The following is a 102,110-nucleotide window of genomic DNA, read 5'->3' as shown; positions in this document are numbered from 1 at the left end:
CAGCAGCCTTACTTGCCGTCAAGTTGTTTTTGAAGATTTTTTTCAACCTTCTCAACCACTTGCGCTACCGACCGAAGCAAACCCCAGCTCGGTAGCGGGAGGCGAATTCTACAGCAACCTGAGCCGCTGTCAACTCCAACCTCGCACCGCCTTCGCTTCGAAAAGCGAAGCTTCCGATACTCTTCAAACCGCTTAACTCATTGATCTACAAGGAGTTTTCAGTAAGGCCTGCACCGGAAGTGGGGCGCATTATAGGCCGCTGGATTCTGCCGTCAATGGTTATTTTAGCCTATTCTGCTTTAAGGGTGATTCGGGCAAACGCCTTCTTGCCCGCCTGGCAAACATGGCTACTGCCCAGCCTGAACATGAACCCCCGATCCACCGGCTCTCCGTCCACTTTTACACTGCCGGCATTCAGCAGGTCGCGGGCACCGGCCGCGTTCTTAACCAGGCCTGCCTTATTCAGCACGGAAGAGATCGGCATATCTTCTGAAGCCAACAATTCGATTTCAGGGAGATCCTCCGGCAGCTCACCGTCCTTCATGCGATTACCCGCAGAGCGATGCGCTGTTGCGGCCGCTTCCTCGCCATGGAATCGAGCAACAAGCTCCTCGGCCAGCTTGATCTTGATATCGCGCGGATTGGCGCCTCGCTCGACATCTCGCTTGAACTGCTCGATCTCTTCCATCGAGCGGAAGCTCAGCAATTCAAAGTAGCGCCACATCATCGAATCCGGCAGCGACACCAGCTTGTTGTACATCACGCCCGGCGCTTCCTGGATGCCTACATAGTTACCCAGCGACTTGGACATCTTCTTCACGCCGTCCAGCCCCTCGAGCAGCGGCATGGTCAGAATGCACTGCGGCTCTTGACCATAGGCGCGCTGTAGCTCGCGACCCATCAGCAGGTTGAACTTCTGATCAGTGCCGCCCAGCTCCATGTCCGCACGCAAAGCCACAGAGTCATAACCCTGGACCAACGGATAGAGGAACTCATGAATAGCAATCGGCTGATTGGAGGTGTAACGCTTGCTGAAATCGTCGCGCTCGAGCATACGCGCCACGGTGTACTGAGATGACAGGCGAATGAAGTCAGCAGGACTCAACTGATCCATCCAGGTGGAGTTGAAGGCCACCTCAGTCTTAGCCGGGTCGAGGATCTTGAATACCTGGGTCTTGTAGGTTTCGGCATTCTCAAGCACCTGCTCGCGGGTCAACGGCGGGCGGGTAGCACTTTTGCCGCTCGGATCACCGATCATGCCGGTGAAGTCGCCGATCAGGAAAACAACCTGATGGCCGAGGTCCTGGAACTGCCGCAGCTTATTAATAAGCACGGTATGCCCTAGGTGCAGATCAGGAGCGGTCGGGTCGAAGCCTGCCTTGATTCTTAGTGGCTGCCCGCGCTTGAGCTTTTCGACCAGCTCAGCCTCGATCAGAATCTCATCCGCACCGCGCTTGATCAGCGCCAGCTGCTCTTCGACAGACTTCATGAAAGCACTCGTTACCCAGATTGACGAAAGCCTGCAACCATACAAGATCAAGGCTCAAAAACAAATTTGTCCCGACAGCAATCCTGCCATTTATTCCTCTCGTTCCCCCTGTGCTTACCAGGCGTTGCCCGCGAACGCCTTCACCCACTCCTGATAAGATCATCGCTCACTTGCCAGGGATCGACTGCGTGCCCGACCTTATTCTCCGCCTCGCCCTGCCTTCACCCTTGCGCAGGCTGTTCGACTACCTCGCTCCCGCCGACGTGCCACCCTCTGTGCTCCAGCCCGGCGCACGTCTACGCGTACCGTTCGGTCGCCGCGAAATTGTGGGGGTCTTGGTTGAGGTCACACAGCAAAGTGACGTACCGCCGGACAAGCTCAAGCCAGCACTGGAGCTGCTCGACTCAGAACCCCCACTGCCTCCCGCGTTGCTCAAGTTGTGCCTGTGGACTGCGCAGTACTATCAACACAGTCTTGGCGATACCCTGAGCTGGGCCCTGCCAACGCTGCTTCGCCAGGGTGAGCCGGCTGAAGTGCGTCAGGAACGAATCTGGTTACCGGTCGAAGGCGCCCGCATTGATGACCCGCGCCTAAGCCGAGCACCGCGCCAGCGCGAAGCCCTCAAAGCGGTGCTCCAGCATCCCCAAGGGGTGCGACATAGCCTGCTGAGCACACTGCAATTAAACCGCGACAGCCTTGAGTTGCTACTGGAAAAAAACCTGCTGCGAACCGAGACGCGCCGCCGTGCGCCCCGTGTGCACAATGGTGGCTGGCTGGCCCAGCCGGAGTTACCGCTGAATGCAGAACAGCGCGCGGCCTACGAAGCCATTCGTGCGGGTTTCGGCAGTTTTCAGGCGTCGCTCCTCGCCGGCGTTACCGGCAGCGGCAAGACCGAGGTGTACCTGCAACTGATCCGTGAAACCCTGGAAGCCGGCAAGCAGGCCTTGGTGCTGATTCCCGAGATCAACCTAGGACCGCAAACCCTCGCGCGTTTTGAACAGCGCTTCAACGCCCGCATCGCCCTGCTGCACTCCAACGTGAATGACCGCGAACGCCTGGACGCCTGGCTGGCGGCTCGCGATGGCGAGGCCGATATTGTCATCGGCACTCGTTCAGCCCTGTTCACGCCCCTGAAAAACCCAGGACTGATTATCATCGACGAGGAACACGACGCCTCCTATAAACAGCAGGAAGGCTTGCGCTACCACGCCCGTGACCTGGCGCTGGTGCGCGCCCACCAGGAAAACCTGCCGATCGTTCTCGGTTCAGCCACCCCTTCGCTGGAGAGCCTGCACAATGCCGAGGCGGGACGCTATGGGCTGCTCAAGCTCACCCAGCGGGCCGGCGGCGCGCAGGCACCACGCTTTTTGCGATTGGATATAAAAAGCCTGCCGCTCGACTCGGGAATTTCTGGCCCGCTGCAACAAGCGATGCGCCAGACCCTCGAAGCGGGCCAACAAGTCCTGGTCTTTCTCAACCGCCGTGGTTTCGCGCCAACCCTGCTCTGCCACGACTGCGGCTGGCTCAGCCAATGCCCGCGCTGCGATGCACGCATGACCCTGCATCAACGCCACAATGAACTGCGCTGTCATCACTGCGGTCATGTCGAGCGGCCGCCACGCAATTGTCCGTCTTGCAATCATGTCGACCTGCGTCCGGTCGGTGCTGGAACCGAGCGTGCCGAAGAACGGCTCAGCATTCTGTTTCCCGACTACCCGGTTCTGCGCATCGACCGCGACAGCACTTCACGCAAAGGCGCCATTGAAGAACTGCTCAGCACCATTAATCGCGGCGAGCCCTGTGTCTTGGTCGGCACGCAGATGCTTGCCAAGGGGCACCACTTCCCGCGGGTGACCCTGGTGGCGATTCTGGATGCCGATGGCGGGCTGTTCTCTGCCGACTTCCGCGCCCCGGAACGCATGGCCCAATTGATCGTGCAGGTTGCCGGGCGCGCCGGACGGGCCGAAGAAGCCGGCAAGGTCATCATCCAGACGCATTTGGCCGAGCACCCCCTGCTGGTGCAACTCACCGAACAGGGCTACTTCGCCTTTGCCGAACAAGCCCTGAGTGAGCGTCGCGCCGCCGGGCTTCCTCCGTTCAGTCACCTCGCCCTCTTGCGCGCCGAGGCACACAAGCCGGGACAGGCCGAAGACTTCCTCGACCAAGCCTACCTGCAGGCCGAACAACTCATGGATGAACTGGGTCTGCAAGGCATCGAGCTGCTGGGACCGGTGCCCGCGCCCATGGAACGGAGAGCCGGGCGTTATCGCGCGCAGCTGTTGATACAAGGCAGCGCGCGGGTTCCGCTGCATCGCCTGCTGCACGCCTGGCTGCCCTACGTTGAAACGCTACCTGGCAGCCGCTCGGTACGCTGGTCGCTGGATATTGATCCCATCGATCTTTTCTAGACTGTTCCAGTACTGGTCACACAGAGCAACCACGCCGGATTCAAGAAGTCGCGTCGACTATTACCTGCAGCCGGTGGCTTGCCAGTCACCGCTGCTTCTATAATGTGCGGTTTTTGAACAAAGCCTTGGGGCCGACGAGCACACCGATGAAAGACAGCATTCGCCACCTGATCCAGCAAGCCCTCACCCGCCTCACGACAGACGGCGTGCTCCCTGAAGGCCTGACGCCGGCAATCCAGGTGGAGAACACCAAGGACAAGAGCCACGGCGACTTTGCCAGCAACATCGCCATGATGCTGGCCAAGCCGGCCGGCATGAAGCCACGCGAGCTGGCGGAAAAACTGATCGCCGCCCTGCCGGCCGACCCGGCCATCAGCAAGGTGGCTATCGCCGGCCCGGGTTTCCTCAATTTCTTCCAGAATTCCGACATGCTCGCCCAGCGCCTAGAAGCCGCGCTTGCCGATGCGCGTCTCGGCGTACGCAAGGGCAGCGCTCGCGAAAAGGTGGTAATTGACCTGTCCTCGCCTAACCTGGCCAAGGAAATGCACGTCGGCCACCTGCGCTCGACCATCATCGGCGACGCCGTAGGCCGCGTACTGGAGTTTCTCGGCGATGAGGTGATCCGCCAGAACCACGTGGGCGACTGGGGCACCCAGTTCGGCATGCTGTTGGCCTACCTGGAAGAAAACCCGGCCGCCGCCGAAAGCGAACTGTCCGATCTTGAACAGTTCTACCGCGCCGCCAAGACGCGCTTCGATGACTCGCCGGCCTTCGCAGACCGCGCCCGCGAGCTGGTGGTCAAGCTGCAGGCCGAAGATCCCGAGTGCCTGCGACTGTGGACGCGCTTCAACGAAATTTCCCTCTCGCACTGCCAAAAGGTCTATGAGCGCCTCAACGTCAAACTGACCCCTGCCGACGTCAAGGGCGAAAGTGCCTATAACGCCGAGCTGCCGGGCATCGTCAATGCGCTGCGCGACAAGGACCTGCTCACCGAGGACCAAGGCGCCCAGTGCGTCTTCCTCGACGAGTTCCAGAACGCCGAAGGCAATCCTTTGCCGGTCATCGTGCAGAAAGCCGGTGGCGGCTACCTGTATGCCACCACGGACCTGGCCGCCATGCGCTACCGCAGCGCCAGCCTGAAGGCTGATCGCGCCCTGTATTTCGTTGATCAGCGTCAGGCCCTGCACTTCCAGATGGCCTTCGAGGTGGCGCGCCGCGCTGGTTTCGTGCATGACGGCATGCGCCTTGAGCACATGGGCTTCGGCACCATGAACGGCGCCGATGGCCGTCCGTTCAAGACTCGCGACGGCGGCACGGTGAAGCTGATCGACCTGCTCGACGAAGCCGAACAGCGCGCCTACGACCTGGTCAAGGGCAAAAACCCCGAACTGGACGACGCCGAACTGCGCCAGATTGCCCGTGCTGTGGGCATTGGCGCGGTCAAATACGCCGACCTGTCCAAGCACCGCACCAGCGACTACAGCTTCAACTTCGAACAGATGCTCAGCTTCGAAGGCAACACGGCGCCTTATCTTCTGTATGCCTACACCCGTGTGGCCAGCGTGTTCCGCAAACTGGGCAAGGGCATCGATGAGGTGGACGGCCAGATCGACCTGGTGGCCGAACAGGAACAAGCCCTTGCCGCCAAGCTGGCGCAGTTTGGCGAAGTGCTGAATAACGTTGGCGAGAAAGGCGTGCCGCACCTACTGTGCGCCTACCTGTACGATCTGGCCGGGCTGTTCTCCAGCTTCTACGAGCACTGCCCGATTCTCTCCGCCGAAGAGGAGGCCACCCGGCAGAGCCGTCTGCGCCTGGCCGCATTGACCGGCCGCACCCTCAAGCAGGGTCTGCAACTGCTCGGCCTGGAACCTCTGGAGCGCATGTAAATGGCCGCCGCACGCAAGAAACCCGCCCCCAAGCGCGGCGCCAGCCGCCCCCAGGCTCCGGCGCAAAAGCCGGTACCGGGGTGGGTGTGGCTGGCGTGCGGCTTGGTCATCGGTGGCTTCGTAATGTTTCTCATGAGCCTCGAGCCAGGCAAAGACAGCATCAAGCGCCCGGTCGAGCAGGCACACAAGAATGCGAAACCAGCAAAAGAACAACAGCCGGCCAAACCCAAATATGACTTCTATACCCTGCTCCCCGAGTCGGAAGTCATCGTTCCCCCGGAAAGCCTGCCCCGCACCCCGCCGGCTCCAGCACCGAAGCCGGCTGCCAAACCGGTAACTCCGCAGGAAGCGGCGAAAATCGACACCGAGCGCGCCCTGGCTGCGCTCAGCGGCAAGATTCCACCACCGCCTCCGCGTGTAGCAACGGCAGTGCCTGCCACCCACCAATTCTTCCTGCAGGCAGGGTCTTTCCAGACCCGCGCCCAGGCTGAAAGCGTAAGGGCTCAGGTGACCTTGATCGGGCAGGTGGCACGGCTGGAATCCGGCACGGTGGGCGATCGCACCTGGCACCGCGTGCTGGTCGGGCCCTTCAACAGCCGCGAGCAGATGAACAGCGCGCAAAAACAGCTGAGCAGCAATGGCTTCAGCAATCTGCTGCCGCAGCAACGCAAGGTGCAGTAACTTCGCGCCAGTGCGCATGTCCGGCCTCGATGAGGTCGGACATGCTGCGTATCTCGCTCAAAAAAAAAGCGCCGCACGTCACACCACCCCTGTGTTTTCTACGGTGTGCTCGTCGGTTTTTGTTACGCACCTGCGACCTTTGCTTGAAGCACAACAACCCCATCCCCATATAGGCTGCTATTCCCGGTTCAATCTGCAGGAGTACGCGCCTTGACCACCATCGTTTCAGTCCGCCGCAACGGCAAAGTCGTCATGGGTGGCGACGGCCAGGTTTCCCTGGGCAACACCGTGATGAAAGGCAATGCCAAGAAGGTCCGTCATCTCTATCACGGTCAGGTGCTGGCCGGTTTTGCCGGCGCCACCGCCGATGCCTTCACGCTGTTTGAGCGTTTTGAGGGTCAATTGGAAAAACACCAGGGACACCTGGTGCGCGCGGCGGTCGAATTGGCCAAGGAATGGCGCACCGACCGTACGTTAAGCCGCCTGGAGGCAATGCTGGCCGTGGCCAACAAGGACGCCTCGCTGATCATCACCGGCAACGGCGACGTGGTCGAACCCGAACATGGGCTGATCGCCATGGGTTCCGGTGGCGGCTTTGCCCAGGCGGCAGCCCTGGCGCTGTTGCAAAAGGCCGAGGCCAACCTGTCCGCCCGCGAAATCGCCGAAACAGCGTTGAACATCGCCGGCAGCATTTGTGTCTTTACCAACCAGAACCTCACCATTGAAGAGCTGGACTCCGCGGTTTGAACCGCCAGCCCACTCCGGAGTACCCCAGCATGTCCATGACGCCCCGTGAGATCGTTCACGAACTCAACCGCCACATCATCGGCCAGGACGAGGCGAAGCGCGCCGTCGCCATTGCGCTGCGCAACCGCTGGCGGCGCATGCAGTTGCCCGCCGACCTTCGCCAGGAGGTCACCCCCAAAAACATCCTGATGATCGGCCCAACGGGTGTCGGCAAGACTGAAATCGCCCGTCGCCTGGCCAAGCTGGCGAATGCTCCGTTCCTCAAGGTCGAGGCGACCAAATTCACCGAAGTTGGCTATGTCGGCCGCGACGTCGAGTCAATCATTCGTGACCTGGCCGATGCCGCGCTGAAAATGCTCCGCGAGCAGGAAGTGCAGAAGATGCGGCACCGCGCCGAGGATGCTGCCGAAGAGCGCATTCTCGATGCCTTGTTGCCACCGGCCCGCGCCGGTTTCAACGAAGACCCGATTCCCAGCGGCGATTCCAATACCCGCCAGCTGTTCCGTAAGCGTCTGCGCGAAGGACAGCTGGACGACAAGGAAATCGACATTGAAGTGGCGGAGATTCCCGCCGGCATCGAGATCATGACCCCGCCGGGCATGGAAGAGATGACCAGCCAGCTGCAAAACCTGTTCTCCGGCATGGCCAAAGGCAAGAAGAAGAGCCGCAAGCTGAAGATCAAGGAAGCGCTGAAACTGGTGCGCGACGAGGAAGCCGCACGCCTGGTCAATGAAGAGGATCTCAAGGCGCGCGCCCTGGAAGCGGTGGAACAGCATGGCATCGTCTTTATCGACGAGATCGACAAGGTGGCCAAACGCGGTAACACCGGTGGCGCCGACGTGTCCCGCGAGGGCGTACAGCGCGACCTGCTGCCCCTGATCGAAGGTTCCACGGTGAATACCAAGCTGGGCATGGTCAAAACCGACCACATCCTGTTCATCGCCTCGGGTGCCTTCCACCTCTCCAGGCCGAGCGATCTGGTGCCGGAGCTGCAAGGTCGTCTGCCCATTCGCGTCGAACTCAAGCCTCTGTCGCCACAGGACTTCGAGCGTATCCTGACCGAGCCGCACGCCTCGCTGACTGAGCAATACAGCGCACTGCTGCAGACCGAGGGGCTGAACATCGAGTTTGCCCAGGACGGCATCCAACGCATCGCCGAGATCGCCTGGCAGGTCAATGAAAAGACCGAGAACATCGGCGCCCGGCGTCTGCATACACTGCTGGAGCGCCTCCTCGAGGAGGTGTCGTTCAGCGCAGGCGACCTGGCGGCTCAGCACAGCGATCAGCCGATCCGCATCGATGCCGCCTACGTCAACGCTCACCTCGGCGAGCTGGCCCAGGACGAAGACCTGTCACGCTACATCCTTTAACGTAGCCTCCAGCGGCAAGCTTCAAGTAGCAAGCGACAGCAGAGCGCTTGGCTTGGGGCCCGCCGCTCGGAGCCTGGAGCATGGAGCTACCGATGCACATCCCTACCGCCATCAAGTTGCACAAAGCCTCCAAAACCCTGGAACTGCATTACGGCAGCGAGTGCTACACCCTGAGCGCCGAATTCCTGCGGGTGCATTCACCCTCGGCCGAAGTTCAGGGCCACGGCAATCCAGTGCTGCAGTACGGCAAGCAGCAAGTCGGCCTGACGGGTGTCGAGCCGACCGGCAACTATGCGCTGAAATTGATCTTCGACGACGGTCATGACAGTGGTCTGTACAGCTGGGATTACCTGTACCAACTGGCCACTCGCCAGGAGGAGCTTTGGGCCGACTATCTGCAACAACTGACCGCCGCTGGTCGCTCCCGTGATCCCAGCGAATCCATCGTCAAACTGATGCTGTAAGCCTTCTTCACATCCCTTCCCGCGGTGTGCCTGCCTTGTAGGCGTGCGCACCGTTCATCCCGCTGCTGTTTTGTAGGCGGCAACCGCCCTAACGATTGGAAAAAGCTCATCTCAAAACTGGCAAGCTGCGTGGAATCGCCTATATAGCAGTGGCTGTTTTTCGCGGTGCCGTCCCACCCTTCCGGGACGGCACCTCTGTCGTCGCCAGATTCGCGTTGGCACGACCACTCTTGTCAGAAGATGGAGCTTCTCATGAGCAGTCCGCAACCAGACCTGCAACCCCTTAATTCACAAGCCTGCAAACCGCACCCGATGATCGGTCTGCGTGGCCAAGACATCTTCAATTCATCCCGCACTGTGCTGGCTCAAACCATCCGCCAGCCGCTACACAGCGTCCGCCACATTGCCCGTTTCAGCGTCGAGCTGAAAAATGTCCTGCTCGGCCAATCCACGCTGCGCCCGGCGACCGATGACCGCCGCTTCACTGATCCGGCCTGGGCGCTCAATCCCCTTTATCGTCGCTATCAGCAAATCTATCTGGCCTGGCGCAACGAGCTGCATGACTGGCTCGAAAACAGCGCCTTGCCAGAACATGACATCCGCCGTGGGCATTTCATCATCAGCCTGCTCACCGAAGCCATGTCACCCACCAACACTCTGGCCAATCCGGCGGCACTCAAGCGTTTCTTCGAAACGGGCGGCAAGAGCCTGGTGGACGGAATGGCCCACCTGACCCACGATGCACTCAACAATGGGGGCATGCCCAGCCAGGTCAACAAGGAAGCCTTCGAAGTTGGCAAGAACCTGGCCACCACGCCCGGTGCGGTGGTCTTTCGCAACGAGTTGCTCGAGCTGATCCATTACCAGCCCACGACCGAAAGCGTGCATGAGCGCCCTCTGCTGGTGGTCCCGCCGCAAATCAACAAGTTCTACGTCTTTGATCTCAGCGCCGACAAAAGCCTGGCCCGCTTCAGTCTGGACAGCGGCCTGCAAACCTTCATCGTCAGCTGGCGCAATCCGACCAAGAGCCACAGCCACTGGGGCTTGGACCACTACATCAATGCCCTCAAGGAAGCGGTGGATGCCGTCCTGGCGATTACCGGCAGCGCCGACCTGAACATGCTGGGTGCCTGCTCCGGCGGCCTCACCGCCACCACGCTACTGGGGCATTACGCAGCCCTGGGCGAGGCTAAGGTCAAGGCCCTGACCTTGATGGTCAGCGTGCTGGACACCGACTTCGACAGTCAATATTCGCTGTTCATCGACGACAAGACCCTGCTGGCCGCCAAGCGCCGCTCACAGAAGTTGGGTGTACTGGAAGGGCGCGAACTGGCCAAAGTCTTCGCCTGGCTGCGTCCCAACGACCTGATCTGGAATTACTGGGTCAATAACTATCTGCTGGGCAACGAGCCACCGGCGTTCGACATTCTCTATTGGAACAACGACACCACCCGCCTGCCCGCCGCGCTGCATGCGGACATGATCGAACTGTTCCAGAACAATCCCTTGCCTCGCCCGAATGCCCTCGAGGTCTGTGGCACGCTAATTGACATGCAAAAAATCGACAGCGAGATTTTCTGCGTTGCCGGCACCAACGATCACATCACGCCGTGGCAGGCCTGCTACAAATCGGCGCGCCTGTTTGGCGAACACTGTGAGTTTGTGCTGTCCAACAGTGGCCACGTGCAAAGCATTCTCAACCCACCAGGTAATCCAAAGGCCAGCTATCTGCATGGACTCCCATTGGAAGAGAATCCCGAAGCTTGGCAAACCACCGCCAGCAAACAACGCGACAGCTGGTGGCTGCATTGGCGCGACTGGCAACAGGCACGCTCCGGCGAGTTGAAAAAAGCCCCGCGCCGGCTCGGCAATAAAACCTATGCACCGGCAGAGGCAGCGCCTGGCACCTATGTTCACGAGCGTTGACATCGTACACGTCCATTGAAACCCGGCGATGACCTGCGCCAAGTGCAGGTCATCGCTCCCCCCAACACATGTTTAGGGACAGGCGCATGACGCAGCCGTTTGTGTTCCGCACCATCAACCTCGACGGGCAACTCCTGCGCACCGCAGTGCGTCCAGGCAACCTGGACGTGCCGCCGTTACTGATCTGCAATGGCATCGGCGCCAACCTTGAGTTGGTGCTGCCCTTTGTCAAGGCACTCAACCCCGAACTGGAGGTCATTGCCTTCGATGTGCCCGGCGTTGGTGGCTCCTCCACACCGACGCTGCCCTACCGTTTTCGCGGTCTGGCCAAGCTGATCGCGCGGATGCTCGACTATCTCGATTACGGACAGGTCAACGTCATTGGCGTTTCCTGGGGTGGCGCTCTAGCCCAGCAGTTCGCCTACGACTACCCGGAACGCTGCAAGAAACTGGTTCTGGCTGCTACGTCAGCCGGTGCCCTGATGATTCCCGGCAAGCCCAAGGTGCTGTGGCGCATGGCAAGTCCACGGCGTTACCTGCAGCCGTCCTATACCGTGCACATCGCGGCGGATATTTATGGCGGTGCCTTCCGGCGCGACCCTGAACTGGCTATGTCCCATGCCAGCAAGATCCGCTCCGGCGGCAAGCTGGGTTATTACTGGCAGATGTTCGCCGGGCTCGGCTGGACCAGCGCGCACTGGCTGCATCGCATCCGCCAGCCAACCCTCGTGCTGGCTGGGGACGATGATCCCATTATTCCCCTGGTCAACATGCGCTTGCTGGCCTGGCGCATCCCCAATGCCGTGTTGCATGTGATCGACGATGGTCATTTGTTTTTAATCACCCGCGCCGCTGTGGTGGCCCCGATCATCATGGGCTTTCTGGAAGAAGAGCCCCAACGCGCGGTTATGCACCCCCAGGCCGTCTGACCGTACGAATTCAACAAGGAGCGTTGAGCATGCAAGAACTTACCGAGGTGGCCACGCAACCCGCCCCGACATATATCCACGCGCAAAATGCCATCGTCGGCCTGCATGGTCGCGATCTTTTTTCCACCGTACGCACGCTGGTCAGCCAAAGCATCCGGCATCCCCTGCACAACGTCCGGCATGGGCTGCGCCTGGGCCGGCAACTGGGCCGCATCCTGTTGCTGGGGGCAACACCTCATCAGGTTAACAGCGACGACCCACGATTCATGGACCCCACCTGGCAAAGGAACCCCCTCTATCGACGCGGCCTGCAGAGCTATTTGGCGTCTCAGGCGCAGTTGCTGGAATGGGTCGAGCAAAGCGCGCTGTCCGCTGATGATCGTGCCCGTGCACGCTTTCTGTGCCTGCAACTGAGCAATGCCCTGGCGCCCTCTAATACATTGCTCAATCCCCTGGCCATCAAGGAGTGTTTTGATACGGGCGGCCAGAGTGTGCTGCGCGGCGCTACTCAGCTGCTGAATGACCTGCGCCACAACCAATTGCTGCCCAGGCAAGTCGACCCTACCGCATTTCGCCTGGGCGAGAACCTGGCCACCACTCCAGGCGCCGTGGTGTATCGCAATGAACTGCTTGAGCTGATTCAGTACCGACCGCAAACCGCCGAGCAGCATGCTGTGCCGGTGATGATCGTGCCGCCGCAGATCAACAAGTTTTATATTTTCGACCTCAGCCCACAGAAGAGCTTTGTCCAGTATTGCCTGGCCAATGGCTTGCAAGTCTTCATGGTCAGTTGGCGCAACCCTGATAGCCGGCACCGTGAGTGGGGGCTTTCCAGTTATGTGCAAGCACTGCGCCAGGCTTTTGATGCGTGCCGAGCCATTGGCGGGGCGGGCCAAGTCGGCCTGCTTGGGGCGTGCGCCGGCGGCCTGACCAGCGCGGCCTTGCAAGGTCACCTGCAAGCCCGGCGAAAACTGCAGCACGTGGCCAGCGCCAGTTACCTGGTCAGCCTGCTGGACAGTCGCATCGAATCCCAGCCGCTGTTGTTCTTGGACGAAGAAACCCTGGAGGCCGCGAAGCGTCGCTCTTACCAACGCGGCGTGTTGGATGGTCGGGAAATGACGCGGATATTTTCCTGGATGCGTCCCAATGAGTTGATCTGGACTTACTGGATCAATAATTACCTGCTGGGTCGCCTACCACCGGCCTTCGACATCCTGCATTGGAACAATGACAACACGCGCCTGCCAGCGGCTCTGCATGGCGAACTGATCGATCTGTTCAAACATAACCCGCTGGCCCGCCCCGGAGCACTGGAAATCTGCGGCACGCCACTGGACCTGAGCAAGGTCGATGTCGACAGCTTCAGCGTGGGCGGCATCACCGATCACATCACGCCATGGGAAGCAGTCTATCGCTCGGCCTTGCTGCTCGGCGGCAAGCGCCGTTTCGTTCTCGCCAACAGCGGACATGTGCAGAGCATCATCAACCCGCCGGATAGCAACCCCAAAGCGCACTTCCAGGAATCCGACTGTGAGGAAAGCGATCCGCGCTCCTGGTTTGCGCAAGCCGAACAGCGGCCTGGCAGTTGGTGGCCAGAATGGCTGAGCTGGATCCAGGCCCGCTCCGGTCCCTTGCAGGCAGCGCGTACCGTGCTGGGCAGCGAGCGCTATCCGGAACTGGATGCAGCACCCGGGCGCTATGTGGTCGACGAGTGAGCCCACCGATGAAAACCCGCGACCGCATCCTCGACTGCGCCCTGCATTGCTTCAATACCCGTGGCGAACCGAATGTCTCGACGCTGGAAGTGGCCACCGAACTGGGCATCAGCCCAGGCAACCTGTACTACCACTTTCGCGGCAAAGAGGCGCTGGTCCTCGCGCTTTTCGAACGCTTTCGCAACGACCTGGCGCCGTTACTGGAACCGCCCCCCGCCCAGGCACAGCTGGATATCGAAGATTACTGGCTGTTCCTGGAGCTCATCGTGGAACGGTTGGCCGACTACCGCTTCCTGTTCCAGGACCTGGCCAACCTGGCGGTACGCATGCCGGCCCTGGCACGCGGCGTGCGCGCCTGGCTCAAGCAGCTCAAGCACTGCCTAGCCACCGTGCTGGGCCAACTGCAGGGGCAGGCCAGACTGCGGGGTGAGCCACCGGTATTGGCACAGCTGGTCGAGCAGATCACCCTGACGCTGCTGTTTGCCCTCGACTATCAGCGTATTCTCGGCCAGCAAGGCGGGATCGAGCAGGTTATCTATCAGGTGATGATGCTGGTGACACCTCACCTGTCGGAGGAATCACAACGGGACACGGCGGACCTGGCCCAGCGCTATCGAACCGGCTGATCCGGCCTGGCTGACCGCTGGCCTGCCGTGCGGTGAATCCGAAAAACAAACAGCCCAGCCGAAGCTGGGCTGTGACCTCATTCCGCTTGATTGACGCTCTGTTCGCTGGGCGCGGTCTCTACAGTCGGTGCGGCCGATGCGGACTGCACCGTCTGCTCGGGTTGCTCGACTGGCTTGGCCTGCTTCGCTGGTTTGGGCTTGGCAGGTGCCTTGCGCGTCTTTGGCTTCGCTGTAGTTACTGGCAGCTGCGCAGTTTCTGGGGCTGCAGCAGCCTTTGCTTTGGCTGCCGGCGTGCGGGTTTCAGGGCGCCGGCGAATGGGCGCTTCATCCACGTCGCTGACGGGCTCAGGCAGTGCCCGTGCGTTCATCTGCTCGAGTTGCCGGCTCAACACTTCAACTTGGCTGCTCAGCGCTTTCAATTCGAGCCGGCTCGGAACGCCCAAGCGGGCAATGGCGCCACTCAGGCGTTTGTCGAACGCATCTTCCAAGGCGCTCCACTTGCCCAACGCCTTGTCACGCGCCTCGGCAACCCGGCTAAGCGCGCCATTCTTCACTGACTCGACTTCGCTGCGCACCCGCTGCTCGGCCTGCTCGCCATCCCGAACCAAGGCGTCAAACAGGGCGCTGCCATCTTCGCCGATCTTCGCATAAGCGCCCAGGCCTGCCAGCCAGATCTGCCGCGAGTATTTTTCGACGTCCTCGCTCCAAGTGCCTTCCTTCTTGCGTATGCCAGCCATGACGCGACCTCCTGTTACGGTTTAGCGGTACGGATCAGCAGTTCGCTGAGCCCGTCAAGCTTGCTCGACAAGTCCTCCACTTCGCCACGGGTCGGCACGCCAGCCCGCTTGAGCACCCGGCCCACACGGGTGCCGACACGCTGCTCCACCTTCTCCAGCCGAGCACCCACTTTGCTTTTGACCGTTTTCAATTGGCCACTGGCGGCGTCGAGTTGCTCGTCGAGCAACTGCTTGCCTTTGTTTTCCGCTTCTTCGCCGTGCTCGACCAAGTCCTTGAAATAAGCCAGGCCGCTACGCCCCAGGCGCGCATAGGCTCCCAGATAGGCCAGCCACAGCTGGCGGGCGGAACGCTTGACCACAGTCGCAACCGGCGACGGACTGGTGTCGGTTTTTTTCAACGCTGCCTTGTCCATGATGCACCTCTCACTAATCGGAAGGGATCGCCCTGTACCAGCGGGCTCATCAACAAGGTAGCGAGGCAAATTAGAAACCACAGCCTAATGACGAAAATCGTCTGCGGCTCAACACGATCAGACCAGCGCCTTGTCCAGCGCCGCTTCGATTTCACTCTGCAGGCGCCCGCTCAGTGGCGACAACAGCAACCCCAGATGCAATTCCACGCGCACGCGCTGGTCATCCAGGGCAATCGAGCCCTTTACGCCACTGCGCTGCACTTGCAGCACATCGCCCTGCCAGCGGCAGCTCAATTGATAATCACGCGACAGGCTCTCGGCCAGTTGCTCGGCTTTATTGCGCAATGCCTGACGATCAAGTTGGTGGGCGCGTTCAACACGGATTTTGGCCATCACGGATTCCTGTACGGCGCGAAAAACGCGCGAATATACCTCATTCGGCGTGTCGCCGACCTGATCGCATCCATGGTCGCCACCTTCGTCAAGGGGTAGAATGACCGCCACTTTTCAGCCGGTGACAGTGCCATGACCGATCCACGCAAAGGCCCCGAGGCCGAACCCACCACTCATTTCGGCTACAAAAGCGTGCCGGAAAGCCAGAAGGCGCAGAAGGTGGCCGAGGTTTTCCATTCCGTGGCTGCCAAATACGACCTGATGAACGACCTGATGTCCGGCGGCGTTCACCGTTTGTGGAAACGCTTCACCATCGAGCTGTCTGGCGCGCGCCCCGGCAACCGCATTCTCGATATCGCGGGCGGCACCGGCGACCTGACCCGCCAGTTCTCGCGCATCGTTGGCCCCACCGGCGAAGTGGTGCTGGCTGACATCAATGCTTCGATGCTCAAGGTCGGCCGCGACAAGCTGCTCGACAAGGGCGTGGCTGGCAATGTGCGCTTCGTTCAAGCCGATGCCGAAAAACTGCCTTTCCCTGACAACCACTTCGACGTCATCACTATTGCCTTCGGTCTGCGCAACGTCACCCACAAGGAAAACGCCATCGCGTCCATGCTGCGGGTGCTCAAACCGGGTGGCCGCCTGTTGATCCTAGAATTCTCCAAGCCGACCAACGCGCTGTTTTCCAAGGCTTATGACGCCTACTCGTTCACCGCTCTGCCGCTGTTCGGCAAGCTGATCACCAACGATTCGGAAAGTTACCGCTATCTGGCAGAGTCGATCCGCATGCACCCGGATCAGGAAACCCTCAAGGGCATGATGGTCGAGGCCGGCTTTGAGCGGGTCACCTATCACAACATGACCGGCGGCATTGTCGCGCTGCACCGCGGTATCAAACCCTGATGCTGCTGCACGTGGTGCTGGCTGGGATCGAACGCGGGCTCAACCGCGTCCTGGCCTTAGATGCCACCGCCGGCTCGCGCCTGGCGCGGCTGTCCGGCAAAGTCATCGAAATCGACTGCCAGTCGCCGGCCCTGCGGCTGTTTGTATTACCCGACGGCGAAGGGCTGCGCCTGGCCCAGCACTGGGACGCTCCCGTCGACTGTCGGCTGCGTGCACCCGCCAGTGAGTTGCTGCGTCTAGGCTTGAGCCACGACAAGGTTGCGGTACTGCACGGCCCGCACGTCGATCTGGACGGCGACAGCGCTGCGTTGATCGACCTCGCCGGCATCCTGCAGGATCTGGAATTGGACTGGGAATACCAGTTGGGCGAATGGCTCGGCCCGGTGCTCGGTCACCTTTTGGGCAACCAATTGCGCAGCCTGGCCGGCTGGGCCGGGCAAAGCCTGGGCAGCCTGCGTTTGGATCTGGCCGATTACCTGGCTGAGGAAGCCCGCAGCCTGGTGGGTGCGCAGGAAGCCGAAGCACGTTTTGACGAACTTGACCACCTCAAACTTACGCTCGACCGCCTCGATGCGCGCATCGACCGCCTGATCCAAGGACGCAAAACTGCCCCATGAAGCTGTTCGCCGCCCTGCGCCGCCTGCTGCGCATCCTCTTCGTAGTGATCCGGTACCGGCTGGACGATCTGGTCTACGAACTGCCGCTGCCCTGGTGGCTGCGCTCGACCGGCTATGTGCTGCCCTGGCGCTGGTTGCCGCGCCGCCAGGTGCACGCGTCGCGAGGCGCTCGCCTGCGACTGGCGCTGGAACACCTGGGGCCGGTGTTCATCAAGTTCGGCCAGATCCTTTCCACCCGTCGCGACCTGCTGCCTGAAGACATTGCCGACGAGCTGGCGCTGCTTCAGGATCGGGTGCCGCCGTTCCCTGCCGAGCAGGCCGTAGCGCTGATCGAAAGCCAGCTCGGCGCCTCCCTTGCCGTCTTGTTTGCCCGCTTCGAACAACAGCCCCTGGCGTCCGCCTCTGTCGCGCAAGTGCACAGTGCCAAACTGCACAGCGGCGAAGAGGTAGTGGTCAAGGTAATCCGCCCCGGCCTGAAGCCGATCATCGCCCAGGATCTGGCCTGGCTGTTCCTGCTCGCACGGCTGGCCGAACGGGTCTCCAGGGAAGCGCGCCGCCTGCACCCGGTCGAGGTGGTCAGCGATTATGAAAAGGTCATCTACGACGAACTCGACCTGCTGCGCGAGGCGGCCAATGCCAGCCAGCTCAAGCGCAACTTCGCCGACTCGCCGCTGATCCATGTGCCGCAGATCCACTGGGACTACTGCCGTCCCAAGGTGCTGGTCATGGAGCGCATCTACGGTGTACCCGTCACCGATCTGGTCGCCCTGCGCGAACAACGCACCGACATGAAACTGCTCGCCGAACGGGGGGTGGAGATCTTCTTTACCCAGGTGTTCCGCGACAGCTTCTTCCATGCCGACATGCACCCCGGCAATATCTTCGTCAATGTCCAGCAGCCGTGGAACCCCAGCTACATCGCCATCGACTGCGGCATCGTCGGCAGCCTCACCCCCGAAGACCAGGATTACCTGGCACGCAACCTGGTGGCCTTCTTCAAGCGCGATTACCGCAAGGTGGCACAGCTGCACATCGACTCCGGCTGGGTGCCGGCGCACACCAAGGTCAACGAATTCGAAGCGGCGATCCGCACGGTGTGCGAACCGATCTTCGAGAAACCGCTCAAGGACATCTCTTTCGGCCAACTGCTGCTGCGCCTGTTCCAGACCGCGCGCCGTTTCAACATGGAAATCCAGCCGCAGCTGGTCCTGCTACAAAAAACCCTGCTCAACATCGAAGGTCTGGGGCGCCAGCTGTACCCGGACCTCGACCTGTGGAGCACCGCCAAACCGTTCCTGGAACGCTGGATGCGCGAGCGCATGAGCCCCAAGACCTTGGCGCTGCAGGCCAAATCACAACTGGAACAGTTGCCGCACCTGGCCACCATGACCCGTGATCTGCTCGAACGCATGTCACGTCCGCATCTGGCCGATGCCCCGGAACCCTGGCAACGCCGCCGCGACGGCTGGGCTCTACGCCTGCTCGGGTCCGCTCTCCTGGTGGGGGGCGCGGTGTTGGCCATGGGCAGCCAAGCACTGAACGCACCGGAAGCTTGGCCGGTCTGGCTATTGGCAACCACCGGGTTATATCTCGTCATTCGTCGATAGCCAGCGACTGGCCCGACTGGCACACTTGTTCACCTGATTGTTGTTTGGGCTGCCTGACAGCTCCTTGTAGTAAACGGATAGGCAATGAACGACTGGCTGGATGAAATCAACTGGAACGAGGACGGCCTAGTGCCGGCCATCGCCCAGGATCACAAGACAGGTCGCGTCCTGATGATGGCCTGGATGAACCGTGAAGCTCTACAGCTGACGGTCAGCGAACAACGCGCCATCTATTGGTCACGCTCGCGCGGCAAGCTCTGGCGCAAAGGCGAAGAATCCGGGCATGTCCAGACGCTGCATGAAATTCGCCTGGATTGCGACGCCGACGTCGTCATTCTGCAGGTCGAGCAACGGGGCGGCATCGCCTGTCATACCGGACGGGAAAGCTGTTTCTACCGCGTTTACCGCGACGGTGCGTGGGAGACTGTCGACCTGCAATTGAAGAGTCCCGACGCCATCTATCACAAGGGCCATACTCATGAGTGACACCCTCGACCGTCTGGCCGACATACTCGAAACGCGCAAGAATGCCGCACCTGATTCTTCTTATGTGGCCAGCCTGTATCATAAGGGGCTGAACAAGATCCTCGAAAAGGTTGGCGAGGAATCGGTGGAAACCATCCTTGCGGCCAAGGACGCAGCCATCAGCGGCGACTGCAACGACCTGATCTACGAAACTGCCGACCTGTGGTTCCACAGTCTGGTCATGCTCGCCGCACTAGGCCAGCATCCACAGGCCGTCTTGGACGAACTGGACCGGCGTTTCGGCCTCTCCGGACACGCGGAAAAAGCCGCGCGTTCGCAATCCTGACATTCACTTTCCCGGAGACACATCATGGGACTCGGCGGCATCAGCATCTGGCAACTGCTCATCATCCTGCTCATCGTCGTCATGCTGTTCGGCACCAAGCGCCTCAAGGGCCTGGGTTCCGATCTTGGCGATGCGATCAAGGGCTTTCGCAAGTCGGTTGGCGCTGACGATGACAAGCCTACGCCCACGGTAGAAGAGCAAAAGGGGCAAACCATCAACGGCGAAGCGCGCAAGGTCGAAGACCCGGTCAAGAAAGACTGAGCTTGCGTCCCGCACACGTCCATAAGGCTCAATCATGTTTGACGTAGGCTTTAGCGAACTGCTGCTGGTCGCCCTGGTTGCCTTGATTGTGCTCGGCCCGGAGCGTTTGCCCGACGCCGCGCGCAAGGCAGGCCTATGGATCGGGCGGCTCAAGCGCAGCTTCAACAACATCAAGAACGAAGTGGAACGTGAAATCGGTGCCGATGAAATCCGCCGACAACTGCACAACGAGCGCATCCTCGATCTTGAACGCGAGATGAAGCAGAGCCTGGGCCTGGCGCCGCAGACCGACAAACCGGCCAGCCCCACACCGGATCAGGTTGCATCGCCCAGCATCCTCCCGGATGCCGAACCTTCACCTACCGTCGCGCCCATCAGCGAGCCGCCGGCCTCGACCAGCCACCAGGATAAACCGCAACAACCATGAGCACCCGCGCCCCCGAAGACCAGGAAATGCCGCTGGTCTCGCACCTGACCGAGTTGCGCACGCGCCTGCTGCGCTGTGTGATTGCCATCCTCCTGATCTTCGCGGCTCTGTTCTACTTCGCTCAGGACATCTACGCTTTGGTGGCGGCTCCGCTGCGCGCCTACCTGCCGGCAGGCGCCACGATGATCGCCACCGGGGTGGCCTCACCGTTCCTCACGCCGTTCAAGCTGACCCTGGTGGTGTCGCTGTTTCTCGGCATGCCGATTGTGCTGCAACAGATCTGGGGGTTCATCGCGCCGGGCCTGTACAAGCAGGAGAAACGCATCGCCGTCCCCCTGCTAGTGTCCAGCATCCTGCTGTTCTATGCCGGCATGGCCTTCGCCTACTTCGTGGTGTTTCCAATCATGTTCGGCTTCTTCGCCAGCGTGACGCCCGAAGGCGTGGCGATGATGACCGACATCGGCCAATACCTGGATTTCGTGCTCACGCTGTTCTTCGCCTTTGGCGTGGCCTTCGAGATTCCCATCGCCACCTTCCTGCTGATCTGGGTCGGCATCGTCGATGTAGGAACCCTGCGCAAGAGCCGCCCCTACGTGATCGTCGGCTGCTTCATCGTCGGCATGTTCCTCACTCCGCCGGATGTGTTCTCGCAAGTCTTGCTGGCCGTGCCGATGTGGATGCTGTTTGAAGTCGGCGTATTCTTCGGCGCCATGGTCAAGCGCCAGACGGCCGAAGCCGAGGAAGTCGAAGAACACAACGGAGAGACCGCCGACAAGCCGCCCGCACCCCGCCCGTGAACCTGCTGCTGCTCGACGACGCCGACTTCATTGGCGCCGACCGCGCCATCCTGCGCGATCGGCGCCTGACCCATCTCCATGAAGTGCACCGCGCCGACGCTGGCGATAGCCTGCGCGTTGGCCGCGTGGGCGGCCTGATGGGCCAGGGTCGAATTTTGCGTCTGGAGAATCAGGAAGCCGAGCTACAGGTGTGCTTCGACCAGCCGCCACCGCCCAAGCTGCCGCTGACCCTGCTGCTCGCACTCCCGCGCCCGAAAATGCTCAAGCGTGTGCTGCAAACCGTGGCCACCCTGGGTGTACCGCGCCTGATTCTGCTCAACAGCTACCGCGTGGAAAAGAGCTTCTGGCAGACGCCCTTCCTTGAACCGACGGCGATTCGCGAACAGCTGATCCTGGGCCTGGAGCAAGCCCGCGATACGGTGCTGCCGGACGTAATCATCGAGAAACGTTTCAAGCCCTTCGTCGAGGACCGCCTGCCGGCTCTTGCAGCGGGTACGCTCGGCCTGGTCGGCCACCCAGGCGACTACCCAACCTGCCCGCGCGGATTGCCTCTCAATCAGCCTGTGACCTTGGCCATCGGCCCAGAGGGTGGCTGGATACCTTACGAAGTGGACAAACTTGCCGAGGCCGGCTTGCAGCCGGTGCAACTGGGCGAGCGCATCATGCGGGTGGAAACTGCCGTCACGGCGTTGCTGGCGCGCCTGTTCTAGCCCTCACGACGTTTCTTCGGTCTGCCAGTGCGCGGGCAGCAACTGCCCCTTGAACGCTGGCGCCTCTTCGAGCACCACATCACGCGCCGCCACCGGCTCGCCGCACTCCGAACAGACCAGCACGCCCTGCATAGGATGACCGCAGGTCCTATGCAGGTGGCGAATCGGCGCACCTTCAGCGCCGCCCATGTAACGGTCTCCCCAATTCACCAGAGCTAACACAGCGGGATAAAGATCGCGACCCTTCGCCGTCAACCGATACTCCTGGCGGAGCGGCCGCTGCTGATAGGCGACCTTGTTCAACACTCCAGCTTCGGTCAGCTTCTTCAAGCGATTCGCCAGCACATGGCGAGTCACGCCGAGGCGTTCTTCGAACTCATCGAAACGACGGATGCCCAAAAACGACTCGCGCAGCACCAGCAGGGTCCAGCGATCCCCAACCACCGAGAGCGTGCGCGCCAAAGAACAGGGCTGCTGATCGAGTTCTTCCCAGCGCATTGTCAATCATCCTCCACAACGATGGCTCACCATAACTTGACAGGTTCTGAAATGGAACCGAGTATCAGGCTGGGTTCCAAATAAGAACTAAAGGAGAGCCGCAATGACCGAAGGCAAGGCCATACTGGTAATGGGCGCCGGTGACGCTACCGGCGGCGCCATCGCCAAACGTTTCGCCCGCGAAGGCTATGTCGCCTGTGTGGCCCGCCGCCACGCGAGCAAACTGGCGCCGCTGGTTGCGGACATCGAAGCCGAGGGTGGTACGGCGTACGCGTTCGGCTGCGATGCGCGGGTCGAAGACCAGGTTATCGAACTGTTCACGCACATCGAGCGCGAGATTGGCCCGCTGGACGCGGTGATCTTCAACATCGGTGCCAATGTGCAGTTTTCCATTACGGAGACCAGCGAACGGGTTTACCGCAAAGTGTGGGAAATGGCGGCCCTGGCGGGTTTTCTCACCGGGCGCGAAGCGGCAAAGGCCATGCTGCCGCGCGGTCGTGGCACGATCATTTTCACGGGCGCCACCGCCTCGCTGCGCGGCCGGGCAAATTTTTCCGCCTTCGCCAGCGCCAAGTTCGCCCTGCGAGCCTTGGCACAGAGCATGGCCCGTGAGCTCGGACCACAGGGCATCCATGTCGCCCACCCGATCATCGACGGCGCCATCGATACCGCGTTTATTCGCGATAACTTCCCAGAGCTGTATCAACGCAAGACACAGGACGGCATCCTCAACCCCGCGCACATCGCCGAGACCTACTGGCAGATCCATTGCCAGCCCCGCGACTGCTGGGTGCATGAGCTGGATTTGCGACCCTGGACGGAAACCTTCTGATTTCTCTCACCCATAAGGAAAACAAGATGAGCAGAACCGTGGAATTCCTGTTTGATTTCGGCAGCCCAGCCTCTTACCTGGCCTGGACCCAATTGCCGCGCATCGCCGCTGACACCGATGCCGAGATCGTCTGGCGACCCATCCTGCTGGGTGGCATCTTCAAGGCCACCGGCAACACGCCCCCGCTGGCCGTGCCGGCCAAAGGCCGCCACTTGCTGCTAGATCTTGCGCGCTTCGCCAAACGCTATGGGGTGCCGATGAATTTCAATCCGCACTTCCCCATCAATACCCTGCAGCTGATGCGCGGTGCGATTGGTTATCTCGGCAGCGAGCAATTCGATCGCTACATGACAGCCATGTTCGAAGGCATCTGGGTCCATCAGAAGGACCTCGGCAAGCCCGAAGTGGTTGCCGAGGTCCTGGAAGCAGCCGGGCTGTCGAGCGAGGAGTTTCAACACCTAATCGGCAGTGACGAGGTCAAGGAACGTCTGAAGACCAGCACCGAAGAGGCGGTCAAGCGCGGCGTATTCGGCGCGCCGAGCTTCTTTGTCGGCGATCAGCTGTACTTTGGCCAGGACCGGCTGGACTTTATCGCTGAGGCACTCGCCGCTAACTGACCGGTTTCAGCTTTCCAACAGGAACGTCACCGGCCCGTCATTGACCAGGTGCACCTGCATGTCGGCACCGAAGCGGCCGGTGGCGACCTGCGGGTGCTGGGCGCGCGCCAGCGTAACCAGGTGATCAAATAGTTGCTCACCCAGTGCAGGCGCTGCCGCCGTGGAGAAGCTCGGCCGCAGACCGCTTTTCGTATCCGCCGCCAGGGTGAATTGCGAGACCAGCAGGAGGCCACCCTCGACATCCGTGAGGGACAGGTTCATTTTCCCCTCGGCATCGCTGAACACCCGGTAATTCAGCAGTTTTTTGAGCAGCTTGGCGACGCTCGCCGGGGTGTCCTGCGGTTCGATGCCGACCAGCGCCAGCAACCCCTGGTCGATGGCACCGACAATCTCTCCGCCGACCTCGACACGTGCGCCGCGTACACGCTGAATCAAGGCCTTCATGCTTCACCCTTGGGGAGTTTGCGCAGGCGGCGGGCCATCTGGTCCGTGGCGCGCACCAGCGCGTCGACGATGCCACGCTCGCCTGCCGAATGGCCCGCCTCGCGAATGATCTGCAGTTCACTGTTCGGCCATACCTGGTGCAGCGCCCAGGCATTGTCCAACGGGCAGATCACGTCGTAGCGACCGTGCACGATGATGCCCGGCAAATGGGCAATCTTGTGCATGTCGCGCAGCAGCTGATCCGGCTCAAGGAAGGCGTTGTTGATGAAGAAATGACACTCTATACGGGCGATCGACAGCGCCCGCTCGTTGAAGCGCTCAACCACTTCCGGGTTCGGCCGCAAGGTTGCGGTGCGCCCTTCCCAGCACGACCACGCCTTGGCGGCCTGCATCTGGGCAATCTGGTCTTCGCCGGTCAGGCGCTTGTAGAAGGCCTGCATCAGCTCGCCGCGCTCGGCGGGCGGAATCGGCGCCAGGTAATCCTGCCAGTAGTCCGGGAACAGCCGACTGGCGCCTTCCTGGTAGAACCAATGAAACTCCTGCGGACGGCAGAGAAAGATGCCGCGCAATACCAGGCCATGGACGCGCTCGGGATGACGCTGCGCATAGGCCAGTGACAGGGTGGAGCCCCAGGAGCCGCCAAACAGCAGCCACTTGTCGATACCCAGGTGCTCACGAATGCGCTCCATGTCATCGACCAGATGCCAGGTGGTGTTGTTCTCCAGGCTGGCGAAGGGCGTCGAGCGCCCGCAGCCACGCTGATCAAAGGTGATGATGCGATACAGGTTCGGGTCGAAATAACTGCGCGACTGCGCATCGCAACCGGCGCCAGGGCCGCCGTGTACGAACACGACCGGCAGGCCGTCGGGCGTGCCGCTTTCGTCGATATGCAAGGTATGGATGTGATCGACCGCCAGGGTATGGACGGCGTAAGGTTTTATTTCCGGATATAGAGGCTGCATGACGTGCTCCCAGCACTGTACGGTGCATGTTGACGCGGCGTTTCAGGGACATTCTCGGCATCATAGCGGGGAAATTCCCTGCGCATGACGCGAGCGGTTGCGAGAGCTCGTAATGTCCCCTCGCTGGAAGCCCGCGATCATGCCGCGCGATTTGGTCAATGCATGCTGAACGCCTGTGTCATTGAGGCAACTTGCCGCGCTGGCCTAACCTGCGTGGCAGTCATTGCCCAAGGAGCCGCCATGTCCGGTCCGTTGTCGTCCCTGAAAATTCTGGATTTCTCCACCCTGTTGCCCGGGCCGTTCGCTTCGCTGCTGCTGGCCGACATGGGTGCCGACGTGTTGCGCGTGGAGTCGCCTTCGCGCATGGATCTGGTACGCGTGCTGCCACCGCATGATCAGGGCGTGTCGGCCAGCCATGCCTACCTCAACCGCAACAAGCGCGGCATAGCCCTAGACCTGAAGAAGCCCGAGGCGGTGCAACTGGTCAAGCAGCTGGTGCAGGACTACGACATCGTGCTCGAGCAGTTCCGTCCGGGGGTGATGGACAAGCTCGGCGTGGGCTACGAGGCACTCAAGGCGATCAACCCTCGGCTGATTTATGTGTCGATCACCGGCTACGGCCAAACCGGTCCCTACAAGGATCGCGCCGGTCATGACATCAACTACCTGGCCCTGGCCGGCCTAGCCAGTTACACCGGGCGGCGCGACAGCGGGCCGTTGCCGCTGGGCATTCAGGCCGCCGACATTGCCGGCGGTTCGCTGCACGGAGTGATCGGCCTGCTGGCCGCCGTGGTGCAGCGTCAAGTGACAGGCCAGGGCCAGCAGGTCGATATCAGCATGACCGACTGTGCCTTTAGCCTGCATGCCATGGCCGGTGCCGGCTACCTGGCCTGCGGCGTGGAGCCGGCGATGGAGAATCAGCCGCTCAACGGCGGGAGCTTCTATGACTACTACCAGAGCCGCGACGGCCGCTGGTTCTCGGTGGGCAGCCTGGAACCGCAATTCATGCAGCAGTTTTGCGCGGCCCTCGGCCGTCCCGAACTGGCTGCCCGTGGGCTGTCCCTGCGACCGGAAGATCAGCAGGCGCTCAAGCGCGAGATCCAAAACGAATTTGATAAACGCGACTTCGCCGACTGGTGCGAGCGTTTCGCTGCGCTGGATGCCTGCGTCGAACCGGTGCTGAGTCTAGCCGAGGCGGTTGAGCATCCGCAGCTCCAGGCACGCGGTGTGGTCACCGATGTGCCGCGCGACAGCGCCGAACCGCAACGGCAGATCGCCTGCCCGATCCGTTTCTCGGCAGGTCTGGATACGCCACGGCATATCGGCGTCAGCGTCGGTGCGCATACCGATCAGGTACTGACCGAGCTGGGTTATTCGATCGAACAGATTGCCGCCTGGCGGGATGCCCGGGTAATCGCCTGATCTTATCGACTGCTTGCCGCTAGCCTGGCATCGCCGGTGCTCAAAAGCTTGAGCCGGGCTCTGCCAGGAAGCTCAATTCGTCAATTGTGCTGACACGCCCGAGAATGGCATTACGGTGAGGAAAGCGCCCGAAGCGGGCGATTACCCGATGATGCGCCTTGGCATACTCCAGGAAGCTGATGAACGCTGGGCTGTCCGCCTCATCCTGCTCGGCCAGCAGAACCGCGAAAGCCTGTACCGCACGCTCCTGATGCTGCAAGTCTTCGGCATGCTCGAACACCATGTAGCAGAACACCCGCTGAATGGCCGACAGACGACGGTCCCAACCCTGCTCTATACCCCGCTCCAGCAAGGCCAGGGCACGGGCATCGCCCGCGAAGGCGCGCGGCGTGCCGCGATGGATCATGCGGGGCAACTGGTCGAGCAACAACAACAGGGCCAGCCAACCTTCCGGATTGCTGGCCCAGTCGCCCAGATAGCCATTCAGCGCTTGCTCGGTCAGGTCACCGAAGCGCGTACGCGCCTCGGCATCCTGCTCGGCCCGGTAACCGAACCACAACCCGTTCTGCCGCGCCGCCAGCTCGCCGGCGGGCGCATCAGCGCCAAACCACCAGTCGAGCAACGGTTGCCAGGTCGCGTTCATGACTCAGTCTGATGGTACTGGGTGATGCGCTCGACTTCTTCCTTGGAACCGAGGAATACCGCCACACGCTGGTGCAGGGAGTCCGGCTGGATATCCAGGATGCGCTGATGACCATCAGTGGATGCACCGCCAGCCTGTTCGATGATCATCGACATCGGATTGGCCTCGTACATCAGGCGCAGCTTTCCGGGCTTTTCCGGTTCGCGGGCATCGCGCGGGTACATGAACACACCGCCACGGGTGAGGATACGGTGCACATCGGCCACCATCGCGGCGACCCAGCGCATGTTGTAGTTCTTGCCCAGCGGACCTTCCTTGCCCTCCAGCAGTTCGCTGACATAGCGCTGCACCGGCGCTTCCCAGTGGCGCTGGTTGGACATGTTGATGGCGAACTCGGCGGTCTGCTCGGGTACGCGGATGTTGTCGTGGGTCAGCACCCAGTTGCCCATGTGCGGGTCGAGGGTAAAGCCCTTGACGCCGTTGCCCAGGGTCAGCACCAGCATGGTCTGCGGGCCGTAGATGGCGTAACCGGCGCACACCTGCTCGGTGCCCTTCTGCAGGAAGGCTTCTTCGGAGAGGTCGCCCTTGCCGCGCAGATTGTCTGCGCAACGCAGCACGGAGAAGATGGTGCCCACGGACACGTTCACATCGATGTTGGAGGAGCCGTCCAGCGGGTCGAATACCAGCAGGTACGCACCTTTCGGGTAACGGCCAGGAATCTGGTAGGCCTCTTCCATTTCCTCCGACGCCATGCCGGCCAGGTGGCCGCCCCACTCGTTGGCTTCGAGCAGGATGTCGTTGGACAGCACGTCGAGTTTCTTCTGCACCTCGCCCTGTACGTTCTCGGTACCCATGCTGCCCAACACGCCGCCCAACGCGCCCAGCGACACCTCGTGGCTGATCTGCCGGCAGGCACGCGCCACCACCTCGATCAGGAAACGCAGGTCTGCCGGGGTGTTGAAGTTGCGAGTCTGCTCGATCAGGTAGCGACTCAGGGTGATGCTGGACATGGACGGGCTCCGAAGGGCGATAGGAAAGAAGTGCATTTTAGCCTGTGTTGCCTGCCGAGCGCCCACCAGCGAACGGCTTTTCTTACCTCGAGTCGCGTATGGGGATGCGCTTGCCGGCCCAAGCCTTCACGTCCTCGGCCTGACCGTCACGTTGCGCACCGGTACGCGCCCGCACCAACAGGCCCGGAATCAGCCGGCCTTCCGGCAATTGCTGCCACAGGCGCTGCGGCAAATGCTGGCGCAGCGCCTGTGGATTGACCCGCGCCGGGTTGAAGGTGCTGCGGTAGTAGGCCATCCACAAACGCTCGCCTTCCGGATCGGGGGTGCGCGCCAGTCGCTGCCATTCCTCGGGTGCCTCGCGGCGGTAATCGAAGCGGTCGCCGTTGAACAACACCCCATCGCGCGGCGTCGCTATCAGCCAACTGTGCTGCCCCAGCCGCTCGGCGAAATGCTCGCAGGCCACCTCCAGCACCTCATGTTCGGGCTCATACCAGGCCACGTAGTCCGGCAGACCCTCGCCCTTCAACGGAGCGAAACGCACGAACGCATGCAACTGATGGATTTCCCGGCCCACCGCTTTGAGTCGCTGATGCAGCTCACTGCCGTCGAGATCGCCTGGCAACGCAGCCGCTGCGTCACCCTGGGCCACCCGCCAGAGAATCCGATAGAGCAACGCCCAACGCTCCGGCATCCGAAAGCGTGCAGCCCGCTCGAGCATGTCGAGTACCTTACGCGGCACCGTGACCCGCGCGCCGGGTGCATAACGCGCCAAGGTCTCTTCCGCGAACAGATCGGCCGGCATCAGCTCATCGCGCCAGCTCACGTAATCCGGCGGCACGCCGTCGTGCAGCAACGTGCGGGCCTTGTCGCGCCAGTCGGCGAACCCGCCGTCAATCCGTACGCAGCGCATCACCAGAGCGCCATTTGCTGGACCGGTCGCTCGGCCTGCTGCTGACGCAGTCGCAGGGATTCACTGCTGTCCTGCCGGGGGCGGTAGTCAGCGGTGACGATGAACGGATTGGCCTTGTCCAGGGCACAGCGCAGCCGGCGTAAGTCGTCATAACGAATTTTTCGCTGCTTGCGCAGTTGCTCGATGCGTTGCGCGGTCAGCACGCCGATGCCCGGCACCCGTGCAATCAGCGCGGGTTCTGCGCGGTTTACATCCACCGGAAATTGCTCGCGGTGCTCCAGCGCCCAGGCGAGTTTTGGGTCGATATCCAGCGCCAGGTTACCGGGCTTGTCGAGCAGTTCCTCGGCACGAAAGCCATAGCCGCGCATGAGGAAATCCGCCTGATACAAACGGTGCTCACGCAGCAGCGGCGGCGCCGCCAACGGCACCGTGGACGGGCTGTGGGGGATGGGACTGAACGCCGAGTAATACACGCGCTTGAGGCGGAACTGCCGGTACAGGGTCTGCGACTTGCGCAAGATGCTGTGATCGTCGCTGTCGTCAACGCCGACAATCATCTGCGTGCTCTGCCCGGCAGGGGCGAACTTCGGTGCCCTGGCCTCGCCTTCGACGGCCTGCTGCTGGTAGCGGATGGCACCCATGGTCCGCTGAATCCCGCCAACGGTCTTTTCCGGCGCCAGGCGAATCAGGCTGGCGTCGCTGGGCAGTTCGATATTCACGCTCAAGCGGTCGGCATAGCGACCGGCCTGCTCGATCAGCGCCGGATCAGCATCCGGAATGGTCTTGAGGTGGATGTAGCCGCGAAATTCGTGCTCTTCGCGTAGCAGGCGTGCCACCTGCACCAATTGCTCCATGGTGTAATCCGCGGAGCGAATGATGCCGGAGCTCAGGAACAGTCCACTGATGCAGTTGCGCCGGTACAGGTCCAAAGTCAGCATCACCACTTCCTCGGGCGTGAAGCGCGCACGGGGTACGTCGCTGGAGCGGCGGTTTACGCAGTATTGGCAGTCGTACAGGCAAAAATTGGTGAGCAGGATCTTCAGCAGCGACACGCAGCGACCGTCCGGCGTAAAGCTGTGGCAGATGCCCATTCCGCCAGTAGAGCCCACCCCCGCCTTGCCCTTGGAGCTGCGCTGCGGTGCGCCGCTGCTGGCGCACGACACGTCGTACTTGGCCGCATCGGCGAGAATGCTCAGCTTGTCGATGAGTTGCACGGTGGCGCTCTCCGCGAATACTGTATATAAACCCAGTATACGGAGCTACGCTCACCTTGCCAGCCCCCACCACAAGGAAACTTGCGTGACCTCACCCTACATTCACATTGCCGCAGCCCTCATCTACAACACCCAACGCGAGATGTTGCTGGTGCGTAAGGCCGATACGCCGTATTTCATGCAGGCCGGTGGCAAGCTGGAAGCTGACGAACGGCCCATCGACGCCTTGCGCCGAGAACTGAATGAAGAGCTGGGTATCGACCTGATGGACCAGCAGGCCGTTTACCTAGGTAACTTCAGTGCCGCGGCCGCCAATGAACCGGGTTGCCAGGTAGTTGCCGAACTCTTCGCTTTGCAGCTCGACCAGCCACTACAGGCCAATGCCGAAATCGCCGAAGCGCGATGGGTCAGCTTCGCCGAAGCCGAACGCCTAACCCTCGCCGAGCTTACCCGCGAACAGGTGCTTCCCTTGGCCCGGCAACTGCTGTCGGCATAACGCGCCTCTTTGCACGTTCGCCTTTGCCCGTTCATAACTGCACCTGGCTGCCCAGCTCCACCACCCGGTTGGCCGGCAACTGGAAGTAATGCAGGCTGCTGTTGGCGTTGCGCTGCAAGAAGGCGAACAGCTGTGTACGCCATCGCGCCATCTCTGGTCGTGGCCCGGGGATCAGCGTTTCGCGACTGAGGAAATAAGTCGTGCGCAATGGCTCGAACGGTTTGCCATCCAGGCTCAGCTGTCGCAGCGCCGCGGGCACATCGGGTTTGTCCATGAAGCCGAACGACAACAGCACGCGATAAAACCCCTGCCCCGAGGTTTCCACTTGAGCCCGCTCGTGCGGCGCTACTCGGGGGCAATCGAGCGTCAGCACGGTCAGCAGCACGACCCGCTCATGCAGCACCTGGTTGTGCTGCAGGTTGTGCAACAAGGCCGGCGGCACAGACTCCGGGTGCGCGGCAAGAAACACTGCGGTGCCCCGCACACGCGGGGGCGGCTGGCTCAGCAGGCTTTCGATGAAAATCGGCAGCGGCAAGGCCAACTCGCCCAGACGCCGATACAGGGTCTGCCGGCCACGCTTCCACGTGGTCATCAAGGCGAACAACACGATCCCGACCAGCAACGGAAAGGCACCGCCCTCCAGAACCTTGGGCAGGCAGGCGAGAAAGAACAGGCTGTCGACAATCAGGAACCCGAGCAGCAACGGCAGAGCCTGCCACCACGGTAACTTCCACTGCATCAGCATCACCACCGCCACCAGCAGGCTGGTGCACAGCATGGTGCCGGTTACCGCAACGCCGTACGCCGAGGCCAGCGCACTGGAACTGCCGAAGCCGAGCACCAGCAGGACCACACCCACGAGCAGCACCCGATTCACCACCGCGATGTAAATCTGCCCTTCCATGTGTTCCGAGGTGTGCTGAATCAGCATCCGCGGTACATAGCCCAGCTGGATTGCCTGGCGGGTCAATGAGAAGGCACCGGAGATGACCGCCTGCGAGGCGATGATAGTTGCCAGCGTGGCCAGGCCAATCAACGGCAGCAAGGCCCAGGCCGGGGCCAGCAGGTAGAAGGGATTGCGTGCGGCTTCAGGCGTATCCAGCAGCAAAGCGCCTTGACCAAAGTAGTTGAGCAGCAACGCCGGCAATACCAGGAAAAACCATGCTCTGGCGATCGGCCGACGCCCAAAGTGCCCAAGGTCGGCATACAACGCCTCGGCACCGGTCAGCGCCAGCACCACGGCGCCCAGCACCGTCAGCCCGACACCAGGATGAATCGCAAAAAAATGTACGGCCCAATACGGATTCAGCGCCTGCAACACCACCGGCTGCCGAGCAATGCCGTGCAACCCCAGAATCCCCAGCACCACAAACCAGCCCACCATCACCGGGCCGAACAGCATACCGAGATGGGCAGTTCCGTGTTTCTGCAGCAGAAACAGCCCCACCAGCACCACTAGCGCCAGCGGAATCACCCAGTGCCCCACCCCCTCGAAGGCGATCTCCACACCCTCGATGGCTGACATCACGGATATCGCCGGGGTAATCATGCTGTCGCCATAGAACAGCGCCGCACCGCACAAACCCACCGCCCCCAGCGCCGTACTCAGCCATGCATAGGGGCGCGCCGCACGCTGAGCCAGGGCCAATAACGCCATCGCCCCACCCTCGCCCTGATTGTCGGCACGCAGCACGAAGAGCACGTATTTCACCGACACCACCCAGAGCAGCGACCAGCAGATCAGCGACAGAATCCCCAACACGCCGGCGTGATCGACACTCACACCGTAGTGCCCGGAAAACACTTCCTTGAGGGTGTACAGCGGGCTGGTGCCGATATCGCCATAGACCACGCCAGTGGCCGCCACCAGCAGGCCAAAGCCGGATGCCTGCTGCGCTGGCGCTGCTGCCTCGTTGCCGGCCTCGTCCACGCTGCTCACCTCGCGAACCACTTGGGTTGAGCATGGACCCGCAGGCGAACGGGAACAACTGCCGGCCAAGCTAGTGAGGCTGGGCGACCCGCCCTGCGAGCCGAACAAAGAGCAGGATTGGCCAAGTGAGCTTTAAATTCGTCTTTTGCGGTTTAACGCTGACTCGAAGAGATCAAAAGAGGTAAAGTAAAGCTGAAGGCATCATCAGAGTCTTTAAGTATAATCCCCTCGTAAGTGCTTCTTTCAAAAAAACCAAGCAAGACATTATCAATATATTCATACCCGCTACTTTGAACGATTGATATCTCTGGAACTTGCCGCCCTCGCTTGAAGCTAAAGCCAAGCTTCAACACCGTTGCATCAGAGAGCTTTCCAACTTCCTCTTGAATATATTTACTTCTGCGAAGCCTGACACCAACAGAAGCCTGCCATTTTTCTAGCCAAAAACCCTGATACCGAAGGATTTGCACATCGGATAATGGAACTCCGCTTTCGTATAACCGCCAGAGAGCTGTCCATGCACCCCGACAACTGTACAAAGCATCCAAATAGAGCGAGGAAATTTCGGAAACATTAGAAGATTTCCTTCTTTCCAGAAACATGGCTAAATTTACAGGGGAACAAGGCACTCCAGCGCTCACGCTTTCTCTGTATAACCTCTCTGCTTCCAGATAATCAACAGTCTGGCCAATTCCATTCTCTGCCATTGACGCCAGATATCTGAATCCAGAAGGACTTAGACTATAATAGAACCTTGCCAATTCGTAATCTGCCTCAACCCCAAAGCCGTTCTCATATCTGCGCCCCAGTGAGATCTGACACTCCTCAATCCTTTCTGTTACAGCCAGATGATGATGCTCAGCCAATGAGATTCTTTCATCGGAATACTTAGAAGAGGAAAGTATGCATTTCACTCTGGGCGAAATATCGGAACCATAACTTTTAAAAAGCACCTTGCTCGAGCAACCCCCAATCACAAAGAATAAAAGCAGAAGATATAATCTCATGAAATGAGCCCGTCAATTGCGACATTAAAATAATGCAATATTTCGACATTTGAAAGCCAAGCGCACGATAAGAAGTTTGCTGTATTTATCTCCAGATGCCCCTTACTGTCAAACCGGGTTTAACTAGGCAACAAAAAACCCCGCCCGGCCAACGCCAAGCGGGGTTTTCATTTACCGCAGCGGAAGACTTACAAACCGGCCGCCGCGCGCAGATCGGCAGCCTTGTCAGTCTGCTCCCAGCTGAAGGTGGTGAAGGAATCGTCACCCACGGTCTTCTGCTCGGGGATACGGCCAAAGTGGCCGTAAGCAGCGGTGGCCTGGTACATCGGGTGTAGCAGGTCGAGCATGCGGGTGATGGCGTACGGACGCAGGTCGAACACTTCGCGCACCAGGTTGACGATGGTGGCTTCCGGGACCTTGTTGGTGCCGAAGGTGTTCAGCGAGATCGAGGTCGGCTGGGCCACGCCGATGGCGTAGGACACCTGGATTTCGCAGCGCTCGGCAAGGCCGGCGGCGACGATGTTCTTGGCCACGTAGCGGCCGGCGTAGGCGGCCGAGCGGTCAACCTTGGACGGGTCCTTGCCGGAGAAGGCGCCGCCGCCGTGGCGGGCCATGCCGCCGTAGGAGTCGACGATGATCTTGCGGCCGGTCAGGCCGCAGTCCCCCACCGGGCCGCCGATGACGAACTTGCCGGTCGGGTTGATGTGGTACTGGGTGTCCTTGTGCAGCAGTTCGGCCGGCAGGGTGTGCTTGACGATCAGCTCCATCACCGCTTCTTTCAGGTCGGCCTGGCTGATGTCCGGGCTGTGCTGGGTGGACAGCACCACCGCATCGATGCCCACAACCTTGCCGTCTTCGTAGCGGCAGGTGACCTGGCTCTTGGCGTCCGGACGCAGCCACGGCAGCAGGCCGGACTTGCGCGCTTCGGCCTGGCGTTCGACCAGACGGTGGGAGAAGACAATCGGTGCCGGCATCAGTACATCGGTTTCGTTGCTGGCGTAGCCGAACATCAGGCCCTGGTCGCCGGCGCCCTGGTCTTCCGGCTTGGCGCGGTCGACGCCCTGGTTGATGTCCGGGGACTGCTTGCCAATGATATTGACGATGCCGCAGGTGGCGCCGTCGAAGCCGACGTCCGAACTGGTGTAGCCAATGTCGCAGATCACCTTGCGGGCGATCTCTTCCAGGTCGACCCAGGCGCTGGTGGTCACTTCGCCGGCGACGATGGCGACGCCAGTCTTGACCAGCGTTTCCACCGCCACGCGGGCGAGTTTGTCCTGTTCGATGATGGCGTCGAGCACGGCATCGGAAATCTGGTCGGCAATCTTGTCCGGATGGCCTTCAGAGACGGATTCGGAGGTAAAAATCGAGTATTCGCTCATCTATCGGTGTCCTGTTCTGACCGGTCAGTGAGGGTGCTTCGTGAATCCGGCCTGGCGAAATGCCGCAGCTGAATCTGAAAGCCGTTTTTAAAACCAATGTAAAGACTCTCGCCGGGCACAAGCCCCGCGGCGATGGCCCAACGGGCCAAATCATCCTGGTCAAAGCCCAGCCAGAGATCGCCACAGGCTTCTCGGGTCCAGCTCTGATCGTGACTGCACAACTCGCTGATCAGCAGACTTCCGCCCGTCTTGACCCACCCCGCCAGCCGCTGCATGGCCTCGGCTGGGGCGGCGAAGTGGTGCAGCACCATGTTCAGCACAACGCAATCGGCCTGCGTGCCCGGGTCATCCAGCGCATCGGCCAATTGCAAGTTGACGTTAGTCAAACCGGCCTGCTCGCAATGACGCCGTGCCAGCTCAAGCATTTCCGGGCTATTGTCCAATGCCGTGACCTGGGCGAAACGGCGCGCCAGCTCGGGCAGGAAGGCGCCTTCGCCCGGGCCGACTTCCAGCGCTGTGGCCGTGGGGGCAAACCCCAGCGTATCCAGCAGGCTGAGCAGGCTGTCGCGGTACTGTGGCAGGCTGGCGATCAGGTCCTGCCGCGCGGCAAAACTGCCGGCCATGCGGGCAAAAAAATCCTGACTTGCGGCACTGCGCTGGGCATGCACGGCGGCAATTCGCGCCAGAACGTCGGCGGGCAGCGTGAGGCGGTCGACTTCGGCCAGCAAGGCGCTGTGCAAAGCGCCACCCAGCACCTCGGCCTGCGCCAGGCTGCGGCGGTAAAACACCGCGTTACCCTCGCGGCGCGTGGTCACCAGTCGCGCCTGAGCTAGCACCTTCAAATGATGGCTCATACCCGACTGGCCGATGGCAAAGATCTGTGCCAGTTCCAGCACGCCAAACGAATCGTTGGCCAGCGCGCGCAACACATTCAGACGCAACGGATCACCGCCAGCCTTGCAGAGAGCGGCGAGCTGGTCGTGGTCGGCAGGGAGCTGAAGTTCGGGCAGGTTCATAGGGTGCGCAGTCTAGACGCTCACATTTTGCGCATCAATGACCAATATCAAAAAACTTTGATATTGGTTAACCTACGGCCTTCGGCTGCGCCACGAACCCGCTGCTGCCCTCTTTGGTTATAAGCAAGCGTCTCTTGTTTATTTATCCATGGGTCGGGCTTTGCCGTATCCTGCGCACCCTTGACCAGCCACCGCCTCTGCGGACTCGCCTGTGCGGCGTGATCTGCGGCGGCTTTGATCTGTGGAATTTGCATCATGTCGAATCATCGCTTCATCTCGCTGGCCTTCGTCAGCGCGTGCTTGCTCTTGACCCTTCCGGCCCAAGCCGAAGAATCGCCCGCCACCGCGAACGTCAGCGCACCACTGAGCACACCCGCACCGCTGCTTTCTGCAGGCGAACTGCAACCGCTGATTGGCCAAGCCCATGTGCGCATCCTCGATATCCGCGCACCGCAGGCTTATGCCGGCGGGCATATCCCCGGCGCCATCAACACACCGTACGGTCAGTACCGTGGTCCGGCTGACAATCCCGGTCAGTTACCCCAGGCATCAGCCCTGACCGCCGTGTTGCAAAAAGCCGGCATCCACCAGGACAGCCACGTGATCGTCGTGCATGGCGGCACGGACCACACTGATTTCGGCGCCGCGGCACGGGTCTACTGGACACTGAAGGTCGGCGGCCTGACTCGCCTGTCGATTGTCGATGGCGGCACGCGTGCCTGGCATGCCGCCGGCGGTGAGCTGACCACCGAAACACCGCTGGTGCTGCCCAGCCAGTTCGTCTACCAGTACGACAAGGACCAGATCGTGACCCGCGACGAGTTGGCCGCCGCCATCCAGACCGGCAGCGCGCCACGCCTGATCGACTCGCGGCCGCCGGCGTTCTTCAACGGTGACGTAAAACCGGCCACCGCCGCCCGCTATGGCACCCTGCCCGGCGCGCACTCGTTCAACAACGCGCAGTTCTTTCCGGAAGGCGGCACCACACTGAAGCCGGTCGACGAACTCAAAGCGCTGGTCGCGCAAGCCGGCGCCGCCGAAGGCCCGGCAGTCTCCTTCTGCAACACCGGCCACTGGGCCGCCACCAACTGGTTCGTGATGTCGGAAATCGCCGGCAACACGGCAGTGAAGATGTATCCGGACTCGATGGTGGACTGGAGCCGCAGCGAACTGCCGATGGAGAACCAGCCATCGCGGGTCGAGGCATTGCTGCAAGACCTCAAGCACGCGCTCAACAAGTAAGACAGAGAACTCCTGATGCTTAACCTTAACCGTCTACTGTTAATTGTCGGTGGCCTGGCCGGCGCCTTTGCCGTGGCTTACGCCACTGGCGTGCGCCAGGGCCTGCTGACCCTGCTCGGCATTGGCTTTGGCGCCGTGCTGCAGTTCGCCCGCTTCGGCTTCACCACCGGCTGGCGCGACTTTATCGAAACGCGCAATCCCCAGGGCATCTGGGGCCAGATGCTGCTGTTGTCGCTGGCAGCTGTCCTGACCCTGCCGCTGATCGCCACCAGTGGCGGCGAACTGGTCGGCGCCGTGGCGCCGCTGACCATCAGCCTGATCCTGGGCGCCTTCCTGTTCGGCGCGGCCATGCAACTGGCCGACGGCTGCGGCTCCGGCACCTTGTACAAGGCCGGCGCCGGCGCGCCGTTGTCTTTCGCCGTGTTGCCGACGTTCATGATTGGCAGCTTCGTCGGCGCCTCTCATCAACCGGCGTGGATCGCCCTGGGCGGACTGCCGGCCATCGATCTGCTGCAATTCGGCTGGCCGACAGCCGTCGCCATTACCGTGGCGGGCTGTGGACTGGTCGCACTGTGGGTTGGGCGCGCAGCAAAAAACGCACAGCCGGCGTTTGCCGCTCAGTCCGTCGGCGCTGCCGCGGTCAACAGCGGTTCCGGCTGGGCCCGTCGCTGGTGGCTGGGCGCGCTGCTGCTGGCCGGGCTGTACCTGCTGCATATGCTGATCGCCGGCCAGCCCTGGGGCATTGTCTACGGGGTGGGCGTGTGGGGCGCGAAAATCGCCTCGGCACTGGGTTGGAGCCCAGTCGGCGATCCGTTCTGGGGCGTCGCGCCGCATGCCACGCGTCTGGCCGAACCGCTGCTGGCCGACATCACCTCGGTGACCAACATCGGCCTGATTTACGGCGCCATCGCCGCCTCGCGCTGGAACGGCACGCCGAACATTCGCATGCCCTCCAACCGTCGCCTGATTGCCGCCTGCATCGCCGGCCTGGTGATGGGCTACGCCTCGCGCATGGCGTTCGGCTGTAACGTTGGCGCTTACCTCGGCGGCATTGCCTCGGCCAGCGTGCATGGCTGGGTGTGGTTCGCCCTAGCCTTTGCCGGCTCAATCCTCGGCGTGCGCCTGCGCACTCGCCTCGCCAATTAAGGAGTGGATATGGACAGTAAAAAAGCCTTCCTGACCGGCACCACATTGTTCTGGCTGGTGATGCTGGGCCTGGTCGTTGCCGACACCCGCTCAACTGCCGGCAATCGCGTGGAACCCGCGCCCTTCGCCTATGGCAGTGGCCAGGCGGCCTCGGGCGGACACTGCTCGGGACGTTAAGCCATAACGAGATGGGCCCGTTCTGGGCCCATCTCACATCCGCTCTGCTTACAGCCGGAAACGGCTCACCAGTGTCTGCAACTGGTTACCCAGACGGGCCAGCTCAAGGCTCGAGGCAGCGGTCTGCTCACTGCCTGCAGCGGCTTGATCCGCAATATCGCGCACGCTCACCAGGCTGCGGCTGATTTCTTCGGCAACCGCGCTTTGCTGTTCGGAGGCCGCGGCGATCTGCTGATTCATCGCTTCGATATTCGACACGCTGCCAGTGATATTGTGCAGCGCGACGCCTGCATTACGCGCCAGCGCCACGGTGCTTTCGGTGAGGTTGCAACTGCTCTGCAGGCTGCTCGCCACACGGTGCGTTCCGCTCTGCAACCCGGCCACCAGCTCTTCAATTTCTTCCGTGGACTTCTGGGTGCGTTGCGCCAGGCCACGAACCTCGTCGGCTACCACCGCGAAACCACGGCCGGCTTCCCCGGCGCGGGCCGCTTCGATTGCGGCGTTGAGTGCCAGCAGGTTGGTCTGCTCAGCCACCGCCTTGATGACGTCCATGACGCTGCCAATCTTGTGGCTTTCTTGCTGCAGACTGACCATCGCCTCGCTGGAACGATTGACTTCGCTTGCCAGACGTTCGATCTGAGCAATCGCTTCAGTGACCACCTTGTCACCCTGGGCGGCCTGATCGTCGGCCGTCGAGGCGGCTTGCGAGGCATGCTCGGCGTTGCGCGCGACTTCCTGCACAGTGGCCGACATTTCCTGCATCGCGGTGGCGACTTGATCCGTTTCGACCTTCTGCGTACGCACACCCACACTGGTCTGTTCGGTTACGGCCGACAGTTCTTCCGCAGCGCTGGAAATTTGCGTCACGCCATCGCGAATGCCACCAATCAGCTCGCGCAGGGTGCTGCCCATCTGCTGGATACCCTGCTGCAACTTGCCCATCTCATCGGTGCGCGTGACGACTTTCTGCTCGGAGAGGTCACCGGCGGCAATGCGCTGAACGTCATTCAGAGCGTGCTGAATCGGCCCCGTGATCTGGCGGGTGATCACCACCGAGGCAATGACGCCCAGCAACAGCGCGAGTAATGCGCTGCCAACTTGCAGGGTGCGCGCCCGCGCGCTGTCGTCGTCACGCAAGGTCTGCTGCAGGGCGTTCAACTGTGCACTCTGACGCAGCATGTCATCGACATACCGGGTCATGTCGACGCCAATTCCGCCCACTTCGGAGTTATTGGTTTTGTAGACGTCCAGCGAGCCGAAGTAACGCCCCATGGCCGACTTCAGTTGCACCAGTTCGTACGCAAAATAACGGGACAGCGTGGCCTCGATCTTGGAAAGCTCCACTTCGGTGGCTTTCATCTGCTCGGTCAGCTCACGCTCACGCGCTTCCGAAGCCAGCATCATGTAGCCACGCACGGCATAGCGGGTGGTCAGCATGGCGTCATTAAACGAGGTGAAGGCCCGGAACAGAGCGTCTTGCTCGTCCGACTGCATGCTCTGAATCTTGCTGCGCACACTGTTGATTCGGCTAACAACATCGTTGCCGTCGCTTATCATGTCGCGTCGCGCCTTCAAGGTCAGGTCATAGGCAGCACGCATGCTGTCCAGAGCCTCGCGGTAGCTCGCGATAGAGGGGCCTATTTCCTTCAACAGTTGCAGGCTTTCACCCTGCAGCTCTCGCAGCCCGAGCTGGTAGATCTGCTCCAACCGCTCGAGCTCGGCCTGCGCACGTTTGCCTTCGGCTGCTTCGCCGCTGGTGCGCATGTATTCGAGACGACTGATCTGCAGCCGGCCTGCTGCCACGTTCAACTCGCTGATGCCGGTTGTGTGCTGACTGCTCACGTCCATCCTGCTCAGGCTGTTCCAGCCGATCATCGCCAGGATAAGCGTAATTGCCAGCACCAGGCCGAAGCCGAGTCCAAGTTTGAGATTGACGCTGATATTGCCGAACCATGTGTTCATCGAAAAAATCCCCGCAGCTTAAAGGAGCGGACGCGCGGGGCGTTTTTTCTTGTCCTGCCACTGTCGCAATTCCTTTTGTTGTATCGACCATCCTGCGCCTTGCTTGAGTTCGATCGTGGGCTGGAGCTCGGTCCTGGCGTGCAGACCACCGGGCTCCCCTTTCGCCTCGAAAACACTATGCGCCTGCCTCATCTACCGGGTTTTTCAACGTCTACACGCGTTTATGCCCAAACTTCCAGCCCCATACGTCTTCTCCGATTGCCCTCCCCCCCGTCGTGGGCGAAAATGCCCGACTTTTCCGCCCCCTTCGATTCAGAACAGCCCCCGCAGGAGATTAGCGATGCCCAGCCGTCGTGAGCGAGCCAATGCCATTCGTGCCCTCAGCATGGATGCTGTGCAAAAAGCCAACAGCGGCCACCCGGGTGCCCCCATGGGCATGGCGGATATCGCCGAAGTGCTGTGGCGCGATTACCTCAAGCACAACCCGGTGAACCCGCAATGGGCGGACCGCGACCGCTTCGTGCTGTCCAATGGTCACGGCTCGATGCTGATCTATTCCTTGCTGCACCTGACCGGCTATGACCTGGGCATCGAGGACCTGAAAAATTTCCGCCAGCTGCACAGCCGTACCCCCGGTCACCCGGAATACGGCTACACCGCCGGCGTCGAGACCACCACCGGCCCGCTCGGCCAGGGCATCGCCAATGCCGTGGGTTTCGCCCTCGCCGAACAAGTGCTGGCCGCGCAGTTCAACCGCCCCGGCCATAACATTGTCGATCACCACACCTATGTGTTCCTCGGTGACGGCTGCCTGATGGAAGGCATCAGCCATGAAGTCTGCTCGCTGGCCGGCACCCTGGGCCTGGGCAAACTGACCGCGTTCTGGGACGACAACGGTATTTCCATCGATGGCGAGGTCGAAGGCTGGTTCACCGACGACACCCCGCGCCGCTTCGAGTCCTACGGCTGGCAGGTGATCCGCAACGTCGACGGCCACGATGCCGACGAAATCACCCTGGCCATCGAAACCGCGCGCAAGAGCGATCGCCCGACGCTGATCTGCTGCAAGACCACCATTGGCTTCGGTTCGCCCAACAAGGCCGGCAAGGAAGTGAGCCACGGCGCACCGCTGGGCCACGACGAAATCGCCGCCACCCGCGCCGCGCTGAACTGGAACCACGCGCCCTTCGAAATCCCCACCGAGATCTACGCCGAGTGGGACGCCAAGCAAGCCGGCGTCGCCCGCGAAAACGAGTGGAACCAGCGCTTCGCCGCCTACGCCGCCGAGTTCCCGGAACTGGCCGCCGAGTTCACCCGGCGCATGGCCGGCGAACTGCCGGCCAACTTTGCCGAGCAGGCCGCCGCCTACATCAAGGACGTGGCCGCCAAGGGCGAAACCATTGCCAGCCGCAAGGCCAGCCAGAACACCCTGAACGCCTTCGGCCCACTGCTACCGGAATTCCTCGGTGGCTCGGCTGACCTGGCCGGCTCTAACCTGACGATCTGGAAGGGCTGCAAGTCCCTGGTGGACGGTGACGCCTCTGGCAACTACGTGCACTACGGCGTACGCGAATTCGGCATGAGCGCAATCATGAACGGCGTGGCGCTGCATGGCGGGTTCATTCCCTACGGCGCGACCTTCCTGATCTTCATGGAATATGCGCGCAACGCGGTGCGCATGTCGGCACTGATGAAAAAGCGCGTGCTCTACGTGTTCACCCACGACTCCATCGGCCTGGGCGAAGACGGCCCGACCCACCAGCCCATCGAGCAGCTGGCCAGCCTGCGCGGCACGCCGAACCTGGATTGCTGGCGTCCGGCCGACGCGGTGGAATCCGCGGTCGCCTGGAAATACGCCATCGAGCGTAACGATGGTCCGAGCGCTTTGGTCTTCAGCCGTCAGAACCTCAACCATCAGGCGCGCAACGACCAGCAGCTGGCCGACATCGCCCGCGGTGGTTATGTGCTGAAGGACTGCGCCGGCGAGCCGGAACTGATCCTCATCGCCACCGGCTCGGAAGTCGGCCTGGCCGTACAGGCCTGGGAGAAGCTCAGCGCACAGGGTCGCCAGGTGCGCGTGGTGTCCATGCCGTCGACCACTGTGTTCGACGCCCAGGACGCCACCTACAAGCAGGCCGTACTGCCGGTGGAAGTTTCCGCGCGCATTGCCATCGAAGCCGCGCACACCGACTTCTGGTACAAGTACGTCGGCCTGGAAGGCCGCATCATCGGCATGAGCACCTTCGGTGAATCGGCTCCGGCCGATCAGCTGTTCGAGATGTTCGGCTTCACCATCGACAACGTACTCAGCACTGCTGAAGAACTTCTCGAAGACTGAAAGACGCTGAAGGCGATAGGCTGGAGGATGGACGGCAGGCGGCACTGAGCTGCTTTTTCGTCCAGCCTCCAGCCTTCGGCCTTCAAGCGGCGTGTAACCAGGCAGGCCCAAATGCCCCAGAATCGTCCCTACAAAGTTGCCCTCAACGGTTACGGCCGCATCGGCCGTTGCGTGCTGCGCGCCTTGTATGAGCGTGGCCAGGGCAATCTGGACATCATCGCGCTCAACGACCTGGCCGATCAGGCCAGCATCGAATACCTGACCCGCTTCGACTCCACCCATGGGCGTTTTCCAGGTGAAGTGCGGGTCGACGGCGATTGCCTGCACTTGAACGGCACCTGCGTGCAGGTGTTGCGCCAGGACACCCCGGAAGCCATCGACTGGCAAGGTTTGGGCATCGACCTGGTGCTCGAATGCTCCGGCGTCTACCACACCCGTGCCGACGGCCAGCGTTTCCTCGACGCCGGCGCGCCACGGGTGCTGTTTTCCCAGCCCATGGCCAGCGAGGCGGATGTCGACGCCACCCTGGTGTATGGCATCAACCACACCCGTCTGACCGGGCGTGAACGCCTGGTGTCGAACGCCTCTTGCACCACCAATTGCGGCGTGCCGCTGCTCAAGGTGCTGCACGAGGCGATTGGCCTGGAGTATGTGTCGATCACCACGATCCACTCGGCGATGAACGACCAGCCGGTGATCGACGCCTACCACCACAACGATTTACGCCGCACGCGCTCGGCCTTCCAGTCGGTCATCCCGGTGTCCACGGGGCTGGCGCGCGGCATCGAACGCCTGCTGCCGGAACTGGCCGGGCGCGTTCAGGCCAAGGCCATTCGGGTGCCGACGGTCAACGTGTCCTGCCTGGACATCACCTTGCAGACCGCCCGCGACACCAGCGCCGACGAGATCAACCGCGTGCTGCGCAGCGCCGCCGAAACAGGCCCGCTCAAGGGTCTGCTCGATTACACCGAACTGCCCCACGCCAGCTGCGACTTCAACCATGACCCGCACTCGGCGATTGTCGATGGCAGCCAGACCCGCGTCTCCGGGCCACGCCTGGTCAACCTGCTGGCCTGGTTCGACAACGAATGGGGCTTTGCCAACCGCATGCTCGACGTCGCGGAACACTTCCTGCGCGTCACTGACACCACCCCGTTAAAGGACTGATCCATGACCGTCTTGAAAATGACCGACCTCGACCTTCAGGGTAAGCGCGTACTGATTCGCGAAGACCTCAACGTGCCGGTGAAGGACGGCGTGGTCACCAGCGATGCCCGCATCCTCGCCGCCCTGCCGACTATCAAGCTGGCCCTGGAAAAAGGCGCCGCCGTGCTGGTCTGCTCGCACCTGGGCCGTCCCGAGGAAGGCGTGTTCAGCGAAGAGAACAGTCTCAAGCCGGTGGCCGACTACCTGAGCAAGGCGCTCGGCCGTGACGTACCGCTGATCAAGGATTACCTGAACGGCGTTGAGGTAGCAGCCGGTCAATTGGTGCTGTTGGAAAACGTGCGCTTCAACAACGGTGAAAAGAAGAACACCGATGAACTCGCCCAGCAATACGCCGCCCTGTGCGACGTGTTCGTGATGGATGCCTTCGGCACCGCGCACCGCGCCCAAGGCTCGACCCACGGCGTGGCCAAGTTCGCCAAGGTCGCCTGCGCCGGCCCGCTGCTGGCCGCCGAACTGGACGCGCTGGGCAAGGCGCTGGACAAGCCGGCCCGCCCGATGGTGGCCATCGTCGCCGGCTCCAAGGTGTCCACCAAGCTCGATGTGCTGACCTCGCTGGCCGACATCTGCGACTCGCTGATTGTTGGCGGCGGCATCGCCAACACCTTCCTCGCCGCCGCCGGTTACCCGGTTGGCAAGTCGCTGTATGAGGCCGACCTGGTCGACACTGCCAAGGCCATCGCCGCCAAGGTCAGCGTGCCGCTGCCGGTGGACGTGGTGGTTGCCAAGGCCTTTGCTGAAAATGCCGAGGCCACCGTCAAAGCCATCGGCGACGTGGCCGAGGACGACATGATCCTCGACATCGGCCCGCAGACCGCCCGCCAGTTCGCCGAAATGCTCAAGGCCTCGCAGACCATTCTGTGGAACGGTCCGGTTGGCGTGTTCGAGTTCGACCAGTTCGCCAACGGCACCCAAGTGTTGGCCCAGGCCATCGCTGCCAGCCCGGCGTTCTCTATCGCCGGCGGGGGCGATACCCTGGCGGCGATCGACAAGTACGGCGTGGCTGACCAGATCACCTACATTTCCACAGGGGGCGGCGCCTTCCTTGAATTCGTCGAAGGCAAGGTACTGCCGGCCGTAGAAGTGCTGGAGCAGCGCGCCTAAAAGCAGCCACAAGCGGCAAGCCTCAAGCGGCAAGTAAGAGCAAGAGCAACACCGCGCTGCTTAGGGCTTGCAGCTTGCCGCTGCTTACAAGTCTTGAACCCAGCCTGTCACTGCGGCAGGCTGTGCACCGATCAACGACCCCTACTGGGAGCTACACAGATGGCACTTATCAGCATGCGCCAGATGCTGGACCACGCCGCCGAATTCGGCTACGGCGTTCCGGCATTCAACGTCAACAACCTCGAACAGATGCGCGCCATCATGGAAGCGGCCGACAAGACCGATTCGCCGGTCATCGTCCAGGCTTCTGCCGGTGCGCGCAAATACGCGGGCGCGCCCTTCCTGCGCCACCTGATCCTCGCCGCGATCGAAGAATTTCCGCACATCCCGGTGTGCATGCACCAGGACCACGGCACCAGCCCTGACGTCTGCCAGCGCTCGATCCAGCTGGGCTTCAGCTCGGTGATGATGGACGGCTCGCTCATGGAAGACGGCAAGACCCCGTCCGACTACGAGTACAACGTGCGCGTGACCCAGCAGACCGTGGCCATGGCCCACGCCTGTGGCGTGTCGGTGGAAGGCGAACTGGGTTGCCTGGGCAGCCTGGAAACTGGCACTGCCGGTGAAGAAGACGGCATCGGCGCCGAAGGCATTCTTGACCACAGCCAGATGCTGACCGACCCGGAAGAGGCCGCGGACTTCGTCAAGCGCACCCAGGTCGATGCCCTGGCCATCGCCATCGGCACCAGCCACGGCGCCTACAAGTTCACCAAGCCGCCGACCGGTGACATCCTGGCCATCGACCGCATCAAGGAAATCCACAAGCGCATCCCCAACACCCACCTGGTGATGCACGGTTCGTCCAGCGTGCCGCAGGAGTGGCTGAAGGTCATCAACGAGTTTGGTGGTGACATCAAGGAAACCTACGGCGTGCCGGTCGAGGAAATCGTCGAAGGCATCAAGCACGGCGTGCGCAAGGTCAACATCGACACCGACCTGCGCCTGGCTTCCACCGGCGCCATGCGCCGCATGATGGCCCAGCAACCGAGCGAGTTCGACCCGCGCAAGTTCTTCGCCGCGACCGTCACTGCAATGCGTGACATCTGCATCGCCCGCTACGAAGCCTTCGGTACCGCCGGCAACGCCTCGAAGATCAAGCCGATCTCCCTGGAGGCCATGTTCCAGCGGTATGCCCGCGGCGAGTTGGATGCCAAGGTGAACTGAGCCTTGCTGCTTTAACAAAACAGCCCCGCCATGCGGGGCTGTTTTGTTCTGCCTACAAAAAAACTATTCCGCGCCCGCAATCGCCCCTTAAAATCTGCGCCCTCTCCGCATCCTGCGGGCCTCTTGCTGCATATCCCTCCATGAAACCCACCCTGATCGCTGCCGCCGAACTCGACCGCCTGGACACCTGGGCCAAGTACCACAGCGGCCTGTGCAACGGCTGTCACGCCAGCTGCTGCACCCTGCCAGTGGAAGTGCGCATCCAGGATCTGATCCGTCTCGGGGTGGTGGATGCATTCGAAGCACAAGAGCCGCCCAAACAGATTGCCAAGCGGCTGATGAAAGACGGCATCGTGCAGCACTTCAACCAGAAGCACGGCGTCTTCACCCTGGCGCAGATGTCCAACGACGACTGCCTGTACCTGGACGGCAAAACCCGTCGCTGTACCGTCTATGCACTGCGCCCGGACACCTGCCGCAACCACCCGAAAATCGGTCCGCGTCCCGGTTACTGCGCCTACCGTCCGAAGTAAACGGCGATTACACCGCCGGCCCGGCTCCCTCGGTGAGCGTCTGATAGGGCAGTTCAACACAGAACAAGGCCCCCTCACCCGGCTCACCCTGAACCCAGATCCGTCCGCCGTGAGCACTGACGATCTGCTCTGTGATAAACAGCCCCAGGCCGAGTCCGCCAACGGTTTCGCCATCACTGCCCCGCTCGAACTGTCGGAAGATCCGCTCTCGGTCCTCAGCGGCCACGCCCGGCCCCTGATCGCGCACCTGCAGCAGTACCGTCTCGGCACCGGGCTCGACACGCACCTCGATAGTCTTGCCCTGCCCGTAACGAATGGCATTGGTCAGCAGGTTGGCAAGCACCTGCTCGAGGCGAAACGCATCCCAGCAACCGCGTGCCGGCCCCTGGATAGCACACTGCAGTTCATTGCCTGCCTGGCGCAATTGCGGGCGGAATGCGTCGAGCACCTTGCGGGTCAACTCCGCCAGGTCGCAGGGCTGCGCGCGGATCGACAGTTTGCCGGTGCGGATGCAACTGACATCCAGCATGTCGTCGATCAGGCGAATCAGGTTGCGAATCTGATGCTCGTCCTTCTCCACCATGGTCAGGAGCTGCGAAGGACTGAAGGCAATCTGGTTTTCACGCTGCAGGTGCATGCGGCGCAACTGTGTTTCCAGGATCAGCGTATTGAGCGGTGTCTTCAACTCATGGGAGACCAGCGACAGAAAGTCATCACGCATGCGCACCGCTTGCTGCAGCTCGCGTTGTGTCTGGCGAAGCTCGTCGAGCAGCAACTCCTGCTCGTGACGGCTCTTCTGCAGCTCGGCCAATTGGACGTGCAATGCCTTGCGTTGGCGAAACACCTCCACGAAGACCTTTACCTTACTGCGCACTGCCAGAACATCGAGAGGTTTATGCAGAAAATCCACCGCACCACTTTCATAGCCCTGGAAGGCGTAGTTGGCCTCCAGCCCGGCGGCGCTGACAAAGACAATGGGGATATATCGGGTGCGTTCGATGCCACGCATGATCTCGGCCAATTGAAAGCCGTCCATGCCAGGCATCTGTACATCAAGAATGGCCAGGGCGAACTCATGTATCAGCAAACACTCCAGCGCTTGCTCGGCGGAGCGCGCGCTGATCACCTCACACACCTCGCTGCTTAGCAAGGCTTCGAGAGCCAAGAGGTTCTCTGGCATATCGTCAACGATCAGCACCTTGGCAGGCCCAATATGTCGCAGCATAGTCAGCCTCTCAAATAATGGCGCGCATCCCCAGATAGGGGCGACCGGGTTACGTTAACCGTAGCGCAGCACAGCACTTTCACTCGTTCCTTATCGCTTACGGAACACGCGCTCGGGCCGCGCCACCGTTTCGAAGCAATGGCCGTGGGGACTGAAGTCCAGGCTTTCCCGACTGCCCAGGCCCAGGAAGCCACGGTGGCCCAGGGATTCATGAAACAGCCCAATCGCCCGATCCTGTAGCGGACGATTGAAGTAAATCAGCACATTGCGGCAGGAAATCAGCTGAGTCTCTGCGAATACGCTATCCGTGGCCAGGCTGTGATCCGCGTAGATCACCCGTTCGCGCAGCCCTTTGTCGATCAGCGCCGCACCGTAGGCCGCCGTGTAGTAGTCCGCAAAACTCCCGAGCCCACCAGATTGCTGATAGTTCTCGGTCCACTGGCGCATGCTGTCCAGAGGGTAAACGCCTCGCCGAGCCTTGCTCAGGGCGCGCGGATTGATGTCGGTGGCATAGACCAGACTGCGCGTCAGCAGCCCTTCTTCGTCCAGGAGGATGGCCAATGAATAAACTTCCTCGCCGGTACTGCACCCCGCGACCCAGATTCTCAACGAGGGGTAGGTGCACAACAGGGGCACCACATGTTCGCGCAAAGCACGAAAATAGGCCGGATCACGAAACATCCCGCTGACGGGTACGGTGAGGTATTGCAGCAACGCCATGAACGCCTGCGCGCTGTGCAGGATGCGCCCCTGCAGTTCGGAGATTCCCCCACACCCGAGAGGTACCAACGCCTGCTGCACGCGGCGCATCAGCGTGGCGCGCGCATAGTCGCGAAAGTCGTAGCTGTAGCGGTGATAGATGGCTTCGATCAGCAGTTCGAGTTCGATGTCCAGGCCTTGCCCACTCACCTCAACCTGCCTCGACCCGAGGCAGCCAGACACGGATCAGCGAAAACAGCCGGTCGAGATCAATGGGTTTGGCCAGGTAATCGTTGGCGCCGGCCTGCAGGCAGCGCTCCTGGTCATTTTTCATCGCCTTGGCCGTCACCACGATGATCGGTAGGCGGGCAAAGCGCGGATCGCGTCGAATCTGTGCCGTGGCTTCGTAGCCATCCATTTCCGGCATCATGATGTCCATCAGCACCAGGTCGATGCCCGTGTCCGCGGTAACTTTGTCCACCGCCTCGCGCCCGTTGCGGGCGATCTGCACTGTGGCACCTTTGTGTTCCAGTGCGCTGGTCAGCGCGAAGATGTTGCGCACATCGTCGTCCGCCACCAGGATGGTGCGGCCCTCGAACGCCTTGTCGCGGTTGCGCACCTGCCTGAGGATCTTCTGCCGCTCGGCCGGCATATCCGCCTCGACCTTGTGCAAGAACAGCGTGACCTCGTCGAGCAGCCGTTCCGGCGAGCGTGCCCCCTTAATGATGATCGAACGCGAGTAGCGCAGCAGCTGGGCTTCTTCGTCGTGACTCAGCTCGCGACCGGTGTAGACAATCACCGGCGGGAACGAGTACAGCTCCTCGCCAGCCATGCGCGCCAGCAATTCTCCGCCGTCGATATCCGGCATGTCGAGATCGACGATCATGCAATCGAAGGACTGCTCGCGCAGCCGTTGCAAGGCTTCTTCGCCGCGGGCGACGGCGTGGATTTCAATGTCGTCATCCGCGATCAGGCGAATCACGCTGTCACGCTGTACTGCGTCGTGCTCGACCAGCAGCACACGCTTGACCTGCTGCGCCATGCGCGCTTCCAGGCGGGCAAAGACGGCTTTCAGTTCCTCGCGACTCACCGGCTTTTGCGCATAGCCGACCGCCCCCATCTGCTCGGCCACTTCCTTGCGGTCCTCGACCGAGACGACATGCACCGGGATATGCCGGGTCAGCGGATCGTGCTTGAGCCGCTCCAGAACGCTCAACCCAGGTCGGTCAGGCAAGCGCATGTCCAAGAGGATCGCATCGGGGCGGTAGGTGCGCGCCATCGCCTGGCCCTCAGCGGCGCCCTGGGCCACCAGGCAGCGATAGTTAAGCTCATGGGCCAACTCATACAGAATCTGCGCGAACAGCGGCTCGTCCTCGATCACCAGAACGCACCGCTCCCGACCCCGCGGCTGCTGGCGGTCATCCGGGAAAACGCTGGCCGGCAGCCACGGCAACTGGGGCGCGACGGTGCGTAGGGAGTCACCTCCAGCCTGCGGCTCAGGTAGCGTCACACTTTGGCGTACCAAGGGCAGGCGCAACGTGAAACAGCTTCCGTGCCCCGGCTCGCTGACCAGGCTCAACTCCCCTTGCAGCAGGCGCGCCAGCTCTCGTGAGATCGACAAACCCAGCCCCGTGCCGCCCTGGGGCCGTGGCCCCTCACCCTGACGAAAGGCCTCGAAAATCAGCAGCTGCTGTGATGCCTCGATACCCGGGCCGGTATCGGTCACGGCAAAGCGCAGGTGCTGATCGCCGTCTCGCTCGATGGACAAGAGCACTTTGCCCTGCTCGGTGAACTTGCAGGCATTCGACAGCAGGTTCTTGAGCACCTGCTCCAGACGCTGACCGTCAGTGGTCACGCTGATGGGCAAATCACTCGCGCAGCGCACCTCGAACTGCAAACCCTTTTGCTCGGCCAGCGGTGCGAACAACCCGCACAGCGTCTCCGCCAAACGCGCCAGGTTGACAGGTTCCAGGCGCAGGTCCAGTTTTCCGGCCTCGACCTTGGACAGGTCGAGAATATCGTTGATCAGCAACAGCAGATCCTTGCCGGCCGCGTGAATCGAATCCGCGTATTTCACCTGCTCGGCCGTAAGGTTGCCCTGTGGGTTATCGGACAGTAGCTTGGCAAGAATCAGCGAACTGTTCAGCGGCGTGCGCAGTTCGTGGGACATGTTGGCGAGAAACTCCGACTTATACCGGCTGGCACGCTGCAGCTCTTCGGCGCGTGCCTCGAGCAGGCATTGGGCCTGCTGCAGATCATGATTGCGCACATTCAACTGATCACGATTGCGTTCGAGCATCTGCGCCTGTTCCGCCAGCTGCTCGTTGCTCTGTTCCAGCTCAGCCTGTTGCGCTTCCAGGCTGGCTTGGGATTCCTTGAGCGCGCGGGCGTGCTCTTCAAGCTCCTGATTACTGGCGCGCAGTTCTTCCTGGCGATGGTGCAACTCTTCATTAAGGCGCTGGCTACCGGCCAACGCCTCTTGCAGTCGTTGCCGATAATCCATGGCAGCCAAGGCCGAGCCCAGCACGCCGCTCAATACCCCCAGCAGTTCCTGGTCTCGCTCACGCAGCGAACGCAGGAAGCCCAGTTCCAGCACACCATGGAGCTCGCGATTGTCCTCCAGCGGTACGATGAGCGCGGTGCGCAAGCGCCCCTGGCCAATGGCCGAACTGACCTGCAGGTAGTCATCGGGCAAATTCTCCAGCAGGCGCATGCGGCGTTCACGCGCCACTTCGCCGACCAACCCCTCGCCAAGGCGCAGGCTGGCCCGCCCATCGGCCTGAGCGGCATCGAAAGCGTAGGTCGCGACGCGCTGCAAGCGCCCGCCGCGGTGCACATAAAGCGCACCGACCGCCATGTCCAGATAACGGGCAAAAAACGCCAGCGCCTGGGTACCCAGTTCAGTGAAGCTGTTTTGGCCGATCAACGCCTCGCCCAATTGCACCCGCCCGCCGCGCAGCCAGGCTTGCTGGCGCAACTGCTCGGAATGGTCCGCCTGCACCTGCAATGCCTCCCGATAGGTCGTGGCAAGACGCAGCAATTCCCTGCGTCCCAGCCAGGCGATCAGCGCGCTGAGCAACAGGATCACCAGAATGAAACCGCTGACGCCCAACACACTGACCCGCTCGGCCTGGGTGCTGCGCGTCATGCGCAGCTGGCGCTCATGAGCCAGCAGCTCGGCGAACTGCTGGCGAATTTCATCGGTCAGTGCCTTGCCTTCCAGGCGCTGCAGTTCGCTCATGTAGCCCGGATCGTTGTTCTGGTAGAGCGCGAACATCCGTTCCGCGAACGCCAGCCAACGCTGATGGTTCTGTTCGATGCGCTCCAGGCGACGCATTTGCAGCGGGGTGTCCTTGAACAGCACCCGCAGGCTGGTCATGTTGTCACGGTAGCGCTTGCCGGCTTCGCGGAACGGCTCGAGAAAACGCTCGTCATTGGTCAATAGAAACCCACGCATACCGGTTTCCATGTCGATCACCAGGCGCAGTGCCTCGTGCCCTTGGGCAATACCCCGCTCGACCCGATCGCCCCATTGATAAACGCTGAGCAGGTAGTAGATCACCGCCACGAAAAAGGCCGAACTGACGAATCCCAGCCCCAGCGGCAAAGCCAGGTTGCGCGCCAGGAGACGGCGAAAATGAAGCTCATCGCGAGGCGAGGATTTCTTGGACATGAGGCTTCCCTGACCGTTTATGAGGTGCGTATACGCAGGGCTACCGGCTCAGCGGCGCGCGATGATCCACACGGCGTGGATGATGCCAGGCAGATAGCCAAGCAGAGTCAGCAGAATATTCAGCCAGAATGCGCCAGCAAAACCGACCTGTAGGAACACGCCCAAAGGCGGCAGCAAAATGGCGATCAAAATGCGAAGCAGGTCCATAGATAACTCTCCAGGCAATTTTTTGCCAGAACGCGGGTCACAATACCGACTCGGTTGGCTAGGCCGGGTTCCGTGCCATCACGGCAGTAGCGAGATTCAGCCTGGCTATCCCAAATCGACTAATGTTCACAGGCACTGGCGAGCATTCGCGTCAGGCCAGGGAGCGACTCAAGGACGATGCGCTGATGAGTCTGTAGTCCTCAGCTTCTGGGTCGTGCTTTCTTTCACAAAGCACCCGCGAGGCCATTATGAGCAGCCTGCTACAGCATAGTTATATCGCCCGACTCCGTCGCAAATTGGAACAGCGCGGCTTCAGTCAGGCCAGTCACCTGCTTCTGGTCAAATGCGCCAGAAAGCTCACTCTCTTCAAGATTCTGCGCGGCATGCGCTTGTGCGATGTAGACCCTGACTACCTGAAGTGCCCGTCCCGCTACACCGCCGGCTTTCTCGATGAGGCCCAGTTGCGCCACTACGCCCGCGATCCACAGAACGAACTGGACAACAGCTTTTTGTCTGAAGCCCTGGCCAAGGGGGATCGCTGCTATGCGATTCTGGAGGGTGAAAAACTGGCGGCCTATGGTTGGTATTCGTGTCGGCCGACCCGTATCGATCCGCCAGATCTGGTACTGAGTTTCAACCAGGATTACGTCTACATGTACAAGGGGCTGACCCACCCTGCCTATCGAGGCCAGCGCCTGCACGCCATCGGCATGAACCTGGCGTTGCAGAGTTATATGAAGGAGGGTTTGACGGGGATGATCTCTTACGTGGAATCGACCAACTTCGACTCGCTGAAATCCTGTGCCCGGCTTGGCTACCAGATCTTCGGTTCGATCTATCTGGTGCGGGTTTTCGGCCGTTATTTGCATTGGCGCAGTCCGGCCTGCAAACACCATGGCTTTACGCTGTATGACACCACGCCCTGTGCCGATGGCTGGGGGGCCCGCAAGGCGTGAGTAACGCCGCAAGAACGGAGCGGGCGAACCTCGCCCGCTCCGTTTAGGTAACACTATTCGATCGAATACCCCAGGGTGCGCGGTAGCCACAGGGCTATTTCCGGGAACACTGCCACGGCCAACAGCGCCAGCCCCATGGTCACCACGAACAGCAACGCCCAGCCGACAGTCTGCTCCAGGCGAATCCGAGCCACCTCGGTGGTCACCAGCAAGTTGACCGCCACCGGTGGGGTGAACTGGCCGATGGCAATGTTCATTGCCAGCAAAATCCCAAACCACACCGGGTTCCAGCCAAAATGCTGCATGACCGGGATCAGCACCGGCATCAGGATCATGTAGATCGAGATGGCATCCAGCAGCATGCCGGCCAGTAGCACGGCGATCATCACCAACAGCAGTAACACCGCACCATTATCCGACAACGAGATCAGCCATTCGGCCATGTGACGGAATGTGCCGAGCAAGGTGCCGGACCAGGCGAAAATGCCCGCCAGGGCGATGATCAGCATGACCACGGCGGAAATCACCGCCGCCTCGCCGCACAACTCCCACAGCTGCTTGAGTTTCAGCTCGCGGGTGACGAACAGACCGATAATCACGCCATAGGTCACCGCCGCCACTGCCGCTTCGGTGGGGGTAAACAGGCCGCTGCGCAAGCCACCCAGGATCAAAATCGGCGCGAACAGCGCCGGCAAGGCTTCTTTGAAACTCGCCCAGACTGGCGGACGCGGCTCATCGTTCGGCGGCTCCCAGCCATTACGACGGGAGAGCCACCAGGCGGGCAACAACAGCACCAGACCGGCAAGCAGGCCGGGGAACAGTCCGGCGGCGAATAGCGCACGCAAATCGACACCGGGCACCACGATGGAATACAGAATCAGGGCAATCGACGGCGGGATCAGGATGGCCGTAGACGCCGAGGCGGCGATCAATGTGACCGAAAACGGTTTGGGATAGCCGGCCTTGGTCATGCTCGGCAGCATCACCATGGCCACCGCCGCGGCGTCCGCCGGGCCGGAGCCGCTCATCCCGCTCATGATCAGGCATACCAGCACGGCCACCATGGCCAGGCCGCCATGTCGTCGGCCGATCATCGCCTGGGCGAAACGCACCAACCGCAATGCCACGCCGGATTTTTCGAAAATCAAGCCGGTGAGGATAAACAGCGGAATGGCGATCAGCGGGTACTTGGCCACACCGTTGTAAGTATTGGTGCCCAAGGTCGCCAGCATGTCCGGTGACAATCCGGCCAGGATGCCCACGGCACCGGCTAAACCAAGGGAAAAAGCCACTGGCACGCCGAGTGCCAGGAAGGCGATGAAGCCAAGCATCATCCAGACATCAGGGCTCATCGGACATTCTCCCGCGCAAACGGTCAAGGGTCATCTGGCACAGGCGCCAGGCCACAGCGACAGCCAGGACCGGCAGCCAGACCACATACCACCAGTTGGGCAAGCCCAGGCCCGGGGATTCGGACTCCCATTGATATTCCTGCCAGGCGAATACACCGCCATACCAAACCACCAGGCCCAGCACGGCCATGCCGCACAGCCATTGGAAAACAATCAGCGGCTTGCGCAGGCGTGGCAGCTTGTCCTCGATCAGTGCGATGCGAATATGCCCGTTGCGGCGCATGGCCACGGCGGCGCCAGCAAACGTCAGCACCACAAGCAGAAAAATTGAAATTTCTTCGGTAAACGCGAAGGACGCGTCGCTGGCATAGCGCACCACCACGTTGGCCAGGCTGATCAGGCAGATTACCGTCAACGCGAAAGCAGCCAGCCAGCGCTCGATTCTGGCGTCCGGTCGATGACTCATATAAAACCTCGATAACCGGCGCGAACGCGCCGGTTCAGACAACACGCCGGGGCACGCCCCGGCGACAGCTCTTACTGGGCAGCGGCAGCGTTGCGAGCGGCCTTGAGCAGCTCGACACCGATACGTTTTTCCCATTTCTGATACAGCGGTGCAGTGGCATCGATGAAGGCCTGGCGCTCGTCGGCACTCAGCTCGGTGACCTCAACGCCACGCGAACGGATGCTGGCCAAGCGCTGCGCCTCGGCGGCGCGAGAGGATTCGATTTCCCACCGACCGGCATCGTAGGCAGCCTGTTTGAGCAGCGCCTGGTCTTCAGCCGAGAAGCCTTTCCATACGTTCGGGCTGACCGCGAAAATCAGCGGATCGGCCATGTAGTGCCACAGGGTCAGGTACTTCTGGTCGACCTGGTCGATGCGCGACACGTCGAAGACCGACAACGGGTTTTCCTGGCCATCCACCGCACCGGTGGTGAGCGCCGGCTTGGCATCAGCCCAGCTCATTTGCGTGGGGTTGGCGCCCAGCGTGCTGAAGGTATCTTGAAACAAAGGCGAGCCGACCACGCGGATCTTCATGCCCTTCAGATCATTCGGCGTGCGAATGGGCTGCTTGGAGTTGGACAACTCGCGGAAGCCGTTCTCGCCCCAGGCCAGTGGGACCACGCCACGTTTTTCGATGGCCTTGAAGACCATCTGGCCGGCTTCGCCCTGGGTGATGGCATCGATATCAGCGTTGTCGGCCATCAGAAATGGCAGGGAAAACAGGTTGAGTTCCGGAACCTGCGGCGACCAGTTGATGGTCGAACCGACGGCCATGTCGATCAGCCCGGAACGCATGGCAGAGAACTCCTTGGTTTGGTCGCCGGCGACCAACTGCGCGTTGTCATAAACGCGCAAGGTAATACGTCCTTCCGAGCGTTCCTTGACCAGTTCGGCCCACTTGGTGGCAGCCTGGCCCCAGGGGAACGCATCTGAGAGCACAGTGGATACGGAATATTCGCGGGCTTGCACGGTAAATGCAGTAGTCAGTGCGGCAGCAGCGGCCAGCGCTGTAAAGCAACGGCTCAGTTTCATGGGGAGCGTCCTAATGGGATCGTTATCGTTATATGAATGCGAACGGCCGATCTGCTGATCGACGGATCCAACCACGACCGGATAGGTCGTCCAGGGCGCGCCGGGTAGACGCGAAAGAAGGGAACGCACAAGGCGTCGGGGCGTCGCAAATGCTTTTTGAGCCTGCGACAGGGCCAGCGGATGCGCTTAGCGGGCTAACTATCGCAGAAGCCACAGGGCAATGTCACCCCCGGTGGCCGGAAGCGCATTCTGGTAGAGGAAGCCCTGTGGAAGCGAAACCACCGTTTCCACAGCATCCTCCCTGGCGAAGCGAGGCCACGCACGGCATGCGACATGCAATCGCGCGGCCTTGGTATTGCTCAGTGGGGGTTTGCCGAAGCAGTACTTCTACCAAACATCTTTCTGACCAGCGGGCCGATGGACAGCCCCTGCACCAGGACCGAGACCAGTACCACGATGTAGGTCAGCGTCAGCAGCAGATCGCGCTCCGGTCCCAGTGGCAATGCCAGGGCCAAGGCCACGGACACACCGCCGCGCAAACCGCCCCATACCAGGATGCGAATGGTCCCGGACGGAATGGTTTCATCGCCGTTACGTTTGCGACGTATCAGGAAAATGCCGGGGGCCACGGTCAGATAGCGAGCCAACAGCACCGCGCCACCCAGCAGCAAGGCCGCGGCCACATGCAGCCAGGACATCGGCAGCAACAGCAGCTCCAGGCCAATCAGGGCAAACAGCAAGGCATTGAGAATTTCATCGATGAGCTCCCAGAAGCCATCCACATAGCGGCGCGACTCTTCGGACATGGCCTGCTTGCGGCCCTGGTTGCCGATGATCAGGCCGGCCACCACCATCACGATCGGTGCCGACACGTGCAGACGGGCAGCCAACGCGGCACCTGCAAATACCAGGGCCAGGGTCAGCATGACCACAACTTGATACTGCTCGACCGTGCGGATCAGCATGTACACCACATAGCCAAGCAGCAGGCCGAAGAGGATGCCACCAATGGCTTCCTTGACAAATAGCCAGGACACTTCGCCCACGGTGGGCGTTTCGCCGATCATCAGCACGCCTAGAATGATGCTGAACAGCACGACCGCCGTGCCGTCATTGAACAGCGATTCACCGATAATGGTGGTCTGTAGCGGCTTGGGCGCGCCGCTGGTCTTGAGAATGCCCATCACTGCAATCGGGTCGGTGGGTGAAATCAACGCTCCGAACAATAGGCAGTAGAGGAAATCGAGGTGCCAGCCGAACAGGGTGAAGGTGTAGTAGGCCAGCGTCGCACTCACCAGCGTGGAAAACAGCACGCCAAGGGTGGCCAAAAACCCGATCGACCACTTGTGGCTTTTGAGATCGTCGAGATTGACGTGCAGGGCGCCGGCAAATAGCAGTGCCGGCAGGAACCAAGTCATTAGCACTTGAGAGAAATCAATCTCGCGTATGATCTGCTGCATCTCCAGCTCCAGCAGCGGATAGCCCAGCAAGGCCAAACCGTGTATAGCAACAGAGAGCAGCAAGGCGGTGAGCATGACACCGATAGCAGGCGGAAGCCCGATGAAGCGGTAGTTCACATACGTCAGCAGTGTGGTGAGACCGATAAAGGCTGCTACAAGATCGAGCATCGCAACGAAGCTCCAGAATAAAAAGCATGGATGGCCACGGTGAGCCAGGCGCTATTCTGACACTGCGGCGAGACATGCGATCCGCTTGAGGGAAACTCATCGATAAAATTGCGCCCAAGGGCTGGGCACAGCATGAGCATTTGCCCAAGGCGGTACGCATAGCGTGACAGATGCAGCAAGCACGCCGCAGGGGCTTTCGATCCAAACGCTATACGCAGGCGGTTTCGCCGGGCTGGCTTATTTTTCCAAGCCAAAAAAGAAAACCCCACCGAAGTGGGGCTTGCAGACTGAATCCTGACATCCCTGATCGACCCGCCAGCCTGGCAGTATCCGATAAGTCCTTTTCGTTTTATGCGCTTCCTGCGCTTCATCCTTGCGAGCTAGATTAACCACAAGCTCAACAAGGAGATAGCGCCATTTATCAGCACGCAGTGTAAGCCTACGCTTACAACCGTCGTCCGCCTTCGGCCTTGTGTTCATTTGCCACTATTGCAAGAATCGAGACGTCATAGATCACCACAATTACAGACTCCGACACGGCGGTCCAAGGGTCGAATCATGCATAGCATTGCCATAGGTTTTCTTGCGCTGTTCACAGCCGCCTCCACGGCTCTAGCCGATGGACAAACTCACTATGTTGGGAGCGAAGAGGCCGAACGGGCTTTCTGGTCTGAGCTCTACACCAGCGGCGGCGATACCCTGTATTGCGCTGCCTCGTTCAACGGCATGGATACGAATCTGGTTGCCAGTGCCGTCTACAGTGTCCGGCAAATCCGCCGGTCGCTGCGCTGCGCCACCACTAACCAATGCGCGATTAAAACCCCTAAGTACTTGTACATGGTCGGTGACCTGCACAATCTCTATCCCTCTCAGAAGGAGATTGAAGAAGAACTCCAGAACGCTCAGTTCACCGAAATAGACGAGGCGCAAGCCAAGCGAATAGGCGTGGGCGACTGCGAACTAAAGACAGATTTCAAGGCCTTCGAACCTGCGGACCATGCCAAGGGTAATGCCGCACGGGCAATTCTCTACATGCATCATGAATATAAACTGCCGCTACCCGGACCACTAGAGATGTTCCAGCGTTGGCACCGACTCGATCCGGTGGATGCCATGGAGCGCATCCGTAACGACCGTATTGCCAGCCTGCAGGGGACTCGCAATCTGTTTATCGACGATCCCGATGCGGTAGAGCGCCTGGGAATTCCGTAACGTTCCAGCCCTCTCAAACCAACAAGCCCCGCATACGCGGGGCTTGTTGGTTTTCGTCACGCTTAGAACTGCGCGGCGTCGAGCAGGAACAACGAAGCGCTACCGGCTTTGACCGAGGCGCTCAACGAGTGAATACGCGGCAATAACCGGGCAAAGTAGAAGCGTGCAGTGCCCAGCTTACTGGCGTAGAAGTCGTCCTGATGCTCCTTGTCCAGCGCGGCGCGGGCCATCAGCGCCCACATGTAGGCGTAGGCGGTGTAGCCAAATACCTGCAGATATTCCACCGAGGCCGCACCGATTTCATTCGGATTGCCCTGGGCCTTGTCCATCACCCAGGCGGTCAGTTCATCAAGGTTGGCAACGGCCGCCCTGAGCGGCGCGGTGAACTCACCCAGAGAAGCGTCGGCGCTGGCGATGAATGCCTGGATCTCGTCAGCGAAGTGGCGGTAGTAGGAGCCGCCATTGCCGATCACCTTGCGGCCGATCAGGTCCAGCGCCTGAATGCCGTTGGTGCCTTCGTAGATTTGCGTGATACGGCAATCGCGCACGAGCTGCTCCTGGCCCCACTCGCGGATGAAGCCATGCCCACCGAAGATCTGCTGGCCATGCACGGTGGTTTCCAATGCCATGTCGGTGAGGAACGCCTTGGCCACCGGGGTCAGCAACGCAACCAGCTCATCAGCGCGCTTGGCGACGGTCGCGTCTTCGCTGTATTTGGCGGTATCCAGTTGCATGGCGACGTAGCTGGAGAACGCACGACCACCTTCGTTCAGCGCTTTCATGGTCAGCAGCATGCGCCGCACATCCGGATGCACGATGATCGGGTCGGCCGCCTTGTCCTTGGCCACAGGGCCTGTGGGCGCACGACTCTGGATGCGTTCGCGGGCATATTCCACCGCACTCTGGTAGGAGCGCTCACCCAGCGCCAAGCCCTGGATTCCAACACCCAGCCGCTCGTAGTTCATCATGGTGAACATCGCGTTGAGGCCTTTATTGACCTCACCGATCAAATAACCCGTGGCGCCGTCGAAGTTCATCACGCAGGTGGCCGAGGCCTTGATGCCCATCTTGTGCTCGATGGAACCGCACCCCAGCGAGTTCCTCTCGCCCAGGCTGCCATCCGCATTGACCATCACCTTGGGCACCAGGAACAGCGAGATTCCCTTGGGACCAGCCGGGGCATCCGGCAGCTTGGCCAATACCAGGTGGATGATGTTCTCGGTCAGGTCGTGCTCGCCACCGGTAATGAAGATCTTGGTGCCGGATACCTTGTAGCTGCCGTCGGACTGAGGTTCGGCCTTGGTGCGGATGATGCCCAGATCACTGCCCGCGTGGGGTTCGGTCAGGCACATCGAGCCCGCCCAGACGCCGGCGTACATGTTCGGCAAGTACTGTTGCTTGAGTTCTTCGCTGGCATGGTTGAGCAGCGACAGACAGGCGCCGGCGGTCAGCATTGGGTACAGGCCAAAGGACAGGTTGGCCGAATTGACCATTTCCTCGACTTGCGCGCCGATCACCTTGGGCATGCCCATGCCGCCGTACTCCGGCGAGCCGCCTACACCCACCCAGCCCCCTTGGGCATAGGTCTGGTACGCCTCGATAAAGCCGGCTGGGGTCTGCACTGCGCCTTGATGCCAGGAACAGCCTTCCTCGTCACCACTGCGATTCAGCGGAGCGATGCTGCCAGCGGTGACCTTGCCGGCCTCTTCCAGGATGGCGGCAGCGGTATCGGCATCCACGACGTCGGCCAGACCGGGGAGCTGGGCCCAAAGCGAGGCCACGTCGAAGACTTCATTGAGCACGAAATGCATGTCGCGCAGGGGCGCTTGGTAATCAGCCATGTAAACCTCGCGGATAGACGGTTGCCGGAACGGCCGGAAGCGAAAAAAACCAGTCTAGCCGAACAACTTGCAGGACACATAGCGTCATATCGTGACCTTAAAGTCAGCACCAGTCACAACCTTAACGGGTGGCCACAGCCTTGCGCCGGGTAGCCGGCACGGCTTTCTGCCCATAGGCCACGACGCGGTTTCTTCCCGCCTCCTTGGCCTTGTACAGGGCCTGGTCGGCAGCCTTGATCACCTCCTGCGGATCACGGTGCTCATCACTGCGCTCGGCCACGCCGATACTGATGGCCACCGAGACATGCTGGCTTTTGCTCTGGCCGCGCTGGTTGCGGCCTCGCTTGGCATCTTCGGGCCGGCTCTGCTTGTCACGCAGGCGCATGCGGTATTCCTCGATATTACGGCGCAGCGCTTCCAGATGGGGAAGGCACTCACTGATGCTTTTACCAGGGTACAGGACGGTAAATTCTTCCCCCCCATAGCGATACGCGGTACCGCCGCCACTGACCTTGCGCAACTGGCTGGCGACCATACGCAGCACCTGATCGCCTACATCATGGCCATAGGTATCGTTGAACTTCTTGAAATGATCGACATCAGTCATGGCAATCACATAGTTGCGGCCCAGACGAGCCATGCGCTCATTCAACGCCCGCCGTCCAGGCAGACCGGTCAGCTCGTCGAGGAAGGCCATCTGATAAGCCTCCTGAGCCACCGCAACGATCAGCGCCAGCATCACCATGCTGCTCATCACCACCAACGCCTCGGGCAGCATGAAGGTATTGAGCAACATCCAGTACAAGCCCAGCACGGCAACCAGTTGGGACGCATGCAAAACCCGAGGATGGCGCAGGTATTGGATCAGCAGCACCAGGAAGGTCAACGCGAACGCAGCGTAAGAGAACTGGATCAATGCCTGGGTCAACGGCCCTTGCAACTGCTCCACGCGGATCGCCACCAGCCATTGCAGGACGTCATCTGGATACCGACGGGCCATGGCTACCGCGACGCCTGTAACCGCGATCAGAACCGCGCTTCGAGCTACCAGATCCTGCACCAATTGCGCGCGCTCGGACCAGGCAGCGTAAACCCCGTACAGCAGGGGCAATAACAAGCTGCACATGTGAAAGGTCAATGCCGTGGACTCGCGCACCACACCATGAGTCCGGAAATAATCGGCTTCGTTGGCAAGGATGTAATGGCTCAGGTACACGACGATCAGGAGCGCTGCTTGCCGTGTACGACCATAAAACAGGCACAGAAGGCCACCCAGCCCCAGCAGCAGGATAGGCAACACCTCGAACAGCGTTGAGAAGAAACTGTGCAGCCAGGTAATAGAGGCGAACCCCTGCTGCGATGTCAGCACCACGCCAGCAAGGATTAGCATTATTGAAGAAAGGAAATGGCTTAGACGATAAGCAGCAGTATTAAGCAAGACGATTTCCAGGTCATACACCGAAAGCCATCATTATGCTGGCAATCCCACGTTCCGGCCAGAGAAGGCGATAGCTTACTGGCGCCAGAAAACCGACAACTTTCAGCTCCAGCCAATTATACCTGACCCATAAAAAAACCGCGCAACGCGCGGTTTTTTGGAGTTACGCCTGAATAAAACCCTTGAGCTTGTTCATGGCGTTTTTTTCAAGTTGACGGATTCGCTCCGCCGACACCTGATATTTAGCCGCCAACTCATGCAAGGTGGCCTTTTCTTCGGCCAGCCAGCGCTGATAAAGGATGTCGCGACTGCGCTCATCGAGTCCCTGCAAGGCCTCATGCAGGCTGGCGGTAGAGCTGTCGCTCCAGTCAGCATCTTCCAATTGACGGGCTGGGTCGTAACGGTGATCTTCCAGATAGTGCGCTGGAGACTGGTAGGCGCTGTCGTCATCGGCATCAGCCGCCGGATCGAAGGCCATATCATGGCCTGTCAGACGACTTTCCATTTCACGTACTTCGTGGGGTGCGACCCCCAGGCTCTCGGCGACGCCATTCACTTCATCATTATTGAGCCAGGCCAGACGCTTTTTCTGGCTGCGCAGATTGAAGAACAGCTTGCGCTGCGCCTTGGTGGTCGCAACCTTGACGATCCGCCAGTTGCGCAAGATAAATTCGTGGATTTCAGCCCTGATCCAGTGCACGGCAAAGGACACCAGGCGCACGCCCATTTCCGGGTTGAAACGCTTGACGGCCTTCATCAGGCCAACGTTGCCTTCCTGAATCAGATCGCCCTGGGCCAGGCCATAACCGGCGTAGCTTTTGGCGACATGCACAACGAAACGCAGATGAGCCAGAACCATTTGCCGGGCGGCGTCCAGGTCCTGGTGATAGAAGAGGCGATTGGCCAGATCACGCTCCTGTTCCGGCGTCAGCAGGGGAATGCTGTTTACCGAGTGCACGTAGGCCTCCAGGTTCGCGCCAGGAGCCAGAGCATAAACAGGTTGCAGAGATGTGGACATGCGTGCCCTCCGATAACTATGACGGGATGCAGTGTAGCACCGTGCGGTGTGACAGTGAATTGTCTGGAAAAGTTCCCTTACATCACCAGAAAGCCCTTTATAAACAGTTAGTTACTACTTGGGAGCCAGCTCACTGAGGTGTCGGGCCACGGCCAGCCAGGCGCCGATGTAGCCTAGTAATAGCGCACCCAGCAGCAAGGACAGCCCATCGGCCAGTGGCACGCCAGTCAGGGCGAAATCACTGCCATACAAGCCTGCCAGGCGAAGTACGGCTGTATTCAGCCAGGCCAGGCCGAACGCCAGAACCAGCCAGGCAAGCACACCGGCGCAGATGCCATACAGCGCGCCCATGTAAAGGAACGGCCGACGCACATACCCATCAGTTCCGCCCACCAGTTTAATCACTTCAATCTCGGTACGACGGCTTTCGATGTGCAGTCGAATCGTGTTACCGATCACCAACAAAAGTGTCATCACCAACAGCAGTGTCAGACCGAACACAAAACGGTTGCCCAGCTCCAGAATCGCTCCCAGACGTTCGACCCAAAGAAGATCGAGCTGCGCCAACTCGACACCGGGCAAGTCCGCCAGACCCAAGCGCAAGGACTCCAGCTGCGTCTTATCGACGGCCGCGGGAGTCACCACCACGCTGCCAGGCAGCGGATTGACAGGCAGATCCTCAATCGCCCTGGCCAGCCCGGACAGTGCCTGGAATTCCTCCAACGCCTGCTCACGACTGATCCATTCGGCCTCGGCCACATTGGGCATGGTCGCGATATCGTCACGTAACGCAAGTCCTTCATCATCGCTGACATCCATCTTCAAATAGACGGAGATCTGCGCGGCATGCTGCCAGGTACCGCTCAAGCGCTCGACGCTGTCCAGCAGAAGGGCCAGCCCCATGGGCAGGCACAATGCAATGGCCATGACCAGGCAGGTAAAAAAAGACCCGATGGGCTGGCGCAGCAAACGGCGCACACTGTCGAACAAGCTGGCGCGGTGACTTTCCAGCCAGGCGCGCAAGTGGCTGCGCACATCAGGCCCTTCGGCCTTTTTGCTACGCCGCGCCTTGGGCGGGGCATCCGGCAGACGAGTCGCGCCACGCCCGGTCGATTTGGACGATGGGGTGCGAGCCTTGCTCATGCGGCCTCTCCATCGCCAATCAGACGACCACGCTGCAGCGTGATCATGCGTTGGCGCATGCGGGCGATCAGCGCCAGGTCGTGACTGGCAATCAGCACCGTGGTGCCGTGGCGATTGATATCCTCGAACACACCCATGATTTCCGCAGCCAGGCGCGGGTCGAGGTTGCCGGTGGGTTCGTCGGCAAGCAGCAAGGCCGGTTGATGCACTACCGCGCGAGCAATGCCGACACGCTGCTGCTGACCGGTGGACAGATCGCCAGGATACTGCCGAATCTTGTCCTGCAGGCTGACCTGCTCCAGCGCGGCACGCACGCGGCGAGCAATTTCCACCTTGTCCAGGCCGAGAATCTGCAGCGGCAGGGCAACGTTGTCGAACACCGTGCGATCGAACAGTAACTGGTGGTTCTGGAACACCACACCGATCTGCCGGCGCAAGAAAGGGATCTGTGCAGTGGTAATACCTGACAGGTCCTGGCCGGCCAGCAACAGCTTGCCGCTGGTCGGGCGTTCCATGGCCAGCAACAGGCGCAGCAAAGTACTTTTGCCCGCCCCCGAATGCCCGGTGATGAACACGAATTCGCCGGTGCGCACGTGGAACGACAACTCGTGCAAACCGACGTGACCGTTGGCGTAGCGTTTACCGACCTGCTCGAATTGAATCATCCGCGCTCCTTCTCGGAGAACAGGGCACGCACAAACGACTTGGCTTCGAAATCCCGCAGGTCGTCGATGCCTTCACCCACCCCGATGTAGCGGATCGGCAGGCCGAACTGCTTGGCCAAAGCAAAAATCACCCCGCCTTTGGCCGTACCATCCAGCTTGGTCAGGGCCAAACCGGTGAGCTCCACCGCCTGATTGAACTGTTTGGTCTGATTGATCGCGTTCTGCCCTGTGCCGGCATCGAGCACCAGCAACACTTCATGGGGCGCTGTCTCATCCAGCTTGCCAATGACTCGGCGCACCTTTTTCAATTCTTCCATCAGGTTGTCTTTGTTGTGCAGGCGCCCGGCGGTATCGGCGATCAGCACATCGACGCCGCGCGCCTTGGCGGCCTGCACTGCATCGAAGATCACCGAGGCCGAGTCGGCGCCGGTGTGCTGGGCAACCACCGCGATATTGTTGCGCTCGCCCCAGACCTGCAGTTGCTCCACGGCGGCGGCACGGAAGGTATCCCCGGCGGCGAGCATGACCTTTTTACCTTGCAGTTGCAGTTTCTTGGCCAGCTTGCCAATGGTGGTGGTCTTGCCCACGCCATTGACGCCCACCACCAGGATTACGAATGGCTGTTGGGCTGCGCTGATTGCCAACGGCTGCTGGGCAGGTTCGAGCAGCGCGGTGAGCTCATCCTGCAATGCGGTATACAGCGCGCCACTGTCGGCCAACTCCTTGCGCGCCACACGCTTGGTCAGATTCTGCACAATGGCAGTGGTGGCCTCGACGCCCACGTCGGCCATTAGCAGACGGGTCTCCAGCTCGTCGAGCAGATCATCGTCGATGGCCTTCTTGCCGAGGAACAGGCTGGCCATACCTTCGCCCAGGCTGGCGCTGGTCTTGGCCAGGCCCTGCTTGAGCCGAGCGAAGAAACCGGCTTTTTCCTCGACTTTGTGCGCGGCAGCCGGCGGCGCTTCGTTCTCCGGCTCCGGGCCGAGTTCTGGCTTCGGCTCGGACTCCGGTTCTGGATCGGGTTCGCTAACCGGCACTTCTACTACTGCGGCCTCAGCGGGCGCGGCCTCAGGCGACACCTCTACAACCGGGGGAACGAGCACAACCTCGTCAGGCACGTCAGCCGGCGCTACGGGCTCGATAAGCGGCTCGGCAGCCGTCTCAGTCGGGCTGGGCTGTTCGGTCTGCGCATCTTCCTTGGGCTTCTTGCGCAACCAGCCAAACAGGCCTTTCTTTTCACCGGACTCGACCGGCGGCTTCTTGTCGTCGTTGGAACCAAACATGGGAACGAATATCTCAAGGGGGCGCCACGCCACTGCACCGCGCCGGCATCGAACACGCTCGATACCGGCTTTTTCGGGAGCGGGGCCGACAGACGTGGCCGCTGTGAATTCGGTTGAGTATCCTAGCATCTCACCGCCCGCCGGCGTTAAGACTGCGCGGGCCGCTCGAAAGGTCCCTTTATGAAGCATGCGATTATCCGCCGCGCCGCCGTGTTGCTCGGCTTTTTTATGCCGCTGCTGGCACTGGCGGCCGAGCCCCAGCCTACCCATGAATTCAGCCTCGACAATGGCCTCAAGGTCATCGTCCGCGAAGATCACCGCGCACCCGTAGTGGTCAGCCAGCTCTGGTACAAGGTCGGCTCCAGCTATGAGCAACCAGGCTCCACTGGCCTGTCCCACGCGCTGGAACACATGATGTTCAAGGGCACCGCCAAGCTTGGCCCCGGCGAAGGCTCACGCATTCTGCGCGAGCTGGGCGCCGAGGAAAACGCCTTCACCAGCGACGATTACACCGCCTATTACCAGGTGCTGTCGCGCGATCGCCTGGAGGTGGCGTTCGAGCTGGAGGCCGACCGCTTGGCCAGCCTGCAACTACCCGTCGACGAATTCGTCCGCGAAATCGAGGTAATCAAGGAAGAACGTCGCCTGCGCACCGACGACCGGCCTGGCTCGCTGGCCTATGAGCGCTTCAAGGCCATGGCCTACCCAGCCAGCGGCTATCACATTCCGACCATTGGCTGGATGGCTGACCTGCAGCGCATGAACATCGACGACCTGCGCCGCTGGTACCAGCGCTGGTATGCGCCCAATAACGCCACCCTGGTGGTGGTCGGCGACGTCACCCGCGACGAAGTGGAACGCCTGGCCAAGCGTCATTTCGGCCCCATTCCGGCTCGCGAGATCACACCGGCCAAGCGGCCACTGGAGTTGGCCGAGCCAGGCGAGCGGCGCCTGACCCTGCACCTGAAGACCCAGCTGCCCAGCCTGCTGATGGGGTTCAACGTGCCAAGTCTGTCAACCGTCGACACACCCCGCGACGTGCACGCCTTGCGCCTGATCGCCGCGCTGCTCGACGGCGGCTACAGCGCCCGCCTGGCCGCCCGCCTGGAGCGTGGCGCGGAGTTGGTGTCTGGCGCGTCGGCCTGGTACAACGCGTTCAACCGCGGCGACAGCCTGTTCATACTCAGCGCCACGCCTAACGTGCAGAAAAAACAGCGCTCCCTGGAACAGGTGGAAGCCGGGCTCTGGGCACAGCTCGAGGAACTTAAGAAAACGCCGCCCAGCGCCAGCGAGCTGCAGCGCGTCCGCGCACAAGTCATTGCCGGACTGGTCTATGAGCGCGACTCCATCACCCAGCAGGCCACCACCATCGGCACTCTGGAAACCGTTGGACTGTCCTGGCGCCTGATGGACCAGGAACTGGCCGATCTGGAAGCCGTGACACCGGCAGATATTCAGAAGGCTGCGCGCACCTACTTCACCCGCTCGCGCCTCGCCGTTGCCCATGTATTTCCCGAGGAGGCCGCCCAATGATGCCGCGTTCCCTGCATTTCCTGCGCGTGGGCCTGTCTGGCCTGCTCGCCGCCGCGCTGCTCGCCACTCAGGCCTGCAGCACCGCCGGATTGCCACCCCTGGCCTCGCTCGCCGACCTGAATGGCCAGGCGCCCGGGCATCGCGATCTGGACATCCAGGCGTGGCACACCGCCGAAGGTGCGCGCGTGCTGTTCGTCGAGGCACGCCAACTGCCCATGTTCGACCTGCGCCTGACCTTCGCTGCAGGCAGCAGCCAGGACGGCGCCCTGCCCGGTCTCGCCATGCTGACCAATGCCATGCTCAACGAAGGAGTCCCAGGCAAGGATGTCACCGCCATCGCCGAAGGGTTCGAGAGCCTGGGCGCCCAGTTTGGCAACGGCTCCTACCGCGACATGGCCGTGCTCAGCCTGCGCAGCTTGAGCGAGCCGGCGCAGCGCGAACCGGCCCTCAAGCTGTTTGGCGAAGTCATCGGCCAGCCCACGTTCCCCGCAGACGCACTGGCGCGCATCAAGAACCAGATGCTCGCCGGCTTCGAGTTTCAGAAGAAGAATCCCGGCAAACTGGGCAGCCAGGAGCTGTTCAGCCGCCTGTACGGGACGCATCCCTATGCGCACCCCAGTGAAGGTACTGCCCAGAGTATCCCGACCCTCACCGCCGCTCAGCTGCGGGCATTCCACGCCCGTGCCTACGCCGCCGGCAATGCCGTGATCGCGCTGGTGGGTGATCTGTCGCGTAGCGAGGCCGAGACGATTGCCGCCCAGGTCTCGCAAGCGCTGCCTGCAGGTCCGGCGCTGGCTAAAACGCCGGCACCCGAGAAACCCGCCCCAGGTGCCAGCCATATCGAGTTTTCCTCGAACCAGACCCATTTATTCCTCGCCCAGCTGGGCATCGAACGCCGCCATCCGGACTACGCCGCGCTGTACCTGGGCAATCAGGTTCTCGGCGGTGGCGGCTTCGGCTCACGGTTGATGGAAGAAGTGCGCGAGAAGCGCGGGCTGACCTATGGCATTTATTCCGGTTTCAGTCCGATGCAGGCCCGCGGTCCGTTCATGATCAACCTGCAGACTCGCGCCGATTACAGCGAGGGCGCCCTGCAACTGGTCCAGGAGATGGTCGGCCGCTTTCTTGCTGAAGGCCCGACGCAGAAGGAGCTGGAAGACGCCCAGCGCGAACTGGCCGGCAGCTTTCCGCTGTCCACCGCCAGCAATGCCGATATCGTCGGCCAATTGGGCGCGATGGGCTTCTATGACTTGCCGCTGGATTATCTGGAAGTCTTTCTCGAGCAAGTCCAGGCTCTCACTGTCGAAGACGTCAGGACGGCGATGGCCAAGCATCTCGCGGTCGAAGACTTCGTGATTGTCAGCGTAGGCCCCACGGTCGACCAGCAACCGCTGCCGCCACCCACCGACCAACCGCAAAGCCCGCCCAGCGGCGTACCGGAGCACTGATGCGCAGTCCCACTTCCACTGCCAAGCCCCACAATGGCGAAGGCTCGTTGCGCATCATCGCCGGTGAATGGCGCAGCCGACGCTTCAGCTTTCCCGAGGCGCCCGGCCTGCGACCGACCCCCGACCGGGTGCGCGAAACCCTATTCAACTGGCTGGCCCCGTATATCGAGGCGGCGCGCGTGCTCGATCCCTTTGCGGGCAGCGGCGCGCTGTTTCTCGAAGCCCTCTCCCGCGGCGCTGGTGACAGCCTGGCGATCGATACCAATGGTCCTGCGCTGAACAGCCTGCGCCAACACCTGACCACGCTGAACTGCAGCCGGGCCCAGGCTGTGCACGGCGATGCCTTGCGCTACCTGACTTCACAGCCGGCGCAGTCCTTTGACGTGGTGTTCCTTGACCCGCCGTTCCATCAGAATTTGTTGCAGCCGGCCTGTGCGCTGCTGGAAGAACGGGGCTGGCTGGCCGAACAGGCCTGGGTGTATTGCGAAAGCGAAACTCCGCCGTCGACGCTTGGCCTACCGGCCAACTGGCGTTTGCACCGCGAGAAAAAAGCGGGCCAGGTGTATTACTCGCTGTGGGAGCGCCACGTCTGAGAGAGCTCTGAGCACATGCCTGTGGCCGTACCTACCCCGCGACCGTCGGATTACGCCTGCGGCTAATCCGACCTACGCGCTATCGCTCCACTGAGCGGGGCCATGGTGGATGTAAAAAACGACATCCACCCAACACGTTTGGCCGCCCTTCACCGCGAAGTCGCGACCCCCAGGCGACAATCTCTCCCTACCGACTCTCAGTAAAAGGCTACCGTCTGCCCGTCGCGATCAAACGCCAGAAAACTGCCGATGCTGCCGCTTTCGATGGCCGCAACCATCATCTTCAGGGGCTGCTCCGCCTCGTCGGGATTTGGCGCCAGTCCCGCGCGCCCCGACAGCCCGGCGGCGAACACCAGTTCCCAGGCCACCTCAGTGCGGGTCGATTCGGCAACCAGGGCGGTGAAATCAATGACCTCATCCGGCAGCTTGTCGACACACAGTACCGGCTTCAGCGTACCGCCCTGGCCCTGGGCGAAGCGTTGCCGCTCTTCAGCGCTGGCATCCGCCGGCAGCTCCGCCGTGACGAACACGAATAACAGCCGCTGCGGTTCATCCTGCTCACGGGCCGCACGCAGCAAGTCATCAAAACAGGTGATATTCATCGGTCGGCATCCTTAAGAAAAACGTCTGTACTGTACGCAGTCCACACGAGCTAGCCATATCCCTCAAGGCATACCTCGGCGGCAAAGTCCTGAGCAGCCGCTGCGTAGGTTATTCCGCTACTGCGTAAACTTTAGGCTCAGTACGTAAATTTTTGCCGAGCGCTCCATGTCCGATACCTTCCGACCCGCCTGGTGGTTGCCCAGCCCACACCTGCAAACTCTCTGGTCGCCCTTTTGCCGACAGGCACCCTTGTTGACCCGCAGGCGCGAGCGCCTGTGGCTGGCCGATGGCGACTTTCTCGACCTGGACTGGCACGGTCCACACGGCAGCCAAGCACCTGTGGCGCTGGTCCTGCATGGTTTGACCGGTTCCTCCTTATCGCTCTATGTGCTCGGCCTGCAGCAACGCCTGGCCGAGTGCGGCTGGGCCAGTGTGGCGCTGAACTGGCGCGGTTGTTCGGGCGAGCCCAATCGCTTACCACGGGCCTATCATTCCGGCGCCAGTGACGACCTAGCCGAGGTAATCGCCCATTTGCAGGCCAGCCATCCGCAGGCGCCACTCGCCGCGGTCGGCTATTCGCTGGGCGGCAATGTGCTGCTGAAATACCTGGGCGAAACCGGCGATGCCTGTCCGCTGATGGCCGCCGTGGCGGTTTCGGTACCGTTTCGCCTGGATCAATGCGCCGATCGTATCGGCATGGGTTTTTCGCGGGTGTACCAGGCACATTTCATCCGCAACATGATTGCCTATGTGCAGAACAAGCAGCAGCATTTCCAGCGTGAAGGAGCACTGGACCACCTGCAGAGCCTGCAAGCCCTCGGCTCGCTGCACGGCATGCGCACCTTCTGGGACTTCGACGGCCGTATCACGGCGCCTTTGCATGGCTTTGCCGATGCCCAGGATTATTACCGACGTGCCTCGAGCCGCTATTACCTGGACGGTATTCGCGTACCTACCTTGCTGATTCAGGCCGAAGACGATCCCTTCGTGTTTCCCCGCAGCCTGCCCGACGCTGGCGAGCTGTCATCCAGTACTCATTTCGAACTGCATGCCCATGGCGGGCACGTCGGATTCATCGACGGCTCGCCGCGCCTGCCGGGTTACTACCTGGAGCGGCGTATACCCGCATGGTTGACCGAGCACTGACAAGCAGGAAACACCCACTGGCAATCACGGCCTGGGCATGCACTTCATTCATCGCTCGGTATATTCAGCGGTACATAGAGGCGTTCATACAGCATCATCAACGCTGGCCGCGCGTCCTCAACGACGTAGCCGTCTTCCAGCGTCAGCAGTTGATAGATGCCACGGCGCAGCAAGGTTTCATCGATCGTCACGGTGGACTCGCCGGTGCTGCACAAGAAGCGCACCCAGGATGTGGTGATGATCCAGGCATTCAAGGCCAGCGCTTCGACCTGGGGCGGCGTCATGCGCAGGATGCCGGCATCGACGAAGCCTTGATAGATATGCTTCGCACGGGCCAGGCAGCGGGCGGCGAAACGCCGATAACGCGCAGCCAGTTCCGGATCGGCTTCCAGCAAATGCTCCAGGTCGCGATGCAGGAAGCGATAGCGCCACACGGCCTGCAGCAATGACTCCAGATAGGGTGCCTTGTCTTCCAGCCGCAGCGCGCGATCAGCCGGCAAGCGCAGAAAGCCATCGACCCAGGTTTCATAGGCGCTGAACAATTCGGCGACGATGACCTGCTTGTTGCGAAAGTGGTAGTACAGATTGCCAGGAGAGATGCCCAGGTGAGCGGCGATGTGATTGGTCGTCACGCTACGCTCACCCTGGGCGTTGAACAGCTCCAGGCTGGCATGAATGATGCGCTCGCGGGTGTTGAGGCGTGCTGGCATGAATGACTCGCTATCAATGAGGCAGCGGCAAGGTACACCGCCTGTGGGGGCAAGTGTTACATACCGTATCCCGCTTTGATGAGTCTCCAGCATTTCGGTGGGCTGCTCATTGCACATAGGCGCGGCATGCTATTTGACACCTTAGAGTTATTGCTCTAAATCTGCTGAACCACAACAACAGGAAGCCGTCATGTCCGACGAGCTTCCCCCGGTTCCGAGGAGTCATCCATGGTCGCCGACATCGCCTACCTGCAACAGAATCAGCGGGATATCCAGCAACTCGAACAGGTACTGGCCCGCCAGCGCGCGGCCTTTCGCGCCAACCCTCTGCCGAGTGCCGAGCAGCGCCGCGCCTGGCTCAAGGCGTTGCGCAAGCTGCTCGTGCAGGAGCAGGACAGCATTATCCGGGCCATCAGTCGCGACTTCAGCAACCGCAGTGCCGACGAAACGCGCATGGCGGAAATCATGCCGAGCATCTTGGGCATCCATTACGCCAGCAAATACCTGAAAAAATGGATGAGGACCTCGCGACGCGCAGTCGGCCTGCCGTTCCAACCGGCCAGCACCCGGGTGATCTATCAGCCGCTCGGTGTAGTCGGCGTCATCGTGCCCTGGAACTACCCCCTGTTCCTCGCTATTGGCCCCCTGGTCGGCGCGCTGGCTGCCGGCAACCGGGTGATGATCAAGATGAGCGAGTCCACTCCGGAATTTTCCGAGCTGCTGAAAACTTTGCTGGCACGCATTTTCCCGGAAGACCTGTTGGCCGTGGTCACAGGGGATGTTGAAATTGGCGTGGCGTTTTCCAAACTGCCGTTCGACCATCTGCTGTTTACCGGCGCCACCAGCGTCGGCAAGCATGTCATGCGCGCCGCTGCGGACAACCTCACCCCGGTGACCCTGGAACTGGGCGGCAAATCGCCGGCGATTGTCTCCACCACCGTGCCGCTGCGGGATGCCGCCGAACGCATCGCCTGGGGCAAGACGCTCAACGCTGGCCAAACCTGCATCGCTCCCGATTACGTGCTGGTGCCCGAAGCGCGTCTCAACGACTTCGTCAACGCCTACCGCCAGGCAGTGCAACGCTTCTACCCGCAGTTGCAAAGCAACCCGGACTACACGGCGATCATCAATCAGCGTCAGCTCAATCGACTCAATGGCTACATTAGCGATGCACAGAACCACGGTGCCACCGTTGTGCCGCTATTCCCGGAGAGTCACGAACGTCGCATGGCCCATAGCGTGCTGCTCGATACCACCGACGACATGAAGGTCATGCAGGAGGAAATCTTCGGCCCGCTGCTGCCCGTGATTCCGTACCAGCGCCTCGATGACGCCCTCGCCTACATCAATGATCGTCCCCGACCCCTGGCCCTCTACTACTTCGGCTACGACAAGGCCGAACAGCAGCGCGTCCTTGAACAGACCCACTCCGGCGGCGTGTGCATCAACGACACCCTGCTGCACGTCGCCCAGGACGACGCCCCGTTCGGTGGCGTCGGCGCATCGGGCATGGGGCATTACCACGGTCACGAGGGCTTCCTGACCTTCAGCAAGGCCAAGACCGTATTCAGCAAGCAGCGCTTCAACGCCGCGCGGCTGATCTACCCGCCCTACGGCAAGCTGCTGCAAAAGCTGGTCTACAAGCTGTTCATTCGCTGATTGCCAGGTGACAACAACCATGACAGACATTGTCATCAGCCGCCGCAGCGTGCTCAAGACCGGCCTGTTCGGCACGGCTTTCCTGGCCACTGCCGGGCTGTCGGCGAGCCTCAGTGGCTGCTCGGCCAGCACACCGGCCAGTGGCTACCTGGTGCTGCGCCAATCCGACCTGCCGTTTCTGCGCGCGCTGCTGCCGGTGATGTTGCACGGTGCCGTCGACTCGGCGCGGATGCCCGAGGCTGTCGCCGCCACGGTGCAAAACCTTGACCGCAACCTGGCGCATTTCTCGCCGGAAATGCTCAAGCTCACCGTGCAATTGTTCGACGTGCTCGCCCTGCCGCTTACCCGCGGCCCGCTGACCGGCATCTGGGGCAGCTGGGATAACGCCAGTGCCGCTGACATCCGCGCCTTCCTGGCACGCTGGGAAGACAGCTACCTGGACCTGCTGCGCATGGGTCATAGCTCGCTGGTGCAACTGGTGATGATGGCCTGGTACGCCCGCCCGGAGGCCTGGGCGCGCTGTGGCTACCCTGGCCCGCCGACCGTGTGAATAGCGATACAGCGGATGCAGCCCCGCTGGCGGCCTCCCTATAAGAACAAGAGACTTCACATGCCTGTACCCGATCTGTTTGCCGAAGGCCTGGCCCGCGGCTGGAAAACCTACGACGGTTCGCGCCTTGAGCACGACCTGACCCTGGAAGCCGATGTCGCCATTGTGGGCAGCGGCGCTGGCGGCGGCACCACTGCGGAAATTCTCAGCGCTGCCGGCCTTAAGGTGCTGCTCATTGAAGAGGGCCCTCTGAAAACCAGCAGCGACTTCACGATGCAGGAAGCCGATGCCTACCCGAGCCTGTACCAGGAAGGCATCGGGCGCATGAGCAAGGACGGCGCGGTCACCATTCTGCAGGGTCGCACCGTGGGGGGCACCACGGTCATCAACTGGACCTCGAGCTTCCGCACGCCGGATGCCACTCTGCAGCATTGGGCCCGCGAACACGGCGTCATAGGCCATTCCAGCCAAGAGATGGCGCCCTGGTTTGCGCAGATGGAGCAGCGCCTTGGCGTCGCACTGTGGCACCTGCCGCCCAATGCCAACAATGACGTGTTGCGCACCGGCTGCGACGCGCTCGGCTACGACTGGCAGGTGATTCCGCGCAACGTCAAAGGTTGCTGGAACCTCGGCTACTGCGGCATGGGCTGCCCCACCAACGCCAAGCAGTCGATGCTGGTGACCACCATCCCGGCGACCCTCGATCACGGCGGCGAATTGCTCTACCTGGCTCGCGCCCAGCGCCTGCTGCTTGAGGACGATCAGGTCACCGGCATTGAATGCTTGGGCATGGATGAACGTTGCGTGGCGCCCACTGGCCGCAAGATCTTGGTCAAGGCCAAGCACTATGTGCTCGCTGGCGGCGGCATTAATACCCCCGGCCTGTTGCTGCGCTCCGAAGCTCCCAACCCCCATGGCCGCACCGGCAAGCGCACCTTCCTGCACCTGGTGAATTTCTCCGCCGCGCAGTTCGAGCAGGTCATCAACCCTTTCTACGGCGCCCCGCAGTCGGTGTATTCCGACCAATTCCAATGGGACGACGGCGTCGGTGGGCGGATGTCTTACAAGCTGGAAGTACCGCCACTGCACCCTGCGCTGGCCAGCACATTGCTGGGCCGTTTTGGCATCGACAACGCCCTGCGCATGGAGCAGTTGCCGCACACCAACGTGATGCTCGCCCTGCTGCGCGACGGCTTCCACCCAGACAGTGCTGAAGGCACCGTGGTCCTGCGCAGTGATGACAGCCCGGTACTCGATTACCGGATCACCGACTACACCTGGGACGGCCTGCGGCGCGCCTTCCACAGCATGGCCGAGATTCAGTTCGCCGCCGGCGCCCAAGCCGTGCTGCCGCTGCATGCCGACGCGGGCTACGTGAAGACCGCCAAACAGGCCCGCGAGCTGATCGACAACCTGCGCCTGGAGCGCTACCGCACCCGCCTGGGCTGTGCCCATGTGATGGGCGGCTGCGCCATGGGCGAAGATCCACGCCAGGCGGTTACCGACAGCCTCGGTCGGCATCATCAGCTGGGCAACCTGTCGATCCATGACGGCTCGTTGTTCCCCACCAGCATTGGCGCCAACCCGCAGTTGTCGGTCTATGGACTCAGCGCCAAACTCGCTACGCTGCTGGCAGAGCGGCTCAAGGCTTAGCGGCAACTTGCCGCACGTGCCGCTTTGCGCCGTATATCGCCTGCGTTACTATCCGGTTCCTCCAAAAACCATCAGGACGTTGCGATGAACCGTGTGCTATACCCGGGCACCTTCGACCCTATTACCCGAGGTCATGGCGACCTTATCGAGCGCGCCTCGCGACTGTTCGAGCATGTGATCATCGCCGTCGCCGCCAGCCCCAAGAAGAATCCGCTGTTCAGCCTGGAGCAACGCGTAGAGCTCGCCCGCGAGGTCACTGAGCACCTGCCGAACGTGGAAGTGGTGGGGTTCTCCACCTTGCTCGCGCACTTCGTCAAGGAACAGAACGCCAACGTGTTGCTGCGCGGTCTGCGTGCAGTCTCCGATTTCGAGTACGAATTCCAGCTGGCCAACATGAACCGCCAGCTGGTGCCGGACGTGGAAAGCATGTTCCTCACCCCGTCGGAAAAATACTCCTACATTTCTTCCACACTGGTGCGCGAAATCGCCTGTCTGGGCGGTGACATCACCAATTTCGTCCACCCGGCAGTTGCTGCAGCGCTGGCTGAACGTTTCAAGCGCTAGCAGGCCGTTGAAAAACGTAGGCGAGGCAGGCAAGACGAGGCAAAAACAGCCGAAGAAGCGCAGTTTAGTGGTTCTAAATGAGCATTCTGAGGCTGTTTTTAACGACGTATTGCCAACGCAGGTAGTTTTTCAACGGCCTGCAAACTCTCGCCAAAGCGCGCCGCATGGCGCCCGGACATGCACGCCCGGCGCCAATGCGGCACAATCTGCATCCTGTAATCCCTGATTGCCAGGTCATCCCGCCTCGGCAGGAGCTGTGACATGTCCCTGATCATCACCGACGATTGCATCAACTGCGACGTCTGCGAACCCGAATGCCCGAATGCCGCGATCTCCCAGGGCGAGGAGATCTACGTCATCGATCCCAACCTGTGCACCCAGTGCGTAGGGCATTACGACGAGCCGCAATGCCAGCAGGTTTGCCCGGTGGACTGCATCCCCCTCGACGAAAACCACGTCGAGAGCCATGACGAGCTGATGCAGAAGTACCTGATCATCACCGGCAAGGCCTGAGCATGCCCGACCTCGTGCCCGCATCGCTCCGGCCCACGCGCCGCCGCCTGCAGGCGCTGCGCCAGGCCGCCACCCTTGTCGGCCTGCTGTTCTGGGCCAGCCTCGGCTGGGCTCAATCCCCGAGACACTTCGCCGTCGCCACTGCCCATCCGCAAGCCAGTGCGGTCGGTCGACAGATTCTCGCCGACGGCGGCAATGCCTTTGACGCCGCCGTAGCGGTTAGCGCGGCGCTGGCAGTCGTCGAGCCGTACGGTTCGGGCCTGGGCGGCGGTGGGTTCTTCCTGCTGCGCGAAGCCGCCAACCCGGTGCGCCACCGCTTTCTCGATGCCCGCGAACGTGCACCACTGGCCGCCACAGCGGACATGTACCTACATGACGGTGAGGTGCAGCGCCACCTGTCGCTGAATGGCCCGTTGGCCGCCGCGATTCCTGGGCTGCCCGCCGCGCTGGTGGAATTGAGTAAAGATCGCGGGCGCCTGCCACTGGCCCAGAGCTTGGCTCCGGCCATTGCGCTGGCACGCCAGGGCTTTGCCGTCGATGCCGTCTATCGCGAACGCGCCGGCTGGCGCCTGGCCGCGCTGCGTGATGACGCGGAAAGCGCCCGGCTGTTCCTGCATGACGGCGATCTTCCATCGCTCGGCCACGTGCTGCGCCAGCCGGAGCTGGCCGACACCCTCGAGCGCCTGGCCCGCGAAGGGCGTGCCGGTTTTTATGCCGGCCCCTTGGCCCGGCGCCTGGTCGACGGCGTACGGGACGCCGGAGGGATCTGGAGCCTGGCGGATCTGGCGGCGTACCGCACCGTGGAGCGCGAACCTCTGCGCTTTACCCTGCACAACGGTCAGCAATTGATCAGCGCACCGCCGCCCTCGGCTGGCGGTCTGGCGATTGCACAGAGCCTGGGTATCTTGGAACGCCTCGACTGGCGCCAGGCCGATCACCAGCAACGCAGCCACCTGGTCATCGAAGCCCTGCGCCGCGCCTACCGCGATCGCGGCCTGCTCGGCGATCCGGATTTCGTCGCTGCACCGTTGGCGCAATTGTTGGCGCCACCCTACCTTGACCAGCTTGCGGCAAGCGTTAAGGCCGATCGGGCCACACCCAGCAGCGATTTACCGCCCACCTCCGCCTGGCGCGAAGGCGATCACACCACCCATTTCACCGTCATGGACGCCGAAGGCAACGCGGTGGCCGCCACCTTGTCGTTGAACATGATGTTTGGCGCGGCCTTCACCGTGCCGGGCACCGGCGTACTGCTCAATGACGAAATGGACGACTTCGCCGCCGACCTGCACGGCAGCAATGCCTACGGCCTGAGCGCCAGTCCGGCCAACGCCATCGCCGCCGGCAAACGCCCGCTGTCGAGCATGAGCCCAACTTTCGTCGATGGCCCCGAGGTCTTTGCCAGCTTCGGCACGCCAGGCGGCAGTAGGATTCCCAGCATGGTTTTGCTCGGCATTCTTGCTTACCTGGACGACCAGCCAACCCACGCCTGGCCGGCCGTGCCGCGCTTCCATCACCAGTATTTGCCGGATGTCGTCGAATACGAGGAAGACGCCTTCAGTGGGCAGCAACTGGACGACCTTAAGGCGCTCGGCCACCGTCTCACGCCCATGAAGCGCGCTTACGGGAATCTACAGGTGATCCACTGGGACAAGCGCAACGGTACGGTCGAGGCGGCCAGCGATCCGCGCGGCATCGGTACGGCGCTGGTGGGCAACTAGGCAATAACTCGCCGCCCACCTGGCCCAGTGCCGCTTATCAGCGCAACTGAATCAGCGGCGCCTCTTCCTGAGGCAGCACCTCGCGAAGCTGGCGCGACAGCTCATGCCCCTCGCTGAGCAGCAGCACATTGCGCAGGCTCTGGATAATCCGGCTGCAATAGCCCAGATCGTTCATCAGCGAACTGGTCTGCAAGCCATCCAGCTCTCCCGTGCGCACACTGGCGAACAGCCGCTGACGAAAGCCCGCATCAAAGCGCGCGGCCTGATCGTCAAGCAATTGCAGGCGCTCGCCCCACAGCGCATCGGGCAGCTTGGAGCGGTTCAGCTCGCGCACTTCACGCAGGCACAGCAGCAGATGGCGACGCAGTTCGACATATCGTCGGCGCAGCGCCGAGTCGGGTGCATCGAGCTGCCGACTGAGGTTCTTTTGCAGATGCTTGGCATCCTTGACCGCGTCCACCAGTTGCAGCGCAGCCACCTGACTGCCCAGCCAGAACTGTTGCCGAGCCTCGTCCAGGTTCAGTTCCAGGCGCCCCATGAAGCTCAGCAAGTCGCCATAGACACCCTTGATGTGTCGCTGATAGAGCGTGTCGGCGTCCAGCCCGTGCGGCTCGACTCGCGCTTGCAGCAACGCTTCGTTGACTTGCGGGCCATCCAGCTGGTCAATGGGCAGATACAGGGCATGGCAAATCACTTCCAGGCTCAGCCGCTCAAGGTGCTGCAACTCCTGAGCCACGGCGCTGGCGGCGGCGTCGGCCGAATCCAGCGCGCTGTCTACCAGATAGCGGGCGCGGGTCAGGGTCGGCATTTGCGGTTCAACGTCAGCAATTAGCACCTGCGGCTCGGCCTGCTCCGGCAAGACACGGCGCAGCAGCCTGGCCAGCTGCGTCTGCCAGGGCCAGAACAACATGACGCCCATGGCGTTGAACAGGCTGTGAAACAGCGCCAGCTGGAGCAGGCTATTGCTGCCCAGACCGGACAAACCGGTGAGCCAGAGCACCAGCCAGGTCAACGGGGCCAACAGTGCAATGGTCACAATTGCCGTCAGACTGTTGAACAACACATGGGCCAGGGCCAGACGCTGGCCGCTGCGGTTGCCACCCAGAAAGCCGACGACGGCGGTGGATACGCTGCTGCCGACGTTGGAGCCAATGGCCAGCGCCAACCCCTGGTCAAGCCCCAGCTGACCACCGGCCAGAGCCGCCAAGATCAGCATCAGGGTCGCATGGCTGGACTGCAGCACCACCGTCAGCGCCAGGCCGATGCCGACGAATAACAGCTGGCCGCCTAATCCTTCGGCCCGATACGCCGTCATATCCAGAGCATCGCCGAAACTGGTGAAGCCCTCCTTGAGCTGGTCGATGCCCAGGAAAATAAAGGCGATACCCAGCACGATGCGTCCCGCAGCCTTGCTCCTCGCGCCCTTGAAGCTGGCCAGTACGCCGAACACCAGCAGTGGCAAGGCCAACGGAGACAAACTGAGGTTCTGCCCGGCCAGTGCCAGTAGCCAGATACCGCTGGTGGCGCCCAGGTTGGCGCCGAACAGCACGGCGATGCCGCCGGCCAATTGAATCAGCCCGGTGCTCAGAAAGGCGATGGTCAGCAGCGACACCAGGGTGCTCGACTGCAGCACGAAGGTCGCGCCGGTGCCGAACAACAGGCCCTTGAACGGCGTAGAAGTGCTGCGCTTGAGCAAGTGTTCCAGCTTGCCACCGGCCAGCTCACGCAAGCCTTCCTCCAGGCACTGCATGCCGAACAGGAACAGCGCCAGCCCGGCGCACAGCTGCAGCCAACCAGCACTTGACCAGAACGACCAGGCCAGCGCCAGGCTGCCCAACATCAGGAAGATGAGTTTCGAATACTGCTTCACGGCTGAATCCAGGCCAGTGCGCGCCCACCCTTGAGCGCGCCGGCACAGATGCTAGCCGGGAATGTACAGAAGCGGAAAGTCAGCAGGGCTCCCGATCAAATGTTGTTCAATCTTCTCGGCAGGTTGCGCAGAAGATGGTCAGTCGCGCTTGTAACCGCTCTCGGTACAACCCAGGCAACGTACAAAGGCGGCCTTGCCTGGCTCGACGACCAGCGCCTGGCCCGCCTCGGCGACGTTGCCGCCCAGCAGCGTGAACGGCAGGCTGACCAGAAACACGCCCGTGCCGATCACTGTTGCCGCAATCAGCAACGGACGGGCAATCAGCAAATCTCCCATCATCGCGTAGCCGGGCGGCGCATCGGCGGTATACATCGGATCGCCACTGGGGTTGGAGTGGGCATGAACGGGCAGGCTTAGCAGACCGAACGTCAGCGCCACGATGGCGGCCAGGGTGCGAAACGGGTTCATGGAGGCGATCCTTCAGCTATGCGGGTGTCCGGGCGACTATAGCAGCGCAGGGGCACCCTCCAGCGTGACGGCCTTCAACCGCCGTGGAATGCGTTGTGTGGTTTTTTCGGCACGTACGGTCGGAAAAACTCCAGCAGCGAGCGCAAATCGGCCTGCTCATTGCCGCTTGGCCAGAACGGCGCGCCGATCACGATGCGTTTATTGGCGAAATCCAGCGCGCCCGGCACGATGGGTACGCCGGCATTGCGAGCAATGTGGTAGAAGCCCATTTTCCAGCGCTCGACCCGCTTGCGGGTGCCTTCCGGCGACAGGATCAAGATGAACTGGGCGTGCTCGCGAAAACGTTGCACGGCCTGCTGGACCACATTACCCGCGCGGCCACGGTTAATAGGGATGCCGCCCCAGCGCTTCAGCAGACCGGCAAACGGCCAGCGGAAGAGGCTGTGTTTGCCGAACCAGCGGGCATTCACGCGCAACACGAACTTGGCGGCGATGAACACCACGAAATCCCAGTTGCTGGTGTGGTGGGCGCCGATCATCACGAACTTGTCGAGTGCCGGCAGTTGGCCCTCGATGCGCCAGCCCATCAGCCTCAGCACGCTGCGCCCGAGCGCCTCGGCGAACGGATTGCGCGGCAAATAGTTACCGGACATCGAATCCTCGGCATTTTTGTAATTAGGCCTTGAATGTTGCCTCAGCGCTGGCAACGCCCGCAATACACGCTTGAACGCTGTCCCAGCTTCACGTCACGCAAGCTGCCACCGCACAGTTTGCAGAACTGCCCGGCCCGCCCATAAACGAAGAGTTCCTGCTGGAAGTAACCCGGTTTGCCATCCCCACCGACGAAATCCCGCAGCGTGGTGCCGCCACACTCGATAGCCTGGGCCAGGATGCGCTTGATCGCCTCAGCCAGCTTGACGTAGCGGGCCTTGGAAATCGTGCCGGCTGCACGGCGCGGGTCGATGCCGGCGGCAAACAGGGCTTCGCTGGCGTAGATGTTGCCGACGCCGACCACCACGGCGTTATCCATGATGAACGGCTTGACCGCCATGCTCTTGCCACGTGACAGCTCGAACAGGCGCTGGCCATCGAACAGCTCGTTCAACGGCTCAGGGCCCAGCTTGCACAACAACGCATGATTGAGTGGATCATCGCTCCACAGCAGCGCACCGAAGCGCCGCGGGTCGGTGTAGCGCAGCGCCAGGCCGGACTCCAGTTCGATATCCACATGCTCATGTTTGAGCACCGGCGTATCGGCCTCCACCAGGCGCAGGCTGCCGGACATGCCCAGGTGGGCAATCAACGTGCCGCATTCGGCGCCAATTAGCAGGTATTTGGCGCGCCGCTCGACGCGTTCGATGCGCTGCCCTGACAGGCACACATCCAGGTCTTCGGGGATCGGCCAGCGCAGCCGGCGCTCGCGCACCACCACGCGGCGCACACGCTGGCCGATGAGAAACGGCTCGATGCCGCGACGGGTGGTTTCGACTTCGGGTAATTCAGGCATAAGACAACTCGGCGTACACGGCTCGCTCAGCAGGCGCTGTGGGGTTTGCAGCTACGGAGCGAACCTGGCGTTTTCCAGGATCGGTCAGTACTGGCCGACGCCCATCTCCAGCACGATTTCCTTGAGGTTGTCGAACTCGTACTCGGTCAGGCCGACATAGTCGAGCACCAGCGCACTCAGGCTGTCCCATTCATGATCGTGGTCCTGCTGACCGAGCACCTGATAACAAGCACAGATATGTTCGGCCATCTTCAGAATCGCCAGCAGGTTCTTCAGCGGCGTGTTGCGGCTGGACTCATCGCTGAAAATCGACAAGGCATTGTGATGGTTGGCAATCGCCTCGCAGACCCGCTCGGGCAAGCGCCAGGAGCGGGCAATGTAGTAACCGACCACCGCATGGTTGGTGTTGAGAAGACGGTTTTCCGTATCCACCACCCGGCAGTCGGCGCTCGCGCGCGAATAGGCCTCTTCCTGGACCTGCGGGTAGCTGGGAAACCGCTTGAGCATCAGCGGAATACCGCAATTGTGGAACAGCCCGAGCGCATAGGCCTCATCGGCCGACTGAAAACCGATGCGCTTGGCCAGCATCACACAGGCCTGTGCGATGTCCTGGGCGCTGTCCCAGAAGCGGTTGAGCGCGGCGATGTCCTCATCACCCAACTCGCCCTTGATCGCCTGGGCATTGATCAGGTTGATTACCGTATGGGTGCCCAGCAGGTTGACCGCATGCTGAATGGACGAAATCCGGTTGCTCAGCCCGTAGAACGGCGAGTTCACCAGCTTCAGCAAGGCCCCGGACAGCCCTGGATCCTGGCTGATCAGGCGGGAAATATTGTTCACGTCCGGGTAGGGCTGCAGTTGTTCCATCTGCAGGTCCACCATGATTTGCGGCTGCGGCGGCACACTGATGCCTTGTAGGATATTGCGAAGCTGCTCTGCGGAAATTTCAGACATGGGCGGTCCGTGGAGATAGCGGAGAAAGCCGGTAGTTTACCGACTGCGCAGCGCATGCGGCCAGGCATGGACCACGCCAAACCGTAACCAGGAATGCCGAGGCGCCGCTCAAATTAAGCGGGGGAAACCGCGGGCCTGCCCGACGCTAATCCCCGTATAATCGCGCCCTTTAGCCGGAGCGCCCCATCATGACCCTGCCCAGCCTGCGCCTCAAAGCCAATGCCGACCGCCGACTGCGCGCCGGCCATCTGTGGGTCTACAGCAACGAAATCGACGTCGCCGCCACGCCTCTCAATGCCTTCCACGCTGGCGATCAGGCGATCCTCGAAGCCAGCAACGGCAAGGCCCTCGGCGTTGTCGCCGTCAGCCCCAACAACCTGATCTGCGCCCGCTTGCTGTCCCGCGAAGTTAAACACCTGCTCGACAAGTCGCTGCTGGTGCACCGCATCCAGGTGGCTCTTTCCCTGCGTGAGCGACTGTTCGAGCAACCCTGCTACCGCCTGGTATACGGCGACTCCGATCTGCTGCCCGGTCTGGTGGTGGATCGCTTCAATGATCATCTGGTCGTACAGCTGGCCTCGGCGACCATGGAGCGCAACAAGGAGGCGGTGATCGAAGCCCTGGTCCAGGTGCTAAAGCCGCGCGGCATCCTGTTCAAGAACGACTCCAGCGCCCGCGATGCCGAAGGCCTGGAACGCTACGTGGACACCGTCTTCGGCGTGGTACCGGAATGGGTCGATCTGGAAGAAAACGGCGTGAAGTTCCAGGCGCCGGTGCTGGAAGGCCAGAAGACCGGCTGGTTCTATGATCACCGCATGAACCGCGCACGCCTGGCGCCCTACGTGAAGGGCAAGCGTGTGCTTGACCTGTTCAGCTACATCGGTGGCTGGGGTGTTCAGGCGGCCGTATTTGGCGCCACGGACGTCATGTGCGTGGACGCCTCCGGCTTCGCTCTGGACGGCGTGGAGCGCAACGCCACCCTGAACGGCGTGGCCGAGAAGGTCGCCTGCGTGGAAGGCGACGTGTTCGCCGCGCTCAAGGAACTGAAGAACGCCGAGGAGCGCTTCGACGTGGTGCTGGTCGATCCGCCGGCGTTTATCAAGCGCAAGAAAGACCTAAAGAACGGCGAAGCCGCCTACCGCCGCCTCAATGAGATGGCCATGCGCATGCTCACCAAGGACGGCATTCTGGTCAGCGCCAGTTGCTCGATGCACCTGCCCGAGGATGACCTGCAGAACATCCTGCTGCAAAGCGCCCGCCATCTGGACCGCAACATCCAGTTACTCGAACGCGGCGGCCAGGGTCCGGATCACCCCGTGCATCCGGCCATCCCCGAGACCCGCTACATCAAGAACCTGACCTGCCGGCTGCTGCCCAACGCCTAATCGACGCCTCGCGGTCCGCGAAAGCGGGGTTATCCTCAGGTCATGCCATGCAGTGTGCGCGGTCGCCAGCGCGGCCGTTCACCTGCCAGGCCATCGCCTCCAGGAGCCCTCCATGCCCGAACCTGCCGACACCGTCCGCCTGCCGTTTCCAGAACTGGTCGAACTGCTGCAGCGTATTTTTGAACGCCATGGCACCTCGGCGCAGGTGGCCGCCTGCCTGGCCGAGAACTGCGCCAGCGCCCAGCGCGATGGCGCCGACAGCCATGGGGTGTTCCGCATTCCCGGTTATGTCGCCTCGCTCGCCAGCGGCTGGGTGGACGGTCACGCCGACCCCCGCGTCGAGGATGCTGCCGCCGCGTTCATACGGGTCGATGCCGGCGGCGGTTTCGCCCAACCGGCGTTGGCGGTCGCTCGCCCGCTGCTGGCGGCCAAGGCGCGCGACGCGGGCATCGCCCTGCTGGCGATTCGTAATTCCCACCATTTCGGTGCGCTCTGGCCGGATGTCGAGCCCTTCGCCAACGAAGGCCTGGTGGCGCTGACGGTCGTCAACAGCTTTGCCTGTGTCGTCCCTCACGGTGGGCACCGGCCGCTGTTCGGCACCAACCCGATCGCCTTTGCCGCGCCTCGAATGCAGGGCGAACCGCTGGTTTTCGACCTGGCCACCAGCGCGATTGCCAACGGCGATGTGCAGATCGCCGCCCGTGAGGGCCGGCGTTTGCCCCTGGGCTATGGCGTCGACCGTGAAGGCCGCGACACCGACGACCCGCAGGCAATTCTCGACGGCGGCGCCTTGCGGCCGTTTGGGGGTTACAAGGGCTCGGCACTGTCGATGATGGTCGAGCTGCTGGCCGCCGCACTGACCGGCGGGCATTTTTCCTTCGAATTCGACTGGAGCGGTCATCCCGGTGCACAAACGCCGTGGACCGGACAACTGGTGATCGTCATCGACCCCAGCAAGGGCGGCGGTCAGGCCTTCGCCGAGCGCGCCGAAGAGCTGGTCAGGCAGCTGCACGGCGCCGGCCAGACGCGTTTACCGGGAGATCGCCGCTACCATCAGCGTGCGCAAAGCCGGCAATTGGGGGTCGCCCTACCGGCTACCACGCTGCAACAGCTGCGCCAGTTGGCCGGCCACTGAGCCGTCGGCTTCCCCTTGTCGCGCCGCCCGGCGTAGAATCTGGACATTCCTCGCCATTATCCCCCGGCGGGCTTGTGAGCTTCGGCCCCACCAGCGGTAACCCCGCCACGTAGGCCAACCCGAACGTTTGCACGGCCACCTGTCGTGCAAACGGTCCGACATACGCTCACCCTCTTACCGAACCTGATCAGTCGCAGGAACCGTCATGCCCGATTACCGCTCGAAAACCTCCACCCACGGCCGCAACATGGCCGGCGCCCGCGCGCTGTGGCGTGCCACCGGGATGAAGGACGAAGACTTCAAGAAACCCATCATCGCCATCGCCAACTCTTTCACCCAGTTCGTGCCCGGCCACGTGCACCTCAAGGACATGGGCCAGCTGGTCGCTCGCGAGATCGAACGGGCCGGCGGCGTGGCCAAGGAATTCAACACCATCGCCGTGGACGACGGCATCGCCATGGGCCACGACGGCATGCTCTATTCGCTGCCCAGCCGCGAAATCATCGCCGACTCCGTGGAGTACATGGTCAACGCCCACTGCGCCGACGCCATCGTGTGCATCTCCAACTGCGACAAGATCACCCCCGGCATGCTGATGGCCGCCCTGCGCCTGAACATTCCGGTGGTGTTCGTGTCCGGCGGCCCGATGGAAGCCGGCAAGACCAAGCTAGCCAGCCATGGCCTGGACCTGGTCGACGCCATGGTCGTTGCTGCTGACGATAGCTGCTCCGATGAGAAGGTTGCCGAATACGAGCGCAGCGCCTGCCCGACCTGCGGCAGCTGCTCCGGCATGTTCACCGCCAACTCGATGAACTGCCTGATGGAAGCCCTGGGCCTGGCCCTGCCCGGCAACGGTTCGATGCTGGCCACCCACGCCGACCGCGAGCAGCTGTTCCTGCGCGCCGGTCGCGTCGCCGTCGAGTTGTGCAAGCGCTACTACGCGGAAAACGACGAATCGGTATTGCCGCGCAACATTGCCAACCTCAAGGCGTTCGAGAACGCCATGACCCTGGACATCGCCATGGGCGGTTCGACCAACACCATCCTGCACCTGCTGGCCGCCGCCCAGGAAGGCGAGGTGGACTTCGATCTGCGCGCCATTGACGCGCTGTCGCGCAAGGTGCCGCAGCTGTGCAAGGTTGCGCCGAACATCCAGAAGTACCACATGGAAGACGTGCACCGCGCCGGCGGCATCTTCTCCATCCTTGGCGAACTGGCCCGTGGCGGCCTGCTGCACACCGACGTGCCCACCGTACACAGCACGACTCTGGCTGAAGGCATCGCCCAGTGGGACATCACCCAGACCACCGATGAAGCCGTGCACACCTTTTTCAAGGCAGGCCCGGCGGGCATCCCGACGCAGACCGCGTTCAGCCAGTCGACCCGCTGGGACAGCGTCGACGACGACCGTGAAAACGGCTGCATCCGCTCGGTCAAGCATGCCTATTCGCAGGAAGGCGGCCTCGCCGTGCTGTACGGCAACATCGCCGTGGACGGCTGCGTGGTGAAAACCGCCGGCGTGGACGAATCCATCCACGTGTTCGAGGGCACCGCGAAGATCTTTGAAAGCCAGGACAGCGCCGTGAAGGGCATCCTCAACGACGAAGTGAAGGCCGGCGACGTGGTGATCATTCGCTACGAAGGCCCGAAGGGCGGCCCGGGCATGCAGGAAATGCTCTACCCGACCAGTTACCTGAAATCCAAGGGCCTGGGCAAGGACTGCGCCCTGCTCACCGATGGCCGCTTCTCCGGCGGTACGTCCGGCCTGTCCATCGGCCACGCTTCGCCGGAAGCCGCCTCGGGCGGCGCCATCGGCCTGGTGCAGGAAGGCGACAAGATCCTCATCGACATCCCGCAGCGCTCCATCAACCTGCTGGTTTCCGATGAAGAGCTCGCCGCCCGCCGCGTCGAGCAGGACAAGAAAGGCTGGAAACCCGCCGCGCCGCGCGCGCGCAAGGTAACCACCGCCCTCAAGGCCTACGCCCTGCTGGCCACCAGTGCCGACAAGGGCGCGGTGCGCAACAAGGCGATGCTGGACGGCTGATTCACTGGTCCACCTCTAAAAGGCCCGCTCCGGCATCTCCCGGAGCGGGCCTTTTTTGTTCCTGATCATCTTGATTGAGCCGCTATAAACCGCACGGCATCAAGCGTGGATTACTCATAAAAAATGGACATGCGTCACACTTTTGTGATGATATTTCGCCACCACGGATGTTATCGATACGGCAAAAAGCCGCAATGGATCGCCGGTGCCGCGTACCGCATGGCGTTCCCGCAGCATACGGATGGCACATTAATAGATTTTTGGAGCATGCGGGAATGGCAGTCTCTTCCAAGCGCACGGCAGGCCGATTCGTTTCTGGCTTGGCAATGTATTTCTCTCTTCTGGGCGCCTTTCTCACTTCTGCCTGCGTAGCAGCGCCGCTGCCCAGCTGGGTCAGTTCCCCGCCGCAGGATTCCCTCGTCGCCCTCTATGGCATCGGCGAAGGTCCATCCCTCAATGAATCAACCCAGCAGGCGCTGCGCTCGATTGCCGGCAAACTGAGCACGCGCATCCGCAGCGACGCCGTTTCCCAAGGCGGTATCTCCGGTGGCACCGTCACCCGCAGTTACCAGGAAACCGTCGAGGCTTATATCCAGGACATCAAATTATCCGCTTATAACGTGCGCCAGACCGAACTGGTCGGTGGACGCTATTTCTCGCTGGTCGAAATGTCCCGCGAAGATTTTGTCCGCGACACCCAGCTGCAACTGGACAACCTCGAGGCGGAGCTGAAGCGCAAGCTGGATTGGCAAACCGTGGCGCGTCCGTTTGAACGTTTCCTGGCCTGCCAGAACACCTCCCCGCTCATCGAACAGGGTCGTTTGCTGACGCTGGCGCTCTCCACTACAGCCCTTGAGTTCGATGCGAGCACGCCGCTGCGCCGCTTCGACGCTTACCAAAATCAATGTGATCAGGTGCTGCAGGGCGTGACGGTGCATCTCCAGGCCGAACCCGAATTCGCCCCGCTAGCCGAAGCCCTGGGCCGCGAGCTCACCGTGCGCACCGTGTCGCGCGGTCGCGCTGACGGCCGCCTGGAGCTGAGCGCAAAAGTGACCAATCGCGAGATGTTTGGCAGCAAGAATGCCGTCATCGACCTTTCCATCGCCCTGCTGGATGACCGCAACAGCGCAATTGCCCGGCAGAGCTACCGACTGAATGGCGTATCCATGATCGGTTACGAGGCCGCGCTGGACGACGCACTGCGCAAGTTCCTGGCCGCCGATGGCGTAGAGCGTGTCTTGCGCGATTTGAGTCTTCGGTAACGTCTGCGAAGCGTTTTTTGGCTGGTTTGGCCTAGATGGGGAGTTATATGAAAAAAGTTGCACTACTCAGCGTTCTGGCGCTGGCAATGACTGGCTGCGCAGGCACCAGCATCAAGAACTTCGACGCGATGGCTCCGGTAAGCCTGCAGCCCAGCGAGATCATGCCGAGCAAGGCGGAGCTGGCAGGCAGCAAGCCTCGCGTCGTGGTATTCGAAGCTGACCACGGTGAGATCACCCTGGCCAAATCGGCCCGCGTGGGCGGCACCATCGCCGGGGAGCTGGAAAAGCATTTGGGTGCCACCCATAGCGAGCTGGTCGACCGCAAGCTTGCCACCCGTCTGCAGAAGGAGCTGGCGCTGGCGGAAATGCACGGCAAATCCGGCTACACCGGCCCCGAAGTTGCCGATATCGCGATTGTTGGCGTGGTCACCCAAGCCTCCGCTGGATCCTCGTTCACCGAAGCCCAACGCTGGCAGGACAAGAACGGCAAATGGTACGAAAGCGCGGCCAAGTGCAACTACAGCGGCGAGATCGCTGGCAGCATCCGGGTATATCAGATGCCGGAAATGCAGCCGGTGAAGTCCCTGGAACTGAAGGGCAGCGCCAGCAGCAGCCAGGAAACCCGCAACAGCAACTGCCCGCTGAGCGAGAACGGTGCACAGCGACTGGTACAAGCTGCCGCGAGCCGCGGCGTCAATGCCCTGCGGGTCGATCTGCAGAACATTTTCGCGCCTCGTGGCTATGTGATCGAACACCGCTCCGGCAACGGCCAGAACATCATTAAGGTCAGCATGGGCAGCAATCATGGCTTGAAGCCGGGCAACAGCCTGGAAATTCTCAATCTCACCCATTCGACCAACCCGCTGACCAACAAAACCTCGGTCGACGTCTTCAAGCTTGGCACCGCGCGGGTGTCCGACCAAATTGGCAGCGACACCTCCTGGATGATCATCGACAGCGAGATTGCCGACAAGATTCGCCTTGGCCAACCCGTGCAGATGCAGTTCAAGAAGAGCTTTCTTGAGCAAGTCGGCTTGGACATGAGCAGCCTGAGTCTCTAAGCCCTCTGCCGCCAGGTGACTCCGGCCGCGCGCCGGTGTCACCCGCGCCGTCACCCCGGTGGCCACATGAAAAGACGTGTTTTTTTAACGACTTCGCTCGGCACGTTGGCCGGCCTGGCATGGACCAGCGCGCGCGCCGAAAGTGAATTCGAAGCGTATCGCCGCTCGCAACTGGCTGCACAGCAGAGGTTCCGCGATGGCCGCTCCGCCGAGTTCGATATCTATCAACGTGATTTTGCAGCGGCCTTCGACACCTACCGCAGCAGCTACGCCGACGCGGTAAAAGCACGGCAACAGGAACTCGCCGCTTACTGGCGCAATGCCGAACTCAGCAGTCAGACCCGTTGGGTGGAATACAGCGACAACAAGGCCATTCAGCGCATCGTCGACTTCGATGCCAACCAGATTACCCTTCGCTTGCGACCCGAAGCCGGGACACCGAACCAGGCGCTGATCCGTCGCGAATTGCACACCCTGCTGTCAACCGATTTGGCCAGCGCCTTCAACAACGATCCGGTATCGCAGACGGTCGAAGAGGCCGTGGCGAAAGCCGCCCCCGGTCTCGCTGAACAGACACCGGTCAAGCACGCCCTGGTGCTTGGCGAACTGTTCGACAGTGCTCGTCCCTCGCCCGCCCAGGTCGAACAGGTTGCCCAGCAACTGGCAACCGGCGCCGTGCACAGCACCTCCGCAGCCGAAGGTGTTGTCACGATTACCGTTGCCCTGCCTGCCGAACGCCCGGCGCGCAAGGCTCAGGACTTTCTGGCGGAGGTAAACGCCTCTGCCCGAAAATGGCAGGTGGAGCCCGCCCTGGTGCTGGCGGTCATGCACACCGAGAGCGCTTTCAATCCGCTGGCACGCTCGCCGGTACCGGCGTACGGCCTGATGCAAATCGTACCGGGCTCCGCGGGTAAAGATGCTACCGAACTCGTCTACGGCAAGGCTCGGGTGGTGACACCGTCCTACCTGTATGACGCGGGTAAGAACATCCAGCTCGGCGCAGCCTATCTGCACATTCTGCAGACGCGCTATCTGCGCGCAATTACCCATCCGGAAAGCCGCCTCTACTGCATGATCGCGGCCTACAACACAGGCGCCGGTAACGTTGCACGCAGCTACACCGGCACCACCAACATCACCAAGGCGGCAACGCTGATCAACCAGCGCTCGCCCCAAGCGAACTACGAGCACTTGCGCATCAAGCTGCCGTACCAGGAAACACGCGACTACCTCAAACGCGTCGTTGCCCGCCTGCCGGGTTACCGCGAGCTGTAATCCATCGGCCTTCCAAGGCCGACATGCATTTCTCAGTCAGTACACGCGTTGCAATAACCAGGAGCATATGAATGAAGCGTTTCACCACATTGTTTTGCCTGTCCGCAGTCAGCATCGCATTGTTGAGCGGTTGCGCCAGCACTCCGGCCGACAAGGCCAACTCCAGCTCCGGCAGCCTGCCTGACTGGGTCATGGCGCCGATGGTTGACGGCGGCATCGCCTCCACCAGCTGCGTGCGCGACACCGGCAACTTCAGCCTGGACCGTGCCCAGGCCACCGCCAACGCCCGCGCCAGTCTGACCAAGGAAATTGGCGTCAAGGTGCAAGCCATGGATAAGGAATACATGCGCAACTCCACTGGCGGCGGCCAAAGCGAACAGGGCGGCACCTTCGAGTCGGTGTCACGCCAGGTGGCGAACGAGTTCATCGTGGGCTCGCGTCCCGCCAAGGTGGATTACGTCAACATCAACGATCAGCGCAACCTGTGTGTCATGGTGGCCATGCAGCCTGAAGCGACCAAGGGCCTGTTCGAAAGCATCATGCGCCAGAGCAAGCGCAAGCTGTCGCCGCAAAACGAAGAAATCCTCCTTGAGGAATTCCGCGCCGCCAAGGCCCAGAACGAGCTGATCGAAGCGACTCGCTGATCGCCATTGACGCCGTGAAGAGGCGATAAGCCTCGCTATATAACGCCGTTTCTCTTTAAGGGGAAACGGCGTTTTTCGTGGGAGGTCCTGCCGTGATCAGGACTGTTCCATGTCTAGATCCATTTTCCGGTCCAAATCCTCCCCGGGCAGTTGCTCGGTGCCGGGCATGTCCGCATCCGGTACGCCGTCATGATCGGTGTCGGGCGGCAGCCCCTCACGTCCTCTGTCCTCACCGCGGCGGCGCGGATCTTCGCCGGAGCTGCCCGGCCCGCCATCCAACGGCGGTGAAAGAGCCGGCCCCTGTTCATCGATCGGATCGGCGGGCCCTGGGGTTTGCGCCTGCACCAGCGGCATGGCCATAAGCAGCCCACCCAGCATGGCTCCGGTCAACGTTGCCTTGTTCATGGGGTTCTCCCGAATCGGTGGCGGTATGGGGTTGAGTCCGCGCATGGCCGTTTGGTGCCCGTCGCACGATATCCGGTTCTGCCGATCAGCTAAGGCCTTTCATCCGATCCCTTTGGCTCTCTGGAGCAAAGGGTGCTTGCCTGAACACGGCCCAGGCTTGAGCGGCTATCGAGCCGTTTGATGGCGCTCCCTGGTCACCTCACTACAACCGGCTCTCGGAAGACCGCGAGCCGTGGGAGACCGCCATGAAAAATAATCCAGTAGTCTGGTTCGAAATCCATGTGCAGGATCTGCAACGGGCCAAAGCCTTCTATGAACAGGTATTCCAGACCCAGCTCACCAATCTGGGTGACGAGAACATGGAGTACTGGACCTTCCCCGGTGACATGGAAACCAACGGCGCCGCCGGCGCCTTGGTAAAAGAGGATGCCGTGCCGTCCGGCGGCAACAGCGTGACCGTCTATTTCAGTTGCCAGGACTGCGCCGTGGAGGCTAAGCGAGCCAAAGCCGCCGGCGGTCAGATCCGCGAAGCCAAGATGGCCATCGGCGAGCACGGCTTCATCAGCCTGGTGACCGACACCGAAGGCAATGTGATCGGCCTGCATTCAATGCAGTAGCCGTGATCCAGGTGAGACATGTCAGCCGGCAGGTTGCATTGAGCGCAGCGAAAGCCCCCATCGCTATTGGTTGGAAAAACCGCCCACGCACTCAATCAGTGGGCGGCATTCTTCGCTCGCAGTAGAATCGCGGTTTTTTTCGCGGACATCCCTCCATGAGTTCACTTGATAACACGCCTGCCAGCGAGGCACCGCCGGATCTGGTGCTTGGCCTCAACGACCGCCCACGCCCCTGGGTCGCCTTTCTCGCCGCCGTGCAGCATTTGTTGGCGATCATTGTGCCGATCGTCACGCCAGGCCTTTTGATCTGCCAGGCCATTGGCGTGTCGGCGCGCGACACCAACCTGATCGTGTCCATGTCGCTGGTCATCTCCGGCATCGCCACCTTCGTTCAGTGCAAGCGCTTCGGCCCGTTCGGCGCGGGTCTGCTGATCGTGCAGGGCACCAGTTTCAACTTCGTCGGCCCGCTGATTGCCGGCGGCGTGTTGATGGTCGGCCAGGGCACGCCGGTCGAGTCGGTAATGGCGGCCATCTTCGGCGTGGTGATCGCCGGCTCGTTCATCGAGATGGGCGTGTCGCGCATCCTGCCGTTCGTCAAACGCCTGATCACCCCGCTGGTGACCGGCATCGTGGTGCTGATGATCGGCCTGACCCTGATCAAGGTCGGCCTGATCAGCATGGGCGGCGGCTACGCGGCCATGGGCGACGGCACCTTCGCCAACGGCGAGAACCTGTTGCTGTCCGGCGTGGTGCTGGCCGCCATCGTCATTATCAACCGCCTGCCGGTGGTGTGGATGCGCAGCTGCGCCATCATCATCGCCTTGGCCATCGGCTACGCGCTGGCCGCCTATCTGGGGCGTCTGGATTTCACCGGCATGCGCGAGGCCGAGCTGTTCCAGGTGCCGATGCCGCTGCACTTCGGCCTGGGCTTTTCCTGGGGCCTGTTCATTCCGCTGGTGGTGATCTACCTGGTCACCTCGCTGGAAGCCATCGGCGACGTCACCGCCACCAGCCAGCTCTCGCGCCAGCCGGTCGTCGGTCCGCTGTGGATGCAGCGCATCAAGGGCGGCGTGCTGGTCAACGGCGCCAACTCGCTGCTGGCCGGCGTGTTCAACACCTTCCCCAGCTCGGTGTTCGCGCAGAACAACGGCATCATCCAGTTGACCGGCATCGCCAGCCGCTACGTAGGGATGTGGATCGCCGCCATGCTGGTTGTCCTCGGCCTGTTTCCGGCCGTGGCGGGCGTGCTGCAAGCCGTGCCCGAGCCAGTGCTCGGCGGCGCCGCGCTGGTGATGTTCGGCGCCGTGGCGGCGGCCGGCATCAACATCCTCGCCGGTATCCAGCTGGATCGCCGCGCGCTGCTGATCATCTCGGTATCGCTGGCCCTCGGCCTGGGCTTCTCCCAGGTACCGGAATTCCTCGCTCACCTACCGGCTGGACTGCGCAGCGTGTTGGAATCCGGTGTGGCCACCGGCGGCATCTGTGCCCTGGTAATGAACTGGTTCTTGCCGGAAACCCCGAAGAGCACCGAACAGACGCATTGATCAGCGTGGCGAGTAGCGCGGCCTCGAACCGCGCTGCTCGCCAGCAATCAAGCGCGTACCCAGGTCTCGAACGTATAAGCAGGTGCCGGCTCAACGGCGTCATGCTCCTCCCGCTCAGTGAGCTTCCACTCGGCGGCAATCCGCTCCGGGAAGAACGCATCGCCCTGCGGTTCCAGCTCGATGCGCGTCAGGTACAAGCGCTCGGCCAGCGGCAGCGCCTGGGCGTATAGCTGTGCGCCACCGATCAGCATCAACTCGTCAACGCCCTGCGCGCGCGCCCATTCGTCAGCGCGTACCAGCGCCGCGTCCAGCGAGGCGAATACTTCGGCGCCTTCGAGCTGCAGGTCCGGCTGGCGGCTGATGACCAGATTGAGCCGTCCCGGCAGCGGCCTACCCAAAGAATCCCAGGTTTTGCGGCCCATGATGATCGGCTTGCCGAGCGTCTTGGCCTTGAAGTGCTTGAGGTCCGCCGGCAGGTGCCAGGGCATGCTGTTGTCGAGGCCGATTACACCGTTGCGGGCAAGAGCGGCGATCATCGCGAGGGGGAGATAGGTCGTATTCATGGGCGCGAGAATAACGTCCATTGCGGCTGGCTGGAATCCCAACAGAGTCACCCGCTTGCACGCCTTGAGCGCTCTTCGCGGCTTTTCCGTTATCCTCTGCAGGCCCCCTGGCCGTGAGTATTGCCGTGAGCTCAACCCCATCCGCGTCCAATTTATCCCATCTTGATCGTCTGTGGCTGTGCGAAGCCATTCGCCTGCGCGAGGAACAGGCCGGTCCTCTGGAAGACGGCGAAGCCATCCGCCGTGCTCGCCAAGCCGGCGAGAGCCTGGAACAACGCATCGAAGCCCGCGCCCTGTTGCTCGCCGAGCGCGACGGCCAACTCGCCGCGCTGCGCCACTGGCACCAAGGCGCACGTCTGGCGTTAATCGCCCTGCTACTGCTCGCCCTGTTCAGTGGCGCCGGCCTGGCGTTTGCCGCCCTGGGCGATGGCCAGCGCCCGGTCAACGTGTTCTGGGCCTTGGGCAGCCTGCTCGGCTTGCACCTGCTGACTCTACTCGGCTGGGCGCTGGGCTTGCTGCTGACCGGCGACAGCGGCGGCGCGCTGGGGCGACTGTGGCTGTGGCTCAGCGAAAAATTTGCCCGCGATGCCCAGGCCGCGCAGCTCGCGCCGGCCCTGATGCTCCTGCTGCAGCGCCGCCGCCTGGCCCGCTGGGGCCTGGGCGCCGTGGTGCACGGTCTGTGGCTGCTGGCGTTGCTGGCCGCATTGGTCCTGCTGCTGGCGATGCTGTCCACGCGCCGTTACGGCTTTGTCTGGGAAACGACCATTCTTGGCGGCGACAGCTTCATCGCCCTGACCCAGGCGCTGGGCGCCCTGCCGGCGCTGCTCGGTTTCAGCCTGCCGGACATTGAACAGATCCGCGCCAGTGGCACTGCTGCTCTGGCCGAGGAAAGCGCCCGCCAGGCCTGGGCCGGCTGGCTGCTCGGCGTGCTGCTGGTGTATGGGCTGCTGCCGCGCCTGCTGCTCGGCCTGTTTTGCCTGTGGCGCTGGAAGCACGGCGTTGCTCGCCTGCATCTGGACCTCGCCGCTCCCGGCTACGCGCTGTTGCGCGAACGCCTGAACCCGCCCAGCGAACGCCTGGGCATCAGCGACGCGGCGCCAGACTCCTTGCCGTTGGCCCACGCCGGCAGCCATCCCGAACACGCCGATGGCGCCGTGCTGGTGGCCGTCGAGCTGGATACCAGCCGAGCCTGGCCGCCCGCATTGCCCAAGGGCGTCGCCGATGCCGGCATTCTCGACGACCGCGAGCAGCGGCGGCGTTTGCTCGACCAACTGACCCGATTCCCACCGGCGCGCCTGCTGATTGCCTGCGACCCGCGCCGCTCGCCGGATCGCGGCACCCTGGCGCTGCTGGGCGAACTGTCGCGCTGCGCCGCGGTGACCCGTGTATGGCTGCTGCAGGCGCCGCCCGGCGAAGCGCTGGACAGCCAGCGCCTGGCTGACTGGCACACGGCCCTCGAACAGCTGGGCCTGCCCCATGGCTGTGCCGCACCGCTGGCCTGGCTGGAGACCGGACATGACTAAAGCGCTGAAACTCGCGGTGGTCGGCCACACCAATGTGGGCAAGACCTCGCTGCTACGCACCCTGACGCGCGATGTAGGCTTCGGCGAAGTCTCCCACCGCCCGAGTACCACCCGGCACGTCGAGGGCGCACGCCTATCCGTGGATGGCCAGGCGGTGCTGGAACTGTACGACACCCCCGGCCTGGAAGATGCCATCGCCCTGCTGGACTACCTGGAGCGACTGGAACGCCCCGGCGAACGCCTCGACGGCCCGGCACGCATTACCCGCTTTCTCGACAGCGCCGAGGCACGCCAGCGCTTCGAACAGGAAGCCAAGGTGCTGCGCCAACTGCTGGCCAGCGACGCCGGCTTCTACGTCATCGATGCCCGCGAGCCGGTGCTGGCCAAGTACCGCGACGAACTGGCGGTGCTCGCCGATTGCGGAAAACCCCTGCTGCCGGTGCTGAATTTCGTCCGCGACGCCCAGCAGCGCGAAGAGGAATGGCGCACCGCCCTGGCCCGTCTCGGCCTGCACGCGCTGGTGCGCTTCGACACCGTGGCGCCGCCCGAAGACGGCGAACGGCGCCTGTATGAAAGCCTGGCGCTGCTGCTGGAGTCGGCCCGCGCGCCGCTGGAACGCCTGATCGCCGACCGCGAAGCCCAAGCCGAGCAGCGCCGCCAGAGCGGTACGCGACTGATCGCCGAACTGCTGCTGGACGTCGCCGCCTGCCGACGCAGCGTGGCAGCCCAGCCGGAGCGGGAACAGGCCGCCATCGGCGCGCTGCACGACGCCGTGCGCCAGCGCGAACAGCGCTGCGTCGACGCGCTGCTGCGCCTCTATGCGTTTCGCCCCGACGATGCCGCCGCCGGCGCGCTGCCATTGCTCGGCGGGCGCTGGGGCGACGACCTGTTCAACCCGGAAACCCTCAAGCAGATGGGCGTGAAGATCGGCGGCGGCATGGCCGCCGGCGCAGCGGCCGGAGCCGGGGTCGATCTCTTGGTAGGCGGCATCACCCTGGGCGCCGCCGCACTGCTCGGCGCGCTTGCCGGCGGCGGCGCGCAGACCGCCCGCCATTACGGCAATCGCCTGCTGGGTAAATTCAAGGGTCAGCGCGAACTCACCGTGGACGACGCGGTGTTGCGCCTGCTCGCCCTGCGCCAGAAACAGCTGCTCGATGTACTGCACGCGCGCGGCCACGCCGCGACCACGGCAATCCACCTGGACAACCCGCAGGATAAAACCTGGCGCGAAGGCAAACTGCCCGACGCCCTGCACAAGGCCCGCGCGCACCCGGAATGGTCGTCGCTGAACAGCGGCGCGAAGTTGCAGGAGGAAGAACGCCAGGCGCAGCTGACCGTCTTGAGCAACACGCTGGCGGATGCCACGTAGGTTGAGGCGCTTCGCCGTCGTGCGGTGGCCTGCGACCTCGGTAGGAGCCAGCTTGCTGGCGATGCTTTTATGTCTGGGTGATCGCGAGCAAGCTCGCTCCTACAGGAATGGATGCAGGCCGTGTATAGGGCACACGGCCCGCCCACTCACACCGCCACCGGCGCCTTGATGTGCGGGTGGCTCTGGTAGCCGACCAGTTCGAAGTCTTCGAACGTGAAATCGAACAGGTCCTTCACCTCAGGGTTGAGCTTCATCTGCGGCAGCGGCAGCGGCTCGCGGGAGAGTTGCAGATCGGTCTGTTCCAGGTGGTTGGCGTACAGGTGGCAGTCGCCGCCGCTCCAGATGAACTCGCCCGGCTGCAGGCCGCAGACCTGGGCGACCATCAGCGTCAGCAGCGCGTAGCTGGCGATGTTGAAGGGCACGCCGAGGAAGATGTCCGCCGAGCGCTGGTACAGCTGGCAGCTGAGCTTGCCGTCGGCGATGTAGAACTGGAACAGCGCGTGGCAGGGCGGCAGGGCCATCTGGTCGACCAACGCCGGGTTCCAGGCGGAGACGATCAGCCGGCGCGAGTCCGGGTTAGTCTTGATCATCTGGATCAGCTTGGCGATCTGGTCGATGGACTCGCCATTGGGCGCCGGCCAGCTGCGCCACTGGTAGCCATACACCGGGCCCAGTTCGCCGTTCGCGTCGGCCCACTCGTCCCAGATACGCACGCCGTTTTCCTGCAGATACTTGATATTGGTATCGCCCTGCAGGAACCACAGCAACTCGTGGATGATGGATTTCAGGTGGCACTTCTTGGTGGTGACCAGCGGAAAGCCATCAGCCAGGTCGAAGCGCATCTGATGGCCGAACACGCTGTAGGTGCCGGTGCCGGTGCGGTCGCTCTTGAAGGTGCCGTGTTCGCGCACGTGGCGCATCAGGTCGAGGTACTGTTTCATCGGGGACTCGGGGAAAAACGCGAATGGGCGAATGGTATCCCATGTACCCCATTCGCCGCTTCCTTCGCGGCGAGCGGCGTTCGGGAATATGGCCAGGCGGCGGTTTTATCCCCCTCTCCCCAACCCCTCTCCCGCATGGGGAGAGGGGCTATGGATTCGCGTCGTCAGCGGGCGGCGTGCCCCCCACGCCTATAGGCCCAGACCATCATGCCGCCGCCGAGCAGAATCATCGGCACGCACAGCACCTGGCCCATGGTCAGCCAGTCGAAGGCCAGATAGCCGAGCTGGGCATCCGGCACGCGGACAAACTCGACGATAAAGCGGAAGATGCCGTAGCACACCGCAAACAACCCGGACACCGCCATGGTCGGCCGTGGCTTGCGCGAATACAGCCAGAGGATGACGAACAGCGCCACGCCTTCCAGGGCGAACTGGTACAGCTGCGAGGGATGGCGCGCCAGTTGCTGCGGATCGGTGGGGAAGATCATCGCCCAGGGCAGATCGGTGGCCTTGCCCCAAAGCTCAGCATTGATGAAGTTGCCAATGCGTCCGGCACCCAGGCCAATCGGCACCAGCGGGGCGATGAAGTCCATCAGTTCAAAGAACGACTTGCCGTTGCGCCGGGCAAAGATCCAGCTGCACAGCAGCACGCCGATCAGCCCGCCATGGAACGACATGCCACCTTTCCACACCTGCAGGATCAGGCTCGGATCGTTCAGATAGGCCGCCAGGTCGTAGAACAGCACGTAGCCCAACCGCCCGCCGACGATCACCCCCATGGCCACCCAGAACACCAGGTCGGAGAGCTTCTCCTTGTTCCACTCTGGGGCGAAGCGCTGCACCCGGCGCGAGGCCAGCCACCAGGCGCCACCGATGCCAATCAGGTACATCAACCCGTACCAGTGGATTTTCAGCGGCCCGAGGGCGATGGCCACCGGGTCGATCTGCGGGTAAGGCAGCATGCAAGACTCCTTAAATCAGAAAACTGATGCCAACGGACAGCAGTAGTAGGGCAAACAGCCGCTTGAGCAACTTCGGCGACAACCGGTGCGCCAGCTGCGCGCCGAAACGGGCAAAGAACATGCTGGTCAGCGCGATGCCGAGCACAGCCGGCAAATAGACGTAACCGACACTCCACTCGGGGAGAGGTTCCACGTTCCAGCCCAGCACCATGAAACTCAGCGCACTGATCAGCGCGATCGGCAGGCCGCAGGCCGCCGAGGTGGCCACCGCCTGCTGCATGGGTACGCTGTTCCAGGCCAGGAAGGGCACGGTCAACGAACCGCCGCCGACGCCGATGATTGCCGAAACCCAACCAATCACCCCGCCGGCGGCGGTCAGTCCGGGCTTGCCCGGTACCTCGCGGTGGGCCTTGGGGCGCAGATCGAAGCCCATCTGGATGGCGATGCAGATGGCGAACACGCCAATGACCTTCTGCAGCAGCGGACCTTGCAGCGCCAAGGCGGTCAGCGCACCGAATACGCCGCCGACCAGAATGCCCAGGCTCAGCCAGACGAAGATCAGCCAGCGCACCGCGCCACGGCGGTGGTGCTCGCGAATCGAGCTGATCGAGGTGAACGCGATGGTGGCCAGCGAGGTGCCGACCGCCAGGTGGGTGAGCACTTCGGGTGCCACGCCCTGGGCGGTGAAGCTGAAGATCAGCACCGGGACGATGACCATCCCGCCACCGACCCCGAACAGGCCGGCCAGCACACCGGCGCAAGCAC

The 102,110-nt window shown here is 61.9% G+C and carries 98 protein-coding genes and 1 pseudogene (1 of these 99 running past the window's edge); 55 read left to right on the top strand and 44 right to left on the bottom strand.

Translation table 11 applies throughout. The features are described from left to right. Positions 1 to 196, top strand: a 196-nt coding sequence (locus H9642_RS07575; protein ID WP_251835811.1) for a hypothetical protein, incomplete at its 5' end; no start/stop codon positions are given. Positions 197 to 289: 93 nt separating this feature from the next. On the opposite strand, the gene tyrS is transcribed toward H9642_RS07575, so the two are convergent. Then, the gene (gene tyrS, locus H9642_RS07570; protein ID WP_251835810.1) at positions 290 to 1,489 is read right to left on the bottom strand and encodes a tyrosine--tRNA ligase; all 1,200 of its coding nucleotides are present in this window, start codon (positions 1,487 to 1,489) and stop codon (positions 290 to 292) included. 188 nt (positions 1,490 to 1,677) lie between these two features. Between tyrS and H9642_RS07565 the strand changes: the two genes are divergently transcribed. The 10 genes from H9642_RS07565 to H9642_RS07520 all read left to right on the top strand — a co-directional run bounded on the left by H9642_RS07565 (position 1,678) and on the right by H9642_RS07520 (position 14,241). Beyond that, positions 1,678 to 3,897: a primosomal protein N' gene (locus tag H9642_RS07565; RefSeq protein WP_251835809.1), complete on the top strand. Its 2,220-nt coding sequence runs from the start codon at positions 1,678 to 1,680 to the stop codon at positions 3,895 to 3,897. A gap of 146 nt (positions 3,898 to 4,043) precedes the next feature. Then, positions 4,044 to 5,783, top strand: a complete 1,740-nt coding sequence (argS, locus tag H9642_RS07560; protein WP_251835808.1) for an arginine--tRNA ligase — start codon at positions 4,044 to 4,046, stop codon at positions 5,781 to 5,783. After that, positions 5,784 to 6,464 (top strand): SPOR domain-containing protein, encoded by a 681-nt coding sequence (locus H9642_RS07555; protein WP_251835807.1) that lies wholly within the window; start codon positions 5,784 to 5,786, stop codon positions 6,462 to 6,464. 210 nt (positions 6,465 to 6,674) lie between these two features. Continuing rightward, positions 6,675 to 7,211, top strand: coding sequence for an ATP-dependent protease subunit HslV (gene hslV, locus H9642_RS07550; RefSeq protein WP_251835806.1), 537 nt, complete (start codon positions 6,675 to 6,677; stop codon positions 7,209 to 7,211). Positions 7,212 to 7,240: 29 nt separating this feature from the next. After that, on the top strand, positions 7,241 to 8,581 hold the full coding sequence (gene hslU, locus H9642_RS07545) for an ATP-dependent protease ATPase subunit HslU (protein WP_251835805.1): 1,341 nt from the start codon (positions 7,241 to 7,243) through the stop codon (positions 8,579 to 8,581). A gap of 92 nt (positions 8,582 to 8,673) precedes the next feature. After that, the gene (locus H9642_RS07540) at positions 8,674 to 9,045 is read left to right on the top strand and encodes a gamma-butyrobetaine hydroxylase family protein (protein ID WP_251835804.1); all 372 of its coding nucleotides are present in this window, start codon (positions 8,674 to 8,676) and stop codon (positions 9,043 to 9,045) included. A gap of 252 nt (positions 9,046 to 9,297) precedes the next feature. Next, positions 9,298 to 10,971, top strand: coding sequence for a class II poly(R)-hydroxyalkanoic acid synthase (phaC, locus tag H9642_RS07535; protein ID WP_251835803.1), 1,674 nt, complete (start codon positions 9,298 to 9,300; stop codon positions 10,969 to 10,971). A gap of 86 nt (positions 10,972 to 11,057) precedes the next feature. Then, entirely contained in the window at positions 11,058 to 11,900 is an 843-nt protein-coding gene (phaZ, locus tag H9642_RS07530) for a poly(3-hydroxyalkanoate) depolymerase (protein ID WP_251835802.1), read from the top strand. Between the two features lie 29 nt (positions 11,901 to 11,929). Further along, positions 11,930 to 13,615: a class II poly(R)-hydroxyalkanoic acid synthase gene (phaC, locus tag H9642_RS07525; RefSeq protein ID WP_251835801.1), complete on the top strand. Its 1,686-nt coding sequence runs from the start codon at positions 11,930 to 11,932 to the stop codon at positions 13,613 to 13,615. A gap of 8 nt (positions 13,616 to 13,623) precedes the next feature. After that, the gene (locus H9642_RS07520) at positions 13,624 to 14,241 is read left to right on the top strand and encodes a TetR/AcrR family transcriptional regulator (RefSeq protein ID WP_251835800.1); all 618 of its coding nucleotides are present in this window, start codon (positions 13,624 to 13,626) and stop codon (positions 14,239 to 14,241) included. Between the two features lie 77 nt (positions 14,242 to 14,318). Here H9642_RS07520 and H9642_RS07515 read toward each other — a convergent pair whose 3' ends face one another. The 3 genes from H9642_RS07515 to H9642_RS07505 form a co-directional block, all read right to left on the bottom strand. Next, positions 14,319 to 14,978 (bottom strand): phasin family protein, encoded by a 660-nt coding sequence (locus H9642_RS07515; RefSeq protein ID WP_251835799.1) that lies wholly within the window; start codon positions 14,976 to 14,978, stop codon positions 14,319 to 14,321. A 14-nt stretch (positions 14,979 to 14,992) separates the two neighbouring features. After that, a complete protein-coding gene (locus H9642_RS07510; protein ID WP_251835798.1) occupies positions 14,993 to 15,391 on the bottom strand; it encodes a phasin family protein in 399 nt (132 codons plus the stop codon). A 117-nt stretch (positions 15,392 to 15,508) separates the two neighbouring features. After that, on the bottom strand, positions 15,509 to 15,784 hold the full coding sequence (locus tag H9642_RS07505; protein ID WP_251835797.1) for a polyhydroxyalkanoic acid system family protein: 276 nt from the start codon (positions 15,782 to 15,784) through the stop codon (positions 15,509 to 15,511). 132 nt (positions 15,785 to 15,916) lie between these two features. Here H9642_RS07505 and ubiE point away from each other — a divergent pair, with 132 nt between their 5' ends. From ubiE to H9642_RS07460, 9 genes are all read left to right on the top strand, one after another. Continuing rightward, on the top strand, positions 15,917 to 16,687 hold the full coding sequence (ubiE, locus tag H9642_RS07500) for a bifunctional demethylmenaquinone methyltransferase/2-methoxy-6-polyprenyl-1,4-benzoquinol methylase UbiE (protein ID WP_251835796.1): 771 nt from the start codon (positions 15,917 to 15,919) through the stop codon (positions 16,685 to 16,687). Then, entirely contained in the window at positions 16,687 to 17,304 is a 618-nt protein-coding gene (locus H9642_RS07495; RefSeq protein WP_251835795.1) for a ubiquinone biosynthesis accessory factor UbiJ, read from the top strand. Before ubiE ends, H9642_RS07495 begins: the two co-directional genes overlap by 1 nt. After that, positions 17,301 to 18,911: a ubiquinone biosynthesis regulatory protein kinase UbiB gene (gene ubiB, locus H9642_RS07490; protein WP_251835794.1), complete on the top strand. Its 1,611-nt coding sequence runs from the start codon at positions 17,301 to 17,303 to the stop codon at positions 18,909 to 18,911. Before H9642_RS07495 ends, ubiB begins: the two co-directional genes overlap by 4 nt. An 84-nt stretch (positions 18,912 to 18,995) precedes the next feature. Next, entirely contained in the window at positions 18,996 to 19,397 is a 402-nt protein-coding gene (hisI, locus tag H9642_RS07485; protein WP_251835793.1) for a phosphoribosyl-AMP cyclohydrolase, read from the top strand. Next, positions 19,390 to 19,722, top strand: a complete 333-nt coding sequence (locus H9642_RS07480) for a phosphoribosyl-ATP diphosphatase (RefSeq protein WP_251835792.1) — start codon at positions 19,390 to 19,392, stop codon at positions 19,720 to 19,722. The genes hisI and H9642_RS07480 overlap by 8 nt, the downstream gene beginning before the upstream one ends. Before the next feature lie 24 nt (positions 19,723 to 19,746). Beyond that, complete coding sequence (gene tatA / locus H9642_RS07475) at positions 19,747 to 19,983, top strand: twin-arginine translocase TatA/TatE family subunit (RefSeq protein WP_251835791.1); 237 nt, start codon at positions 19,747 to 19,749, stop codon at positions 19,981 to 19,983. Between the two features lie 34 nt (positions 19,984 to 20,017). Continuing rightward, complete coding sequence (tatB, locus tag H9642_RS07470) at positions 20,018 to 20,410, top strand: Sec-independent protein translocase protein TatB (protein WP_251835790.1); 393 nt, start codon at positions 20,018 to 20,020, stop codon at positions 20,408 to 20,410. Further along, positions 20,407 to 21,207: a twin-arginine translocase subunit TatC gene (tatC, locus tag H9642_RS07465; RefSeq protein WP_251835789.1), complete on the top strand. Its 801-nt coding sequence runs from the start codon at positions 20,407 to 20,409 to the stop codon at positions 21,205 to 21,207. Before tatB ends, tatC begins: the two co-directional genes overlap by 4 nt. Then, positions 21,204 to 21,917: a 16S rRNA (uracil(1498)-N(3))-methyltransferase gene (locus H9642_RS07460; RefSeq protein WP_251835788.1), complete on the top strand. Its 714-nt coding sequence runs from the start codon at positions 21,204 to 21,206 to the stop codon at positions 21,915 to 21,917. Before tatC ends, H9642_RS07460 begins: the two co-directional genes overlap by 4 nt. Before the next feature lie 3 nt (positions 21,918 to 21,920). On the opposite strand, the gene H9642_RS07455 is transcribed toward H9642_RS07460, so the two are convergent. Then, a complete protein-coding gene (locus H9642_RS07455; RefSeq protein ID WP_251835787.1) occupies positions 21,921 to 22,415 on the bottom strand; it encodes a winged helix-turn-helix transcriptional regulator in 495 nt (164 codons plus the stop codon). 103 nt (positions 22,416 to 22,518) lie between these two features. On the opposite strand from H9642_RS07455, the gene H9642_RS07450 reads away from it, so the two are divergent. Both H9642_RS07450 and H9642_RS07445 read left to right on the top strand, forming a co-directional pair. Then, positions 22,519 to 23,247: an SDR family oxidoreductase gene (locus tag H9642_RS07450; protein ID WP_251835786.1), complete on the top strand. Its 729-nt coding sequence runs from the start codon at positions 22,519 to 22,521 to the stop codon at positions 23,245 to 23,247. 26 nt (positions 23,248 to 23,273) lie between these two features. Next, positions 23,274 to 23,864 carry a 2-hydroxychromene-2-carboxylate isomerase gene (locus tag H9642_RS07445; RefSeq protein WP_251835785.1) on the top strand — a complete coding sequence of 197 codons (591 nt, stop codon included), beginning with the start codon at positions 23,274 to 23,276 and terminating at the stop codon, positions 23,862 to 23,864. 6 nt (positions 23,865 to 23,870) lie between these two features. Here the strand turns inward: H9642_RS07445 and dtd are convergent, their stop codons facing one another. Both dtd and pip read right to left on the bottom strand, forming a co-directional pair. Then, the gene (gene dtd / locus H9642_RS07440) at positions 23,871 to 24,308 is read right to left on the bottom strand and encodes a D-aminoacyl-tRNA deacylase (protein WP_251835784.1); all 438 of its coding nucleotides are present in this window, start codon (positions 24,306 to 24,308) and stop codon (positions 23,871 to 23,873) included. Beyond that, positions 24,305 to 25,270, bottom strand: coding sequence for a prolyl aminopeptidase (gene pip, locus H9642_RS07435; protein WP_251835783.1), 966 nt, complete (start codon positions 25,268 to 25,270; stop codon positions 24,305 to 24,307). Before pip ends, dtd begins: the two co-directional genes overlap by 4 nt. Positions 25,271 to 25,510: 240 nt before the next feature. Here pip and H9642_RS07430 point away from each other — a divergent pair, with 240 nt between their 5' ends. Further along, entirely contained in the window at positions 25,511 to 26,692 is a 1,182-nt protein-coding gene (locus H9642_RS07430; protein WP_251835782.1) for a CaiB/BaiF CoA transferase family protein, read from the top strand. 40 nt (positions 26,693 to 26,732) lie between these two features. Here the strand turns inward: H9642_RS07430 and H9642_RS07425 are convergent, their stop codons facing one another. From H9642_RS07425 to H9642_RS07410, 4 genes are all read right to left on the bottom strand, one after another. Beyond that, positions 26,733 to 27,335 (bottom strand): DUF924 family protein, encoded by a 603-nt coding sequence (locus H9642_RS07425; RefSeq protein WP_251835781.1) that lies wholly within the window; start codon positions 27,333 to 27,335, stop codon positions 26,733 to 26,735. Next, complete coding sequence (locus tag H9642_RS07420; RefSeq protein ID WP_251835780.1) at positions 27,332 to 28,345, bottom strand: class 1 fructose-bisphosphatase; 1,014 nt, start codon at positions 28,343 to 28,345, stop codon at positions 27,332 to 27,334. Before H9642_RS07420 ends, H9642_RS07425 begins: the two co-directional genes overlap by 4 nt. A gap of 82 nt (positions 28,346 to 28,427) precedes the next feature. Further along, the gene (locus H9642_RS07415) at positions 28,428 to 29,255 is read right to left on the bottom strand and encodes a TIGR03915 family putative DNA repair protein (RefSeq protein WP_251835779.1); all 828 of its coding nucleotides are present in this window, start codon (positions 29,253 to 29,255) and stop codon (positions 28,428 to 28,430) included. After that, complete coding sequence (locus H9642_RS07410) at positions 29,255 to 30,469, bottom strand: putative DNA modification/repair radical SAM protein (RefSeq protein WP_251835778.1); 1,215 nt, start codon at positions 30,467 to 30,469, stop codon at positions 29,255 to 29,257. Before H9642_RS07410 ends, H9642_RS07415 begins: the two co-directional genes overlap by 1 nt. 85 nt (positions 30,470 to 30,554) lie before the next feature. On the opposite strand from H9642_RS07410, the gene H9642_RS07405 reads away from it, so the two are divergent. Beyond that, entirely contained in the window at positions 30,555 to 30,965 is a 411-nt protein-coding gene (locus H9642_RS07405) for an NUDIX hydrolase (protein ID WP_251835777.1), read from the top strand. Positions 30,966 to 30,996: 31 nt separating this feature from the next. Here H9642_RS07405 and H9642_RS07400 read toward each other — a convergent pair whose 3' ends face one another. The 5 genes from H9642_RS07400 to H9642_RS07380 form a co-directional block, all read right to left on the bottom strand. Beyond that, the gene (locus H9642_RS07400) at positions 30,997 to 32,895 is read right to left on the bottom strand and encodes a potassium transporter Kup (protein ID WP_251835831.1); all 1,899 of its coding nucleotides are present in this window, start codon (positions 32,893 to 32,895) and stop codon (positions 30,997 to 30,999) included. Between the two features lie 152 nt (positions 32,896 to 33,047). Further along, positions 33,048 to 33,902, bottom strand: a complete 855-nt coding sequence (locus H9642_RS07395) for a tetratricopeptide repeat protein (protein WP_251835776.1) — start codon at positions 33,900 to 33,902, stop codon at positions 33,048 to 33,050. A gap of 188 nt (positions 33,903 to 34,090) precedes the next feature. After that, complete coding sequence (metK, locus tag H9642_RS07390) at positions 34,091 to 35,281, bottom strand: methionine adenosyltransferase (protein WP_251835775.1); 1,191 nt, start codon at positions 35,279 to 35,281, stop codon at positions 34,091 to 34,093. Then, positions 35,278 to 36,297: an ArsR/SmtB family transcription factor gene (locus tag H9642_RS07385; RefSeq protein WP_251835774.1), complete on the bottom strand. Its 1,020-nt coding sequence runs from the start codon at positions 36,295 to 36,297 to the stop codon at positions 35,278 to 35,280. The genes metK and H9642_RS07385 overlap by 4 nt, the downstream gene beginning before the upstream one ends. A gap of 47 nt (positions 36,298 to 36,344) precedes the next feature. Then, complete coding sequence (locus H9642_RS07380) at positions 36,345 to 36,554, bottom strand: hypothetical protein (protein ID WP_251835773.1); 210 nt, start codon at positions 36,552 to 36,554, stop codon at positions 36,345 to 36,347. Here H9642_RS07380 and H9642_RS07375 point away from each other — a divergent pair. Genes H9642_RS07375 through H9642_RS07365 form a run of 3 tightly spaced genes read left to right on the top strand, consistent with a single transcriptional unit; the run spans position 36,553 to position 38,862 of the window. Then, on the top strand, positions 36,553 to 37,539 hold the full coding sequence (locus H9642_RS07375; RefSeq protein ID WP_251835772.1) for a sulfurtransferase: 987 nt from the start codon (positions 36,553 to 36,555) through the stop codon (positions 37,537 to 37,539). The genes H9642_RS07380 and H9642_RS07375 overlap by 2 nt on opposite strands. Before the next feature lie 15 nt (positions 37,540 to 37,554). Beyond that, positions 37,555 to 38,685, top strand: a complete 1,131-nt coding sequence (locus H9642_RS07370; RefSeq protein ID WP_251835771.1) for a YeeE/YedE family protein — start codon at positions 37,555 to 37,557, stop codon at positions 38,683 to 38,685. Positions 38,686 to 38,694: 9 nt separating this feature from the next. Beyond that, positions 38,695 to 38,862 carry a hypothetical protein gene (locus tag H9642_RS07365; protein WP_251835770.1) on the top strand — a complete coding sequence of 56 codons (168 nt, stop codon included), beginning with the start codon at positions 38,695 to 38,697 and terminating at the stop codon, positions 38,860 to 38,862. Positions 38,863 to 38,910: 48 nt separating this feature from the next. Here H9642_RS07365 and H9642_RS18435 read toward each other — a convergent pair whose 3' ends face one another. Both H9642_RS18435 and H9642_RS18430 read right to left on the bottom strand, forming a co-directional pair. Beyond that, the gene (locus tag H9642_RS18435) at positions 38,911 to 39,624 is read right to left on the bottom strand and encodes a methyl-accepting chemotaxis protein (protein ID WP_433962683.1); all 714 of its coding nucleotides are present in this window, start codon (positions 39,622 to 39,624) and stop codon (positions 38,911 to 38,913) included. 141 nt (positions 39,625 to 39,765) lie between these two features. After that, positions 39,766 to 40,710: pseudogene (locus H9642_RS18430) on the bottom strand (methyl-accepting chemotaxis protein); the annotation flags it as partial. A gap of 454 nt (positions 40,711 to 41,164) precedes the next feature. Between H9642_RS18430 and tkt the strand changes: the two are divergent. From tkt to H9642_RS07335, 5 genes are all read left to right on the top strand, one after another. Then, positions 41,165 to 43,162 (top strand): transketolase, encoded by a 1,998-nt coding sequence (gene tkt / locus H9642_RS07355; RefSeq protein WP_251835768.1) that lies wholly within the window; start codon positions 41,165 to 41,167, stop codon positions 43,160 to 43,162. A gap of 111 nt (positions 43,163 to 43,273) precedes the next feature. After that, positions 43,274 to 44,329, top strand: a complete 1,056-nt coding sequence (gene epd, locus H9642_RS07350) for an erythrose-4-phosphate dehydrogenase (RefSeq protein ID WP_251835767.1) — start codon at positions 43,274 to 43,276, stop codon at positions 44,327 to 44,329. Between the two features lie 3 nt (positions 44,330 to 44,332). Then, positions 44,333 to 45,490: a phosphoglycerate kinase gene (locus H9642_RS07345; RefSeq protein ID WP_251835766.1), complete on the top strand. Its 1,158-nt coding sequence runs from the start codon at positions 44,333 to 44,335 to the stop codon at positions 45,488 to 45,490. A gap of 159 nt (positions 45,491 to 45,649) precedes the next feature. After that, positions 45,650 to 46,714 carry a class II fructose-bisphosphate aldolase gene (fba, locus tag H9642_RS07340; protein WP_251835765.1) on the top strand — a complete coding sequence of 355 codons (1,065 nt, stop codon included), beginning with the start codon at positions 45,650 to 45,652 and terminating at the stop codon, positions 46,712 to 46,714. A gap of 140 nt (positions 46,715 to 46,854) precedes the next feature. Next, the gene (locus H9642_RS07335; RefSeq protein WP_251835764.1) at positions 46,855 to 47,247 is read left to right on the top strand and encodes a YkgJ family cysteine cluster protein; all 393 of its coding nucleotides are present in this window, start codon (positions 46,855 to 46,857) and stop codon (positions 47,245 to 47,247) included. A 7-nt stretch (positions 47,248 to 47,254) separates the two neighbouring features. Here the strand turns inward: H9642_RS07335 and H9642_RS07330 are convergent, their stop codons facing one another. From H9642_RS07330 to H9642_RS07315, 4 genes are all read right to left on the bottom strand, one after another. After that, entirely contained in the window at positions 47,255 to 48,472 is a 1,218-nt protein-coding gene (locus tag H9642_RS07330) for a hybrid sensor histidine kinase/response regulator (RefSeq protein WP_251835763.1), read from the bottom strand. Between the two features lie 90 nt (positions 48,473 to 48,562). After that, positions 48,563 to 49,381: a CheR family methyltransferase gene (locus H9642_RS07325; RefSeq protein WP_251835762.1), complete on the bottom strand. Its 819-nt coding sequence runs from the start codon at positions 49,379 to 49,381 to the stop codon at positions 48,563 to 48,565. Position 49,382: 1 nt separating this feature from the next. Next, positions 49,383 to 52,844 carry a response regulator gene (locus H9642_RS07320; protein ID WP_251835761.1) on the bottom strand — a complete coding sequence of 1,154 codons (3,462 nt, stop codon included), beginning with the start codon at positions 52,842 to 52,844 and terminating at the stop codon, positions 49,383 to 49,385. 48 nt (positions 52,845 to 52,892) lie between these two features. Then, positions 52,893 to 53,051 (bottom strand): YqaE/Pmp3 family membrane protein, encoded by a 159-nt coding sequence (locus tag H9642_RS07315; RefSeq protein ID WP_251835760.1) that lies wholly within the window; start codon positions 53,049 to 53,051, stop codon positions 52,893 to 52,895. Positions 53,052 to 53,299: 248 nt separating this feature from the next. Between H9642_RS07315 and H9642_RS07310 the strand changes: the two genes are divergently transcribed. Continuing rightward, entirely contained in the window at positions 53,300 to 54,007 is a 708-nt protein-coding gene (locus H9642_RS07310; RefSeq protein WP_251835759.1) for a GNAT family N-acetyltransferase, read from the top strand. 53 nt (positions 54,008 to 54,060) lie between these two features. Here H9642_RS07310 and H9642_RS07305 read toward each other — a convergent pair whose 3' ends face one another. From H9642_RS07305 to H9642_RS07290, 4 genes are all read right to left on the bottom strand, one after another. After that, positions 54,061 to 55,359 carry a TRAP transporter large permease gene (locus tag H9642_RS07305; RefSeq protein ID WP_251835758.1) on the bottom strand — a complete coding sequence of 433 codons (1,299 nt, stop codon included), beginning with the start codon at positions 55,357 to 55,359 and terminating at the stop codon, positions 54,061 to 54,063. Continuing rightward, on the bottom strand, positions 55,349 to 55,825 hold the full coding sequence (locus tag H9642_RS07300; protein WP_251835757.1) for a TRAP transporter small permease: 477 nt from the start codon (positions 55,823 to 55,825) through the stop codon (positions 55,349 to 55,351). The genes H9642_RS07305 and H9642_RS07300 overlap by 11 nt, the downstream gene beginning before the upstream one ends. 71 nt (positions 55,826 to 55,896) lie before the next feature. Next, the gene (locus H9642_RS07295; protein WP_251835756.1) at positions 55,897 to 56,895 is read right to left on the bottom strand and encodes a DctP family TRAP transporter solute-binding subunit; all 999 of its coding nucleotides are present in this window, start codon (positions 56,893 to 56,895) and stop codon (positions 55,897 to 55,899) included. 359 nt (positions 56,896 to 57,254) lie between these two features. Beyond that, positions 57,255 to 58,523 carry a cation:proton antiporter gene (locus H9642_RS07290; RefSeq protein ID WP_251835755.1) on the bottom strand — a complete coding sequence of 423 codons (1,269 nt, stop codon included), beginning with the start codon at positions 58,521 to 58,523 and terminating at the stop codon, positions 57,255 to 57,257. A gap of 558 nt (positions 58,524 to 59,081) precedes the next feature. Here H9642_RS07290 and H9642_RS07285 point away from each other — a divergent pair. Next, complete coding sequence (locus tag H9642_RS07285; protein ID WP_251835754.1) at positions 59,082 to 59,735, top strand: endonuclease; 654 nt, start codon at positions 59,082 to 59,084, stop codon at positions 59,733 to 59,735. 62 nt (positions 59,736 to 59,797) lie between these two features. Here the strand turns inward: H9642_RS07285 and H9642_RS07280 are convergent, their stop codons facing one another. The 6 genes from H9642_RS07280 to ftsY form a co-directional block, all read right to left on the bottom strand. Further along, the gene (locus H9642_RS07280; RefSeq protein ID WP_251835753.1) at positions 59,798 to 61,576 is read right to left on the bottom strand and encodes an acyl-CoA dehydrogenase C-terminal domain-containing protein; all 1,779 of its coding nucleotides are present in this window, start codon (positions 61,574 to 61,576) and stop codon (positions 59,798 to 59,800) included. 121 nt (positions 61,577 to 61,697) lie between these two features. Next, complete coding sequence (locus tag H9642_RS07275) at positions 61,698 to 63,014, bottom strand: GGDEF domain-containing protein (RefSeq protein WP_251835830.1); 1,317 nt, start codon at positions 63,012 to 63,014, stop codon at positions 61,698 to 61,700. A gap of 163 nt (positions 63,015 to 63,177) precedes the next feature. Next, positions 63,178 to 64,032 carry an RNA polymerase sigma factor RpoH gene (gene rpoH, locus H9642_RS07270; RefSeq protein ID WP_251835752.1) on the bottom strand — a complete coding sequence of 285 codons (855 nt, stop codon included), beginning with the start codon at positions 64,030 to 64,032 and terminating at the stop codon, positions 63,178 to 63,180. Positions 64,033 to 64,146: 114 nt separating this feature from the next. Continuing rightward, positions 64,147 to 65,175, bottom strand: a complete 1,029-nt coding sequence (ftsX, locus tag H9642_RS07265; RefSeq protein ID WP_251835751.1) for a permease-like cell division protein FtsX — start codon at positions 65,173 to 65,175, stop codon at positions 64,147 to 64,149. Continuing rightward, positions 65,172 to 65,840: a cell division ATP-binding protein FtsE gene (gene ftsE / locus H9642_RS07260; RefSeq protein WP_251835750.1), complete on the bottom strand. Its 669-nt coding sequence runs from the start codon at positions 65,838 to 65,840 to the stop codon at positions 65,172 to 65,174. The genes ftsX and ftsE overlap by 4 nt, the downstream gene beginning before the upstream one ends. Then, positions 65,837 to 67,123 (bottom strand): signal recognition particle-docking protein FtsY, encoded by a 1,287-nt coding sequence (gene ftsY / locus H9642_RS07255; protein WP_251835749.1) that lies wholly within the window; start codon positions 67,121 to 67,123, stop codon positions 65,837 to 65,839. The genes ftsE and ftsY overlap by 4 nt, the downstream gene beginning before the upstream one ends. Positions 67,124 to 67,303: 180 nt before the next feature. Here ftsY and H9642_RS07250 point away from each other — a divergent pair, with 180 nt between their 5' ends. Genes H9642_RS07250 through rsmD form a run of 3 tightly spaced genes read left to right on the top strand, consistent with a single transcriptional unit; the run spans position 67,304 to position 70,697 of the window. Further along, positions 67,304 to 68,656, top strand: coding sequence for a M16 family metallopeptidase (locus H9642_RS07250; RefSeq protein ID WP_251835748.1), 1,353 nt, complete (start codon positions 67,304 to 67,306; stop codon positions 68,654 to 68,656). After that, entirely contained in the window at positions 68,656 to 70,104 is a 1,449-nt protein-coding gene (locus H9642_RS07245) for a M16 family metallopeptidase (protein WP_433962682.1), read from the top strand. The genes H9642_RS07250 and H9642_RS07245 overlap by 1 nt, the downstream gene beginning before the upstream one ends. Further along, positions 70,104 to 70,697 (top strand): 16S rRNA (guanine(966)-N(2))-methyltransferase RsmD, encoded by a 594-nt coding sequence (gene rsmD / locus H9642_RS07240; RefSeq protein WP_251835746.1) that lies wholly within the window; start codon positions 70,104 to 70,106, stop codon positions 70,695 to 70,697. Before H9642_RS07245 ends, rsmD begins: the two co-directional genes overlap by 1 nt. Positions 70,698 to 70,894: 197 nt before the next feature. Here rsmD and H9642_RS07235 read toward each other — a convergent pair whose 3' ends face one another. Next, positions 70,895 to 71,299, bottom strand: coding sequence for a ribonucleotide reductase subunit alpha (locus H9642_RS07235; RefSeq protein ID WP_251835745.1), 405 nt, complete (start codon positions 71,297 to 71,299; stop codon positions 70,895 to 70,897). Positions 71,300 to 71,465: 166 nt separating this feature from the next. Between H9642_RS07235 and H9642_RS07230 the strand changes: the two genes are divergently transcribed. Continuing rightward, positions 71,466 to 72,446, top strand: a complete 981-nt coding sequence (locus tag H9642_RS07230; protein WP_251835744.1) for a hydrolase — start codon at positions 71,466 to 71,468, stop codon at positions 72,444 to 72,446. Positions 72,447 to 72,490: 44 nt separating this feature from the next. Here the strand turns inward: H9642_RS07230 and H9642_RS07225 are convergent, their stop codons facing one another. Beyond that, positions 72,491 to 73,156: a TetR/AcrR family transcriptional regulator gene (locus tag H9642_RS07225; protein ID WP_251835743.1), complete on the bottom strand. Its 666-nt coding sequence runs from the start codon at positions 73,154 to 73,156 to the stop codon at positions 72,491 to 72,493. Between the two features lie 228 nt (positions 73,157 to 73,384). Here H9642_RS07225 and H9642_RS07220 point away from each other — a divergent pair, with 228 nt between their 5' ends. From H9642_RS07220 to ggt, 6 genes are all read left to right on the top strand, one after another. Next, positions 73,385 to 74,815: a coniferyl aldehyde dehydrogenase gene (locus H9642_RS07220; RefSeq protein WP_251835742.1), complete on the top strand. Its 1,431-nt coding sequence runs from the start codon at positions 73,385 to 73,387 to the stop codon at positions 74,813 to 74,815. 19 nt (positions 74,816 to 74,834) lie between these two features. Then, on the top strand, positions 74,835 to 75,365 hold the full coding sequence (locus H9642_RS07215; protein WP_251835741.1) for a twin-arginine translocation pathway signal protein: 531 nt from the start codon (positions 74,835 to 74,837) through the stop codon (positions 75,363 to 75,365). 60 nt (positions 75,366 to 75,425) lie between these two features. Further along, on the top strand, positions 75,426 to 77,018 hold the full coding sequence (locus H9642_RS07210) for a GMC family oxidoreductase (protein WP_251835740.1): 1,593 nt from the start codon (positions 75,426 to 75,428) through the stop codon (positions 77,016 to 77,018). An 84-nt stretch (positions 77,019 to 77,102) separates the two neighbouring features. Beyond that, positions 77,103 to 77,582 carry a pantetheine-phosphate adenylyltransferase gene (coaD, locus tag H9642_RS07205; RefSeq protein WP_251835739.1) on the top strand — a complete coding sequence of 160 codons (480 nt, stop codon included), beginning with the start codon at positions 77,103 to 77,105 and terminating at the stop codon, positions 77,580 to 77,582. A 261-nt stretch (positions 77,583 to 77,843) separates the two neighbouring features. Then, positions 77,844 to 78,095, top strand: a complete 252-nt coding sequence (locus H9642_RS07200) for a YfhL family 4Fe-4S dicluster ferredoxin (RefSeq protein WP_251835738.1) — start codon at positions 77,844 to 77,846, stop codon at positions 78,093 to 78,095. A 2-nt stretch (positions 78,096 to 78,097) separates the two neighbouring features. Beyond that, entirely contained in the window at positions 78,098 to 79,816 is a 1,719-nt protein-coding gene (gene ggt / locus H9642_RS07195) for a gamma-glutamyltransferase (protein WP_251835737.1), read from the top strand. A 37-nt stretch (positions 79,817 to 79,853) separates the two neighbouring features. Here the strand turns inward: ggt and H9642_RS07190 are convergent, their stop codons facing one another. The 5 genes from H9642_RS07190 to H9642_RS07170 form a co-directional block, all read right to left on the bottom strand. After that, positions 79,854 to 81,656, bottom strand: coding sequence for a Na/Pi cotransporter family protein (locus H9642_RS07190; protein WP_251835829.1), 1,803 nt, complete (start codon positions 81,654 to 81,656; stop codon positions 79,854 to 79,856). 168 nt (positions 81,657 to 81,824) lie between these two features. Then, the gene (locus tag H9642_RS07185; RefSeq protein WP_251835736.1) at positions 81,825 to 82,154 is read right to left on the bottom strand and encodes a multidrug transporter; all 330 of its coding nucleotides are present in this window, start codon (positions 82,152 to 82,154) and stop codon (positions 81,825 to 81,827) included. 74 nt (positions 82,155 to 82,228) lie between these two features. Next, on the bottom strand, positions 82,229 to 82,807 hold the full coding sequence (locus tag H9642_RS07180) for a lysophospholipid acyltransferase family protein (protein ID WP_251835735.1): 579 nt from the start codon (positions 82,805 to 82,807) through the stop codon (positions 82,229 to 82,231). 41 nt (positions 82,808 to 82,848) lie between these two features. Further along, complete coding sequence (gene mutM / locus H9642_RS07175) at positions 82,849 to 83,661, bottom strand: bifunctional DNA-formamidopyrimidine glycosylase/DNA-(apurinic or apyrimidinic site) lyase (protein WP_251835734.1); 813 nt, start codon at positions 83,659 to 83,661, stop codon at positions 82,849 to 82,851. Positions 83,662 to 83,745: 84 nt separating this feature from the next. Continuing rightward, positions 83,746 to 84,564: an HDOD domain-containing protein gene (locus tag H9642_RS07170; RefSeq protein WP_251835828.1), complete on the bottom strand. Its 819-nt coding sequence runs from the start codon at positions 84,562 to 84,564 to the stop codon at positions 83,746 to 83,748. 239 nt (positions 84,565 to 84,803) lie between these two features. On the opposite strand from H9642_RS07170, the gene H9642_RS07165 reads away from it, so the two are divergent. The 7 genes from H9642_RS07165 to H9642_RS07135 all read left to right on the top strand — a co-directional run bounded on the left by H9642_RS07165 (position 84,804) and on the right by H9642_RS07135 (position 93,421). Continuing rightward, complete coding sequence (locus H9642_RS07165) at positions 84,804 to 86,000, top strand: class I SAM-dependent rRNA methyltransferase (protein ID WP_251835733.1); 1,197 nt, start codon at positions 84,804 to 84,806, stop codon at positions 85,998 to 86,000. A 112-nt stretch (positions 86,001 to 86,112) separates the two neighbouring features. Then, entirely contained in the window at positions 86,113 to 87,135 is a 1,023-nt protein-coding gene (locus H9642_RS07160) for an Ldh family oxidoreductase (RefSeq protein ID WP_251835732.1), read from the top strand. Positions 87,136 to 87,340: 205 nt separating this feature from the next. Continuing rightward, the gene (ilvD, locus tag H9642_RS07155) at positions 87,341 to 89,179 is read left to right on the top strand and encodes a dihydroxy-acid dehydratase (protein ID WP_251835731.1); all 1,839 of its coding nucleotides are present in this window, start codon (positions 87,341 to 87,343) and stop codon (positions 89,177 to 89,179) included. Positions 89,180 to 89,505: 326 nt separating this feature from the next. Beyond that, positions 89,506 to 90,441, top strand: coding sequence for an LPP20 family lipoprotein (locus H9642_RS07150; RefSeq protein ID WP_251835730.1), 936 nt, complete (start codon positions 89,506 to 89,508; stop codon positions 90,439 to 90,441). 47 nt (positions 90,442 to 90,488) lie between these two features. Then, the gene (locus tag H9642_RS07145) at positions 90,489 to 91,502 is read left to right on the top strand and encodes a hypothetical protein (RefSeq protein WP_251835729.1); all 1,014 of its coding nucleotides are present in this window, start codon (positions 90,489 to 90,491) and stop codon (positions 91,500 to 91,502) included. A gap of 66 nt (positions 91,503 to 91,568) precedes the next feature. Continuing rightward, on the top strand, positions 91,569 to 92,777 hold the full coding sequence (locus tag H9642_RS07140; RefSeq protein ID WP_251835728.1) for a transglycosylase SLT domain-containing protein: 1,209 nt from the start codon (positions 91,569 to 91,571) through the stop codon (positions 92,775 to 92,777). Positions 92,778 to 92,848: 71 nt separating this feature from the next. After that, positions 92,849 to 93,421 (top strand): hypothetical protein, encoded by a 573-nt coding sequence (locus H9642_RS07135; RefSeq protein ID WP_251835727.1) that lies wholly within the window; start codon positions 92,849 to 92,851, stop codon positions 93,419 to 93,421. Between the two features lie 96 nt (positions 93,422 to 93,517). Here the strand turns inward: H9642_RS07135 and H9642_RS07130 are convergent, their stop codons facing one another. Continuing rightward, positions 93,518 to 93,826, bottom strand: a complete 309-nt coding sequence (locus H9642_RS07130) for a hypothetical protein (RefSeq protein ID WP_251835726.1) — start codon at positions 93,824 to 93,826, stop codon at positions 93,518 to 93,520. Between the two features lie 245 nt (positions 93,827 to 94,071). Here H9642_RS07130 and H9642_RS07125 point away from each other — a divergent pair, with 245 nt between their 5' ends. After that, positions 94,072 to 94,443 carry a VOC family protein gene (locus tag H9642_RS07125; protein WP_251835725.1) on the top strand — a complete coding sequence of 124 codons (372 nt, stop codon included), beginning with the start codon at positions 94,072 to 94,074 and terminating at the stop codon, positions 94,441 to 94,443. A 155-nt stretch (positions 94,444 to 94,598) separates the two neighbouring features. Next, complete coding sequence (locus tag H9642_RS07120) at positions 94,599 to 95,987, top strand: uracil-xanthine permease family protein (protein ID WP_251835724.1); 1,389 nt, start codon at positions 94,599 to 94,601, stop codon at positions 95,985 to 95,987. A gap of 47 nt (positions 95,988 to 96,034) precedes the next feature. Here the strand turns inward: H9642_RS07120 and H9642_RS07115 are convergent, their stop codons facing one another. After that, positions 96,035 to 96,571, bottom strand: a complete 537-nt coding sequence (locus H9642_RS07115; protein WP_433962679.1) for a dihydrofolate reductase — start codon at positions 96,569 to 96,571, stop codon at positions 96,035 to 96,037. A gap of 104 nt (positions 96,572 to 96,675) precedes the next feature. Here H9642_RS07115 and H9642_RS07110 point away from each other — a divergent pair, with 104 nt between their 5' ends. Continuing rightward, complete coding sequence (locus H9642_RS07110; protein ID WP_251835722.1) at positions 96,676 to 98,073, top strand: DUF2868 domain-containing protein; 1,398 nt, start codon at positions 96,676 to 96,678, stop codon at positions 98,071 to 98,073. Further along, entirely contained in the window at positions 98,066 to 99,442 is a 1,377-nt protein-coding gene (locus H9642_RS07105) for a GTPase/DUF3482 domain-containing protein (protein WP_251835721.1), read from the top strand. Before H9642_RS07110 ends, H9642_RS07105 begins: the two co-directional genes overlap by 8 nt. A 146-nt stretch (positions 99,443 to 99,588) precedes the next feature. On the opposite strand, the gene H9642_RS07100 is transcribed toward H9642_RS07105, so the two are convergent. From H9642_RS07100 to H9642_RS07090, 3 genes are all read right to left on the bottom strand, one after another. Continuing rightward, complete coding sequence (locus H9642_RS07100; RefSeq protein ID WP_251835720.1) at positions 99,589 to 100,383, bottom strand: thymidylate synthase; 795 nt, start codon at positions 100,381 to 100,383, stop codon at positions 99,589 to 99,591. A 164-nt stretch (positions 100,384 to 100,547) separates the two neighbouring features. Beyond that, positions 100,548 to 101,345 (bottom strand): prolipoprotein diacylglyceryl transferase, encoded by a 798-nt coding sequence (gene lgt, locus H9642_RS07095; protein ID WP_251835719.1) that lies wholly within the window; start codon positions 101,343 to 101,345, stop codon positions 100,548 to 100,550. Positions 101,346 to 101,355: 10 nt separating this feature from the next. After that, positions 101,356 to 102,110, bottom strand: partial view of a sulfite exporter TauE/SafE family protein gene (locus H9642_RS07090; RefSeq protein ID WP_251835718.1) — the 3' portion only. Its footprint extends 28 nt past the window's final position; only the last 755 of its 783 coding nucleotides appear in the window; the start codon falls outside the window, past its right edge; it ends in the stop codon at positions 101,356 to 101,358.

The organism is Serpens gallinarum (assembly GCF_014836765.1).
Taxonomy (GTDB): Bacteria; Pseudomonadota; Gammaproteobacteria; order Pseudomonadales; family Pseudomonadaceae; genus Serpens; species Serpens gallinarum.
This window is presented reverse-complemented; position numbering and strand designations above follow the sequence as displayed.

Bases quoted from the DNA above. Each gene is read 5' to 3' on its own strand.
- tyrS (WP_251835810.1), bottom strand. From the start codon at position 1,489: ATGAAGTCTGTCGAAGAGCAGCTGGCGCTGATCAAGCGCGGTGCGGAT.
- argS (WP_251835808.1), top strand. From the start codon at position 4,044: ATGAAAGACAGCATTCGCCACCTGATCCAGCAAGCCCTCACCCGCCTC.
- H9642_RS07555 (WP_251835807.1), top strand. From the start codon at position 5,784: ATGGCCGCCGCACGCAAGAAACCCGCCCCCAAGCGCGGCGCCAGCCGC.
- hslU (WP_251835805.1), top strand. From the start codon at position 7,241: ATGTCCATGACGCCCCGTGAGATCGTTCACGAACTCAACCGCCACATC.
- H9642_RS07540 (WP_251835804.1), top strand. From the start codon at position 8,674: ATGCACATCCCTACCGCCATCAAGTTGCACAAAGCCTCCAAAACCCTG.
- phaC (WP_251835803.1), top strand. From the start codon at position 9,298: ATGAGCAGTCCGCAACCAGACCTGCAACCCCTTAATTCACAAGCCTGC.
- phaZ (WP_251835802.1), top strand. From the start codon at position 11,058: ATGACGCAGCCGTTTGTGTTCCGCACCATCAACCTCGACGGGCAACTC.
- phaC (WP_251835801.1), top strand. From the start codon at position 11,930: ATGCAAGAACTTACCGAGGTGGCCACGCAACCCGCCCCGACATATATC.
- H9642_RS07520 (WP_251835800.1), top strand. From the start codon at position 13,624: ATGAAAACCCGCGACCGCATCCTCGACTGCGCCCTGCATTGCTTCAAT.
- H9642_RS07515 (WP_251835799.1), bottom strand. From the start codon at position 14,978: ATGGCTGGCATACGCAAGAAGGAAGGCACTTGGAGCGAGGACGTCGAA.
- H9642_RS07510 (WP_251835798.1), bottom strand. From the start codon at position 15,391: ATGGACAAGGCAGCGTTGAAAAAAACCGACACCAGTCCGTCGCCGGTT.
- H9642_RS07505 (WP_251835797.1), bottom strand. From the start codon at position 15,784: ATGGCCAAAATCCGTGTTGAACGCGCCCACCAACTTGATCGTCAGGCA.
- ubiE (WP_251835796.1), top strand. From the start codon at position 15,917: ATGACCGATCCACGCAAAGGCCCCGAGGCCGAACCCACCACTCATTTC.
- H9642_RS07495 (WP_251835795.1), top strand. From the start codon at position 16,687: ATGCTGCTGCACGTGGTGCTGGCTGGGATCGAACGCGGGCTCAACCGC.
- ubiB (WP_251835794.1), top strand. From the start codon at position 17,301: ATGAAGCTGTTCGCCGCCCTGCGCCGCCTGCTGCGCATCCTCTTCGTA.
- hisI (WP_251835793.1), top strand. From the start codon at position 18,996: ATGAACGACTGGCTGGATGAAATCAACTGGAACGAGGACGGCCTAGTG.
- H9642_RS07480 (WP_251835792.1), top strand. From the start codon at position 19,390: ATGAGTGACACCCTCGACCGTCTGGCCGACATACTCGAAACGCGCAAG.
- tatA (WP_251835791.1), top strand. From the start codon at position 19,747: ATGGGACTCGGCGGCATCAGCATCTGGCAACTGCTCATCATCCTGCTC.
- tatB (WP_251835790.1), top strand. From the start codon at position 20,018: ATGTTTGACGTAGGCTTTAGCGAACTGCTGCTGGTCGCCCTGGTTGCC.
- tatC (WP_251835789.1), top strand. From the start codon at position 20,407: ATGAGCACCCGCGCCCCCGAAGACCAGGAAATGCCGCTGGTCTCGCAC.
- H9642_RS07455 (WP_251835787.1), bottom strand. From the start codon at position 22,415: ATGCGCTGGGAAGAACTCGATCAGCAGCCCTGTTCTTTGGCGCGCACG.
- H9642_RS07450 (WP_251835786.1), top strand. From the start codon at position 22,519: ATGACCGAAGGCAAGGCCATACTGGTAATGGGCGCCGGTGACGCTACC.
- H9642_RS07445 (WP_251835785.1), top strand. From the start codon at position 23,274: ATGAGCAGAACCGTGGAATTCCTGTTTGATTTCGGCAGCCCAGCCTCT.
- dtd (WP_251835784.1), bottom strand. From the start codon at position 24,308: ATGAAGGCCTTGATTCAGCGTGTACGCGGCGCACGTGTCGAGGTCGGC.
- pip (WP_251835783.1), bottom strand. From the start codon at position 25,270: ATGCAGCCTCTATATCCGGAAATAAAACCTTACGCCGTCCATACCCTG.
- H9642_RS07430 (WP_251835782.1), top strand. From the start codon at position 25,511: ATGTCCGGTCCGTTGTCGTCCCTGAAAATTCTGGATTTCTCCACCCTG.
- H9642_RS07425 (WP_251835781.1), bottom strand. From the start codon at position 27,335: ATGAACGCGACCTGGCAACCGTTGCTCGACTGGTGGTTTGGCGCTGAT.
- H9642_RS07420 (WP_251835780.1), bottom strand. From the start codon at position 28,345: ATGTCCAGCATCACCCTGAGTCGCTACCTGATCGAGCAGACTCGCAAC.
- H9642_RS07415 (WP_251835779.1), bottom strand. From the start codon at position 29,255: ATGCGCTGCGTACGGATTGACGGCGGGTTCGCCGACTGGCGCGACAAG.
- H9642_RS07395 (WP_251835776.1), bottom strand. From the start codon at position 33,902: ATGAGATTATATCTTCTGCTTTTATTCTTTGTGATTGGGGGTTGCTCG.
- metK (WP_251835775.1), bottom strand. From the start codon at position 35,281: ATGAGCGAATACTCGATTTTTACCTCCGAATCCGTCTCTGAAGGCCAT.
- H9642_RS07385 (WP_251835774.1), bottom strand. From the start codon at position 36,297: ATGAACCTGCCCGAACTTCAGCTCCCTGCCGACCACGACCAGCTCGCC.
- H9642_RS07375 (WP_251835772.1), top strand. From the start codon at position 36,553: ATGTCGAATCATCGCTTCATCTCGCTGGCCTTCGTCAGCGCGTGCTTG.
- H9642_RS07380 (WP_251835773.1), bottom strand. From the start codon at position 36,554: ATGATGCAAATTCCACAGATCAAAGCCGCCGCAGATCACGCCGCACAG.
- H9642_RS07370 (WP_251835771.1), top strand. From the start codon at position 37,555: ATGCTTAACCTTAACCGTCTACTGTTAATTGTCGGTGGCCTGGCCGGC.
- H9642_RS07365 (WP_251835770.1), top strand. From the start codon at position 38,695: ATGGACAGTAAAAAAGCCTTCCTGACCGGCACCACATTGTTCTGGCTG.
- H9642_RS18435 (WP_433962683.1), bottom strand. From the start codon at position 39,624: ATGCAGGAAATGTCGGCCACTGTGCAGGAAGTCGCGCGCAACGCCGAG.
- tkt (WP_251835768.1), top strand. From the start codon at position 41,165: ATGCCCAGCCGTCGTGAGCGAGCCAATGCCATTCGTGCCCTCAGCATG.
- epd (WP_251835767.1), top strand. From the start codon at position 43,274: ATGCCCCAGAATCGTCCCTACAAAGTTGCCCTCAACGGTTACGGCCGC.
- H9642_RS07345 (WP_251835766.1), top strand. From the start codon at position 44,333: ATGACCGTCTTGAAAATGACCGACCTCGACCTTCAGGGTAAGCGCGTA.
- fba (WP_251835765.1), top strand. From the start codon at position 45,650: ATGGCACTTATCAGCATGCGCCAGATGCTGGACCACGCCGCCGAATTC.
- H9642_RS07335 (WP_251835764.1), top strand. From the start codon at position 46,855: ATGAAACCCACCCTGATCGCTGCCGCCGAACTCGACCGCCTGGACACC.
- H9642_RS07330 (WP_251835763.1), bottom strand. From the start codon at position 48,472: ATGCTGCGACATATTGGGCCTGCCAAGGTGCTGATCGTTGACGATATG.
- H9642_RS07320 (WP_251835761.1), bottom strand. From the start codon at position 52,844: ATGTCCAAGAAATCCTCGCCTCGCGATGAGCTTCATTTTCGCCGTCTC.
- H9642_RS07315 (WP_251835760.1), bottom strand. From the start codon at position 53,051: ATGGACCTGCTTCGCATTTTGATCGCCATTTTGCTGCCGCCTTTGGGC.
- H9642_RS07310 (WP_251835759.1), top strand. From the start codon at position 53,300: ATGAGCAGCCTGCTACAGCATAGTTATATCGCCCGACTCCGTCGCAAA.
- H9642_RS07305 (WP_251835758.1), bottom strand. From the start codon at position 55,359: ATGAGCCCTGATGTCTGGATGATGCTTGGCTTCATCGCCTTCCTGGCA.
- H9642_RS07300 (WP_251835757.1), bottom strand. From the start codon at position 55,825: ATGAGTCATCGACCGGACGCCAGAATCGAGCGCTGGCTGGCTGCTTTC.
- H9642_RS07295 (WP_251835756.1), bottom strand. From the start codon at position 56,895: ATGAAACTGAGCCGTTGCTTTACAGCGCTGGCCGCTGCTGCCGCACTG.
- H9642_RS07290 (WP_251835755.1), bottom strand. From the start codon at position 58,523: ATGCTCGATCTTGTAGCAGCCTTTATCGGTCTCACCACACTGCTGACG.
- H9642_RS07285 (WP_251835754.1), top strand. From the start codon at position 59,082: ATGCATAGCATTGCCATAGGTTTTCTTGCGCTGTTCACAGCCGCCTCC.
- H9642_RS07280 (WP_251835753.1), bottom strand. From the start codon at position 61,576: ATGGCTGATTACCAAGCGCCCCTGCGCGACATGCATTTCGTGCTCAAT.
- rpoH (WP_251835752.1), bottom strand. From the start codon at position 64,032: ATGTCCACATCTCTGCAACCTGTTTATGCTCTGGCTCCTGGCGCGAAC.
- ftsX (WP_251835751.1), bottom strand. From the start codon at position 65,175: ATGAGCAAGGCTCGCACCCCATCGTCCAAATCGACCGGGCGTGGCGCG.
- ftsE (WP_251835750.1), bottom strand. From the start codon at position 65,840: ATGATTCAATTCGAGCAGGTCGGTAAACGCTACGCCAACGGTCACGTC.
- ftsY (WP_251835749.1), bottom strand. From the start codon at position 67,123: ATGTTTGGTTCCAACGACGACAAGAAGCCGCCGGTCGAGTCCGGTGAA.
- H9642_RS07250 (WP_251835748.1), top strand. From the start codon at position 67,304: ATGAAGCATGCGATTATCCGCCGCGCCGCCGTGTTGCTCGGCTTTTTT.
- H9642_RS07245 (WP_433962682.1), top strand. From the start codon at position 68,656: ATGCCGCGTTCCCTGCATTTCCTGCGCGTGGGCCTGTCTGGCCTGCTC.
- rsmD (WP_251835746.1), top strand. From the start codon at position 70,104: ATGCGCAGTCCCACTTCCACTGCCAAGCCCCACAATGGCGAAGGCTCG.
- H9642_RS07235 (WP_251835745.1), bottom strand. From the start codon at position 71,299: ATGAATATCACCTGTTTTGATGACTTGCTGCGTGCGGCCCGTGAGCAG.
- H9642_RS07230 (WP_251835744.1), top strand. From the start codon at position 71,466: ATGTCCGATACCTTCCGACCCGCCTGGTGGTTGCCCAGCCCACACCTG.
- H9642_RS07225 (WP_251835743.1), bottom strand. From the start codon at position 73,156: ATGCCAGCACGCCTCAACACCCGCGAGCGCATCATTCATGCCAGCCTG.
- H9642_RS07220 (WP_251835742.1), top strand. From the start codon at position 73,385: ATGGTCGCCGACATCGCCTACCTGCAACAGAATCAGCGGGATATCCAG.
- H9642_RS07215 (WP_251835741.1), top strand. From the start codon at position 74,835: ATGACAGACATTGTCATCAGCCGCCGCAGCGTGCTCAAGACCGGCCTG.
- H9642_RS07210 (WP_251835740.1), top strand. From the start codon at position 75,426: ATGCCTGTACCCGATCTGTTTGCCGAAGGCCTGGCCCGCGGCTGGAAA.
- coaD (WP_251835739.1), top strand. From the start codon at position 77,103: ATGAACCGTGTGCTATACCCGGGCACCTTCGACCCTATTACCCGAGGT.
- H9642_RS07200 (WP_251835738.1), top strand. From the start codon at position 77,844: ATGTCCCTGATCATCACCGACGATTGCATCAACTGCGACGTCTGCGAA.
- ggt (WP_251835737.1), top strand. From the start codon at position 78,098: ATGCCCGACCTCGTGCCCGCATCGCTCCGGCCCACGCGCCGCCGCCTG.
- H9642_RS07190 (WP_251835829.1), bottom strand. From the start codon at position 81,656: ATGTTGGGCAGCCTGGCGCTGGCCTGGTCGTTCTGGTCAAGTGCTGGT.
- H9642_RS07185 (WP_251835736.1), bottom strand. From the start codon at position 82,154: ATGAACCCGTTTCGCACCCTGGCCGCCATCGTGGCGCTGACGTTCGGT.
- H9642_RS07180 (WP_251835735.1), bottom strand. From the start codon at position 82,807: ATGTCCGGTAACTATTTGCCGCGCAATCCGTTCGCCGAGGCGCTCGGG.
- mutM (WP_251835734.1), bottom strand. From the start codon at position 83,661: ATGCCTGAATTACCCGAAGTCGAAACCACCCGTCGCGGCATCGAGCCG.
- H9642_RS07165 (WP_251835733.1), top strand. From the start codon at position 84,804: ATGACCCTGCCCAGCCTGCGCCTCAAAGCCAATGCCGACCGCCGACTG.
- H9642_RS07160 (WP_251835732.1), top strand. From the start codon at position 86,113: ATGCCCGAACCTGCCGACACCGTCCGCCTGCCGTTTCCAGAACTGGTC.
- ilvD (WP_251835731.1), top strand. From the start codon at position 87,341: ATGCCCGATTACCGCTCGAAAACCTCCACCCACGGCCGCAACATGGCC.
- H9642_RS07150 (WP_251835730.1), top strand. From the start codon at position 89,506: ATGTATTTCTCTCTTCTGGGCGCCTTTCTCACTTCTGCCTGCGTAGCA.
- H9642_RS07145 (WP_251835729.1), top strand. From the start codon at position 90,489: ATGAAAAAAGTTGCACTACTCAGCGTTCTGGCGCTGGCAATGACTGGC.
- H9642_RS07140 (WP_251835728.1), top strand. From the start codon at position 91,569: ATGAAAAGACGTGTTTTTTTAACGACTTCGCTCGGCACGTTGGCCGGC.
- H9642_RS07135 (WP_251835727.1), top strand. From the start codon at position 92,849: ATGAAGCGTTTCACCACATTGTTTTGCCTGTCCGCAGTCAGCATCGCA.
- H9642_RS07130 (WP_251835726.1), bottom strand. From the start codon at position 93,826: ATGAACAAGGCAACGTTGACCGGAGCCATGCTGGGTGGGCTGCTTATG.
- H9642_RS07125 (WP_251835725.1), top strand. From the start codon at position 94,072: ATGAAAAATAATCCAGTAGTCTGGTTCGAAATCCATGTGCAGGATCTG.
- H9642_RS07120 (WP_251835724.1), top strand. From the start codon at position 94,599: ATGAGTTCACTTGATAACACGCCTGCCAGCGAGGCACCGCCGGATCTG.
- H9642_RS07115 (WP_433962679.1), bottom strand. From the start codon at position 96,571: ATGGACGTTATTCTCGCGCCCATGAATACGACCTATCTCCCCCTCGCG.
- H9642_RS07105 (WP_251835721.1), top strand. From the start codon at position 98,066: ATGACTAAAGCGCTGAAACTCGCGGTGGTCGGCCACACCAATGTGGGC.
- H9642_RS07100 (WP_251835720.1), bottom strand. From the start codon at position 100,383: ATGAAACAGTACCTCGACCTGATGCGCCACGTGCGCGAACACGGCACC.
- lgt (WP_251835719.1), bottom strand. From the start codon at position 101,345: ATGCTGCCTTACCCGCAGATCGACCCGGTGGCCATCGCCCTCGGGCCG.